This window comes from Salinimicrobium profundisediminis, assembly GCF_026241755.1.
GTDB classification, from domain to species: Bacteria; Bacteroidota; Bacteroidia; order Flavobacteriales; family Flavobacteriaceae; genus Salinimicrobium; species Salinimicrobium profundisediminis.
Window position 1 is genome coordinate 1 of the sequence record NZ_JAPJDA010000018.1, and the last position, 95,594, is coordinate 95,594.

The 95,594-nt window shown below is 41.9% G+C and carries 87 protein-coding genes, 1 tRNA gene and 1 pseudogene; 43 read left to right on the plus strand and 46 right to left on the minus strand.

The genetic code is table 11. The features are described from left to right. The 8 genes from OQ279_RS11630 to OQ279_RS11665 all read left to right on the plus strand — a co-directional run. Positions 1-1,638 (plus strand): GDP-mannose 4,6-dehydratase (locus tag OQ279_RS11630; protein ID WP_266070097.1); only part of this gene is annotated, 1,638 nt, incomplete at its 5' end. Continuing rightward, positions 1,635-2,645 (plus strand): MDR/zinc-dependent alcohol dehydrogenase-like family protein, encoded by a 1,011-nt coding sequence (locus OQ279_RS11635; protein ID WP_266070098.1) that lies wholly within the window; start codon positions 1,635-1,637, stop codon positions 2,643-2,645. The genes OQ279_RS11630 and OQ279_RS11635, both read left to right, overlap by 4 nt. A gap of 2 nt (positions 2,646-2,647) precedes the next feature. Then, entirely contained in the window at positions 2,648-3,661 is a 1,014-nt protein-coding gene (locus tag OQ279_RS11640) for a Gfo/Idh/MocA family protein (RefSeq protein WP_266070099.1), read from the plus strand. Between the two features lie 4 nt (positions 3,662-3,665). Beyond that, entirely contained in the window at positions 3,666-4,757 is a 1,092-nt protein-coding gene (locus tag OQ279_RS11645) for a glycosyltransferase family 4 protein (RefSeq protein ID WP_266070100.1), read from the plus strand. Beyond that, on the plus strand, positions 4,754-5,890 hold the full coding sequence (locus tag OQ279_RS11650; protein ID WP_266070101.1) for a CgeB family protein: 1,137 nt from the start codon (positions 4,754-4,756) through the stop codon (positions 5,888-5,890). The genes OQ279_RS11645 and OQ279_RS11650 overlap by 4 nt, the downstream gene beginning before the upstream one ends. After that, entirely contained in the window at positions 5,887-6,990 is a 1,104-nt protein-coding gene (locus tag OQ279_RS11655; protein WP_266070102.1) for a CgeB family protein, read from the plus strand. Before OQ279_RS11650 ends, OQ279_RS11655 begins: the two co-directional genes overlap by 4 nt. A 12-nt stretch (positions 6,991-7,002) precedes the next feature. After that, a complete protein-coding gene (locus OQ279_RS11660) occupies positions 7,003-8,079 on the plus strand; it encodes a CgeB family protein (protein WP_266070103.1) in 1,077 nt (358 codons plus the stop codon). A 2-nt stretch (positions 8,080-8,081) separates the two neighbouring features. Then, positions 8,082-8,876 (plus strand): TIGR04290 family methyltransferase, encoded by a 795-nt coding sequence (locus OQ279_RS11665; RefSeq protein WP_266070104.1) that lies wholly within the window; start codon positions 8,082-8,084, stop codon positions 8,874-8,876. 98 nt (positions 8,877-8,974) lie between these two features. Here OQ279_RS11665 and OQ279_RS11670 read toward each other — a convergent pair whose 3' ends face one another. After that, positions 8,975-11,146 (minus strand): S9 family peptidase, encoded by a 2,172-nt coding sequence (locus OQ279_RS11670; RefSeq protein WP_266070105.1) that lies wholly within the window; start codon positions 11,144-11,146, stop codon positions 8,975-8,977. 150 nt (positions 11,147-11,296) lie between these two features. Here OQ279_RS11670 and lplA point away from each other — a divergent pair, with 150 nt between their 5' ends. From lplA to OQ279_RS11700, 6 genes are all read left to right on the plus strand, one after another. Continuing rightward, positions 11,297-12,277: a lipoate--protein ligase gene (gene lplA / locus OQ279_RS11675; RefSeq protein WP_266070106.1), complete on the plus strand. Its 981-nt coding sequence runs from the start codon at positions 11,297-11,299 to the stop codon at positions 12,275-12,277. 24 nt (positions 12,278-12,301) lie between these two features. Continuing rightward, entirely contained in the window at positions 12,302-13,393 is a 1,092-nt protein-coding gene (locus OQ279_RS11680) for a CNNM domain-containing protein (RefSeq protein WP_266070107.1), read from the plus strand. Then, positions 13,386-13,862 (plus strand): methylated-DNA--[protein]-cysteine S-methyltransferase, encoded by a 477-nt coding sequence (locus OQ279_RS11685; RefSeq protein ID WP_266070108.1) that lies wholly within the window; start codon positions 13,386-13,388, stop codon positions 13,860-13,862. The genes OQ279_RS11680 and OQ279_RS11685 overlap by 8 nt, the downstream gene beginning before the upstream one ends. After that, complete coding sequence (locus tag OQ279_RS11690; RefSeq protein WP_266070109.1) at positions 13,859-15,043, plus strand: serine hydrolase domain-containing protein; 1,185 nt, start codon at positions 13,859-13,861, stop codon at positions 15,041-15,043. Before OQ279_RS11685 ends, OQ279_RS11690 begins: the two co-directional genes overlap by 4 nt. Next, the gene (locus OQ279_RS11695; protein ID WP_266070110.1) at positions 14,997-15,719 is read left to right on the plus strand and encodes a 3'-5' exonuclease; all 723 of its coding nucleotides are present in this window, start codon (positions 14,997-14,999) and stop codon (positions 15,717-15,719) included. The genes OQ279_RS11690 and OQ279_RS11695 overlap by 47 nt, the downstream gene beginning before the upstream one ends. A 113-nt stretch (positions 15,720-15,832) precedes the next feature. Beyond that, entirely contained in the window at positions 15,833-16,195 is a 363-nt protein-coding gene (locus OQ279_RS11700) for a DUF6616 family protein (RefSeq protein WP_266070111.1), read from the plus strand. A 110-nt stretch (positions 16,196-16,305) separates the two neighbouring features. On the opposite strand, the gene OQ279_RS11705 is transcribed toward OQ279_RS11700, so the two are convergent. The 7 genes from OQ279_RS11705 to trhO form a co-directional block, all read right to left on the minus strand. Continuing rightward, on the minus strand, positions 16,306-16,959 hold the full coding sequence (locus OQ279_RS11705) for a CoA transferase subunit B (protein WP_266070112.1): 654 nt from the start codon (positions 16,957-16,959) through the stop codon (positions 16,306-16,308). A 40-nt stretch (positions 16,960-16,999) separates the two neighbouring features. Continuing rightward, a complete protein-coding gene (locus OQ279_RS11710; protein WP_266070113.1) occupies positions 17,000-17,353 on the minus strand; it encodes a four helix bundle protein in 354 nt (117 codons plus the stop codon). Positions 17,354-17,423: 70 nt separating this feature from the next. Next, positions 17,424-18,122 carry a CoA transferase subunit A gene (locus OQ279_RS11715; protein ID WP_266070114.1) on the minus strand — a complete coding sequence of 233 codons (699 nt, stop codon included), beginning with the start codon at positions 18,120-18,122 and terminating at the stop codon, positions 17,424-17,426. A 96-nt stretch (positions 18,123-18,218) separates the two neighbouring features. Beyond that, entirely contained in the window at positions 18,219-20,564 is a 2,346-nt protein-coding gene (locus OQ279_RS11720) for a penicillin-binding protein 1A (RefSeq protein WP_266070115.1), read from the minus strand. Positions 20,565-20,567: 3 nt separating this feature from the next. Beyond that, positions 20,568-21,062 (minus strand): gliding motility lipoprotein GldH, encoded by a 495-nt coding sequence (locus OQ279_RS11725; RefSeq protein ID WP_266070116.1) that lies wholly within the window; start codon positions 21,060-21,062, stop codon positions 20,568-20,570. Next, the gene (locus tag OQ279_RS11730; protein WP_266070117.1) at positions 21,055-22,209 is read right to left on the minus strand and encodes a PSP1 domain-containing protein; all 1,155 of its coding nucleotides are present in this window, start codon (positions 22,207-22,209) and stop codon (positions 21,055-21,057) included. Before OQ279_RS11730 ends, OQ279_RS11725 begins: the two co-directional genes overlap by 8 nt. Before the next feature lie 119 nt (positions 22,210-22,328). Then, complete coding sequence (trhO, locus tag OQ279_RS11735; protein WP_266070118.1) at positions 22,329-23,360, minus strand: oxygen-dependent tRNA uridine(34) hydroxylase TrhO; 1,032 nt, start codon at positions 23,358-23,360, stop codon at positions 22,329-22,331. A gap of 362 nt (positions 23,361-23,722) precedes the next feature. On the opposite strand from trhO, the gene recA reads away from it, so the two are divergent. The 4 genes from recA to OQ279_RS11755 all read left to right on the plus strand — a co-directional run bounded on the left by recA (position 23,723) and on the right by OQ279_RS11755 (position 26,996). Then, complete coding sequence (gene recA / locus OQ279_RS11740) at positions 23,723-24,736, plus strand: recombinase RecA (protein ID WP_266070119.1); 1,014 nt, start codon at positions 23,723-23,725, stop codon at positions 24,734-24,736. A 106-nt stretch (positions 24,737-24,842) separates the two neighbouring features. Beyond that, positions 24,843-25,145 carry a hypothetical protein gene (locus OQ279_RS11745; protein ID WP_266070120.1) on the plus strand — a complete coding sequence of 101 codons (303 nt, stop codon included), beginning with the start codon at positions 24,843-24,845 and terminating at the stop codon, positions 25,143-25,145. Between the two features lie 10 nt (positions 25,146-25,155). Then, positions 25,156-25,698: an RNA polymerase sigma factor gene (locus OQ279_RS11750; RefSeq protein ID WP_266070121.1), complete on the plus strand. Its 543-nt coding sequence runs from the start codon at positions 25,156-25,158 to the stop codon at positions 25,696-25,698. After that, positions 25,698-26,996 (plus strand): putative outer membrane beta-barrel protein, encoded by a 1,299-nt coding sequence (locus OQ279_RS11755; protein ID WP_266070122.1) that lies wholly within the window; start codon positions 25,698-25,700, stop codon positions 26,994-26,996. The genes OQ279_RS11750 and OQ279_RS11755 overlap by 1 nt, the downstream gene beginning before the upstream one ends. Here OQ279_RS11755 and OQ279_RS11760 read toward each other — a convergent pair. Beyond that, a complete protein-coding gene (locus tag OQ279_RS11760) occupies positions 26,993-27,736 on the minus strand; it encodes a lysophospholipid acyltransferase family protein (protein WP_266070123.1) in 744 nt (247 codons plus the stop codon). The two genes, OQ279_RS11755 and OQ279_RS11760, sit on opposite strands and share 4 nt — an antisense overlap. A 75-nt stretch (positions 27,737-27,811) precedes the next feature. On the opposite strand from OQ279_RS11760, the gene trpS reads away from it, so the two are divergent. Beyond that, entirely contained in the window at positions 27,812-28,780 is a 969-nt protein-coding gene (gene trpS / locus OQ279_RS11765; RefSeq protein ID WP_266070124.1) for a tryptophan--tRNA ligase, read from the plus strand. Here the strand turns inward: trpS and dprA are convergent. Further along, positions 28,777-29,877, minus strand: a complete 1,101-nt coding sequence (gene dprA / locus OQ279_RS11770) for a DNA-processing protein DprA (RefSeq protein WP_266070125.1) — start codon at positions 29,875-29,877, stop codon at positions 28,777-28,779. The two genes, trpS and dprA, sit on opposite strands and share 4 nt — an antisense overlap. 95 nt (positions 29,878-29,972) lie before the next feature. On the opposite strand from dprA, the gene OQ279_RS11775 reads away from it, so the two are divergent. Then, positions 29,973-30,902 (plus strand): HU domain-containing protein, encoded by a 930-nt coding sequence (locus tag OQ279_RS11775; RefSeq protein WP_266070126.1) that lies wholly within the window; start codon positions 29,973-29,975, stop codon positions 30,900-30,902. Positions 30,903-31,398: 496 nt separating this feature from the next. Then, positions 31,399-31,914, plus strand: a complete 516-nt coding sequence (locus OQ279_RS11780) for an acyl-CoA thioesterase (RefSeq protein ID WP_266070127.1) — start codon at positions 31,399-31,401, stop codon at positions 31,912-31,914. Positions 31,915-32,069: 155 nt separating this feature from the next. On the opposite strand, the gene OQ279_RS11785 is transcribed toward OQ279_RS11780, so the two are convergent. From OQ279_RS11785 to OQ279_RS11885, 21 genes are all read right to left on the minus strand, one after another. Next, on the minus strand, positions 32,070-33,293 hold the full coding sequence (locus OQ279_RS11785) for a murein hydrolase activator EnvC family protein (RefSeq protein ID WP_266070128.1): 1,224 nt from the start codon (positions 33,291-33,293) through the stop codon (positions 32,070-32,072). Then, on the minus strand, positions 33,290-34,072 hold the full coding sequence (gene lolB1, locus OQ279_RS11790; RefSeq protein ID WP_266070129.1) for a lipoprotein insertase outer membrane protein LolB1: 783 nt from the start codon (positions 34,070-34,072) through the stop codon (positions 33,290-33,292). The genes OQ279_RS11785 and lolB1 overlap by 4 nt, the downstream gene beginning before the upstream one ends. 6 nt (positions 34,073-34,078) lie before the next feature. Then, complete coding sequence (locus OQ279_RS11795) at positions 34,079-35,437, minus strand: tetratricopeptide repeat protein (protein WP_266070130.1); 1,359 nt, start codon at positions 35,435-35,437, stop codon at positions 34,079-34,081. 23 nt (positions 35,438-35,460) lie between these two features. Next, positions 35,461-36,471 carry a sugar phosphate nucleotidyltransferase gene (locus OQ279_RS11800; protein WP_266070131.1) on the minus strand — a complete coding sequence of 337 codons (1,011 nt, stop codon included), beginning with the start codon at positions 36,469-36,471 and terminating at the stop codon, positions 35,461-35,463. Positions 36,472-36,646: 175 nt separating this feature from the next. Further along, a complete protein-coding gene (dut, locus tag OQ279_RS11805) occupies positions 36,647-37,078 on the minus strand; it encodes a dUTP diphosphatase (protein WP_266070132.1) in 432 nt (143 codons plus the stop codon). Positions 37,079-37,110: 32 nt separating this feature from the next. Next, the gene (locus OQ279_RS11810; protein ID WP_266070133.1) at positions 37,111-38,565 is read right to left on the minus strand and encodes an oligosaccharide flippase family protein; all 1,455 of its coding nucleotides are present in this window, start codon (positions 38,563-38,565) and stop codon (positions 37,111-37,113) included. Positions 38,566-38,600: 35 nt separating this feature from the next. Then, the gene (locus OQ279_RS11815) at positions 38,601-39,107 is read right to left on the minus strand and encodes a hypothetical protein (RefSeq protein ID WP_266070134.1); all 507 of its coding nucleotides are present in this window, start codon (positions 39,105-39,107) and stop codon (positions 38,601-38,603) included. 365 nt (positions 39,108-39,472) lie between these two features. Then, a complete protein-coding gene (atpG, locus tag OQ279_RS11820; protein WP_266070135.1) occupies positions 39,473-40,333 on the minus strand; it encodes an ATP synthase F1 subunit gamma in 861 nt (286 codons plus the stop codon). Positions 40,334-40,363: 30 nt separating this feature from the next. Beyond that, positions 40,364-40,702, minus strand: a complete 339-nt coding sequence (locus tag OQ279_RS11825; RefSeq protein ID WP_266070136.1) for a four helix bundle protein — start codon at positions 40,700-40,702, stop codon at positions 40,364-40,366. Between the two features lie 31 nt (positions 40,703-40,733). Beyond that, the gene (atpA, locus tag OQ279_RS11830; protein ID WP_266070137.1) at positions 40,734-42,314 is read right to left on the minus strand and encodes a F0F1 ATP synthase subunit alpha; all 1,581 of its coding nucleotides are present in this window, start codon (positions 42,312-42,314) and stop codon (positions 40,734-40,736) included. Positions 42,315-42,358: 44 nt separating this feature from the next. Then, on the minus strand, positions 42,359-42,913 hold the full coding sequence (gene atpH, locus OQ279_RS11835) for an ATP synthase F1 subunit delta (RefSeq protein WP_266070138.1): 555 nt from the start codon (positions 42,911-42,913) through the stop codon (positions 42,359-42,361). Positions 42,914-42,917: 4 nt separating this feature from the next. Then, entirely contained in the window at positions 42,918-43,418 is a 501-nt protein-coding gene (locus OQ279_RS11840; protein WP_266070139.1) for a F0F1 ATP synthase subunit B, read from the minus strand. Between the two features lie 89 nt (positions 43,419-43,507). Beyond that, entirely contained in the window at positions 43,508-43,705 is a 198-nt protein-coding gene (atpE, locus tag OQ279_RS11845) for an ATP synthase F0 subunit C (RefSeq protein WP_029036344.1), read from the minus strand. A 43-nt stretch (positions 43,706-43,748) separates the two neighbouring features. Beyond that, entirely contained in the window at positions 43,749-44,861 is a 1,113-nt protein-coding gene (gene atpB, locus OQ279_RS11850; RefSeq protein WP_266070142.1) for a F0F1 ATP synthase subunit A, read from the minus strand. Between the two features lie 106 nt (positions 44,862-44,967). Then, positions 44,968-45,372, minus strand: a complete 405-nt coding sequence (locus tag OQ279_RS11855) for a hypothetical protein (protein ID WP_266070143.1) — start codon at positions 45,370-45,372, stop codon at positions 44,968-44,970. Next, positions 45,369-45,599 carry an AtpZ/AtpI family protein gene (locus OQ279_RS11860; protein ID WP_266070145.1) on the minus strand — a complete coding sequence of 77 codons (231 nt, stop codon included), beginning with the start codon at positions 45,597-45,599 and terminating at the stop codon, positions 45,369-45,371. The genes OQ279_RS11855 and OQ279_RS11860 overlap by 4 nt, the downstream gene beginning before the upstream one ends. Then, complete coding sequence (locus OQ279_RS11865; RefSeq protein WP_266070146.1) at positions 45,559-45,972, minus strand: bactofilin family protein; 414 nt, start codon at positions 45,970-45,972, stop codon at positions 45,559-45,561. Before OQ279_RS11865 ends, OQ279_RS11860 begins: the two co-directional genes overlap by 41 nt. Continuing rightward, positions 45,972-48,503: a type IX secretion system periplasmic lipoprotein PorW/SprE gene (porW, locus tag OQ279_RS11870; protein ID WP_266070147.1), complete on the minus strand. Its 2,532-nt coding sequence runs from the start codon at positions 48,501-48,503 to the stop codon at positions 45,972-45,974. Before porW ends, OQ279_RS11865 begins: the two co-directional genes overlap by 1 nt. A gap of 161 nt (positions 48,504-48,664) precedes the next feature. Then, a complete protein-coding gene (locus OQ279_RS11875) occupies positions 48,665-49,543 on the minus strand; it encodes a CPBP family intramembrane glutamic endopeptidase (RefSeq protein ID WP_266070149.1) in 879 nt (292 codons plus the stop codon). A 43-nt stretch (positions 49,544-49,586) separates the two neighbouring features. After that, complete coding sequence (locus OQ279_RS11880) at positions 49,587-50,336, minus strand: ABC transporter ATP-binding protein (RefSeq protein WP_266070183.1); 750 nt, start codon at positions 50,334-50,336, stop codon at positions 49,587-49,589. A gap of 1 nt (position 50,337) precedes the next feature. Further along, entirely contained in the window at positions 50,338-51,822 is a 1,485-nt protein-coding gene (locus OQ279_RS11885; protein WP_266070150.1) for a DUF5687 family protein, read from the minus strand. 93 nt (positions 51,823-51,915) lie between these two features. Between OQ279_RS11885 and OQ279_RS11890 the strand changes: the two genes are divergently transcribed. Then, a complete protein-coding gene (locus OQ279_RS11890; protein ID WP_266070151.1) occupies positions 51,916-52,968 on the plus strand; it encodes a ferredoxin--NADP reductase in 1,053 nt (350 codons plus the stop codon). Positions 52,969-53,027: 59 nt separating this feature from the next. On the opposite strand, the gene OQ279_RS11895 is transcribed toward OQ279_RS11890, so the two are convergent. The 6 genes and pseudogenes from OQ279_RS11895 to OQ279_RS11915 form a co-directional block, all read right to left on the minus strand. Next, positions 53,028-53,810 (minus strand): L-fucose dehydrogenase, encoded by a 783-nt coding sequence (locus OQ279_RS11895; protein ID WP_266070152.1) that lies wholly within the window; start codon positions 53,808-53,810, stop codon positions 53,028-53,030. 2 nt (positions 53,811-53,812) lie between these two features. Then, positions 53,813-55,900, minus strand: a complete 2,088-nt coding sequence (locus OQ279_RS11900) for an alpha-L-fucosidase (protein WP_370866527.1) — start codon at positions 55,898-55,900, stop codon at positions 53,813-53,815. 59 nt (positions 55,901-55,959) lie between these two features. Continuing rightward, positions 55,960-58,341 (minus strand): glycoside hydrolase family 95 protein, encoded by a 2,382-nt coding sequence (locus OQ279_RS11905; RefSeq protein ID WP_266070154.1) that lies wholly within the window; start codon positions 58,339-58,341, stop codon positions 55,960-55,962. Positions 58,342-58,466: 125 nt separating this feature from the next. Next, the gene (locus OQ279_RS17955) at positions 58,467-58,685 is read right to left on the minus strand and encodes an amidohydrolase family protein (RefSeq protein ID WP_370866526.1); all 219 of its coding nucleotides are present in this window, start codon (positions 58,683-58,685) and stop codon (positions 58,467-58,469) included. 138 nt (positions 58,686-58,823) lie between these two features. Then, positions 58,824-60,614, minus strand: a complete 1,791-nt coding sequence (locus tag OQ279_RS11910) for an alpha-L-fucosidase (protein ID WP_266070155.1) — start codon at positions 60,612-60,614, stop codon at positions 58,824-58,826. Beyond that, positions 60,615-60,742, minus strand: a pseudogene (locus OQ279_RS11915) (SDR family oxidoreductase); the annotation flags it as partial. It abuts the gene before it with no gap. Positions 60,743-60,976: 234 nt separating this feature from the next. On the opposite strand from OQ279_RS11915, the gene OQ279_RS11920 reads away from it, so the two are divergent. Together OQ279_RS11920 and OQ279_RS11925 are read left to right on the plus strand one after the other, a co-directional pair. Continuing rightward, the gene (locus OQ279_RS11920; protein ID WP_266070156.1) at positions 60,977-61,846 is read left to right on the plus strand and encodes an AraC family transcriptional regulator; all 870 of its coding nucleotides are present in this window, start codon (positions 60,977-60,979) and stop codon (positions 61,844-61,846) included. A 90-nt stretch (positions 61,847-61,936) separates the two neighbouring features. Then, positions 61,937-62,071 carry a hypothetical protein gene (locus OQ279_RS11925; protein WP_266070157.1) on the plus strand — a complete coding sequence of 45 codons (135 nt, stop codon included), beginning with the start codon at positions 61,937-61,939 and terminating at the stop codon, positions 62,069-62,071. Here the strand turns inward: OQ279_RS11925 and OQ279_RS11930 are convergent. Continuing rightward, positions 62,068-63,948, minus strand: a complete 1,881-nt coding sequence (locus tag OQ279_RS11930; protein ID WP_266070158.1) for a cation:proton antiporter — start codon at positions 63,946-63,948, stop codon at positions 62,068-62,070. The two genes, OQ279_RS11925 and OQ279_RS11930, sit on opposite strands and share 4 nt — an antisense overlap. Positions 63,949-64,049: 101 nt before the next feature. Beyond that, positions 64,050-66,077, minus strand: coding sequence for a cation:proton antiporter (locus OQ279_RS11935; RefSeq protein ID WP_266070159.1), 2,028 nt, complete (start codon positions 66,075-66,077; stop codon positions 64,050-64,052). Between the two features lie 161 nt (positions 66,078-66,238). Here OQ279_RS11935 and OQ279_RS11940 point away from each other — a divergent pair, with 161 nt between their 5' ends. From OQ279_RS11940 to OQ279_RS11965, 6 genes are all read left to right on the plus strand, one after another. Beyond that, the gene (locus OQ279_RS11940) at positions 66,239-68,023 is read left to right on the plus strand and encodes a cation:proton antiporter (RefSeq protein WP_266070160.1); all 1,785 of its coding nucleotides are present in this window, start codon (positions 66,239-66,241) and stop codon (positions 68,021-68,023) included. Positions 68,024-68,058: 35 nt separating this feature from the next. Further along, positions 68,059-68,919 (plus strand): MBL fold metallo-hydrolase, encoded by an 861-nt coding sequence (locus OQ279_RS11945; RefSeq protein ID WP_266070161.1) that lies wholly within the window; start codon positions 68,059-68,061, stop codon positions 68,917-68,919. Between the two features lie 6 nt (positions 68,920-68,925). Next, complete coding sequence (locus OQ279_RS11950) at positions 68,926-70,605, plus strand: S8 family serine peptidase (RefSeq protein WP_266070162.1); 1,680 nt, start codon at positions 68,926-68,928, stop codon at positions 70,603-70,605. Between the two features lie 6 nt (positions 70,606-70,611). Further along, positions 70,612-72,444, plus strand: a complete 1,833-nt coding sequence (locus OQ279_RS11955) for a M1 family metallopeptidase (RefSeq protein ID WP_266070163.1) — start codon at positions 70,612-70,614, stop codon at positions 72,442-72,444. A 422-nt stretch (positions 72,445-72,866) separates the two neighbouring features. Continuing rightward, entirely contained in the window at positions 72,867-73,265 is a 399-nt protein-coding gene (rnpA, locus tag OQ279_RS11960) for a ribonuclease P protein component (protein WP_266070164.1), read from the plus strand. Further along, positions 73,246-74,880, plus strand: coding sequence for a S41 family peptidase (locus OQ279_RS11965; protein WP_266070165.1), 1,635 nt, complete (start codon positions 73,246-73,248; stop codon positions 74,878-74,880). Before rnpA ends, OQ279_RS11965 begins: the two co-directional genes overlap by 20 nt. On the opposite strand, the gene OQ279_RS11970 is transcribed toward OQ279_RS11965, so the two are convergent. From OQ279_RS11970 to OQ279_RS17915, 3 genes are all read right to left on the minus strand, one after another. Next, the gene (locus OQ279_RS11970) at positions 74,877-75,317 is read right to left on the minus strand and encodes a GNAT family N-acetyltransferase (protein WP_266070166.1); all 441 of its coding nucleotides are present in this window, start codon (positions 75,315-75,317) and stop codon (positions 74,877-74,879) included. The genes OQ279_RS11965 and OQ279_RS11970 overlap by 4 nt on opposite strands. Beyond that, entirely contained in the window at positions 75,317-75,748 is a 432-nt protein-coding gene (gene rpiB / locus OQ279_RS11975) for a ribose 5-phosphate isomerase B (protein WP_266070167.1), read from the minus strand. The genes OQ279_RS11970 and rpiB overlap by 1 nt, the downstream gene beginning before the upstream one ends. Before the next feature lie 393 nt (positions 75,749-76,141). Further along, positions 76,142-76,513, minus strand: coding sequence for a putative signal transducing protein (locus tag OQ279_RS17915; RefSeq protein WP_306419787.1), 372 nt, complete (start codon positions 76,511-76,513; stop codon positions 76,142-76,144). Positions 76,514-76,883: 370 nt separating this feature from the next. On the opposite strand from OQ279_RS17915, the gene rnr reads away from it, so the two are divergent. From rnr to OQ279_RS11995, 3 genes are read left to right on the plus strand one after another with little or no spacing between them, the layout of a single operon-like run. Next, positions 76,884-79,091 carry a ribonuclease R gene (gene rnr / locus OQ279_RS11985; RefSeq protein WP_266070168.1) on the plus strand — a complete coding sequence of 736 codons (2,208 nt, stop codon included), beginning with the start codon at positions 76,884-76,886 and terminating at the stop codon, positions 79,089-79,091. Further along, a complete protein-coding gene (locus OQ279_RS11990; protein WP_266070169.1) occupies positions 79,069-79,758 on the plus strand; it encodes a head GIN domain-containing protein in 690 nt (229 codons plus the stop codon). The genes rnr and OQ279_RS11990 overlap by 23 nt, the downstream gene beginning before the upstream one ends. 40 nt (positions 79,759-79,798) lie before the next feature. Continuing rightward, positions 79,799-80,512 carry a LysE family translocator gene (locus OQ279_RS11995; protein WP_266070170.1) on the plus strand — a complete coding sequence of 238 codons (714 nt, stop codon included), beginning with the start codon at positions 79,799-79,801 and terminating at the stop codon, positions 80,510-80,512. 776 nt (positions 80,513-81,288) lie between these two features. On the opposite strand, the gene OQ279_RS12000 is transcribed toward OQ279_RS11995, so the two are convergent. Then, positions 81,289-81,362: transfer RNA gene (locus OQ279_RS12000), tRNA-Cys, on the minus strand. A gap of 82 nt (positions 81,363-81,444) precedes the next feature. Next, positions 81,445-81,801: a dihydroneopterin aldolase gene (folB, locus tag OQ279_RS12005; RefSeq protein WP_266070171.1), complete on the minus strand. Its 357-nt coding sequence runs from the start codon at positions 81,799-81,801 to the stop codon at positions 81,445-81,447. 108 nt (positions 81,802-81,909) lie between these two features. Between folB and OQ279_RS12010 the strand changes: the two genes are divergently transcribed. The 4 genes from OQ279_RS12010 to OQ279_RS12025 all read left to right on the plus strand — a co-directional run bounded on the left by OQ279_RS12010 (position 81,910) and on the right by OQ279_RS12025 (position 84,796). After that, entirely contained in the window at positions 81,910-83,592 is a 1,683-nt protein-coding gene (locus OQ279_RS12010; protein WP_266070172.1) for a glutamine--tRNA ligase/YqeY domain fusion protein, read from the plus strand. Positions 83,593-83,719: 127 nt separating this feature from the next. Then, the gene (locus OQ279_RS12015; protein ID WP_266070173.1) at positions 83,720-84,133 is read left to right on the plus strand and encodes a YtxH domain-containing protein; all 414 of its coding nucleotides are present in this window, start codon (positions 83,720-83,722) and stop codon (positions 84,131-84,133) included. A 5-nt stretch (positions 84,134-84,138) separates the two neighbouring features. After that, positions 84,139-84,585 (plus strand): phage holin family protein, encoded by a 447-nt coding sequence (locus tag OQ279_RS12020; protein WP_266070174.1) that lies wholly within the window; start codon positions 84,139-84,141, stop codon positions 84,583-84,585. After that, a complete protein-coding gene (locus OQ279_RS12025) occupies positions 84,572-84,796 on the plus strand; it encodes a DUF6327 family protein (protein WP_266070175.1) in 225 nt (74 codons plus the stop codon). Before OQ279_RS12020 ends, OQ279_RS12025 begins: the two co-directional genes overlap by 14 nt. On the opposite strand, the gene OQ279_RS12030 is transcribed toward OQ279_RS12025, so the two are convergent. After that, positions 84,797-85,816: an SPFH domain-containing protein gene (locus tag OQ279_RS12030; RefSeq protein WP_266070176.1), complete on the minus strand. Its 1,020-nt coding sequence runs from the start codon at positions 85,814-85,816 to the stop codon at positions 84,797-84,799. Positions 85,817-85,890: 74 nt separating this feature from the next. Here OQ279_RS12030 and OQ279_RS12035 point away from each other — a divergent pair, with 74 nt between their 5' ends. After that, positions 85,891-86,571, plus strand: a complete 681-nt coding sequence (locus tag OQ279_RS12035) for an outer membrane beta-barrel protein (protein ID WP_266070177.1) — start codon at positions 85,891-85,893, stop codon at positions 86,569-86,571. A 77-nt stretch (positions 86,572-86,648) separates the two neighbouring features. Here the strand turns inward: OQ279_RS12035 and gltX are convergent, their stop codons facing one another. Next, on the minus strand, positions 86,649-88,172 hold the full coding sequence (gene gltX / locus OQ279_RS12040) for a glutamate--tRNA ligase (RefSeq protein WP_266070178.1): 1,524 nt from the start codon (positions 88,170-88,172) through the stop codon (positions 86,649-86,651). 126 nt (positions 88,173-88,298) lie between these two features. On the opposite strand from gltX, the gene OQ279_RS12045 reads away from it, so the two are divergent. From OQ279_RS12045 to OQ279_RS12065, 5 genes are all read left to right on the plus strand, one after another. Continuing rightward, positions 88,299-91,541, plus strand: a complete 3,243-nt coding sequence (locus OQ279_RS12045; RefSeq protein ID WP_266070179.1) for a coiled-coil domain-containing protein — start codon at positions 88,299-88,301, stop codon at positions 91,539-91,541. Continuing rightward, the gene (ybeY, locus tag OQ279_RS12050) at positions 91,534-91,953 is read left to right on the plus strand and encodes an rRNA maturation RNase YbeY (protein ID WP_266070184.1); all 420 of its coding nucleotides are present in this window, start codon (positions 91,534-91,536) and stop codon (positions 91,951-91,953) included. Before OQ279_RS12045 ends, ybeY begins: the two co-directional genes overlap by 8 nt. A gap of 10 nt (positions 91,954-91,963) precedes the next feature. Continuing rightward, positions 91,964-93,835: a tRNA uridine-5-carboxymethylaminomethyl(34) synthesis enzyme MnmG gene (gene mnmG, locus OQ279_RS12055; protein ID WP_266070180.1), complete on the plus strand. Its 1,872-nt coding sequence runs from the start codon at positions 91,964-91,966 to the stop codon at positions 93,833-93,835. 40 nt (positions 93,836-93,875) lie between these two features. Next, positions 93,876-94,733 (plus strand): class I SAM-dependent methyltransferase, encoded by an 858-nt coding sequence (locus tag OQ279_RS12060; protein ID WP_266070181.1) that lies wholly within the window; start codon positions 93,876-93,878, stop codon positions 94,731-94,733. 229 nt (positions 94,734-94,962) lie between these two features. After that, positions 94,963-95,499, plus strand: coding sequence for an OmpH/Skp family outer membrane protein (locus OQ279_RS12065; RefSeq protein ID WP_266070182.1), 537 nt, complete (start codon positions 94,963-94,965; stop codon positions 95,497-95,499). Positions 95,500-95,594 lie beyond the last annotated feature (95 nt).

A 95,594-nucleotide genomic window follows, 5' to 3' on the forward strand; every position in this document is an offset into this window, starting at 1 on the left:
GATTTTACCCTTGATTATTCCTGGAACAAATTCTCTACCATGATAGGCATGGCGGCACATTGGGCTCAAAAAAGGGGAAAAAAGACCCTGCTTGGAGGGATGAGTCCCATTGATCCTAACTGGATGCAGATGATGATTGAGCAGAAAGTGCTTGATCATATAGATGCAGTGGGAATTCATGGTTTCCCTCATGTTTTTGACCAACAGTGGAAAGGCTGGGATGTCAATATCAAGTGCATAAAAGAAGTGATGGAGAAATTTGGGTACAGTAAAGAGATCTGGATCTCTGAAGCCGGTTTCTCCACCTGGCAAAATGATGAAGTCAAGCAATACCAGGAATTTAAAAATGTTCTCAATGCCGATGCCGACAGGATCTACTGGTATTCTTTAAAAGATCTCGATCCCGTAAATTCCACCGTTGGTGGTTTCCACCTTGATGAGAGGGAATACCACTTCGGATTAAAAAAGACTGACGAAACCAAAAAGCTGCTGTACAAACTCCTCGAGAAAAATGGTCTTGAACAGGTAAAACATCAGGATTATATTCAGAAACAGTACAGGGTAAAAACCGATGAGAAATATACCCTGATAACCGGAGGTGCCGGTTTTATTGGCACTAATCTCGCTTCAAGATTCCTTTCTGAAGGGAAAAAGGTGATGATCTATGACAGCCTATTTAGAGATGGGGTTGAAGAGAACCTTCAATGGCTTCAGAAGGAATATGGAGATAAGCTCATTATTCAAATCTCAGACATCAATGAAACGCGAATACTTCAGGAATGCGTGAACCATGCTTCCGAAGTTTTCCATCTCTGCGCACAGGTTGCTGTGACATCATCGGTCACCAATCCTATTCACGATTTTAACGTAAACCTCAACGGCACCTTCCATCTTCTGGAAGCCATAAGAAAGAGTGAACATCAGCCGTCATTGATCTTTACTTCTACCAACAAGGTTTATGGAAATCTTCAGGATGTAAAAATGGTTGAAAATGAAACCAGGTTCTATCCTGCCGATTCAAAAATTAAAGAATATGGGATCAACGAAAAGATCCCGCTGGACTTCCATAGCCCTTATGGCTGCTCAAAAGGAGCTGCAGATCAGTATATTCTTGATTATTCGAGAACCTACGGTTTAAAAACGGCTGTATTCAGAATGAGTTGCATCTACGGCCCACACCAGTTTGGTACCGAAGACCAGGGCTGGGTAGCACATTTTTTAATTAGTGCACTTGAAGACAAGCCCATAACCATCTACGGAAACGGAAAACAGGTGCGGGACATTCTCTTTGTAGAAGACCTGATTGATGCCTTTATGCTGGCCCACAAGAACATTGATAAACTGGCGGGGCAGGTATTTAATATCGGCGGCGGACCTCAAAATACAGTTAGTCTCCTGGAGATCCTTAACACCATAAGGGAAAAAGCCGGAAAAGAAATGAACGTGAGTTTTGAAGACTGGCGTACGGGAGATCAATTCTACTATGTGTCCAACACCAGCAAATTCAAAGAAGCCACCGGCTGGCAGCCCAAGTATTCTGTAGATAAAGGGGTTGAACACCTCCTGAAATGGCTTTGTGAAAACCGAAATATTGAGTTACCAGCAAATTTAAATCCTACAAAAGAAATCGCCATATGAGTTCACCGCAGGCTGTACAGGAAAAAGCACCTGTAGAAGAAAACACTGCAACTGCAAAAGCCGCAGTTTTACAAGCCCCTCAAAAAGTTGATGTTGAACAAATAAAAGTAGCCGAACCCGGCCAGGGAGAAGTACGAATAAAGCTGGAAGGCAGCGGCGTATGCGCTTCAAACATTCCGGTGTGGGAAGGCCGCGACTGGTTCAATTATCCTGTAACTCCGGGAGAACCGGGCCACGAAGGCTGGGGGGTGATAGATGCCGTGGGAGAAGGAGTGACAAAATTTAAAAAGGGCGACAGGGTAACTGCCCTCACCTATAATGCCTATGCCACGCACGATATAGCAAAAGAAGAAAGCACAGTAAAACTCCCTGCTTCTTTAGAGGGGAAACCTTTCCCCGGTGAACCCCTTGGCTGCGCCATGAACATCTTTGAACGCAGCGATATCCAAAAAGGCCAAAAAGTTGCTGTTGTTGGGAGCGGATTTTTAGGACTGCTTCTCACTCAACTGGCAAAATCGGCCGGCGCCGAAGTAATTGCTGTATCCAGAAGGGAATTCTCCCTAAAGGCCGCCCAAAAAGCAGGGGCCGATCATTTGATAGAAATGGATGATCACTACAAGATCATTGAAAAAGTAAAGGAATTAACCGAAGAAAACTTTTGTGAGCGGGTGATAGAATGTACAGGAAAGGAATGGCCGCTTAACCTCTCCATAGAACTTACAGGCGAAAGAGGAAAACTTATTGTTGCCGGCTTTCATCAGGATGGGATGCGCAGCATAAACGTGCAAATGCTCAACTGGCGCGGCATAGATATGATAAGTGCCCACGAGAGGGATCCGCAGCAATACATAAAAGGGATCAAAAATGCCATAAAAGCCGTGGAAGACGGTAAAATGGATCCTTTCCCCCTGTTTACCCACAAATTCTCTCTTGAAGAAATGGAAAAAGCCTATGAACATTTAACCCAAAGGCCAGACGGATTTATAAAAGCTTTAATTGTCAACTAAGAATGATCGCAACTCAACCCACCAAAAAAGAATTATCATTAGGTTTCCTTGGCGTAGGCTGGATAGGCCGCAACCGGATGGAAGCTATTCTCAATAACACCGGCGCAAAAGCAGCTGCGATCACCGAACCAGATTCTGAAAATTGCGATGCTGCAAAAAAGAGTGCCAAAAATGCCATTTTAAAGACCTCTTCTGAAGCACTTTTTGCTGAAAAGGATCTCGATGGAATTGTTATTGCCACCCCAAGTGCTATGCATGCTCAACAAAGTATGGAAGCATTAAAAGCCGGAAAGGCTGTCTTTTGCCAAAAGCCGCTGGGCCGTACCGCCGAAGAAGTAGAACAGGTGGTCGCAGCCTCTCGCGAGGCAAATAAGCTGCTTTCTGTAGATCTTTCCTACCGTTACACCAAAGCTTTTAAAGCGGTTTACGATACCATCCAAAAAGGGGAAATAGGAGACATCTTTGCCGTAGACCTCACCTTTCACAATGCCTACGGGCCAGATAAGGAATGGTTCTACGACATTAAAAGATCGGGCGGAGGTTGCGTGATGGATCTTGGTATCCACCTGATAGATCTCGCCCTGTGGAGCCTTGATTTCCCTGAGATCAAAGACGTGCAGAGCCGCTTGTACCACAAAGGACAAAAACTCACTTCTTTTGAAGAACATGTAGAAGATTTTGCAAGTGTTGCAATGACTTCAGAAAAAGATCAGGCAATAAACCTCGAGTGTTCCTGGCATGTTTCTGCCGGAAAGGATGCGATCATAGAAGCCACTTTTTACGGTACAAAAGGAGGTGCTTCCTTCAAAAATATCAACGGCTCTTTCTATGATTTTAAAGCCGAAAAATATCACGGTACCCAAACCGAAACTCTTGTAACACCACCCGATGAGTGGAGTGGCCGCGCCGGAGTGGTATGGGTAGAAAACCTTCTTGAAAATGACACTTTTGACGAGAAAACTGCCACTCAATTTATAAAAACAGCCCAGGTAATAGACCGAATTTATGGAAGATAAGCAAATGAAGATTCTAATGACTACCGATACGGTAGGCGGCGTATGGGTGTATTCCCTGGAGCTATGCCGGGCCCTTGCGCAGTATGATGTGCAGGTACACCTGGTGGCCATGGGCGCCTGGCCATCACCGGCACAACAGGTGGAAGCCGGGGAGATCTCCAACGTCACTTTTTACAAGAGCGACTTTAAGCTCGAATGGATGGAAGATCCCTGGGAAGACGTAGAGCGGTCGCGAAAATGGATCAACTGTATTTATCAAACCATACAACCCGATATTGTTCACCTCAACAACTACGCACAGGTAGAAAAAGAATGGACTGCGCCGGTAGTAACGGTTTTCCACTCCTGTGTGCAAACCTGGTGGCAGGCAGTAAAGGGCATTAAAGCACCTCATGAATGGGATCATTACACGCAAACTGTAAAAGAATCGCTTGAAGATTCGAACATGGTAGTTGCTCCTACAAAAGCCATTCTTCAAAAGGCGAAGGAGATCCATCAGTTCAGTTCAAAATCTAAAGTTATAAGTAACGGAAGAGTTGTTCCTTCGGAAGTAAAAGCGCCAAAAGAAAAATTCATTTTATGCATGGGCAGGATGTGGGATGAAGCTAAAAATCTGCCTTTGCTTTCGAACATTGCCGAAAGATTGCCATGGCCGGTATATGTTGCCGGTGCAGCAATCCACCCTGATACAGGGAAAAAATGCAAGCTCGAAAATGTAAAATTCCTCGGAAAATTAACCCCCGAAGAAGTGCAGCACTGGATGCAGCGCGCCAGCATCTTTGTGAGCCCTACCCGCTATGAACCCTTTGGCCTTGCTATTCTTGAGGCTGCGGGCAATGGATGTGCACTGGTGTTGAGCAACCTCGATACGCTTCAGGAGTTATGGGATGGTAGTGCCTTGTTCTTTGACCCCGAAAACGAAGAAGAAGCCGAAAAAACCATTGTTCGGCTACTTGAAAGTCCTGAGTTTTTAGAGCAACTTTCAGCAAAAGCAAGAGAACGGGCAAAACAGTATTCCGCAGAAAAAATGGGGGCCGCCTATAACGACCTCTATCGCGAAATACTTGAAAAAGAATACAAATTAATAAGTCTATGAAAATAGTGATGTTTTACCATTCCCTCTATTCCGACTGGAATCACGGGAATGCGCATTTTTTACGCGGAATTGTCAAGGAACTACAAAAACGAGGGCACGACGTAGATGTCTATGAACCCGAAGGTGGCTGGAGCCTGCAAAACCTGCTGAAGGATCATGGGGCCGAGCAGCTTGATGAGTTCAGGCAGTATTATCCGTCGCTAAACCCGCAGTTCTACAATCCCGAGAAAAAACTGAACTATCAAAACATATTGAGCAACGCCGACCTTGTGATCGTTCACGAGTGGAATGAGCCCAGCCTTATTGCTGAAATAGGCCGAAAAAAGGAAAAATTCAATTTCAAATTGCTATTTCACGATACCCATCACCGGGCAGTTTCAGCTGAAGAGGAAATGAAGAAATTCGATTTTTCACACTTTGACGGGGCTCTCGTCTTTGGAGATGTGATTAAGAAGATCTACGAAGAAAAGAATTGGGTAGACAAAGTATGGACCTGGCATGAAGCAGCCGACGCCGATTTCTTTAGCCCCAACCGCGATGAAGAAAAAGAAGGCGACCTGGTGTGGATTGGCAACTGGGGCGACGGTGAACGTACCGAAGAACTCATGGAATTCCTTATAAAACCCATTAAAGAGTTAAAGCTGAAAGCAAAGGTCTACGGCGTTCGCTATCCTGAAAAAGCTCAAAAAGCCCTGGCCGATGCCGGGATTGAATATGGGGGTTACCTGCCAAACTACAAGGTGCCCGAGGTTTTTGCCAAATACAAGGTGACGGTACATGTGCCGCGACGGCCTTATGTTGAAATGTTGCCGGGAATACCTACAATCAGGCCGTTTGAAGCGTTATCCTGCGGAATTCCGCTTATTTGTTCTCCCTGGAATGATGCCGAAGATCTCTTCACACCCGGCGAAGATTATTTGATCGCAAAAGACGGAAATGATATGGGCTACAAACTTGCCGAGGTACTTAAGAGTCCGCACCTGGCGAAAAGCCTCTCCGACAATGGAAGAAAAACCATCCTCGAGAATCATACCTGCGCCCATAAAGTAAATACTTTAGAAGGTATTTTACAGGAAATTGGTATGCCCAAAGACAATATCTTTCCCATTCACCACAAAACCATGGAAGCATGAAAAGAGACCTGAAAATTGCCTTTTTTGGCTCCAGTATCGTATCGGCTTATTGGAACGGTGCCGCAACTTACTACCGGGGCATTGTTAAGGCGCTACATAAAATGGGGCACGAAGTGACATTTTACGAACCCGATATTTACGAACGCCAGAAGCACCGGGATATAGAAGATCCCGAATGGTGTAAAGTGGTGGTTTATCCTGAAGATAAAGTGAGCCTGCAGGCGTTGCTAAGGGAAGCTTCGGAAGCCGACGTCATCATAAAAGCCAGCGGCGTTGGCGCATTTGATGATTTTCTTGAAGATGCCGTAGTACAGCTGAAGAAAGATGACAACCTTATCATTTTTTGGGATGTTGACGCCCCTGCCACGTTAGACAGGATAGAATCTGACCCTTCAGATCCTTTCAATGCCCTTGTTCCCAGGTACGACTTTGTGCTCACCTATGGTGGCGGGCAGCCGGTAATAGACGCTTACGAGCGCAACGGCGCAAAAAGATGTATTCCTATCTACAACGCTCTGGATACCGACACCCATTTTCCTGTGGAACCACAAAAAGAATTTGATGGTACTTTGGCCTTTTTGGGCAACCGTCTTCCCGACCGTGAAAAGCGGGTAGAAGAATTCTTTATCAAACCGGCGCAAAATCTTTCCGAAGAAAAATTCCTGCTTGGCGGCAGCGGCTGGGGCGATAAATCCATGCCCAAAAACATAAAATATCTGGGGCATGTTTATACTAAAGATCACAACGCCTTTAACTGTACCCCAAAAGCAGTTTTAAACATAAGCCGTGACAGTATGGCCAAATACGGCTTCTCTCCTGCCACCCGTGTCTTTGAAGCTGCCGGTGCCGGTGCCTGTTTAATAACAGATTACTGGAAAGGGATTGAGACCTTCTTTGAACCTGGGAAAGAGATCCTGGTGGCCAACAGCGGGGAAGAGGTAGAAATGATCCTTGCGGGCCTTACTTCAGAAAAAGCCAAACAAATAGGCGATGCAGCATATAAAAAGGTACTCTCTGCCCACACCTACGAGCATAGGGCCGAACTGCTGGAATCGGTTATTTCTGAAAAATTAAAAGCCGAAACCAAACCCGTTGAATAAAAACACCAGCTAATGAAATTTGTTATTATAGGACTTTCGGTCACTTCATCATGGGGAAACGGGCACGCCACCACCTATCGTGCGCTTCTCAAAGAGCTAAAGGCGCTGGGGCATGACATACTGTTCCTCGAGAAAGATGTGCCCTGGTATTCGCCCCACCGCGATATGCCTGCACCCGATTTTTGTAAGGTAGGCCTCTATAAAACCAATGAAGAGCTAAAAACCGACTATAAAAAAGAAGTTGCCGAAGCCGATGTAGTCATAGTAGGTTCTTATGTGCAGCAAGGGGTAGAAGTGGGCAACTGGGCCATAGAAACTGCCAACGGCGTTACAGCTTTTTACGATATTGATACACCCGTAACTTTGGCCAAACTTGAAAGAAAAGACTACGAATATCTCGACCCCAATATCATCCCAAAATATGATCTTTATTTGTCATTTTCGGGAGGTCCAATTTTGAAGCACCTCGAAGATCACTATGGTTCTCCTATGGCTAGAGCTTTATATTGTTCGGTAGACCCCGATCTTTATTACCCCGAAGATCAACCAAAAGACTTTAAGCTGGGATACCTTGGAACTTACAGCGATGACCGGCAACCTACAGTAGAAGAATTGCTCAACAAACCTGCCGCTAACTTTTTTTCGGAAAAATTTGTGGTTGCAGGGCCGCAATATCCCGAAGATTATGCCTGGTCTAAGAATGTAGAGCGCATTGACCACCTCCCTCCTGCTGAACACCGTAAGTTCTACAACTCGCAGGAATTTACCCTGAATGTCACCCGGCAGGATATGATAAAAGCAGGTTATTCCCCCAGCGTGCGGCTGTTTGAAGCTGCAGCATGTGGTGTGCCGATAATTTCAGATTACTGGGATGGCATCCACAGCATTTTTGATCAGGGCACCGAGATCCTCATTGCCCGAAGCAGCGACGAAGTAGAGGAATATTTCAGAAATACTTTGGAATCACAGAGAAAGGAGATTGGCGAAAACGCCAGGCAAAAAGTACTGAAATCTCACACTGCACGGGCGAGAGCAAAAGAATTGATAAATTATGTGAAGGAGGTACACCAGCCTTCAGAAAAAGTTTAAATATGTCTACGCAAACTGAAGTAAAAGAACTCGAACCCTGGTTCCATAATATCCATTTACCCGATGGTACTCAAACGGCTCCCAATCATTTTCTGGGAGATTTTCCCGGTTTTAAATGGGAAAAGATCAAAGAGAGTATTCCGCAGGATCTTGAAGGCTGGAAAGTACTTGACATTGGCTGCAATGCCGGGTTTTACTCGCTGGAACTGGCAAAACGCGGGGCCGATGTGCTGGCCATAGATCTTGATGAACATTACCTGAAGCAGGCAAAATGGGCAGCAAAAAAATTTGGCCTTGACGATAAGATCAGGTTTAAACAAATGCAGGTGTATGACCTTGCCCATTCCGAAGAAAAGTTTGACCTCATCTGGTTTATGGGCGTTTTTTACCATTTGCGCTACCCTATGCTGGCCCTTGACATTTTATCTCAAAAAGTGAAAAAAAAGATGGTCTTCCAAACGCTTTCCCTGCCCGGGCAGGAAGAAATGGAAGTACCCGAAGATGTGGAATTTCACAAACGGGAGATCATGAAAGAAGATGCCTGGCCAAAAATGGCATTTATAGAGCATAAACTTGCAGGAGATCCTACCAACTGGTGGGCTCCAAACCACCAAGGCATTATTTCGATGCTGCAAAGCTGCGGACTCAAAGTAACCGCCATGCCCGAAGATGAAACCTACGTGGCTAAAAAAGATGCCTCGCTGCACTCCAGCCTTGACACCTGGAATTATTCTGAATATCTCTCGGCAGTGGGTAAAGACTGGAAAGAAGAGGTAGATAAAAAAACCAAGAAGTAGTAAAGCCGTAATATATTGCGGCTCCGAAGCAAAAAGAAACTATGAATTTTAAAAAAGAAGACCTGTGAGGTTTTAAAAACCTCACAGGTCTCTGTGTTTTAGCGTTTAGGTTCGATAACAAAATTTTCGGGCGGAGTTGCTCCCAGCAGGTGCTCCACAAAATAATCCCAGCGGCGACGCATCATGTAGTAAGAATCTTCTCCAAACCCATGGCGGGCATTGGGAAAAATAATAAGATCAAAATCCTTATTTGCATCTATAAGCGCGTCAACAACCAGGTAAGAATTATAAGGCGGCACATTGTCATCTAATCCGCCGTGGGCCAGCAGGAGCTTTCCCTGCAGGTTTTCGGCGTAGTTCTGGTTGGCCTGCGCATCGTAATTATCTTTGCTATCGGGACCTTTGGTCATCAACCCGATATACCTCTCTCCCCAATCATCTTCGTAATTGCGGTTATCGTGGTTACCAGACTCAGCAATCCCTACCGAATAAAATTCGGGATGGCGAAACATAGCTGCAGCGGCGGCAAAACCACCTCCCGAATGCCCCCAGATCCCAACTTTTTCAGCATCTATGTAAGGATATTTTTTGGCAAGTTGTCTTATTCCGGCTTTTTGATCTTCTAAGGTGTTTCCTGAAATATCTCCGTAGCAGGCATCGTGAAAAGCTTTGGAACGACCTGGATTACACGAACCGTCAATGAGTATCACCACAAACCCCAGTTCGGCCAGTGCCTGATGATCGCTGCGTGCAGCCGAGAAATTTCGACTTCCCACACTACCTCCCTGCGGCCCCGGGTAAACATAATTCACCACCGGATACTTTTTGTTTTCATCAAGATGAGTGGGCGTGAACATGAGGCCGTAAAGATCCCACTGCCCATCTGCCGACTTTACCGTAACGGGCTGTGGCGCTTTCCAACCTATTGCCTTTAATCGGGAAATATCTGACTCCTCTAAAATGGCAATTTTCTTTCCCTTTTTATTCCGAAGCACCGCAACAGGTGGCGTGGTTGGCGTGGAATAACTATCAACAAAATATTCGTGATCTGGAGAAAAATAAATGTTGTGGTTGGCATTTTCGGGGGTTAGGAGTTTAAGGTTTTTTCCGCTGAAATCTACACGGTACAAATGTGAAAAATATGGATCACGCCCTGCTTCCTTACCATTGGCCTCGAAGTAAAGCACACGGTTTTTCTCGTCTACATGAAGCAGCCGGGTCACTACAAAATCTCCTTTGGTAATTTGCTGCTTCAGTTTACCGGTGTTGAGGTCGTACAAATACAGGTGCCCCCAGTTATCCCTTTCAGAATACCAGATGATCTCGTTGCTCTTTGGCAAATATTTCCAGTTGATGCTGCCCTGCCCCGATTCATACTGAGTTTCTATAGTTTCAGTAAAAATTTCTTTTACCTCACCGGTAGCAGCATCGGCTAATTGCAGTTTGGCTTCTTTATGGTCGCGAGAAGTAGAAACAAATGCGAGTTTCGTGGCATCTTCATTCCAATAATTATCGTCAAAGGCACCGCTGCAGGAAATATCATCACATAATGTTCCGCGGCGAGGATCGGGCTCTGTTTGCAGTTCAATCACCTTGGGGTTATCTACCTCCACAATCACACGATGTATCTTGATCACCTCTTCATCTTCGGGCAGCGGGTATTTCCACTTTTGCAGGTTTGGAGCACCAACCTTTGTCTCCACCAGGTACATATCGCTAATGTGTCTTTGATCCTGCCTGTAGGTAGCAAGCTTTTTAGAATCGGGCGACCAGAGCACAATAGGCCTGTCACTCTTTCTCCACCCGGCATTATCTGTAGCGTAACCAAAGTTTTCTATCCCGTCTTTGGTGAGTTGTTTTTCTTCCCCGGTTTCGAGATTGCGCAGCCACAGGTTCCAGTCTTTGATGTAAACCACCTTCTTGGCATCTGGCGACAGGATCTCATCTCGTGAAACTTCGGGCGTTGTTGTCTTTTCCTCTTTCTTCGGAAGCAACTCGGCCAAAGAAGAAGCTGTATTTTTTTTTCCTGAAGAAGGATCTACCAGTACATATTGGGTTCCTTCCGAAGTATTTATCCTATACCAGAAACGGCCATCTTCAAGCCAGGTTGGCCTTACATTACTCCGGTAAACCAGATCATTTGTATTAAAACGAAGGAATTTTGTGGCCTGCGCGTAATCTTCGACCGTAATTTGTTTGACAGGCTGTTGGGCAAAAGTGCTTAAAAACGTCAGCAAAAACAGGCTGCTCAAAAATGGGATTTTCTTCATGATTTTACTTTAGAAAACTTCAGGGACAAGATACACAAAGTAGTTTTTGTAAAAAATACACACGTTTACCTGTCAAAAAATGCAGAATTAATTCTCTTTTGGGAAGTTTCCGTCTCAGCTTTCTTATTTTTGAAGAAATACTACCACAACATGCTTTGTATAAAACACCATTCTACAGACCCTTACTTCAATATAGCTACAGATGAGTATATTTTTAAACACATCAAAGAAGACTGTTTTATGCTGTGGCGCAATGACAATGCGATCATTGTGGGCAAACACCAGAACACCCAGGCAGAGATCAACCACGACTATGTAAAGGAAAGAGGGATAAAGGTGGTAAGGCGGCTCTCTGGTGGCGGTGCAGTGTATCACGACCTGGGCAACCTTAACTTCTCGTTTACCCGCACGGGCGAGAATTATGAAATGATAGATTTTGAACGTTACACGCGGCCAATCATTGCGGTGCTGAAGGAACTGGGAGTGAACGCAAAATTTGAAGGCCGTAATGACCTCACCATTGAAGGGAAGAAATTTTCGGGCAACGCCGAGCACGTTTTTAAGAACAAGGTGCTGCATCACGGCACGCTGCTCTTTTCTTCAGAAATGACAGATGTGAGCGGGGCGCTTAAGATCAACCCTTTAAAATACAAGGATAGAGGCGTAAAATCGGTTCCCAACCGCGTGACCAATATCAGCGATCACCTTCCCGAAAAAATTAGTCTTGATGAGTTTACCAATAAGATTATGGATTACATTATCCACAATTTTGAAGATGCGCGACTTTACGAATTCACCGATGAAGATTTGGCTGCAATCCAGAAGATAAGGGATGAAAAATACAGCACCTGGGAATGGAATTTTGGCTACTCGCCCGACTATAATTTTAAGCAGGGCGCCCGCACTCCCGGCGGCACTGTAGAGATGAATATGAACGTGACCAATGGGATCATTCAAAAGGTGAAGATTACCGGCGATTTTTTCCATATTCGCGATATAGGCCCCATAGAAGAAGCCCTTGAGAATACCCGGCACGAAGAAAAGATGATTCGGCAAAAATTATCTCAGTTTGACCTGGGAGAATATTTCAACAAGATTAGCGAAGATGACCTTGTGGCAATCATGTTTTAAAGATTACTAACCAAAAAAACCTGAATGGAATTACTTATTTTATATGCGGTCCTTGCCATTTTCTTTTCTTTCATGTGCTCTATCCTGGAGGCAGCTTTTTTGAGCTTTACACCCTCATTTCTCAAGATAAAACTGAGAGAGGGCAAAGGTTACGCCCGCACGCTCACCAAATTTAAACAAGACGTTGACAAGCCTTTAATCGCCATTCTCACCATTAACACCATCGCACACACCGTGGGTGCAATTCTTGTGGGGGTGCAGGCAGAGAAAGTATATGGCGACGGCGGTAACGCAGTGGGAATAGTTTCGGCTATAATGACCCTTGCGATTTTAATTGTTTCTGAAATAATCCCGAAAACCATTGGCGCCACCTACTGGAAAAATCTTGGGAATTTTACTGCGAAATCCCTTACGGCTTTTATTATCCCGTTAAAATACAGCGGTGTGCTGTGGCTCATGATGCTCACTACAAAACTCATTGGGAAATCGGCACACGTGTCTTCCATGAGCCGGGAAGAATTCATTGCAATTACCGATGTAGCCGAAGAAGAAGGGGTTTTTGAAGAGCAGGAAACCACCGTGATCAAGAACATGCTCCTGTTCAAAAAAGTGAAGGCCAAAGATGTGATGACCCCTTTCTCTGTTGCCGTGACCGAAGATGAAAACAGAAGTATAGAAGATTTTCACAGGGAGCATCGAAATTTGAAGTTTTCGCGTATTCCGTTGTATGACAAGAGGCAGAATAACATTACAGGATTTGTCTTAAAAGATGATATCCTTGAAGAAATGGTAGATCAAAAAGGGCCCGAGCCTCTTAGCACTTTAAAGAGGAACATCCCCATGACTTCTGAAGATACGCCAATTCCGCAGTTATTCAATCGTTTTATACAGGAGAGAACACATCTCGCCATGGTGGTAGATCACTATGGTAACACTATTGGTCTTGTTACTATGGAAGACATTATTGAAACCCTCATGGGGCTGGAGATTATGGACGAGAGCGACAACGTACAGGATATGCAGGTACTGGCCCGTGAAAACTGGGAAAAAAGAGCCCGTAAACTGGGACTTTTAAAGCAGGATCAGTCTAATATCAACGAAAAGAGCAATGAATAAAGCTTCGGTAAAAACGCCGCTCGGAAATGCAATTTTTGAAGGGGATGCCAATGGGATCTCAAAGCTTTATCTCACCGAAGAAATATCCGAAACAACTTCAGTTTCTACGCCATTTCTTCAGGAGGCGAAAGAGCAGCTTCAGCAGTATTTTTCGGGGGAGCTGCAGCAATTTGATCTTAAGCTTAATCCGCAGGGTACAGATTTTCAGAAGAGGGTGTGGCAGGCCCTGCAAAACATCCCGTATGGCAAGACTGCTTCTTACATGGAGCTGGCGAAGAAACTTGGCGACCCATTGGCGATAAGAGCCGTGGCAGCAGCAAATGGAAAGAACCCGCTGTGGATCCTGGTTCCCTGCCATAGAGTAATTGGCAGTGACGGATCCCTGACAGGATATGCCGGCGGACTGTGGCGAAAAAAGTGGTTGCTGGATCACGAACAGCCGTCTAAACAACAAAGCCTTGCGCTATGAGAGGTGTCAAAAAAGGCATTTTTGGAACCCTTCTTTTCCTGGCGCTTGTCGTTGGCCTTATCTACCTGTTCAATTTTGATTATATCTTCAAAGGCATTCAGTCTACTTATTTGCAGGGGCATCTTACCGCCCACATTGATGATCATAAATTCTTTGACAACCGCAAAATAGAAGCCGGAACGCCCCAACCGTGGCCACAGCACAAGAATTACAACCAATTTGATCTTTCAAAAGAACTTCAGGAGAAGAATAAAACCGCCGAAACCATTGCTTTTTTGATCATCAAAAATGACAGCATCCTGTACGAAAGCTATTCTAAAGAATACGGGCCGCTCTCGCACACCAACTCTTTTTCGGTCGCAAAAAGCCTCGTGGCAGCAATGCTTGGAAAAGCCATTTTTGAAGGTCATATCAAGAACCTCGATCAACCGGTAGCCGACTTTTTTCCGCAGTTTGATGAAAGGCTCAAGTTGCGCCATCTTGTGTCAATGTCTTCAGGTTTAAACTGGGATGAAGATTATTACAATCCTTTTTCCATGACCATTAGAGCCTATCTTGATGACAATATCAGGCAAATCGTCATGGATCTGGAAGTGGTAGAAGAACCCGGAAAGGACTTTAAATACCTGAGCGGCAACACGCTGCTGCTTGCTATGGTTTTGGAAAAAGCAACGGGAAAAAATGTTTCTGAATACCTGAGTGAAAGCTACTGGAAACCCATGGGCATGGAGACTTACGCACTTTGGCAGCTGGACAGCGAAGAAAGCGGCATGGAAAAAGCCTATTGCTGTATCGCTTCAAATGCTCGCGATTTTGCCCGCTTCGGAAAGCTTTACAATGACTTCGGAAAATGGAACGGAAAACCACTGCTGGATTCGGTTTATGTGGCAGAATCAATTCGGCCGCAGCTGAAGGATTATCCACATTACGGGCTGGGCATCTGGCTTGAGGAATTTAAAGGGCAGCAAGTGTTTTACTTCCGCGGAATACTGGGACAGTATGTGATCGTACTTCCGAAGAAAAATATCATCATAGTAAGATTGGGGCACGAAGGCGGAGAAGTTCCTGAAGATAAAGAACATCCCAATGATTTTTATTTTTATCTTGAGGAGGTGTTAAACACCCTTGAAGCTCATGATCAAGAAAATAGCGCTGCGCAACCTGCTGTTCCTGGACATTGAAACAGTTCCCGAAAATGCCACTTTTGCCGAACTTTCTGAAGAAAAACAGAAGTTATGGGAAGCAAAATCTCAATACCAGCGCAAAGAAGAATTTTCTCCCGAAGAGTTTTACGACCGGGCCGGAATCTGGGCCGAATTTGGAAAGATTGTTTGTATTTCGGTAGGGTATTTCGCTTTTCAGGGAGAGAAAAGAACTTTTAGGACAACAACCTTCTGCGGAGAGGAAAAAGAGCTACTAACAGCCTTTAAAGGCCTTATTGAAAGGCATTTTGGCCGACCCCAACACCTGCTCTGCGCCCATAACGGGAAAGAATTCGATTTCCCTTACATTGCCCGGAGAATGCTTATTCACAATATTGAACTGCCCAACAAACTTAACCTCTTTGGAAAAAAGCCGTGGGAAGTGCCACATTTAGACACCCTCGAATTGTGGAAATTTGGAGATCACAAACACTACACCTCGCTAAAACTTCTTTGTAATGTACTGGGAATACCTTCTCCCAAAGAAGATATTGACGGCAGCCAGGTATGCAAGGTGTTTTATGAAGAAGGTGACCTAAGCAGGATAGTTTCGTACTGCGAGAGAGATGTGGTGGCCATTGCGCAGGTAATACTTAGGCTAAGGCAGGAGCCGCTTCTTGAAAGTGACGAAATTATGCATGTGGAGATTCCTTAAGGAACTGTTATTTATCCTACTGCCTGTCAAAGTTTTAGTATATTTAAAATAGAGAGTCTCAAAAATGCCATTTTTGAGACTCCTTACGGAATGTTTAACCTAACGAACCTGTTATGTATTTATACGTAGAACAATGGAATGTAACCAAGGACTGGATGGATCTTTCTAAAGAAGACCGTCGGGCCTACATGAATAAAGTTAAAGATGCCATTGATAAAATGAGTGGTGCCGGGGTAGAGAACGTCGGTTGGGCCATGAATGATGAGCATACCCCTTACCGAAGTGACTATCGCTATTTTGCAATTTGGAAACTGCCAAACCTTGAAGCCGTGGAACAGTTTGAAGACGGAATTGAAGAAGCCCACTGGCATAAATATTTTAGCCAGGTTAACACCCGCGGAAAGCTGCTCCCTTTAAATGAAGCTATGGATTTTCTTGTGAATCTTGAAAAACATTCGACTTCTATTTTGGATTAAATTCAAGTGACCTGCAAGGTCTTTTTTAGACCTTGTAGGTCTGAATGAAGTATACTTTACCAGAAAAAACAGACCTGTAAGGTTTTGAAAACCCTGCAGGTCTTTTTCTTTTATAGTTTCATCTCCGGAATTTCTCCTTCGACTATTAAAGTCCCTTCGGTTGCCTTCTGAATTTCTTCTACACTCACTCCCGGTGCTCTTTCAAGCAGCTTAAATCCTTTCCCGGTCACCTCGATCACTGCAAGGTTAGTTACAATTTTGGTAACACAGCCTACTCCTGTGAGTGGCAGGGAACATTTTTTCAGCAGCTTTGATTCCCCTGCGCGATTGGTATGCATCATGGCCACAATGATATTTTCGGCACTGGCAACAAGATCCATGGCACCGCCCATTCCTTTCACCATTTTCCCCGGAATCTTCCAGTTGGCAATGTCGCCGTTCTCGGCCACTTCCATGGCTCCCAGGATAGTGAGATCTACATGCTGACCGCGTATCATCCCAAAGCTCATAGCCGAGTCAAAATAACTGGCGCCGGGTAAGGCAGTGATAGTTTGTTTACCGGCGTTGATAAGATCGGGGTCTTCTTCGCCTTCAAAAGGAAAAGGTCCCATGCCCAGAATTCCGTTTTCACTTTGAAACTCCACCTCTATATCATCACGCACAAAATTGGCTACCAAAGTAGGAATCCCAATTCCGAGATTGACGTAGTAGCCGTCTTTTACTTCCTGTGCTATTCTTTTTGCAATTCCGTTTTTATCTAACATTTGTATAATTTGAAGATTTGTGGATTTGAAGATTTGAAGATTACTTTTTCTTACTTGTAGAAATGATTTTGGTAATGATCCTAATGATAGATTTTAGTTCTTTAGGCAATTCTGGATTAGGATCTGGATAATGAGGCGAGGCCTTACATAATCTTAGCCAATAGTCTGTCTCATCCGATTCCTTGGCTGCAATTTTAAATTTATGAATAAAATCAGCATTACTCTCGGCATTCTGAGCCTCCCAAACGTTTGCACCAATAGAAGTTCCGCTCCTGAAGAGCTGTGAAGCCATTTCGTACTTATGGAGAGATCGCAATTTTTCTGAATAATCAATAGCTTCTAAAGCAAAATTGAAGGTTTTGTCAACAATCAAATTCTCTTTGTCATCTCTCATAAGTGCTAGTTTTAAAATTTCATTTTCAAATCATCTCATCTTCAAATTTTCAAATTTTCAAATCACAGTATTATTTTTTTCTTACAGTTCGCTGTTCAATTCGCTTCTCATAATCTTTTCCCTGGAAGATCCTTTGTACAAATATTCCGGGAATGTGGATTTGGTTGGGGTCGAGTTCTCCGGGTTCTACCAGCTCTTCAACTTCGACCACCGTCACTGCTGCGGCACCACACATCACAGGGTTGAAATTACGGGCTGTACCTTTAAAAATGAGGTTTCCGGCCCTGTCTCCCTTCCATGCTTTTACGAAAGCAAAATCGGCTTTATAAGCTTCTTCCATGACGTACATCTTGCCGTTAAATTCCCGTGTCTCCTTACCCATGGCAACTTCGGTACCGTAACCGGCAGGAGTGTAGATGGCAGGAAAGCCCTGCTGTGCTGCCTGGCATTTGGCTGCCAGCGTTCCCTGCGGCGTAAGCTCAACTTCAAGCTCACCACTTAACATTTGCCGCTCAAATTCGGCGTTCTCCCCCACGTAGGAAGAGATCATTTTATCGATCTGTTTCTTCTGAAGCAGCAGGCCAAGACCAAAATCGTCTACCCCGGCATTATTGGAAATACAGGTGAGCTTCTTCAGGTTGAGACGAACAAGTTCAGAAATGGCATTTTCGGGAATTCCACTTAATCCGAATCCTCCCAGCATAAAAGTCATTCCATCATGAACCCCCTCAAGTGCTTCAGTAACATTCTGTACAGTTTTATTGATCATTGTTGATGGTTTTATTCCGAAAAATACAAAAAAATAAGGGCCCTTCGTAATATGAAGGGCCCTCTACTAAATTTTTCGTAATAAATACGCTATATATTAAAAATCCAATTCATCGGGGAGTCGATCTTCTTCGTCACTTTCATCAACACCATAAGTGCTGCAATCGGTTCTAATGGTAACAACTTCGGGTTTCGGGAAAGGACCTTTTGCCACATTCAACTCTTTATCACTATAAACCTTCTTCATGTAAGTCCCCCATATTGGCAGTGCCATGGCGGCACCCTGCCCATACCTGATAGATGGAAAATGCACCGACCTGTCTTCAGCTCCCACCCATACACCGGTGGCGAGGTTTGGTACCATCCCAATAAACCAGCCGTCACTTTGATTTTGAGTGGTTCCGGTTTTTCCTGCAATAGGAATTTCTTCCCTGTTGAAGTTGTAGGGATATCCTGTGACCACACTTTTGTAATACGGATCGTTAACTGCCCAGTCACCTCTCAACCTTGTTCCCGAACCATATTGGGTAACGCCTTCAAGCAGGTTCACAGTAACATAAGCGGTTTCTTTGCTAATTACATCACGGGTTTCGGGCACATGCTGATAAAGAATGGTTCCGTTTTTATCTTCAATTCGTGTCACGATCACCGGCTTCACATAAACGCCTTCATTGACAAAGGTACTATAGGCCGAAACCATCTCGAACACACTAAGATCGGCTGTTCCCAGGGCAATGGAAGGAACTTCAGGAATATTTTCAGTATCAATCCCCAGTTTTTCAACCAAATCAATCACCGGCTTGGGTCCTGTACGGTCAATCAATCTTGCCGTTACCGTATTAATTGATTCTGCCAGGCCTTTTTTGAGGCTTACCATACCAATATAATCATCGGCTTTACCACCACTGTTTCTTGGGGTCCAGTCATTTTGATTGCCGTGTTTGCCTGCTTCAATAGTGTGAAGGCTCTTTGGCAGCGTATCACAGGGCGAAAGGTGCAGCTGGTCTATTGCGGTAGCATAAACAAAAGGCTTAAAGGTAGATCCTACCTGTCTCTTTCCCTGTTTTACGTGATCGTACTTGAAATGCTTAAAATTTGTTCCACCCACCCAGGCTTTAACTTCCCCGGTTTGAGGTGTCATAGACATCATCCCTGCCTGGAAGAAAGACTTGTAGTAAAAAATGGAATCGCGCGGGGTCATAGTGGTATCTATATTCCCCTTCCATGAAAATACTTCCATTTGAGTAGGAGTGTCAAAAGATTTGATGATCTCTTCTTTTGACAGGCCCTGGTCTCTTAATATTCTCCAGCGTTCACTACGCCGCATAGCATCAGAAATAACTTTTTCGATCTCTTCTTTAGAGATATCCCTAAAAGGTGCCGTTTTGTTGTTCCTGTTCTGCCTGTCGAATTCTTTTTGCAGATTTGCAATATGCATTTGCACTGCTTCTTCGGCATACTCCTGCATACGGCTGTCAATACTGGTGTAGATCTTCAATCCGTCGCGGTAGATATTATACTTACCGCCATCGGGTTTTGGGTTCTCTTCGATCCATTCTTTCATAAAACCCTGAAGGTATACTCTAAAATAAGTAGCTACTCCCTCATCATGACCCTGTGGTGAAAACTTAATCTTTAACGGGAGTTGTTGTAAAGAATCTTCTTCAGCTTCTGTGATATAATCATTTGCCTCCATTTGGCTAAGTACCACATTACGACGCTCTAAAGAGTTCTCTTTAAATTGCTCTTTTTGAGGGTTATACAATATGGGGTTTTTAAGCATTGCTACCAGCACTGCAGATTCTTCTACATTAAGGTCTTTAGGCTCTTTATCAAAGTAGATCTTAGCCGCCGATCGCACCCCAACTGCCTGGTAGAGGAAGTCGTATTTATTGAGATACATGGTGATGATCTCTTCTTTAGTGTACTGTCGTTCTAACCGCGTTGCAATGATCCATTCTTTAAACTTCTGAAGTACCCTTGCAGCCGGATTTCTGGAAGCATTTTCGGTAAACAAAAGTTTGGCTAATTGCTGGGTGATAGTACTGGCCCCTCCTCTTTTCCCAAGGAAAACAGCAGCACGCACCGTACCGCGGGCATCTATGCCCGAATGTTCATAAAACCGTTCATCTTCCGTTGCAATAAGGGCTTCTACCAGATGTTGAGGCAGGTCTTCATATTTTATGGGAGTACGGTTCTCGTTGTAGTATTTACCCAATGTTTCCCCGTCTGAAGAAAAGATCTCGGTAGCGAGGTTTGTCTCGGGGTTTTCAAGTTCTTCAAAAGTGGGCATAGATCCAAATACTCCCCAGCTTGCCAGCAGAAAAAGGAGTACTACCAAAGAAATTCCCAATGCGAAAATTGACCAAAACCAGGTTTTATAGCGGCCGTAATTTCTTCTTTTAGCCGCTTCCTGATTTGCTTTCCCAGATGTTTTTGCCATCTATTATTGTTGTTTATTGTCTTCTATTCTAAAACCAACCTCTGTTATTCCTTCTAGGCTTTTAATTCCTTCTATGCTGTCACGCCTGCGCATGGCCTGCTGTACAGTCACCAGGTATTCACCAGATTCGGTAAACCTGAAGTTCTCCTTATACCAAAGCTTGCTTTCCTTTACATCACCAAAGCCCGTGCCAAGCCATTCTCCAGACGGCGCAGCCATCTCATATTGAAGGGTATCGCTTATCACCTTTCCATTTGGGAAGTTTAACTCGGTAATTAAGTAGATATTGTTGAAATTGTATTTTGAATTATTCCTGAGGTTGATAAAAAGATTATAATCCTTAAGCGTATCGGGGGCTTCAAAGCGTATCTCTACGAGAGAATCTCTTTGCCATTCCCCGTTGGGTATGGATTCATACCTGTCAAAAACCCGTTTTTTATCACAGGATGTAAAAATTAAAAGTCCCAAAAAGAGCAAAAAAACTGATCTTTTAATCATCTTTCTTCGGTTTTCTCTTTTTGCGTTTGCTCTTGCGCTTTTTCTTCCCTGTTCCTTTAGAATCAAAACGTGTAAGGCTATCCTGCCCCACCACATTGTGATAGTCGGGTTTCTCTTCCTGCTGCAGTTCTACAGCATATTCTTCAAGACTACTAACAGATTCCTTTTTAGAATTTGCCGCAATGATCTTGTTTGCCTGTTCTACCGTAAGCGTATGCCAGTTGCTCCAGTCACCCTCATAAGCATACCACAGGAAACCTTTAAAAATATCAATTTTTTGACATACTGCAGTCCCTTTTTTGGTGTACAGTTTTATTTCAGACTTCGGAAAATCCTTTAATGCATCAAGATAAGTATCAAGCTCATAATTAAGACAGCACTTCAGTTTTCCACATTGTCCTGCCAGTTTCTGCGGATTAAGTGAAAGTTGTTGATATCTCGCTGCAGAAGTATTTACACTTCGGAAGTCGGTAAGCCAGGTAGAGCAGCACAATTCCCTTCCGCAGGAACCAATTCCGCCTAAACGTGAGGCTTCCTGCCTGAAGCCTATCTGCCTCATCTCAATCCTGGTGTTGAATTCGCGTGCAAATTCTTTAATAAGTTGTCTAAAATCAACCCTTTCTTCAGCAGTATAATAAAAGGTAGCTTTTGAAGCGTCACCCTGAAACTCGATATCGCTTATCTTCATTTGAAGGTTCAACCGAATGGCGATCTCACGGGCACGTACTTTCATTTTGTCTTCCCGCTCCCTGGCTTCCTGCCAAATATCAATATCCCGCTGTGTAGCCTTGCGATAAACCTTTAGCACCTCACTGCTGTCTTGCCGCACCTTTTTCTTCTTCATTTGCACGCGCACAAGCTCGCCCACGAGAGCGACCACCCCTACATCATGGCCGGGAGCAGCCTCGGTGGCTACAACATCGCCAATGCTAAGGCTCAAATTATCTGAATTTTTAAAAAAGTGTTTCCGTCCGTTCTTAAAACGCACTTCCACTATATTGAAAGGCTCCATTCCCTGGGGAAGGGCCATATTCGATAACCAGTCGAACACCGAGAGCTTATTACAGCTATCGGTCCCGCAGGTACCGTTGTTCTTACATCCTTTAGGCTGACCGTCTTTGCCGGTCGAGCAACTGTTACATCCCATAATCTATATATTGAAATCCTGGAGACAGGAAATTATCCCCTTTCCGGATTGAATCTTATTAAAAACTATTGAGGTAAATATACCATTATTTATGGAACGCACTCTTGAGAAACTAATTGTCAATTCTTGTACTTAAGTACTTCAGAACGGCCTTTTTTAAAGATCTTATTACTGTTACCCTTGCCTTTTCTCAATGCCTTCTGCTCTTCATAGGGCAATGCCGCAATGTCCTGGCAGTCTGTAGAACAGCAGCTACTCATTTTCTCTGCACATTCTTCACACTGAATAAACAGGAGGTGACAGGCTTCATTGGCACAGTTCACGTGTGTATCACAGGGTTTCCCGCATTGATGGCAGTTAGAAACCACGTCTTCACTAATACGCTCCCCTCTTCTATGGTCAAAAACAAAGTTCTTGCCCAGGAACTTATTCTCCAGTTTCAGGTTTTGTACCTGCCGGGCGTATTCTATAATTCCGCCTTCCAATTGGTACACCTTTTTAAAACCTTTGTGCTTGTAATAGGCACTGGCTTTTTCACAGCGAATACCACCTGTACAGTACATCACAAGGTTTTTATCTTCTTTGTGATCCTTGATATCTTTTTCAATGATATCAAGACTATCCCTAAAAGTATCCACATCGGGCGTCATAGCCCCTTTAAAATGACCAATTTCACTCTCGTAATGGTTACGCATGTCTACAAGAATGGTGTTGGGGTCATCGAGCAGCTCATTAAAAGCTTTGGCGTCTACGTGAACTCCTTTGTTTGTTACATCAAAAGTGGCGTCATTAAGACCGTCGGCAAGGATCTTGTCGCGAACTTTCACCTTCAGCTTCAGGAATGATTTAATATCGTGTTCTATGGCTATGTTAAGACGAACGTTCTCAAGGAAATAAATTCCGTCGAGAAATTCTTTGAAATTTCCGAAGTTCTTCGCGGGAACAGAGAGTTGGGCATTAATACCCTCATGGGCCACATAGATTCTTCCCAGGACTTCCATTTGATCCCAGGCGATAAAGAGATGGTTCCGGAAAAGCTCCGGATTTCCAATTTTGGCATATTGATAGAAAGAGAGCGTAAGCCGGTCTTCGCCAGCCTCCTCAAGTAGTGCTTCCCTTTCTTTAGCGCTTAATTTATTGTACAGTTGCATGCTATACTAACGATTTAAGGTTAAAGAATTTTGCGCAAAGATAAGGGTTTAAATGAAAAAATGCCCGGATGTGATATCGGGGCATTTTTTTCGAACGGCTAATTCGTTATTAATACTTTTAATTCTTCAACTAAAAATAAGAATAACGTTAGCCACCGTCCACCCGGCAGCTGCAGCTAAGACTAACTACCGCCAGGCTACCGGAAATATTTAAAATAATATTCCGTTTTAAAAATTTCATATGTTAATAGTTGGTTTATTTAATAGATGCACAAAAGCAGAAAAGGTTGCGTATTAAATTTAGCACATATAAAAACTTATAGTATTTTAGCAGCAATATCATATAAAAGAAGCCGAATTAAATGAGCAACGAGAAAGAAAGAGAAGCTAAATTAAAAGCCCTCAAACTCACCCTTGACAAGATGGATAAAACCTATGGTAAGGGTACAGTAATGAAGATGAGTGACCAGAGCGTCGTAGATGTAGATGTGATACGCAGTGGGTCTTTAGGGCTTGACCTTGCCCTTGGAGTTGGAGGATATCCCCGCGGAAGAGTTATAGAAATTTACGGGCCTGAGTCTTCAGGAAAAACAACCCTTACTTTACACGCCATAGCTGAGGCACAAAAGGCAGGAGGTATTGCTGCATTTATTGATGCTGAACATGCTTTTGATCGTTTTTATGCTGAAAAACTGGGAATCGATCTTGATAACCTGATCATTTCGCAGCCCGACAACGGGGAGCAGGCTCTTGAAATTACCGATAACCTGATTCGCTCGGGAGCTATAGACATTATTGTAATTGATTCTGTTGCTGCTTTAACACCTAAGAGCGAGATTGAAGGGGAAATGGGAGATTCAAAAATGGGATTACACGCCCGTCTTATGTCCCAGGCGCTAAGAAAGCTCACTGCTTCTATTAGCAAGACCCATTGTACCGTGATCTTCATCAACCAGCTAAGGGAGAAGATTGGGGTAATGTTTGGAAACCCAGAGACCACTACCGGTGGTAACGCGCTGAAGTTCTACGCCTCAATTCGTCTTGACATTCGCAGATCTACCCAAATCAAGGATAGCAACAGCGAAGTGCAGGGGAACAAAACCAGGGTTAAAGTTGTAAAGAACAAAGTAGCTCCGCCTTTTAAAACTGCCGAGTTTGACATCATGTATGGCGAAGGAGTTTCTAAAATTGGTGAGATTATTGACATAGGTGTAGATTACGAGATCATTAAAAAGAGTGGTTCGTGGTTTAGCTATGAAGACACTAAACTGGGCCAGGGCCGGGATGCAGTGAAAACCCTGCTAAAGGATAATCCAGATCTAATGGAAGAGCTGGAAACCAGAATAAAAGAAGCCATGACAGTGGCAAAAGCATAAAAAACTCTTAAAATCCCGAATTTTTTCGGGATTTTCTCTTTTTAGGCGCAACCATTTGGCAATTTGTGCATCTCTTAAACAGAGACCCCAACCAGCCAATGCCGTTATGAAGAATCATTCCCAGATCTATGACTGCGACACCTACTGTGAAAACGGCATACTAAAGAGGGAAATTTTAAAGGCTAATTCCTCCGGAAGACCGGGAACCTCTCACGATTCCCGATCTTCCTTTTTTACAAAACCATTCCCCCCTGTTTATTTTACAAGACTAAAAAATATTGAGACGGTAATGCACTTTGTTGCAGAACCGGCTGAAATTCCTATATTTAGGTCTCCTGAAGCTCCACAAAGAGCCCCGGAGAACTACCGGTGGGCAACTATGCCGGCGGAATTTTTCAACAGCACTTAATATTGAAATATTGGGCATTAAGCAACTCATACAAAAATGCAAAAAGCAGGACATAAAGGCGCAAGAGCAGCTTTATAAGATGTTTGCGCATAAATTGTTCCCGGTTTGCCTTAAGTACTCATCAACCTATCAACAGGCAGAAGACAACCTGCAGGACGCATTTTTGATGATCTTTAAGAGCATGCCCCAGTATAAAAATAAAGGTTCTTTTGAAGGATGGATGAAGAGGATCGTGATCAACACCGCCCTTCAAAAATATAGAAAACAAACAGTCTTTGAGATCATTAGAGATGATTTTCACAAAGATCCAGAAATTGAAGTAGAAGAGGATGAAGTTTCCGTTGATTACTTACTGGAGATCATACAACAGTTGCCAGACCGTTACCGGCAGGTCTTCAATCTCTATGTACTCGATGGTTTCTCCCATAAAGAAATTGCTGAAATGCTAAATATTTCTACCGGAACCTCAAAATCGAATCTTGCAAGGGCCAGAGTGATCCTGAAAGAGAAAATAGAAAGCAGTCTATATAAAACAGCCGCCCGATCTGTATAATGAAAGAAAAGAAGTACATAGACCGGCTCTATCAGGAGAAGTTTCGCGATTTTGAAGCGGCGCCCAGCGATGCCGTATGGAAAAATATTGAAGCTAAACTTCAGGAAAAGCAAAAACGCCGGCGCGTAATACCGCTTTGGTATCGCTATGCAGGTGTGGCCGCCATAATGGCCTTCTTTTTTATGATTGGAGACTGGATATTGCCTGTAAAAAATTCTACATCGGTAGCGGGTGAAGAGACAGAAGCACCTGCAATGAATAGGGCACTTTCACCAATAATTCCGGTGATACCTATTGCTTCGGAAGAAAGCACGGCTGCTATAGCGAGTCCTTCTGAAGTATTTACCCGCAATTCTAAACCTGTTGCTAACAAGAAAGCTTCAGAAGAAAATATGAGAACCGCTGAAGAAACAGCTTCAGAAATAAGTTCCAAAAATGCCATTTTTGACACCCCTCTGGCTGTTGCCTCTATACCACTTCAGCAGGAAAAAACAGCTTCCGAAGATTCGAAACCTGAAGATTTAAGGCCTTCAATCTTTGATGCCGTGAAAACTCCTGAAGAAACAGCAGTAGCCAACACCCGGGAAAAGAGCCACTTTGAAGTCTCTACCCATGCCAGCCCCATTTATTATGGCAAAATGGGGACCGCGAACCCTCTTGAGGTTGGTTATAACGATAGCAGGCAGGCAGAAATCACTTATTCTTATGGGGTGAGGCTGGCAATGGAGCTTAGCGACAGGGTAAAGGTAAGATCGGGCGTTAGCCGTGTAGATCTTGGTTACAGCGCTAATGGCACCGGATACCAGTCGGCCACCGGGATCTATTCTGTAAGAAATACTTCCCTGGTAAAAGTCAAAGATTCGGATATGAAGATGGTTTCCGGCAGTTTTACGAATAACCGAACCAGCAGCACCAACCGCACCCAGGCCGGGATATTCACCCAGGGTAATCTAAGCCAGAAAATAGGATATATTGAAGTTCCCATAGAAGTTGAGATCAACCTGTGGCAGAACAAGTTTGAAGTGAATCTTATTGGGGGTGGAAGTACGCTAATCCTGGAAGATAATGAAGTTACCCTTAGCACAGGCAACACTACGGCAACCGGAAAAGCCAATAACTTAAATGAAGTAAGCTTTAGTGCCAATATTGGTCTGGGGCTTGATTACAATCTTTCGGAAAGATTCAAGCTCAACCTGGAACCAATGCTGAAGTATCAGCTAAAAACTTTTGACCAGCCCAATGGAGATGTACAGCCTTATTTCATGGGCGTGTACACAGGTTTTAGCTATAAATTTTAAGAAAGTTTACCAGATTTTAATTCCTGCAGGATCACCTCCCTCGTCTGTTCCCGAACCTCCTTTTTATTTTGCTGCTCAAGACCTTTTGTGGGTATAAATTCTTTGATCTTTACGCGCATTTTACCCGGGCCACCCTTAGTGAAAATGTAAGGAAAACGTTTTTTATTGTCGTAAAATACAATAGGAACTATGGGAATCTGGTGGTCTATAGCCAGGCGGAAAGCCCCATCTTTAAAGTTGTCGAGAAGAACACTGGCATCATCGGGCACACCACCCTCAGGAAAGATACAAATACTTGTGCCGTTATTCAATCGGCGTTGTGCGCTGTCAAAAACCTCCTTTCGGCTTCTTTGATTCTGGCGGTCAACAAGAATACAGGTGCGTTTATAGAAGTATCCAAAAAGGGGGATTTTCACCAGCTCTTTTTTTCCGACGAAAACGAACGGATTCTTAACCGCCACCAGCATGAGCATAATATCGGTCATTGAAGTATGGTTGGCCACCAGCATATAACTTTCTCCTTTCACAAGTTTTCGTTCCCGCTTTATTTTGGGGAAGAAACCCATTCCGTATAAAATAAAGTAAGCCCACCAGCGCGCAATCATAAAGAACTGCGGATAAAATCTCGTCCTGGAGGTAAACAACAGTAAAAACGGAAAAAAAACAATGATGGGAATGGCCATAAGGATATAGAACCATATTCTCCACAAGACAACCAGGAAAGACCTAAGTATATGCATAACGGCCAAAAGTAATGAATTGAATTGAACGTCTTCCCTAAAAACGATACCTTTGTAGAAAAATAAAGAAAGCCGATGTCTAGAATTCTCACCGGAGTACAGAGTACCGGTACTCCTCACCTGGGGAACATCTTAGGAGCTATTATTCCCGCCGTGGAAATGGCCAACGACCCAAAGAATGATTCATTTTTATTTATAGCAAACCTGCATACTTTAACCCAAATTAAAGATCCAAAGGTGTTAAGGGAAAATACCCTCTCTACCGCAGCTACCTGGCTGGCTTTTGGTCTTGATGTTGATAAAACGGTTTTTTACAGGCAGAGCGATATCCCACAGGTAACAGAACTTACCTGGTACCTCAACTGCTTTTTCCCATACCAACGCCTTACCCTGGCCCACTCTTTTAAAGATAAAGCCGACAGACTGGAGGATGTTAATGCCGGTTTATTCGATTATCCTATTTTAATGGCTGCGGATATTCTTTTGTATGATGCTGAAATTGTTCCGGTAGGGAAAGATCAACTACAACACCTGGAAATGACCAGGGATGTGGCTTCGAGGTTTCATGCAAAAATGGGAGACACTTTTGTAATGCCCGATGCGCGCGTTTCTGAAGAAACCATGTACGTACCCGGTACCGATGGGGAAAAGATGAGCAAATCTAAAGGCAATATTATCAACCTGTTTTTACCCGATAAGCAGCTGCGGAAGCAAATCATGGCGATACAAACCGATAGTACTCCCCTTGAAGAACCCAAAGACACCGAATCTGACAATGTTTTCAACATCTACAAACTGGTAGCATCTAAAGAAGAAACTGCTGAGATGAAGAAGAAATATGAAGCAGGAGGTTTTGGATACGGGCATGCTAAACAGGCACTTTACGACCTGTTGATCACCCGGTTTGAAAAGGAACGTGCCCAGTACAATTTCTACATGCAGAACCCCGACAAAGTGGAAGAAGCTCTTGCTGTAGGTGCAGAAAAAGCCCGAAAGGTAGCCGATGATGTATTAATGCGGGTAAGAAAAAAATTGGGTTACTAAACCGCCTCAAAAAGTTTACCGGGCAAAGGCTTTACCACGCCTTTGAGTTCCATATTGAGCAAAAGTGTAGCTGCTCTAAAAGTTGGGATACTGCAGTTGAGCGCGATAAGATCAAGCTGTTCTTTTCCCCTGTCTTTTAAGTAGCCGTAGAGAGCCTGCTCATCTTCTTCCAGCTCTACAAAAAGCTGTTTTTGAACCGCTTTTACCGGGGTTTGAGGGTGCCAGTTAAGCATATAAATGAGATCGGCCGCACTGGTCATGACATGGGCCTGCTGAGATTTGATAAGCATATTACAGCCTTTGCTTTGAAGATCGGTAGGCCTGCCGGGAACTGCAAAAACTTCCCGGCTATAAGAATTTGCAATATCGGCAGTGACCAGAGATCCGCCTTTTTCGGCGCTTTCAATGACCACTGTAGCCTCGCTCATTCCGGCGATAATGCGGTTTCTCTTCAAGAAATTATTCCGGTCAAAGGTATCTGTACTCCAGAAATCGGTTAGAAAACCACCGTTGTTCTCTACCCCGGCCACATACTTTTGATGAACCGCAGGGTACATATGATTTAGCCCGTGGGCAAGACAGCCAACGGTTTGTAGATTGTGTTTAATGGCTGCCCGTTGTGCCGCAATGTCTATCCCGTAAGCAAATCCCGAAACGATCACCGGGTTAAGGGGTGCGAGCTCTTCTATGAACCTTTCACAAAAAGAGATTCCGTGGGTAGTTGCCTTACGCGTGCCAACTATACTAAGAATCTTCCTGTTGTCAAGTTGAATATTTCCTCTTTCAAAAAGTAGGATAGGCCCGTCAAGGCAGTGTTTTAATCTTTCGGGGTAATCGCTGTTCTCGTAGTAAAGTGTTTTAACTTTGTTGCGTAAAATAAATTCCAGCTCTTTTTCGGCAGCTTTGAGATTTTCAGATGAAAAAAGGTAGCTGAGCTTGGTATTTCCTATCCCGTCAATTTTGAGTAAAGCGGACTTTTTTTCCTTAAAAACAGCCTCGGCAGATCCAGTGTGGCGGATGAGTTTTTTAGCTGAAACATCCCCCAGATTTGGAACGTGCTGCAAAGCCAAAACATACTGTAAATCAGAATCTTTCATAGCCAAATTAAAGCCGGAAAAGTAGCAGAAAAATTTGTTAATAAAATATAGAAAGCCTGTTTTTTCAGAAAATAAAAATCTTTACATTTGTTTCAATGGCAATAGCAAATTACATCCACGATCTTCTATACCGATATGAATGTGTAATTCTTCCGGGGTTTGGTGCTTTTATTACGCAACAACATTCCGCAGGCATTCATCCTTCTAGTGGGGAATTTTTTCCTCCAAGAAAAACAGTTTCTTTTAATCGCCAGCTCATTAAGAATGATGGCCTGTTGGCTAATTATATTATGGAAGCTGAAAAGGTATCGTACAATAATGCCCTTGAACAGATAGAGCAATTTGTACAGGATTTAGAGCTGGTTCTTGAAAAAAACAAGACGGTGAATTTTCAGAATGTGGGTTCTTTTTCTTTAACTGAAGGAGAGAAACTACAATTTGAACCTGCTGCCCAGATGAACTTCATGAAAGAAGCATTTGGCCTTGATTCCTTTAAGAGGAATGCTGTGTCCCGCGAAGTTTACAAACAACAGGCACAGGAAATTGAAGAAAAAGTACCTGTTGCATTTACACCTGAAAGAAGGGCTAACCGCTGGTTAAAATATGCCGCTGTAGGTCTTGTTGCTATTGGACTTAGTGGAGCTGCCGGCCTTAATATTTACAGCGATCAGGTAAATGAGCACAATATTGCCGAACAACAAAAAGCCGCTTCTCAGCTGGAAAACAAAATTCAGCAGGCCACTTTTGTAATTGACAATCCGCTTCCTGCTGTTACTTTAAAAGTCTCGAAACAAACCGGAAACTATCATATAGTAACCGGAGCCTTTAGAGAAGCCGAAAATGCTGCCAAAGCTGTTGAGGAACTTAAAGCCCAGGGATTCAAAGCCCGCCAAATTGGTGAAAATAGATTTGGCCTGCACCAGGTGATCTCCAGTAGTCATGAAACCCGCAGGGAAGCTACTAATGAGCTTTACAGGGTGAAAAAGAACAATCCTGGCGCGTGGTTACTCGTTGAAGAGCTGTAAGTTCAGTTCGCAGTTCTCAGTTTTTAGTAGGCAGTTAATACTGGTTATGACTGATATCTACTATATCTTGAGTTATAAGCACCAAATTCCAGGCACCAACTTTAATTTCCAGTGATTATGTTTATCGCTGATCGTTCATTCCTGCGTGACCAGCTATCCCCTTTTTCCCTGTGAATCATAGATTCTCACCCATTTTTTTGCAACCCAAAACCCGCAGAACATAATAGATGTTCAATTAATCCAATATAAGATTTAGACCCAAAAAATACTGGTGATTGTACGGGTAGTTCAGCCGGACATTGAGGTGGATACCGAAAACTGAGCCACTAATCCTGACAATTCAGATAGTTCAGCTAAAACTAAGCGAAGGTACTTAAACTGAGCACCGAGCACTGAACACCAGACTGCCTGCTAATCACTGCCTACTGCCACTTTTTTAATACCTCCTTAACGGCATTTAGAATAAAGCATGTTAACTTTGCCGAAAATTTTAAAAATGCAAGCCAGAACTCCAGAAGATTCTAAAACCACTCTTACAGACCTCGTTTTACCAAGCGAAACCAACCCCTTAAACAACCTTTTTGGAGGGGAATTGCTTGCGCGGATGGATCGTGCAGCCAGCATCGCCGCAAGACGCCATAGCCGCAGAATTGTGGTTACTGCCTCTGTGAACCATGTAGCTTTTAATAAGGCCGTTCCTCTGGGAAGTGTGGTAACTGTAGAAGCAAAAGTTTCAAGAGCTTTTAAATCTTCAATGGAGATCTATATGGACGTTTGGGTGGAAGATCGCGAGAGCGGAGAACGCAGTAAAGCGAATGAAGCCATCTACACTTTTGTAGCTGTAGATGAGACCGGAACCCCGGTAGCCATTCCACCTTTAGAGCCTGAAACCGAACTGGAAAAGAAACGCTATGAGGCTGCCTTACGCCGCAAACAATTAAGCCTTGTGCTAGCCGGAAAAATGAAACCATCTGAAGCAACAGAACTTAAAGCATTATTCGTGAATTCTTAGAAGATGGCTCGGATGTAAAATCCGTGCTGAAAACAGGCAACTATTCTATATTCAGGCTTCAGCTCATAAAATATGTCGCTCCGGAGGAGCTCCATTCCATAGAAATAAACAGTCCTGACTCTAGATTCTAGATTATTGATTTCGGTGTCCGAAATCTACATCTGGTAGATCCACTCTTCGGGGTTAAGCTTTTGGTTGTTCTTGTACATTACAAAATATAGCGTAGTTCTGCCGTCGGTCTTGTTAATTGCGATACTTCCAATGTCCTGGCCAAGTGCCACCTGCTGACCCTTGCGTACATCAACAGAATCAAGGTGGTTGTAAATAGTGATATAATCTCCGTGCCTTACCATTACCATGAGGCTGGATCCTTTAACCGCAATAATTTCACTTACCGTGCCGCCAAAAACAGCCCTGGCCTTTGAGTTAGGATCTGTCGCTATTCTCACACCATTACTGTTCATGGTAGCAGTCTTTACTATAGGGTGAGGTTGTGTTCCAAAGCGGAGCACCACAGTACCTGTTCTTACCGGCCATGGAAGTTTCCCTTTGTTCTTTTCAAAATCGGCAGCAAGAGCTTTGGCCTCGGGCGTAAGTTTAAAGACACTTCTCGAAGTAGAACCTTCTGCCTTGTTGTTTGCTGCAATAGCTTCTTCGATAATTCTCTCTATCTCCCGGTCTATAGCATTTATTTCCTGCTGTTTCTTTTTGAGCTGAGAAGCAAACTGACCTTCTTTTTTACGAACTTCAGCAATTAGAGACTGCTGTTCTTTTCTACTTTCTTCCAGCAATGCACGGGTCTTTCGGTTTTCAACAATTAACCTGTCCTTTGTCTTCTTTTGTTCTGCCAGGCTTTGGTTGAGCTTTTGAAGTTCTTCGGTGCGCAGCTGGATCTCCTCTCCCTGCTGATGCCGGTAATTGGCATATTGCTTCATGTACTGAAGTCTTTTGTAGGCTTGCAGGAAGTTTTCCGAAGAAAGCAGAAACATAATTCTGCTTTGTTGCGACTTACTCTTATAAGATTTCCGGATCATTTTACTGTAATCCTGCTTAAGCTGCTCGAGTTCCTTACGAAGGGTGCCAATCCGGTTTTGGTTGGTATTGATCTCTCGTGTAAGTAAATTCGCCTGTTGATTCGTAACCCGAATCAACTTTTCGGTACTGCGAATTTGCTGATCGAGGTCTTCTACCTCGGTAAGTATAGATTTTTCTTTCTTTAGGTTTGAAGTCCGTAAAGAATTGATCCTTTTGATCTCCTGCTGCAAATCCAGCCTTCGTTGCTCCAGCTCTTCCCGCTTGTTTTCCTGAGAAAAGCCGTGAAGGCTTGACAATAAAAATCCTGCAAAAAAGACATGCCGTAATAGAACCTTTATCTTCATTCTATGCTAATTTCTTCGTAGCCCGAAGGTATTGAAAAAGGAAAAGAAACAGGAACATTGAACTCAATGTTTCTAAAGGTCATATCAATACGGGTATTTTGGGTGCCTTCTGTAGCTATGATCTTGATTTGCAACGGGAAAAGCTGCCGGCCAATCTTCTGATATTCCGGGTAAGTGACTGTTACGCTCCTGTTGCCCTGCTCCTGCCCCAGTTGTTGTGCCAGGGCCTTAAAGTTTCCGGCGTCAAGAAGGAACATTCGCTTCAGGAAATTTTCCTGTTCAGGTTGCAGCTGGTAGCCTCTTGAAGATTCCGTCAATTTATACCTTTCTTCCCTAAGGTCATAAATGGTTTGACCCAATAAAAGATTCTGAACCTTTTCATAATCCAGCGGAGTTCCCAGCAGGTCACTTAATAGGCTGAAATCACCATCAAAATATGTCTTTGTGATTTTCTCATAGAACTGCACCGAATTTGGGGTGATCAAGACCTTAGCCAGCGGAATGCCCAGCAACTGCCCGCTCATCCAGATGGTATCATTCTTTTTCATCCTGAAATTCACTGTAACGCTCTGGCTTCGCTCTTCTGTCTGGTAATCGAGACTAAGCCTGCCCTGTAAGGTATTGAAGTCAACTTCTCTGTTGTAGTGCTGGTCAACAACAGCAGCAACAGCAGCATCTTCGGGGGCTACAGTCCCCATTTTTGCTTTACGGGCGCCGCCGCAGGATGAGAATAGGATTAAGGAAATAAGAACTACGGGAATTAATTGTTTACAGGTCATTCAGTATTAATTTTCTAATTTTTCAGCTTTTTTTAGAGCTTCTGCAGCTTTTTCAGCTTTGTTAAGGCCTTTATATGTTATAGCGAGTTGACGGTGAAATTCCCATTCAGTTTCGGCATCATCAATGAGGTAATCCAGGCCTGTAAGAAGTATTTCTTCTGCTTTTTGATATTCCTTCAAGCCGTTAAGAGCATTTCCCTGCATGAGAAACAACCACGCCTGGGTGGGAAAAATTTCAAGACCTTTTTCAGTGAGTAATTTCACCTCTTCAAAATGCCCTTTTTCAGCCTCCAGTTTTATGACATTTCGATACAAATTAAAATCATCCATGTCATTTTCAAGCGCAGTTTTAAAATAATTTAATGCCAGCTCCTTCTTCCCTTTTTCAATGAAGAAAGTGCCAAGCTGTTTATAGACCTTCAGGTTATTTTCTTTTTCTGAAAAAGTCTCTACCAGTTGTATCAAATCTTCTTCCAAAGAAGGATTTTCGGTTACATAAATTAGAAAATCATTGAGCGCCTGGTACTTTGTGACTTCATCTATCTGGTCACTGTTAAGCAGAATTTCCATTGAGTTGACGGCCTTTTCAGCTTTATTATCGGCAATATAGAATTTGTAAAGGGCCAGGTGCACGAGCTGGGAACCGGGATTTATTTCCAACAGTTCCCTTGCAGTTGCAAAAGCTTCTTCTTCCTGCCCGTTTTCGCTGTAAACAAAGATAAGGTTGAGATAATCCTGTTCGTTTTTAGGGTTCTCTTCAATGTTTTCCTCTAAATCGCTTATCTGTGCCTCCACGTTGTTGGTACGGGCATAAACCTGCCGCCTCAAACTTTCCCGGTAGGTGCTGGAACCTTTTACCTGGTCGAGCGAATCGAGAAGCCCAAGGGCCGCATCGTATTTTTCAGTCTGAATGTACAGGTTCACCAGGTCTTCTGAAAAAGCAGTATTCAACCGGGCCAGATCTCTTACCACCGGCAGTGCCTTTTTGAATTCCCTGCCCTCGAAGTAAGTGGTGTAAAGCTCCTCGAGCATTCCCTCATTCCCGGGCACTGCTTTTCGACCTTTTTCCAGATACACTGCAGCCTGGGAATATTGGCCAAGGGCATTATAGTTTTTACCCAGCTCAAGATACACTACAGGTTCATCGGGCTTTAACGCCAGACTTTGCACCAGCTCATCTATCGCCTTTTCATGGTTTTCTATTGCCTTTTGCTTTAGCGCCTCAAAAAAATGCTCCTGAAAGGCATCTGTTACATTTCCCAGGTCATCCTGGGCCATTTCTACCACCGGTTTCTCCTGTGCATAGGAGATACTACCCAGCTGTAGCAGGGTCAAAAATGGTATTATGTAAAGCCTTTTTTTCATGCATTTTTTAATGCTGCAAAGCGCTACTCCAGCACAGAGTAATCACCGATACTAATTTCGGTAAATTCACCATTGAACCTGGCAAAATTACCTATCATAGCGTTATTGAGATCTGCATTTTCTACTTCAGCAAAGGTTTGGATCAAACTGTTTTTAATGGTCGAGTTGCTTATTTTAGTTCCGTTTCCAATAGAAACATTGGGTCCTATTTTGGCATTTTTGAGCACCACGTTCTCACCAATGAAGCAGGGTTCAATAATTTCTGAATTTTCTATTTCTACGTTTGAAGCTACCAGCTTTTCACCATCTTCCTGAAGGAATTTAAGCATTCTGGTGTTGGTCTCTACAGTCACCTGCTTGTTACCACAATCCATCCATTCATCAACCTTCCCCGGAACGAATCTCGCGCCTTTCTGCTTCATCGCCTCTATCCCGTCATTGATCTGGTACTCCCCGCCGCGAATAATGTTATTATCAAGCACTCCCTGCAGTTCATCCTTAAGAATCGCTACATCCTTGAAGTAATAAATTCCAATTACAGCAAGGTCTGACACATATTCTGAAGGTTTTTCAACAAGATCAGTAATCTCCCGCTTCTCGTTTAACTGCACTACGCCGTATGCTGAAGGATTTTCTACCTGTTTTACCCATATCACCGCATCGGCTTCTTTATCTAACGTAAAATCGGCTTTAAAAAGTGTATCGGCATAAGCAATCACTGCGGGGCCTTCTAAAGAATCTTTGGCACACATAATAGCATGACCGGTGCCAAGAGGTTTATCCTGATAATAAATGGTGCCCTTTGCGCCCAGGGTCTCTGCAATTTTCTTTAGGTCGGTTTCTACTTTTTCACCAAAATCTTCTCCAATGATAAAGGCAATTTCATCGATCTTTTCATCGAGAACTTTTGCGATATCTTCAACCAGCCTGTGAACAATGGGTTTCCCGGCAATGGGAATTAAAGGTTTTGGAACTGTTAAGGTATGTGGACGAAGCCGCGACCCGCGACCCGCCATGGGAACTATGATTTTCATTTTTTTAGTATTGAGTATTTAGTAGTGAGTAGTGAGATCTTAGGTTAAGATTCTTACTTACTAATGAATTTGTTCTTGATTTATTGTTTGTTGTTCCTTACACGGCTTTTAAGATCCTGATCACTGTTAATTATTTACTGATCAAAACTGCCTACTGAACATTGAGCACTACGTACTAGACCCCCGTGCTTCCGAAGCCGCCGCTGCCGCGTGAAGTTTCTTCGAGGGTGTCAACTTCTTTCCAGGTGATGTGTTCGTGACGGGAAATCACCATCTGTGCAATGCGCTCCCCATCGTTTATCGTGAATTCTTCATTAGAAAGGTTCACCAGGATCACCCCAATTTCTCCCCGATAATCGGCGTCAATTGTGCCGGGAGAATTTAGTACCGTAATGCCTTTTTTGGCAGCCAACCCGCTGCGTGGGCGCACCTGGGCTTCGTGGCCTACTGGAAGTTCAATGAAAAGCCCTGTTTTGACAATAGCCCGGGCTAGGGGTGCCAGGGTAACAGGTTCAGAAATATTGGCTCGCAGGTCCATCCCTGCAGATGATCCGGTTTCATAGGCCGGTAATTCGTGCTTTGATTTGTTAATTATCTTTACGTTCATGCTTTGTTAGTTTTCTTCGGAAGCAGTTCAAATTATGACTTCTTCAAAAGCTGTTTTAACTGATCCTTTTCAGCGTAATAAATAAGGGCAAAAAAGATAAGGATTAATATACTTCCGAAGTAATAATTATTTCTAAAAAGGTAGAAATAGATCCCCGAAAACGTGAGGGAAATGAGCAGGTAGCCGCCAATTCGCTTCAGGTCATAAGGAATGGGATAGTATTTTCTTCCGAAGTAAAAAGAGAGCAACATCATGCTGCCATAGGCCACCATAGTTGCAACGGCCGACCCAACATAGCTGTAATAAGGAATAAGCCAGAAGTTAAGGATCAACGTAACTGCGGCTCCAAAAAGGGAGATATAGCCGGCAAATTTTGTGCGGTCGCTCACCTTATACCAAACCGAAAGATTGTGGTAAATACCCAGGAAAAAGTTTGCGGCCAGGATCATTGGTACCACCACCATGGCGTCCCAGTATGAGGAATCTCTAATGAGCAGCAATTTTAAAAGGTCAGAAAATATAGTAACCAGCACCAGGATAAGGGCTCCAAAAATGACAAAATATTTGGTGATTGTGGCGTAGGTTTGAGGCGCATTCTTTTCTTTGGCATGACTGAAGAAGAAAGGTTCAATCCCCAACCTGAAAGCCGTGGCAAAAAGCGTCATAAACAGGGCAAGCCGGTAACAGGCAGCATAGGCACCAACTTCAGACTTTGCAATATCCTGAGGCAACAGCCAGCCGAGCAGGATCTTATCAAACACTTCATTAATGACAAAACCTATCCCCGCAATTAAAATTGGGGTGCCGTAGGTGAGCATTTTTTTCCAAAGACCGCTGTTAAAAGTATATGGCAGTTTAAAATAAAATGGCAACATGACCAGGAGCGTTAGCCCACTGGCAACAAGGTTGGCAATGAAAATATAGGCAATTTCGAAATTGGGAATGTACAGGGTCTCAAAAATGGAATTTTTGGATGCTAATTCTGGCAGATAGACAATGAAAAAGATATTGAGCCCGAGGTTAACAGCAACATTTCCAATCTTGATTGCAGCAAAAACACCTGGCCTTTCGGTAGCCCTAAGCCAGGCAAAAGGTATGGTCGCCAGAGCATCGAGTGCCAAAATCAGGATCACGTAGAGCACGTAATGAGAGGCAATGGCCGTAGCAAAGGAAATTTCTTCCATAAAGAGGAAACCCAGCAGTAGAAATATGCAGGTAGAACCTATTAATGAAAGTGCAGAGGTGGCTGTGACCTCTTTACGGAATTCTTCCTGATGAAAAAACCTGAAAAATGAGGTTTCCATCCCATAAGCGAGCAGCACGTTAAAGACTGCCATCCAGGAAAAGACGATAGCTACTTCTCCAAAACCTTGGGTAGGAAGGTAAGCAGAATACAGCGGCAACAACAGGAATGATAGCATCCTGGGTACCACTGTAGCAACACCATAAACGACGGTTTGTTTAAATAGCTTCTGAAAGAGCGCCAATAGTTTTTGCTTGAGAATTCCTCACAAATGTACTATTAATGCTGAATGTTTTTAGGGTTTTTTAGGCGCACTTGTTCGCTGTCTTTTTTCTGAATATTTTTTATCCTGAAGAATTTTTCCTTACCGTTCCTGCTATAGTGCACTACTGCCTCACCTTCGGCAAGTTCGAAAGGTATTTTCTCAATCATTTTTGGTACTTCGTTACCAAACTCCTTTTTTGGATCTTTATGCATAACAAAATCCTTTGTTGCACCGGGAGTTTCAAATCGCGCCACGTAAAGGTCGGGGTTGGAAGGCTCAATTTCAAGTACACCTTTTCTTCCGCGGAAGTAAACGGTATCCATCTTAATCTCTGAATTTGCCGCCACCGGAATGAACAGATTAAAACCTGAACCTGCGCCCCTCACGCCACCTGTCCAGGTAGTGTAAAAAGCTTCTCCCACAGCTTTGGGCGGCTCCTCCTGCAATTGCTTGCCATTGGCACAATTACTAAAGCTCATAAGGATTAAAAGGGCCGAAAAAGAGAAAAAAAATGGTTTCATCGCTTAAAGGAATTATAGGTTCAGGAGGTAGTACTCCAATTTTGATACCAATTATTTTTTAGACTTAAAATCGCTGCGAACAAAGAGTCGGGAGTCAAGACAGGTTCTTAAAGTTTAAATTAGGGCCTTTTTTTAATTTTCAATAAAACCCTTAAAAAAGAAAACTCCGTATCGGATGATACGGAGTTTCAAAAAGCTGAAATTTTCAGCAATAATTTTATTTATTCAAAGATTCAGGATTGGCTAATTTGACTCCGCTATCGCTACGTCCAATTGTCGCCGGCTGAATCTTTATTTATTTAAAGATTCAGGATTGGCTAATTTGACTTCGCTATCGCTACGTCCAATTGTCGCCAGCTGAATCTTTATTTATTCAAAGCTTCAGCTCCACCAACAATTTCAAGAATTTCGTTGGTGATAGAAGCCTGTCTTGCTTTGTTGTAAGATAACTTCAGGGAATCTCTAAGTTCCTGTGCATTATCTGTTGCCTTGTGCATTGCAGTCATACGAGCCCCGTGTTCTGAAGCAAAAGAGTCACGCAGGGCTTTATAGACCTGCATTTTAAGAGATTTTGGAATAAGCTCCATCACGATCTCCTCTTTTGAAGGTTCAAAAATGTAATCTAAGGTCACATTTTCATCTTTTTCAACAGGAACAATAGGCAAAAACTGCTCTACCTGCACTTCTTGAGTAGCGGCATTCTTAAACTGGTTGTACACCAAAACGATTCGGTCGAACCTGCCTTCTACAAAAAGGGTCATTAATTCTTTGGCAAGAGCTTCAGCATTCTCAAAACTAAGGTCGTCATAAATAGCGGTCTCGGTTTTGTAGATGTTGAAAGTTTTCTTCAGAATATCATTTGCCTTTTTTCCTACGCTGTAGAATTCTACGCTTTTATCGCTGTAATCGCGGTTTGCAACGTATTTTGATGCTTTTACGATATTGGAATTAAAAGCACCTGCCAATCCACGATTCGAGGAAATTGCTACCATAAGCACCTTGTTCACCTCACGTTGCTCGGCGTATTTGCTCGATTGGTCACTGTCTAGTGTCGCGCTGAGAGACTGAAGTAGTTCAGAAAGTTTTTCTGAATAAGGACGCATAGCGGTAATGGCATCCTGCGCCTTGCTCAACTTTGCAGCCGATACCATTTTCATGGCACTGGTGATCTGCATGGTTGAAGACACCGAAGTAATCCTGCTTCTTAATTCTTTTAAATTGGCCATTCTTTTTAGTTATGAGTTAAGAGTTGAGAGTTATGAGTTTTTTATTATTGAAACTATAATTCTTATCAACTCTTCACACTTAGCAATTAAAATTTTGCAATCAATATCCGAAGTTGCCTCTATTAGCTCTAACCAATATTTGGTTTCGTCGGCCTCTTTTAAAGCAATACCGAATTTGTTTTTAAAATCTTTTGTACTTACTCCCCTTTGTGCTTCTCTAACATTGGCTCCAATACTAGTTCCACTTTTTAAAAGCTGGGAAGCCAGCTCAAATTCATTTCGTTTTTTCAAGGACCGGGTAAAGAGAACGATATCACAAGCAAACTGGAAACTTTTAATCCGAACCGGGCTATTTTCCAATTTGCTCATAACTCAAAACTTTTAACTCTGCACTTGCATACTACTTTTTATATTTAGCTGAAATCTCCTTAGCTACGTTTGTAAGCGTGTCGGTGAGTTCATCTGTATACTTACCTGCTTTTAGTTGATCAAGTACATCTCTGTGCTTGGCATCAAGATATTCCAGGTAATCTTTTTCAAATTCTCTTACTTTCTCTACAGGAACGTTTCTCAACAGGTTCTTGGAACCGGCAAAGATAATCGCGATTTGGTTCTCTACAGGATAAGGGTTGTTCTCAGCCTGCTTAAGGATCTCCACGTTACGCTTACCTTTTTCGATCACATTCAATGTTGCAGGATCAAGGTCTGACCCGAACTTGGCAAATGCTTCCAATTCACGGAACTGTGCCTGGTCAAGTTTAAGTGTACCGGCAACTTTCTTCATCGACTTGATCTGCGCGGCACCACCCACACGTGATACAGAGATACCCACGTTAATTGCAGGACGCACCCCAGAGTTAAAAAGATCGGATGTTAAGAAGATCTGCCCATCGGTAATTGAGATCACGTTGGTTGGGATATACGCCGAAACGTCACCCGCCTGTGTCTCAATAAGAGGAAGTGCGGTAAGCGATCCTCCACCTTTTACTTTGTCTTTCAAAACATCAGGAAGATCGTTCATGTTCTTCGCGATACTATCATCAGCAATCACTTTTGCAGCACGCTCAAGCAATCTTGAGTGAAGGAAGAAAACGTCTCCAGGATATGCCTCACGCCCCGGTGGACGTCTTAGAAGCAAAGATACCTCACGGTAAGCAACAGCCTGCTTTGAAAGATCATCATAAACGATCAATGCAGGACGACCTGTATCTCTAAAATACTCACCAATCGCAGCACCTGCAAATGGAGCATAAACCTGCATAGGAGCAGGATCGGATGCGTTTGCAGCTACGATAGTGGTATAGGCAAGAGCTCCTTTATCTTCAAGGGTCTTGGCGATACCTGCCACAGTAGAGGCTTTTTGCCCTACAGCAACATATATACAATAAACAGGTTCCCCTGCATCGTAGAATTCTTTTTGATTTAGAATAGTATCGATAACCACTGTTGTCTTACCAGTTTGACGGTCACCAATTACAAGCTCCCGCTGTCCACGACCAATTGGTACCATGGCATCGATAGACTTAATTCCTGTTTGAAGCGGCTCGGTTACCGGCTGACGGTAAATTACCCCCGGTGCCTTACGCTCTAATGGCATTTGGAATGTCTCACCCTGTATTGGTCCTTTTCCATCGATAGGCTGCCCAAGCGTGTCTACAACCCGTCCAACAATTCCTTCTCCCACATTGATAGAAGCAATACGCTGAGTTCTCTTAACGGTTGCTCCTTCTTTTACCTGTTTGTATGGACCTAATAGTACTACCCCAACATTGTCTTCTTCAAGGTTAAGTACAATTCCTTCCAATCCGCCTTCAAATTCAACTAACTCCCCGTATTGTGCATTGGAAAGTCCATAGACGTTAGCGATACCATCCCCAATATTGAGAACTGTACCAACTTCGTCAAGGGAAGCCTTAGCCTCAAACCCGGAAAGCTGTTTCTTTAATATTGCTGATACTTCAGCCGGATTAATTTCTGCCATAATTATTTAGAATAAAATGCTACGCCCAGGCGCAGCGGTTTTAATTAAATTTTTGCTACGTATGTATTGTTCTGTAATTCTCTTTTGAGACCTGTAAGCTGCGACTTCACACTTCCGTTATATTGGATGTCACCCACTCTTAAGATAAACCCGCCAATGATGCTCTCATCAACAATGTTCTCAATCTTAGCCTCATTTCCTGTTAGTTCCTTTACTTTTTGCTGAATCTTTGCCTCAAGTGCAGGAGTAAGCGGAATAGCCGTTGTAACCTTCGCTACATGTACTCCGTTCATCTCGTCATAAAGACGCTCATAACTTGATGCAACCAAAGGAAGGATGTTCAAACGATTGTTCTCAATTAGGATCTCAAATAATCCTGAAGTAACGCCATTCACAGATTTAAAGATCTCTAAAAGGGCATTTTTCTTCATGGTATTTTTCACCACAGGGCTCTTCAAAAAAGCCTGGAGCTCTTCACTATCCTGTATAGTCTTACTAATAAGAACCATATCGGCGTTTACCTCTCCAGTAACATTTTTGTCTTGCGCCAGGCTCAAAAGGGCTTTGGCATATCTCGCTGCTGCTCTACTTCCCTGCATCTTCTTAGTTTAAGGTAACATCATCAAGCATGTCTTCTACCAGCTTTTCTTGTTTGCCTTTGGAAGAAAGCTCTTCTCTTACCATTTTCTCGGCAATTTGAACAGATAGGGTAGCCACCTGATTCTTGATATCGGCCAGCGCTGAATTCTTCTCATTCTGAATAGTCGCTTTTGCCTGCTGGATCATTTTCTCACCTTCTTTCTGGGCATCTTCTTTAGCTTCAGAAATCATTTTTTCTTTGATCTCTCTTGCCTCTTTGATCATAGCATCACGCTCCATACGGGCTTCCTGCAATAACTTCTCGTTATCGGCCTGAAGGTTTTGCATTTCCTTACGCGCATTTTCAGCCGAATCTAGGGCATCCTGTATTCCCTGCTCCCTTTCATTCAGAGCATCTAATATAGGTTTCCATGCAAATTTTGCTAATAAGGCAACCAGCACAACTAAGATAATGATCTGCCAGAAAAACAATCCAAAAGAAAAATCGTTGACTAACTTTTCCATATTCTATCTTATTTCTTCTATTGTTTAATTTTTAAATAATTCAAGCCTTGCAGCCAACCGCTGCAAAGCCTGAAGTTCTTTCTGATTGATTATACTGCAAAAAGAGCAGCAAAAGCAACACCTTCCAAAAGTGCAGCGATGATAATCATTGCAGTTTGGATTTTACCGGCAGCTTCTGGCTGACGTGCAATTCCTTCCATTGCAGCGCTACCAATCTTACCAAGACCAAAACCAGCTCCAATAATAATTAAACCAGCTCCAATCAAATCTAAATTTAAGGCTTCCATACTTACTTATTAAAAATTAAACTTACTCTTAAATGTGTTTATATTATACTACGGGAATATCTTCATTGTCGGCAGGGTGATGATCATCATGCTCTTCAACCGCCATCCCTATGTAAAGGGCGCTAAGCAGGGTGAAGATATATGCCTGTAAAAAAGCTACCAGTAATTCAATTATAGAAATGAAAATAGTGAACCCAAAGAAAGCAGGTCCTGCGATCCAATTCTGGAATACCACGATCAATCCAAGAAGGGTCATAATAATCACGTGCCCTGCAGTCATGTTCGCAAAAAGTCGGATCATTAGGGCAAATGGCTTTGTGAACATCCCCAGCACTTCGATTGGTGCAAGGATGATCTTCATAGGCCACGGCACTCCCGGCATCCAGAAAATGTGTTTCCAGTAATCCTTATTTCCGCTGAACTGAACAATGAAAAATGTGATCAACGCCAAAGCCATGGTCACCGCGATATTCCCGGTCACGTTCACACCAAGTGGCGTCATTCCCAAAAGGTTAAGGATCCAGATAAAAAAGAAAACTGTTAATAAAAATCCGGTATATTTTCTATAGTTCTTCCCGATGTTGGGTTTCGCTATCTCATCACGCACATACAATACAAGAGGCTCAAGCACTCTTCCTGACCCTTTTGGAATCTTACGGCTCTTATACTGTCGTGCCAAACCTCCAAATACAAGAAGCATTAGAATACTCACAACCAACATATAAAGTACATTCTTGGTTATAGAGAAATCAAGCGGACGTTCATTTGAAGGAAATCCATTCTCACCATAGGTGATAGTACCCTCGGCATCAGTTTTATAGATCTTAGAATGATAAAGACGGTAATGTTGACCATCAATTACAGCAAGGTCTTCTCCATGATGGAATTTTCCTGAAGAAAAAACCTTCAACCCATCATCCCAAAGGATCACAGGAAGCGAAAAACCATAATGTGCGCCGGTTTCCCCGTCAGAAAAGAAATTTACATAATGAGAATCTGCAAGGTGATGATCAATATAATCCTTAATTTCCTCTTCGGTATTGACCTTTGCATCGCCCCCTTCCTGAGGCTCTTTTGCAGTAAATGCCTGTGAACTAATACTCACAAACATTAAAAGACAGGCTAATAAAAACTTCGCAACGTTTTCCTTTTGCATTTTCGGGTGAATTACAGTCCTTTAATTTGGCTGCAAATGTACATAATTATATAAAAAAACACAGCCTATGTTTCGTAATTGTTTTTTTGCCCTGTACTCGCCCTAATTATCTGTCTTTCGAGAAGTTAGTTCGGTTGAGGATTTTCGCGATATAGATAATTTCCACCACCACAGAAAGCGCATAAGGAACAAAAAAATGTAAAAAGACAGATTTGTCCAGGTCAAATCCTGAAGTCTTGATGAGGAAATAAAAGATTCCCAGCTTCACCATACCACTAATAAGAAATATAAATCCGAGTTGCTCTTTGAGGTGTGAGCTGGCTAAAATAATGGTAGAGGTAAAAAGCAGTGTGATGCCCACACAAAACTTATAAGCGAAATTTACAAGCTCCAGAGTTTGCCGCGAGAAATAGGAAGTGACAACAAAATAATGGATCCCATAGCTCAATCCCGCAACAAGAAAAAGAAGGAGGACAAACCTGAAAAGATCTTTAAAAATAAGAGGATTCAATTGTTGTAACGTTTAAGCTGTTTTAAAACGACGTAAACTGAAGCTACCAGGCCAAAAAGTACAAAGCCTATAGTAAACCAGTTCTTTTCCATGGGGTATCTTTCATCCAGCTTTTTCCCTATCCATGCACACAAAAAAATTGTGGCACCCATTTGAAAGGCAATCCCGGTAAATACCGCCCAGTTTTTAAGCTGACTGTTCTTGTTCTTTTCTTTCTCCTCTTTCATTGTGAATCGCTTTCACGCCGCCACGCATGGTACAGGTGGCATTAAATGTTGCGCCCGGCTCTACGGCCAGCCTCGCAACTACGGCTTCCCCATCTATAACAGCAGTACTTCTTAAGCTTAAGGTGCCCGTAATTTTCAGTTTTCCGTTGAATTTACCTTCAATATCGGCATTTTCGCAACTCAACTCTCCTGTTACAAAACCATCTTTGCCAATAACTACTTTTCCGGGGGTTTTGACCGTTCCTTCCACATGCCCATCAATTCGAAAACAGCCTTTAGCTTCAATGTTTCCGGTAATTTTTGTGCCCTGGGAAATCTTGTTTTGTTCCTTGCTGTTTTCTTTTACCTGCTTTGCTTTTTCCTGCTTAAACATTAGGGTGAGGGGGAATTTAAAGTCTCTAAATAATTTTCTATGTTCTTATGGATCTGCACGATCCGGTAATTTGGGGTCGAAATATAGAAAGATTTTTCGTCAATAGCATACTTATCTTCCTCTTCAAGCCGTTGCGCAAATAAATTAGCTGCTGCTGCCGAAGAGAATCCATGTACTACTATAAAATCCTGATTGGAATTGTAAACGTCCCGTGAAACCTCTCCTGAATATCCAAATTCCTGAAGGGCATTTACAAGAGACTGCTGCAGGCTGTCAACATCCTTTTTTTCTTCCCTATTAACCGGAAATATTAACTTGAAGGAATTGCCGGAATTTTGAGGCACAAATTCAGCTGTCGCCATGGTAGGTAAAGCCCTGTCAATAATGTCCTGTGCTTTTTTACCCTCAACAGTTTGCGGATAATTAAGAGCCACATAGTTGAGACTTTCTTTGTAAGCCTCAAATCCATAAAGCCTGCCTTCGGCCATCGCTTTTAGAAGCTCCAGTTTTGGAACAATTTCGTCTCCTGCAAACTGTTCAATTAAACGGTTACTTTTTACAATGACAGAGTCATATTTTTGATATTCATACCCAGCATACAGTTCTTCATAAATTGCTGTGGGGTTATTTTCATCCTGTAAAAGGCTTTCAGGGTTTGAAAGTATTGCCGCATACCGTGAATCGGGATAAGCCATCAGAATTTCAGTCTTAAGAGATTGTGCTTTTCCGGGCATTCCCAAATCTGAGTAAATTTTGTAGAGATTGTATTTTGCAGGCAACACCAATCTTTCCTCGGGCTGATTTGCCAATACAAATTCCAGTCTATCGGCCGCCAACTCATTTTCACTGAATTTTTCCCTATAGATCAATCCGAGTTGATAACTGGCAAAATTGAGATCCTTTTTAAGACTGTCTAATACCGCCACATCCTGTGGAATCTTACTTATATAAGTCTGCGGATCAAATTTTGGATCATTATCAATAAGATCGTTCACACCTTCAGTCGCAAGGTCTTCTCCCCCTCCGCTTATTCTGCGGGTACGCCAGTTATCGGCAAGTTCCCTGTCACCCCACAACCTGAAAAACTCCTGTTTTCCGAAGGCAACCACAGTAGGATTATAGAAGTAAAAAGAAGATCCCGGATTTGGCACACCGGGCATCGAAGGGCGTTTAGTCTCAAAAAATTCCTGAGCAGCCTGTTGTTGTTCAGGTTGTTCTATCGCATCAACAGCCGCTTCTCGCAATTGTGTGGTGTACCGGGTAAAGTAATCGAGTTGTTGGTCTTTGGTTAGAGAGGCCAAATGTAAAATACTATCGGCGTTCTGAGCCATTTTCTCATAATAGATCACATCGTCAAGATTGTCTCTCTTTCTCTTTATGAGGCGGTATTCCCTGCTATTATCGGGCAGCATTGTGAGCGTACTGTCGTAGTAGGCGCCGGCAACCTCAAATTGGGCGGCATCAAAATTAATATTCCCCAGCGTTTGATAGTCTAAAGACTGCAGGTAGGTATTGCCTGAGGGAGTACGAAGGGAGCGATTGTAATAATCTATAGCCAATGCCACGGAATCCTGCTGATAATGAAATTCGGCCAGCTGGAAATAGATCTTATCAAGATACGGCCTGTTTTCGCGATTTCTTGCCATGGAATTGAGCTCCTCCAGTATCACAGCCTTATCCTGGGCTGTGGCATTGCTGTATTCAATTTGCCTGATCATGGCATTGATCAGGTAAATGCGCGGTATTTTCCTGTTCAGGTCCACTACTCTATCAAAAGCGTAAGAAGCCCTGTCGCTTTTGCCCAGCACATCATATAACTGGCCTGTAATATACCAGTAGCGACCTTCTTTATCTTTAAAATCAGTTATTTCGGCAGCACGTTCAAGATGAGCTACAGCACTGTCGGGAGCATTGATGTTGATATATGCCTGGGCCAGCATTGCCGAAGCTTCGGCACGGTTAGCTTCCTCAAGGTTTTCAGTGTCGAGTATCTTCTTAAGGTTCTTTATGGCAAGTTCATCAAACTCCAGCCGCATATGGGTCTTTTCTCTCCAAATGCGCGCTTCATTGATGGTATTGCTAAGAGGATATTTATGAAGAATGTAATTGAATGCTTCCAGCGCAGGCACAAAGCGCTGATCATAGTACCGGGCTTTTCCCAATAACAGATACGCCTCATCTATCTGCGGATTATTCTCAGATCCTTCAATCAACATGGAGTGCCGTTGAATTGCCTTCACCGCTTTTTCTTCAGCTACGAGAAAGTTAGGGTTTGAGGTTTCTCCGGGAGCCATAACCTCATCACGAATTTCCATTCGTTCTACCGGAAGAATCTGCCAGTAGTTGTCCCTATAGCTCTCATTAAGTGCCTCAATACCAAGATCAAGAGCGAGATTCCCGTTATAAAGCGTATTGTATTCGGCTGTTACGGCATGCCAGTTACGGTTCAGGAAAGTGTTCTTCTTTCTCGAGCAACCTGTTAAGGCAACCAACAGGAAAAAAATGGCAGTAACCTTTATAGATAATTTCAAATCAAGTGATCGTTCTTATTAGCAATAACTTATAACTGCTGTAATTATTATTGTGGCGGGTAAAAATAGCGAAAAAAAACCGGGATGTTATGCCATTAAATCAAAGATACAGACTTCTAAATCTTCGGCATTAAATAAATATCTTTAAAGACAGCGGGCATTTATTTCCTGTTCCTTAAAAGTAAACTTTGCAGGTAATAAATTCCCGAACGGCTTTGATAATAATTTACAATCCCTGCAAAAATAAGAAGCTGCGCAGCCACAGAAAACACAGAACCTTCAAACCCAAATTCGCCGCCATTGAACAAATTAGCTGAAGTGTAATTAATCTCAATTAAGGAGTATACATCCAGGCCACTTACATTGAACCCAAAATGCGTTTGGAAAAGGTTCCATCCAAAGTGCAACCCAATAGGGAACCACAAATTCCTGGTGTACAGGTAAGAAACTCCAAGGATCATCCCTGCAAAAAAAAGGTCAATGAAACTAAAAAGGCTCATATTTGGGTTGGCCCCATGCATCAAAGAAAAAATAACGGAAGAAATAATGATCGCTATATATTTATTGGTTGAAAGCATCAAATTCTTAAGCACATATCCTCTCACTAAAGTTTCTTCTACAACTGCAATGACGAGAAAGAACAATATTGATATCAACAATTCATAAATATCAAAATTCACTCCGGAATAACTTATTTCTCCTATTCCCATCAGTATAAGAAACCCCGAGAACATGGTAATAAATCCCACCAATGTTCCCGTCACAAAATCGGCTAGCCGGCCTTTTGTCTGAAAACCTAACTGCACGAATTTCTCCTTATCAATGTATTTCATAAAAATCCAGAGCACCAGGAAAGTGCCTAAAAGATCAAAAAAGGAGGAAATCAAGTGTTCTTTAGAACTAATACTCGACAGAGGATCATCAATAGAATTTCCGGCTACTGCCAAACCTATAAATTGAAAAACTCCTACTATCAACAGGTAAGGAAACAAGAACAGAAGAATTCTTGCCCAGCCTGCAATTTTAAATTCTCTACTCATGAAATACTGCTAAACCACCAGGAAAAATTATTGGTAGCGCACGTTAAACTTCAGATTTAAAAGAATTTTCCTGCTGCTCCTCATCTACCTGCACCGCTGCCCCGGCAAAATATTGCTCCAGCTCTTTGAGAGTTGCTTCCGAAGTTTTAATATCATTCACAACGTGCCCTTTGTCGAGAACAACAATGCGTTCGCACACCTCGGTCACATGAATAAGGTCATGGCTGGAGATCAAAACCGTCATCTCAGAACCTGCCGTTAATTTCTTGATAAGCGCCTTAAGGCGTATCTGTGTACTTGGATCGAGGTTTGCAAAAGGCTCATCGAGAATAACCACTTCAGGATCACCTATAAGAGCTGCAACTATTCCTACCTTCTTTTGATTTCCCTTTGACAGGTCTCGCAGGTATTTCTTTCTCCCCAGGATCTCTCCATTGAAGAATTCGTCAAAATTCTGCAGAAAAGCAGCAACGTCGGCCTTATTGCGATTGCGAAGTTCTCCTACAAAATAGAAATATTCTTCGGGGGTGAGGTAGCCAATAAGAAAGCTCTCATCAATAAAAGAAGAGGTAAAAGGTTTCCAGGCCTCGCTTTGGCTTACCGTAATTTCATTATTAAAAATGCTCCCGGTTGTTGGCTGAATAAGGTCAAGCAAAAGGCTGAAAAATGTGGTTTTTCCGGCTCCGTTATTTCCCACCAGGCCAAAGCTTTGTCCTTTTGGGATCTCCAGATGTTCAACATCAAGTACCTTTGTACCGCCGTAAACTTTTGTAAGATTTGTAGCTGTTATCATCTTATTCTCCTGTTTGTTTAAAGCCATTGATCATGGCGTATTTATTTTTTCTGTAAGCCTCGGTTATTTGTTCCATTATGGCTTTTTTAAATATTATGCCCAGCAATCCTAAAGCTGCCAAAACTATGGTGGCAACTTCAAAGGAAACAAATTTATTCAGCACCCAAAATATGAGTATGGGCATAATAAGTAAGGGCAGGCCTACCAGCCATTGTGCCGCTCCTGTTCCCTGGTAGTTCATAAAAGGGCTTTTTTCAAGGTCTATTCTTTTCCTGTTAAAAGATCCGGCAAATAAGAGTACCGGCACATTGATCCCAATATTGTAAATGGCGCATACAATATTGATTACCAGTATTTTATATCCAAAAAACACATAAGGAGTGGTTAAAATAGTCAAAATCACAATGCTGAAGATGATAAGTGCTGCCTTGGCATTGAGGTACTGCTTAAGCGGAATATTTTGCGCCATCATCATAGAATAATACGAAGAATCCCAGGCAGGAATGAACTGCCCGAAGTTGATCATAAAGATGCCGGTCATAAAGATGCCGACAAAAACGAACACCGAAGGCAAATCCTGATAGGTGTCCTGCGGATAAAAGATCATGCCGTAGCCCATGATGAGCAGCGAAATAAATATGAGGGTTTTGGGCCTCTTATTGCGCCAGATTAGCTTAAGGTCAAGCTGAAGGAAAGGTGCTATACCTCCAAAGCGGCGAAGCCATGCAAAATCCTGTGACTTTGCCTCGGTTACTTTAGCCTTGAGCGATTCATCAAGGTAGAACCTGCTTTTAAGAACCTTCTGGTTCCATTTAAAAAGAGCAAAGGCAAGCAGGAGTGGCAGGAGTGCCAAAAATGGCATTTCGAGCACATAGTTTAGTCCGCTCGCAAAAACTTCAGTGATACTAAAAATATCAAATCTCTCAAGGCCATAAAGTGCAAGAGCGATAATAAGATAAGGAAGCAGCGCCTTGAGGTCATCTGCAAACTTCTTTTTCAGAAGAAAATTGAGATAATTTATGCACAAGATAAGCCCAATTACAGCCACCGCCCAGGCCGTTATGGAAAGAACCGAATATTCAGTCTTATATCCTGTAAAGACCGCAAACGGAACAAACAACAATAGCGGCAAAAAGTTGAAAAAAGAAAACAGGGAGCGGAATAACACGTAATTTACCACCTTAGACTTGAGAATGGGTAAGGACAGTAATGGTTTTATGGTCATTACCGGAAGCGTTTGCAGCATAAAGCGCATTAGCAGTTCCAGTGCGAGATAGACCAGTAGAAACCTATTAACTATTTGCAGTGGCTCCTGTTCCGGGAAAGCTTCCTTGAGCAAAGGGTACAGGCCAATCCCCAGCGTGAGGAACACCAGTGAGAAATAAATCGCGATAAAGGCCATGAATATCTTGAGCCCCATACTCCTGCCAAAGCTGGCCGAGCGGTAAAAAGCCTTCCATTGAAGAGAAATAAACCTTTGATACATTGTATTACTTTACCTTACAAGTAATGAAATTTACGATTTTGTTACAGAAATAAATTCTCATACTTTGTATTTTTGTCGGCAAATACCCAAAAAATGAGCAAATTCTTTCCGTTAAAGATTAAAAATATAATCAGGGAAACAGCAGAGGCAGTGAGTCTCGAATTTGAAATACCACAGGAATTAAAAACCGAATTTTCCTTTAAAGCAGGACAATACGTTACACTTAAAACCACTATAGAAGGAAAAGAAGTTCGTAGAGCCTATTCCCTTTGTACTCCGCCTACAGATGATACCTTCAAGGTTACTGTAAAAGAAGTGAAAAGCGGAACTTTCTCGGTACTGGCCAATAACAAATTAAAAGCCGGAGATGTACTGGAAGTGCATCCTCCCGAAGGTAAATTTATCTTTGAACCGGTACAGGATGGCCACCCTCACACCTATGCAGCTTTTGCAGCCGGGAGCGGGATAACTCCTGTATTGTCTATTCTAAAAACAGTACTACAGCAAGAGAAACACAGCCGTTTTGTACTTGTGTACGGTAACCGCACTCCAGACGAAACCATCTTTTTTAAAGAACTACTGCAGCTACAGGCAGCGCACCCCGACAGGCTTTTTATCGAGTTTGTTTACAGCAGGTGTAACGAAGAAAACTGCCACTACGGAAGGATTGATGAAGGCACGGTGAATTACGTGCTGAAAAACAGGTTTAACGATACCAATTTTACCCGCTTCTATCTTTGTGGGCCTGAAGAAATGATCAATAAAGTTTCTGAAGTCCTCCTGAAGAACAACATCACAAAAGAGCAGGTTCTTTTTGAACTCTTTAATACTGAAGTTGAAGGAGAAATTAAGTCTAATCTTGAGGGGGAAACCCAGCTCACCATAAAAGTTGATGAAGAGGAGGTAACCCTGAGTATGCCCAAGAATAAGACTGTTTTACAAATGGCGCTAGACAATGATATCGATGTGCCCTACTCCTGCCAGGGCGGAATTTGCAGCAGCTGCGTTGCCCGAATTGTAGAAGGAACCGCCGAAATGGAAAAAAATTCCATTTTAGTAGATAGCGAGATCGAAGAAGGCCTTGTGCTAACCTGCCAGGCACATCCCACTTCAAGCACGTTGAAAGTGGATTATGATGATGTCTAGAGAGATTAAAGAGACACTATCCACCTACATTTGCGCCACTATATTGAGATCACAGCACATTAAGTTAAAGATCTGTCCAGGTGAACATACCCGCCATCCACGAATAAAAACTGTCCTGTGGTATGAGCAGATTTCTCAGACAAAATAAAGGCGGCCAGATCGGCAATCTCCTCAACGCTAGTCATACGTTTGCCTAAAGGGATTTTTGATGTAATACTTTTCAACTTACTCCCGGGATCATCAAAAGAACTCAGCCAGTTTTTATACAAAGGGGTGAAAGCTTCTGCCGGTAAAATAGCATTCACCCTTATTTTAAAGGGCAAAAGCTCGGCAGCCCACTCTCTTGTAAGCGCTAATTGTGCACCTTTAGCAGCGGCATAACCCGAGGTGTTACCCTGGCCTGTGAGAGCTACCTTTGAACTAATGTTAATAATGTTACCCTTAGATTCTTTTAGATGAGGCAGGCAATAATGTGCCATTTCATAATAGTGATTCAAATTATTGAATACTGATTTAGAAAAGCTCTCTGGATTACCATTTTCAAGACCTACACCATCATTTGCGCCAGCGTTATTCACCAGTGCATCTATTTTTCCATATTTCTCTTTTACAGCTAGTACCAGTTCTTTGCAAGTACCATCAATATTGAGATCTCCCTGCAAGAAGTATGCTTTTTGACCTATATTTATTAATTCAGACTCCAGCAACTTTCCAGATTTCGCATTTCTTCCTATAAATACAGGAATTGCTCCTTCCTGTGCCACACACCTGGAAATTGCTCCTCCAATTCCCTGCATCCCACCGGTTATCAATATAACTTTATTTGTAAGGCCTAAGTCCATATTTATTTCTGGTTTACTGTTATTACACTTAGCTCTCCAATAGAAATAGCACCACTATTATCTGTGCTTCTTACACCTTTAAGTTTAATGTACCTTGCTTCAACAGGCTCAAAACCTACCTTTTGCTCAATAGGGTTGTTACGAATGTTGCCAAATTCACCTGAAGCTGCTTGGTCCCAGTTTTGATTGTCTTTACTCACTTTAAAAATATAATCTGAAATAGTTCCAAATGACCATCTATCCTGCGAAGGGTGATAAGTAAAACCCTTCAGAAGGTAATCCCTGCCCAAATCAATCACCACTTCCTGTGGTAACTCCTCATTTTTTGTTGATGCCCACCAGGTACTCTTATCTTCATCAATAATTTTGAAAACTTCTTTGGTGTCACCAGAAGTCGCGCTTATAACTTTCCAGTTGGTCTTCGGAATATCAAAATTTACAGTTCTTAATTCACTGTACCTTCCGCTTAGAGGATCATAGGCCACTGCTTTTACAGTAACCGGCTCTTCTCCGTCAATACCTCCTTTGTACCTGTAAGAATCCTGGTTTGGTTCAGTCCCGTCTAGAGTATAATAGATATGCACGTTTTCATCGGGAACCTGCAGGGTAATCACTCCGTTTTTTGACCTGGAAACTTCAGGAGCTACCAACAATGCGGGAGCATTATACACTTCAATATTCGATATTAAAGGACTGGCTTTGGAATCCAGAATATTTAGTCTTAGAGCAGATGCTTTGATTAGGTCAAACCTCAAAATTCTTTTATAGCCTATGGTTGTTTGGCGATCTATTTCATGCCATTCCCCATTAACAAGGCCTTCTATAGTGAAAGATTTTACCCTCTGTCCAAGAGGAATATACTCCTGTACCAGGAATCTATTAAAAACAACATCTTTACCAAAATCTAACGTAAGAGAACTTTTAATTTCGTTTTTACCAGGAGACCAATAGGTTTCCTTATTACCGTCTACGGTGTTTTTTGCAGAAAATTTTGAATCATTATTTCTTAATTTACTTGCACTCACTTCTATATTCTGAGCCAGATTATTTTTAAAATCCTCATCCAGTTTTTCTCTCAGCTTCATTAACTGCTTTATATCATTCCCATGAATAAGCCCTCTCCTGTCTACCGGAATGTTTAACAGCAGGGAAGCATTTCTTCCAACAGACTCGTAATAGATATCGAGCAAATGCGGGAGAGATTTTACCAGGTGATCTTCCTGCGGGTGATAATACCAGCCCGGCCTTATTGAAACATCGGCCTCTCCGGGCACCCAGTGAGTTCCATCGGCATGCCCGTACTGCAATTCTTTATGTTTGCCCGATCCTGCATATACTTCGGCTTTACGAATTAGAGACCAATTTGTTTTACCCGCTACACCTTCTTCATTCCCTATCCATCTAATATCGGGACCATTATCTCCAAAAATTACAGCATCCGGCTGATGCTTTCTAATTATTGAATATACCTTATCCCACTGATAGTAACTTCTGTGATCTATTTTCCGATTCTCATTGGCACCTCCGTAATAACCCGTACCACCGTTAGCACCATCAAACCAAACTTCGAAAAGAGGACCATAATTGGTCATTAGTTCTTCCAATTGTCTATGAAAAACCTTCACATATTCTTCCCTGCCATATTCGGCATGGTTTCTATCCCAGGGGGAAAGATAAACACCAAACCCAAGATCAAATTCTTCACAAGCTTTTGCAAGTTCTTTTACGAGATCTCCCTCACCATTTTTCCATGGAGAATTTTTCACAGAATGTTCTGTCGTTTCTGAAGGCCAGAGACAAAACCCGTCATGATGTTTTGCAGTAATTATTATTCCCTTCATACCAGCCTCCTTTGCCACTTTTACCCACTGCCGCACATCTAATTCTGTGGGATTAAATTGTTCAGGTGATTCCCCTCCTTCTCCCCATTCGCGGTTTGTAAAGGTGTTCATATTGAAATGAATAAAAGCATAATATTCCATTTCCTGCCAGTTTAACTGACGTTGGGAAGGAAGGGGCCCCACAGGGTCGGCGATCTCCTGTGCCTGTAAAAGATTAAAAAACAAAAAGAAATAACCTATAAGACTCATGCGATGTAGTATATTCATGTTTAAATAAGTTTTACAACCTTCTTTTCTTTTGAAGAATGCTATTTTTTTATTTGAAGTTTAGCGTTAAGCCGCACTTTCTTTCCTGCAGGTAAGTCAACTTCAACCTCTCTTTCCGCATATACAATCTTCTGAAGACTGTTTTTATTCGCCTTTAGAATTAACTCCTTTAACTTCCCGTTTTCCCATATAATATCAACCTCAATATTTCCCCTTGCCTTTAATCCTGAAATACTCCCCTCTTTCCAGGCTTCGGGAAGCGCAGGAAGTATCCTCAAAAATCCTTCGTGTGACTGAAGCAGCATTTCGGCAATTCCTGCTGTAAACCCAAAATTCCCGTCTATTTGAAAAGGAGGGTGCAAATCGAATAGATTCTTTGCCAGGGATATCTGCATGAATTTATTTACATTACTTTTTGCTGATTCTCCATCTAGTAAGCGTGCATCAAAGTTAATCATCCACGCCCGACTCCAGCCGGTACCGGCACCACCATGTTTCAATCTAAAATCAATAGAATTTCTTGCTGCAGCAAAAGCTTTTCGAGTTGCGGGGGTAATATCATCGCCTGGGTGAAGTGCATATAGGTGAGAAAGATGTCTATGCCCCTTTTCTGTTTCTTCATAGGCTTCATTCCACTCTAGCAGTCGATTATCTGGCCCCACCACAATTCCGGGAAAAAGTGACTTATTTTTCTCCCGAACCTCTGCGATAAAATCATCTTCAATATTTAATATCTCTGCGGCTGCCAATACATTGTCAAATACCTCACCTATAATTTGATGGCCCATAGCACTACCAAATGAAACTGCCGCTCTTTTCCCTTCTTCATTTATATAAGAGTTTTCGGGTGAGGTTTCTGGAAATGAAACCCACTTCTTAGATTTTTTATCCCATACCAGCCAGTCCAGATAAAATTCTGCAAAAGACTTAATGGCAGGATATGCCCGCTCCTCCAAAAATTCCCTGTCGTGGGTAAAGTTATAATGTTCCCAGTAATGTTGAGCCAACCAGCCCCCGCCATGAATCCAGCTGCCCCAGTAAGGTTGTTCTGCCCGCATGTAAGCCGAAGCCCAAAGATCTGTCGCCTGATGCGCCACAGCCCCTCTCTCTATGCCATACTGTTCCCTGGCGGTAATTCGGCCTCTCTCAATAAGCCTATCGGTAAAATCGAATAATGGCTGATGAAACTCACTTAAATTAGTCACCTCAGCAGGCCAGTAATTCATTTGTAGATTAACATTAAGGTGGTAATCGGCATTCCACGGTGCCGCAAGATGGTCATTCCACAAACCCTGGAGGTTTGCAGGATTGGTACCGGGTCTTGAGGATGAAATAAGAAGATATCTTCCAAATTGAAAAAGATCTGATACCAGATCCAAATCTTCTTCCCCTTTGGCTAAGTTTTGCAGCCGACGATCTGTTGGTAATTTGCTGCTTTTATTCTTACCCAGTTGAAATTGAACCCTGTTGAAATACTTTTGATGATCCTGCACATGTCTTTCGTAAAGTTTCTCATATCCTACTCCCGATAAACGATCTAAAACTTCCCTGTTTCTATTTTGAAAATCTTTAGTATAAAATGAAGTATTTGCCACAAGTTTAATTGTGGCTTTTTTCACCCCCTGTAATATAAGGGTTCCATCTTTTGGTATCACTGTGCCCCCTTCATGATCTGTTTTCAATACAGTTTCAAATTGGACCCCATAATCTAAGGGTGCTGGTTGGGAATGTACCCTCCCACCGTATTGTGTCACCACTCCATTCATTGCAATCTCAGATGAATGAGGATTGCTTATTTGCACTGTGGAATGCCCCTCATCTTCCGGGCGATCTAACCGCAAAGTCAAATTCATCCCCTTTTCTGAATTGGTACCTAATTCAATTACAAGTAAATCATCTGGTGCGCTGGTAAATACCTTTTGATAATATGCTGAGCCCTCTGAAGTGTAACTGATCACCACCTCAGCCGTATTTAGATTTAAAAGACGCTTATAATTTTCTACAGACCCACGCTCGTGAAAATTGATGTACAGATCCCCTAAAGTTTGGTGAGATCGAACTATACCCTTATATGAAAACCGTTCTACAATCTCTTTATCTGCCTTTTCAATCTGGCCCTCTTCAATGAGCTCTCGAATATATTTGAGATCTTCAGGATTGCCTTTAGCATTCCCCCAGTCAGGCCCTCCCGGCCACATAGAATCTTCATTTAACTGAATCCTTTCATTTTTTGGATCTCCAAAGACCATGGCTCCTATTCTACCATTTCCTACAGGTAATGCCTCCAACCACTCGCTTGCGGGGGCATCATACCACAGTATATGCTCGGGAATTGAATCTGTTACGTTCTGAGCGTTTGCTTCTTTTATAGATAACCAGAAGCTTAGAATTGCCAAAACAGAAAAAATAAACTTTTTCGTCATAAATGATAGAATTTTTCTGCATTTATACCCATCAGCTTTTCAAGAAAAATATCTCCCCGCTCCCTGCAATAGTCCTTAATAATTCCCACAGTATCACTATAGCTTCCTGCAGCGAGACATACCGGCTAATCGGATCCATACATCAGTCTGTTCTCACCAAAAGCTTTGCTTACTACTTCAAAAAAAGAGCTGAAATCGTTCTTTGTACACTTAAAATTCCCTGTCTCGGTTAAAAATCCTGAGATTTTACAATAGACATTCTTATGACTACTTAATACTCTGATATTCTCTACCCATTCATTCGAGAGACCTTTAGCTATTTGAGGTTTACCCATATGATCCAATACAAAAAGCTGGCGCAGGAAATTCCTTTACAAGCTGGATAACTTCCGGCAATTGATGTTACAGTACAAGTAGATCGAAAGTACTCCAGGTTTTTCTTTTCCTGCTTCACCAAATCTTATTAGTTTATTTAAAATATTTTAGTAATTATCTATTTTGAATGTCCATGCATCATGGGAGGGTAATTCATTATATTTAATTCCACTGGTGTTAATAAACATTTTACTGTTTTTGTAGCTCCAGTCAAGTTCTCTTTCAAGACCGAGCATTTTCACTGTAGCTCCTGGTTTTGGCTTTGGAATATTTAGTTGTAAAGAATCCTCGGGCCATTCAAAACTAATTGCATACAGGGAGTTGTTCTTTTTAGTGTAAGCAATGTGTGTTTTTAATGAAGTGTATTGTCCCTGTAACCCTGGCTGAATCTTTTCCTGATCTAAGTAGAAAGCATCACCAGGAATAATTTCTTTCTCACCTCCTTTACTGCTCCAGGATAGTGTAACCTTTGCATTCTGCTTCTTTTCTCTGTAATTCAATACCAGTTTATAAGGTTTCCCGGCCTTTAAATCAACTACTGCATTTTCTGAGTAGCTGGTATTTGCATTCATTACTTCAGCCTCTTTATCTGGAGCTGTGTAATTGTTATTTATAATTGTTCTTTCATCAAGCTCCAGAATTGCTTCATCATCTGCATCTAATTCAATGTTATATTTGCCATTTTTGGGAGCAACAAGATAGCCTTCCCACCTCACGGAAAAATCATCTTCTCTAATTCCTTTTAATGGAGAGTTACGTACCCAATTAAAATTGATCACCTCATCTACCCTGGAAATTTGCACCTCTTTCTCTTCTTCAGTAATATCAAATGCTTCTGCTCCATAAATTGCCTCGCCGTTTATTTCGAGCCAGTTTCCTAGTTGTACAAGTCGCTCCTGCTGTATTAATGGAATTTGACCATCGGCTCCAGGACCAACATTCAAGATCATTCCTCCTCCATTAGCTACAGCCTGAACAAATTTCTCAACAAGTTCCTTAGAGGTTCCATATGCCTCCAGGTCTTCATTTCGGTTGAGTCCAAAAGAACGTCCTATACCCCTAACTTCAGCCCATGGCCTGGAGGTTTCTTTGATTCCTGCACTGTACTCAGGGGTAAGAAAACCCACATCGAGTCCGCTTCCCCACCGGTTGTTTACAATTGCCTCATCTCCAACAAGATTATAATACCAGTTAATAAGCTCTGCAGAGTACCATTGTTTGGCTGAATTATACCATTCTCCATCCGCAAAAATTAACGAAGGTTTATACGTGCTTACAAGCTCCTTGAATTGAGGTATCATGTAAGTTTCCACATAAGTGTTTATGCTGTCGTGAGGATCACTGTACCACCTATGCAGTGGGTGATTCCATTCTGGTAAAGAATAATATAACCCCATTTTAAGTCCCGAATCTCTAACTGCTTCTGTAACTTCTCCAACTATGTCTCTTTTGGGACCTGTATCTACACTATTCCAGTTACGGTTATACTTACTTGGCCAAAGGGCGTACCCATCATGATGTTTAGAGACTAAAACAACATATTTAGCTCCCGCTCTTTTAAATAAATCTGCCCATTCTTCAGGATCAAATAGCTCGGCCTTAAATTCATTGGTAAGATCATTATAGGTAAAGTCGCTTCCATAGGTCTTTTTTAAAAAATTAGTACGTAAGCTGTCGTTCATTTGTAAACCACGCAGGTACCATTCAGAATAACTTTCCTTTCCTCCATAAGCCGGAACCGAATATAATCCCCAGTGAATAAAAATGCCTAGTTTGGCATCCTGAAACCAGTTGGGGAAACTTCTCTCTTCAATTGCCCTTTTTGCCTCTTCATGTGTTGTTTGAGCTATAACTGAGCTAAAAAATAATAAGCTTAAAAAAGTAAATATTCTTTTCATTTATCCATTAAATTTAATAAATCCTCCATTTATAGGGAAATTTGTACCGGTGATAAGAGAAGCTTCATCAGAACATAATTAAACTGTTAAGCCGGCTACCCATCGGGATTTCCCATTCTTCCCAGAGGTTAAGTTTTAGAAAGTTTATATTTTGAAAAGCAACAGCTACATTGTCATTAGGAGATATAATTACAGCTTTTTCCAAAAAAGATTATAATAAGTTAAAAATATCATTTCAAAGATAAGCTCCATAAAAACGAAATATGTGAACAATATTTACAATGTGTTGAACAATATTTGCACATCCTTCTTTTTTTAATTTCATTTATATAAAAAATTGGCGAGAGCCGTGATTTTAATCAATGAAACTTCAATTTTTATATAAATATCTTACCCGAAATATTAAATTTTCTGTTCATGAGGCCAGGGAATTCCTCAAACTATGGCATTACCACCCTGAGCTGGAACTGGTGTATATTGTTGAAGGAGAAGGCACATTGTATGCTGGCGATTTTATAGGGGATTACAAAAAAGATGATATTTTTATTCTGGGACAAAATGTACCTCATATGTTCTATAGTAAATATTCAAATGAAAATACTAAAATTTCAAAAGCTTATGTTTTTCATATTAATGAATCCTTTTTAAGCAGAAATAGTAAAGACTTGCCTGAATTTTCTTTTTTAAAACAAATTGTTACAATAAGCAAAAGGGGTGTTCTATTCCGACAGCCGGAAAATATTCACATTCGGCAAATATTGGACAACATTGACAGTGAATCTCATTCCGAGAATGCTCTTAATGTTCTTAACATTTTACTGAAATTATCCAGGTATAAAACCTATACGAGCCTCGGAAGTTTAACCTGGTTGAATTATTATAAAATTTCAGAAAAAAGAGTGAATGATGCAGTTGAATATATCATGCTGCATTTTAAAGAAGATATTACCCTAGGCAAGGTAGCAGAAAGATCTGGTATGAATAAATCTGCTTTTTGTAGATATTTTAAAAAGAGTACCGGCAAACCGTTTATTACCTTCTTGAATGAGTTTCGAATAAATTACTCCTGTAAATTATTACTTGAGACATCTCCCGTAAAAACAATTTCTGAAGTTTCGTACCTGTCAGGATTTAACAGCCTTTCTTATTTTAATAGAACCTTTAAAAAAATCAACAAGGTCTCCCCTAGCCAGTATCAAGCTATGAAGAGCAACGCCTTATATCAGGAATAAATAAGAGAAAAAGCATATAAATAATGAATTCTCAAGAATAAATGGAAGTTACTTCTTCAGAAATCTTCTTATCATTTCTCTCACCCTCCCATGAGCAGATCCAAAGACCTAAATCATCTTACGGGCTACATCAATATTCTTCATTATAAGTCCTCTCCTTTCAATCAGTTTCTCTTCACCCTCGAATTAACCGATGAGCTTCTGGAGGAGATCAACAGAGGTTAGTTTTCGCTTTCAAATTTCTCTACTGTCTCTTCGTAGTTCTCTTCCTGTTCTTCTTCTTCCTTCTTGATCTTTTTACCTAAATAAACCAATTGGTATCCGCTGTTAATTTCCACTTCTGAACTGTGGGATGGGATAATCCTTAATTCGCCGGTATCGGTCTTTACAAAAAGCGGAATAATGTCGGGATCGGTTTTAGAAATTTCCAGTAAACCTTCATAATGCGCCCTGCTGTTGAGTACTACCTCATGAATGGTGGGATAGCTTCTGGCCACTTCAGTTAATTTAATATAATCATCGGTGTGAGAAAATAATCCTTCGGAAGGATTTGTCTCCGGATCATTCATTTCATCCGAAGAAATAAGCCTGAAAGAGCCCTTTTCCCCATACTGGTTGGTAAACTTGTTTATCGCAGTTTTATTGATATCACTGTTCCCGGTCATAGCCATGAGGTAACCAACATCATTGAGCTCAACATTGTTGAAAAGATCGTCTTCATAAACACTACCTGCAATAGCATCAAGGCCCAGATCCTTCGCCTTCATTACGTTATCACCATTGTTATCCATCAGCACCACATGCCTATTATTGTCTTGCAGGTATTTACCAATAAGCCTTGAAACAGAAGATGCGCCAATAATGAGAATTCCCTCTGCGTCTTTTACAAAAACACCTACCAGTTTAGCAAAGATGCGCGCCGTGGTGGCATTGAGCAGTACAGAGAGTAATACTACCATAAAGACCAGCGGAGTGATATATTCGGCTCCCGGAACTCCTTCCCTGGCCAGTTTAAGCCCAAAAAGGGAAGCAATACCGGCCGCAACAATACCACGGGGGCCAACCCAGCTGATAAAGGCAATCTCATTGGCTTTAAGATTAGAACCCAGGGAACTAAGAATAACCCCAATAGGCCGTACAATGAACACGACTGCCCCAAACAACATAGCCGCTTTCCAGTTGTAAATAAGTAACAGGTCAGAGATTTCGATATTTGCTGCAAGGAGAATGAATAGGATCGAAATGAGCAGTACGCTCAGAGACTCTTTAAAATAAAGCAGTTCCTTGATGTTTGGCAGGTTTTTGTTACCCATAACCATTCCCATAACCACTACTGCTAAAAGTCCGCTTTCATGGGCAAATGTATCGGCAAGTACAAATACCCCAAGTACCGTGGCCAGGGTGAAAACATTAAGCAGGTAGTGAGGTATTACGTTCCGCTTTATAAGCAGGGCCAGGATATGAGCAAAGGTGAAACCAAAGGTGAAACCAAATAGAATGATCTTCCCGAATTCTGTAAGCGCTGTAATAGTAAAATCCTGCCCACCTTCAACGCGAATAAATTCATACATCAAAACGGCAATCAGTGCGCCAATAGGATCTATCAAAATTCCTTCCCATTTCAGGATGGAGGAAACATGAGTTTTAAGAGGAATATTCCGAAGAATAGGTGCAATAACCGTAGGTCCTGTAACTATAATAAGCGACGAAAACAGGAAAGATATTTGCCACGAGAACCCGTATATAAAATGTGCTGCAAGCCCGGCGCCAAAAAAGGTAACTACAACCCCCACACTTATCAGCTTCACGATAACGGGACCAATATTTCCCACCTCGCCACGCCTTAAGGTAAGTCCTCCTTCAAAAAGAATGACCGCAATAGCCAGAGAAACGAAATAAAATAAGCTCTCTCCGGGAAATACGCCTTCTTCCCCATTCCAAATAGGCTCGAGCCACTTTGTTCCGTCATGGGAAATTAGTGTGGAAAAAGGGCCTACAAAAAGGCCTATAAGTATAAGCGGAAGAATTGCCGGTGTCTTTGTTTTCCAGGCAACCCACTGCGCCAGTATTCCCAGGATAACTAAGCCTGCTAGTTCTAACATGTGTTATTTACTTTTGTATAGAAATTAGCCATAAAGTTAACTTTTTATGCGTTAACTGCAGAATCTCTGTGATTCAGTACGTTTTGTTTCTTCGGAAGAAGCTAAGGAAAAATAATAATACGGCTCTTGTCAAAGAAATATTTTTCCAGTTTGGCAGGAATACCGCTTAGTACATTCTGAAAGGATTTTGACCCTTTTCTGGCCGAAACCAGCACCACAATATCCTCTTCCTGCATGTCCCTGCCCAAAATGAGAAAATCGTTCCACTCCTTGAAGATCTTATAGGTCACAGGAGAATCGCTCTTCATTTTTTTAAACTGCTCTGAAATTGCCATTTTTGACACCTCGTTGCAATAGATCACCACCGGGACACTAAGCTCTTTAGAGAGCACTTCTATCTTGCTTACCCATAAAGAGAAACCTTCTTCCTCTTCGGCAAGTGCCGGTACAACTAAAAACAACCGCTTATGGGTGGCAAGTGGCCTGCTAAAGTGAGTAATAAAGGAAGTTTTATTGTTGGCAGCAATAATGCGCTCCATCTTTTTGCCAATAAGTTTATCGATAAGCCCTTTTTCTGAAGGCCATCCAAAAATGACAAGATCGGCAATGATTTCCCTTGCCTTTCTGGCAATTCCATGCGCAACATTGTGATCTATGGTAGCATGTATGGTAACTTCAGCTTCGGCGGCAGATGCCTGTGAAACAAAATCTTCAAGTTTATTGGTAGCACGGGCAATATTAATTTCTGCTTCGGCATTATTGGGCACTACCGAAAGTATAGAAATGGGATTGGGAGACGCCTTATCCTTGATCAGGATTGCGAACTCAAGCAACTTGTCAAAATTCAGAATATTGGCAATAGGCAGTAAGATGGTTTCATTTTTAAAAGCTTCGGCGTTTTTTACCTCTTTTGAGAGATCTTTATCAGATTCAGCTTTCAGTTTACCTGCCGCCCTTTGTGTGGCAAGAGTGGCAACTATAGAGGTGGCCAGGATGAGGATAATTGTACCGTTTAAAATATTTTCATCTATGATCCCTGCGTTGAAACCCACAATGATCACGGCAAGGGTCGCCGCAGCATGCCCGCTGCTCAACCCAAAAATGACCTTTCTCTGAGCCGCCGAATATTTGAAGGTGATTTGAGTGAGGAAGGAGGCAAGCCACTTTCCTAAAACAGCTACTACCGTTAGGGTCCCTGCCACCAATAGCGCCATAGGCCCACTAAAGATTACACTAATATCTACCAGCATCCCTACACTTATCAGGAAAAAAGGGATGAACAGGGAATTCCCGATGAATTCTACCCTGTTCATAAGTGCCGAAGAATGGGGGATTAGCCTGTTTAGGGCCAAACCTGCAAGAAAGGCTCCTATAATGGGTTCCACTCCCGCCAGTTCGGCTAGAAACGCCGATATAAACACGACAGTAAGCACAAATATGTAGTGGGAATGCTTTTCATTTTCCATGCTTGTAAAGAACCATTTGGCTATTCGGGGTACAAGAAAGAACATAATGACCGAAAAAATTGCGAGGGAGATCCCCAGCCGTTGCCAAAATGCAGCATTGAGGGTGCCTTCATGGTTTCCCATAATTATTGCAAGTACAATAAGTACCGCAGTATCTGTAAGTATAGTTCCACCTACAGTGATCGCCACAGCTTCGTTCTTTGATACCTTCAGTTTACTCACTATGGGATATGTGAGCAGGGTGTGGGTAGCAAACATACTGGCCGTTAAAAAACTGGCGTTGAAATCGTAATTCAGAAGAAAATAACAAACAGGGAAGCCTATTCCCAGGGGAATGCTAAACGTGAAAAATCCGAAGAGAAAACTTTTATTCCGGTTTGCTTTAAACTGGTTCATGTCGAGTTCAAGACCCGCAATAAACATGATGTAAAGCAAGCCTATGGTAGAAAATAGATCTATAGCAGCACTTTGTTCCAGGATTCCTACACCATAGGGGCCAATAACAATCCCTGAAACAATAAGGATGATGATCCCGGGAATATTCAGGCGCCGTAATACAATGGGAGAAATGAGGATTATAAGCAGGATAAGCGAAAAAACCAGCACCGGATTGGATAGCGGCAATTCAAATTCATGTTTCAGCAACTCGAGGAATTCTTTCATATATTTCCAGTAAAGGATTTAAATGTAGTAGATATTGTCACTCTTAAAATAAAATTCCTGCAAAAAATGCTATTTTTAAGTGATTTTTGACAGAATCGATCAGCTTCATTGTTTTGAAGTTTCCTTTTTATTGAGTTAAACCCACACTAAAATATCGGCTTATGGAAGAATTCAATATTTTCAATCTACTTATAATCCTCGCCGGAGCATGGGTGGGTGGTGCCGCTGCAAAAAAACTGGGCTATCCTGCCATTTTAGGAGAACTGGTGATAGGTATTATTTTAGGTCCGGCAGTTTTAGGAATGCTCGAAACCTCCGAAATGATAAGCATTCTGGCCGAAGTTGGGATTATCCTGCTCATGGTATACATTGGTATGGAGATCAACTTTAGGGATCTCGGGAAAGCTTCCTGGCCGGGGCTCCTGGCAGCTATTGGAGGCTTTGTTGTGCCCTTTGGCCTGGGCTATTACACCATCATCCTCTTTGACGGAACTCAAATGGCTGCCCTTTTCGTAGCCATTGCTGTAGGTGTGACCTCGCTGGCTACAAAAAGTCGTATCCTGGTAGACCTGAAGCTACTCAACACCCGTATTGCATATGTTTTGATGGCTGGAGCCTTGATCTCAGATACGCTCGCCCTCATCATTTTTGCAGGACTAATGAGTTTTGTAGATGTAGGGAATATTGATACTCTTGGCCTCACATGGGTAGCAGGTAAGGCTATTTTGTTCTTCATATTTACTGCTGTGGGAGGAATCTATCTTCTGCCTCTTTTGGGAAAAACCCTTAGCCGTGCTAAGATTAAAGACCGTACCCTGCATTTTACCCTTATTTTAATCATCGTATTTGGTTTTGCCGAACTTGCCGAACTTGCAGGACTTCACAGCATTCTTGGAGCGTTTATGGCCGGGCTTTTCATAAGGGACGGAGTTTTTAACAGGCAGATTTCCAAAGAGATCAATGACATCTTTCACGATGTATCTATCGGGTTTTTAGCACCTATATTTTTTGTTTCCGCAGGATTTAACGTTACGCTAGACATTTTTCAAACCGATCTTTGGATGCTTATCGCAGTAACTTTAGTAGCCATGATTGGGAAAATTGGAGGAACTGCTTTGTTCTACCTGCCCAGTGGCTACGGCTGGCGCGAAGGTCTTACTGTAGGAACGGGAATGAACGGTAGGGGCGCAGTAGAAATTATTATTGCAGGTATTGGACTTGAAATGGGTATCATTTCTGCTGAAATCTTCTCCATCCTCGTCTTTATGGCTATTTTCACCACCCTTACAGTTCCGGTCTTCCTTACCTGGACCACAAAATGGCTCAAAAATCGGGGGGAACTTATCCATCAGGAATCCAGGAAAGGCTTTCTTATCCTGGGCGCAAATCCGTTGGGAATACATCTGGCTAAGCACCTCGCAAAAGAAAACGACGTTACTCTTGTAGATTCTAACCGCGACATGGTAGAGCTGGCAAAAAATGAAGGTTTAAATGCCATTTTTGGAAACATTCTGAAAGAAGAGACTATGGAACAGGCACATGCCATAGACAAAGGCACTTTTATTGCGCTCACCGCCAACAGTGAGATCAATCTGCTGGCAGCACAACTGGCCAACGATTCCTTCTATATTCCGAAGAAAATTGTGCTCATGGATCCCAAAGAATCTGGTGCGGGCGTAGATCTTCTTGACAGGATAGACGCTTCGTCAATGTTTGCCGCAAAGACAAAACTTGATCCGTGGACATATAAATTGAGTAGCAACAGTGCAGCAGAGCATGAAATTCTTATAGAAGAGGAAATGTCTACCCGGCAATGGATTAAAGAACAAAAAAAGCAGCAAAAAGATTTTCTGCCTATTTTAATTATTAATCCCGAAGGCCAGAAGCGACCTTTCCACTTCCACGACACCATAAGTCCCGGTGAAAAAATAATATATTTACAGTGAATTTATTCAGGAACCCTAAAATCACCTAAAAATTCATGAAAATATATCCTATTGAAGCCGGTAATTTTAAGCTGGATGGAGGTGCCATGTTTGGTGTGGTACCAAAATCTATCTGGAATAAAACCAATCCGGCAGATTCAAATAACATGATCGATATTGCCGCCACCTGTCTGCTCATTGAAGATGGTGACCGGCTTACACTTATCGATACCGGGATGGGAGATAAGCAAAATGAGAAATTCTTTGGCTACTACTATCTCTGGGGAGATGACAGCATTGATAAATCCCTGAAGAAACACGGGTTTACAAGAGATGATGTCACCGATGTTTTTATGACGCACCTGCACTTTGATCATTGCGGCGGAAGCATACAATGGAATAAAGACCGTAGCGGTTATGAACCGGCATTCAAAAATGCCACTTTCTGGTCCAATAAAGAACACTGGCAGTGGGCAACCCAGCCTAACGCCCGGGAGAAAGCTTCTTTTCTGAAGGAGAACATACTTCCCATGGAAGAAAGTGGCCAGTTGAAATTCATTGAAAGACAGGGAGGAGCATATCAGGAAAATTCTGAACTCGATTTTGGAATTCTTTTTGTAGATGGTCATACCGATAAGCAGATGATCCCCCACATCAAGTACCAGGGAAAAACGCTGGTATTTACGGCCGATCTTTTGCCAACCGCGGGTCACATTCCATTGCCTTTTGTTATGGGATATGATACCAGGCCTTTACTTACGCTTCCTGAAAAGAAGACATTCCTGGAAACGGCTGCCAAAGAAGATTTTTATCTTTTTCTGGAACACGATGCCCATAACAAGGTGATAAAAGTAAAGCAAACCGAAAAAGGAGTACGATTAGACGAAGTATATACATTTAACGAAATATTTAATTAGAAAATTATGAAGATCCCAATTTACAGGCCTTTTTTGGCAGCCGGAATGGCCGCTATTCTGGCAGCATGTGGCAGCTCGGCTCCCGCAATTGTTTCTACGCCTATTGAAAATATTGATGAAACGCCGCTAAAGGTTTCTGAACTTACAGACGTTGAACTAAAAGGCTGGGGTGGAGCCGATCTTGTTTCAGATACCATTCCGGGTATGAGCGTGCAAAAAGCTTACAGCGAGATCATCAAGAACAACAAAGGCAAAAAAGTCATTGTAGCCGTTATTGACAGTGGTGTTGATATAGAACACGAAGATCTTGACGGGGTGATTTGGACCAATGAAGACGAAAAACCCAACAACAATCGCGATGACGATAACAACGGTTATGTTGACGACATTCACGGGTGGAACTTTCTTGGTGATGCAGTAGAAGAAAATCTTGAATATACCAGGATCTACAAAAAGCTGAAATCTAAGTACAGCAGCATACCTGCAGGTGCTGTAAAGCCCGAAAATCAGGAAGAATTTGAGCTTTATCAGCGTGCAAAAGCCGAGTATGACAAAGAATACAACGAGACGCTTGGCATGAAGAACCAGTACGAAGGTATTGTGCAACAGCTAAAGGTATCTCATGAGGCGGTATCTGCTAAAATCGGCAAAGAAGATTACACTTTGGAAGAGTTGAGAAATATGGAAGCAACTTCCGAAGAAATGCAGCAGTACAAAGGCTTCTTGAGCCAGGTAATGAGCAATGTTAAAGGTACTATCCCAGATGCAATTTCACAACTGCAGGAGGCTATAGACTACTTTGACGGCAGGCTTTCTTCTCACTTCAATCTAGACCTTGATGCCCGTGCCGCGGTAGGTGACGATGTTGATGATATCACAGATACCGACTACGGAAATGCAAATGTAATGGGCCCAACACCAGATAAAGAAGACCTTAAACACGGTACCCACGTGGCAGGTATTATTGCTGCTGAAAGAGACAATAAAATTGGTCTTAACGGGGTTGCCAACAATGTAGAGATCATGGTACTTAGAGCCGTGCCTGATGGAGATGAGTATGACAAAGATATTGCTCTTGCCATTCGCTATGCTGTAGATAATGGTGCCAGCATCATCAACACCAGCTTCGGAAAATATTTCTCTACCCACCCACAATGGGTAAGAGATGCTATAAAGTACGCCGATGATAACGATGTACTTATTGTGAACGCCGCCGGAAATGAAGGATTAAACCTTGACGAAAATGCGGTTTATCCAAATGATCAGGATCCTGAAAATCCAAGTGAGATTTCAGATAACTTCCTTACTGTAGGAGCTCTTAATTATGAATATGGATCTGGCCTTATTGCAGGTTTCTCTAACTATGGTAAGACCAATGTTGATGTATTTGCACCAGGAACAAAGATCTGGTCTACTACGCCAAATAACGAGTATGAGTACCTACAGGGAACTTCTATGGCAGCACCTGCAGTAGCCGGCGTTGCAGCTGTGATACGTTCTTTTTATCCAAAATTGACCGATGATCAGGTTAAAAGAGTGATCATGGAAAGTGGCCTTACCAGCAATGCCACTGTAATTATTGGCGGAGACCCGTCAAATACAATGAAATTTAATCAATTATCAACTTCAGGAAAAATGGTTAACCTTTATAACGCCCTAATCCTGGCAGATAAATTATCAAAATAAGCACGAATGAAGAAAGGAATATTGACACTGGCATTTTTATCATGCCTGGCAGTAACTGCCCAGAATAGTACCTCTTACTGGCAACAGGAAGCCAACTACAAGATGGATGTTGACATGAATGTTGACAACTTCCAGTACACCGGGGAGCAGGATCTCGAATATACCAACAACTCTCCCGATACGCTAAAAAGGGTATTTTATCACCTGTTTTATAACGCTTTTCAACCCGGAAGTGAAATGGATATCCGTTCGCGAACCATCGCAGATCCAGATCCTCGTGTAGGAGCAAGAATTGCGAATTTAACTCCTGCACAACAGGGTTACCTGCGTGTAAATACCCTTACCATGAATGGGAAATCTCTTCAGTTTGAAGAGGTGGGAACGGTTTTGGAAGTAGAACTTGCCGAACCAATATTACCCGGAGAAACCGTGATTTTTTCACTAAAATTTGCAGGACAGGTTCCCGAACAAATCCGTCGTGCAGGAAGAAACAGCAGCGAAGGTGTGGCTCTTTCTATGGTGCAGTGGTTCCCAAAAATGGCCGAATACGACTTTGAAGGATGGCATGCCGATCCTTACATTGGCCGTGAATGGCATGGGGTATGGGGAGACTATGATGTAAAGATCAATATTGATAAAGACTACATTCTTGGTGCTTCAGGAATCCTTCAAAATGCCAATGAAATTGGGTATGGCTATCAGGACGAAGGTGTAAAAGTAAAGAGAAAAAAAGCTGATAAACTTACCTGGCATTTCGTTGCTGAAGATGTGCTCGATTTTGCCTGGGCTGCCGATCCTGAATATATTCATGACAAAAGAACGGCTGCCGATGGTACCGTGCTGCACTTCCTTTATAAAAACAAGCCCGAAATTAAGGAGAACTGGAAGAACCTGCAGTCAAAAACCGAGGAACTCCTTTTGTACTTTAATGAGCACATAGGGCCTTACCCGTGGCCACAGTATTCTGTGATCCAGGGAGGAGATGGCGGAATGGAATATGCCATGCTCACCCTTATTACCGGCGAAAGGAATTTTGGAAGCCTTGTAGGCGTGACCGCTCACGAACTTGCCCACGCCTGGTTCCAGCACCTGCTGGCTACCAACGAGAGCAAGCACGAATGGATGGATGAAGGCTTCACAAGCTACATTTCTGATCTTGCCATGAACGAAGTAATGGACCAGAATCAGGAAAATCCTTTTGAAGGCTCTTACAGAAGCTATACCCGTTTGGCAACTTCGGGCGCAGAGCAGCCACAAACCACCCATGCCGACAGATATACGTACAATGCAGCTTATGGTGCAACGGCCTATTCAAAAGGCTCAGTTTTTCTTTCGCAGTTAGGTTATGTTATTGGTAAAGAAAACCTTCAGAAGACCTTAAAAAGGTATTACGATGAGTGGAAATTCAAACATCCAACACCCAATGATTTTATTAGGGTTGCCGAGAAGGTTTCGGGTGCAGAGCTAGATTGGTATTTAACCGATTGGACGCGCACTACAAACGTTATTGACTACGCCATTCAGGCGGTAGAAGAGGAAGGCGATCAAACCAGGGTTGTGCTCATTAGAAATGGTGAAATGCCTATGCCTGTTGAGCTGCAAGTGAACTATAACGACGGTACTTCCGAAGAGATCTATATTCCGTTGCAAATGATGCGCTGGGAAAAACCAGGATTTGATGAAAATCAGACACAAGAAGACTGGGCGTGGGCTTATCCTACCTATTCTTTTATGCTGAATAAGCCAAAATCTGAAGTTTCTTCTATTGAGATTGACAGCAGCCAGATGATGGCCGATGTGAATAGGAAAAATAATGTTTACCCGAAACCACAACAATAAGAGGTTCCAAAAATGCCATTTTTGACAGGTATTTTTACCACTGAAGAGAATGACATTCAGAATTAAATACACCTGAAATATATTCGGGTTAAAGAAAAAGAGGCTTTAAACGGCCTCTTTTTTTATTTCATAGGTTTAGACCCTGAGATTCTTTGTTAAATACTTTTTTATATAAAGGTTATTGTCCGGGGAAAGAGTAAAGATAGCTTCATTGCAAGAACCAGGAACTAGGAGCCAGGACTTTACCCAACCAACTAATAAATAACAATATTCTGTTTCAATAAAGTTCCTAAATATTCAGAAACTAAAAACCATCCTTTTATACCTTTAAATAAACTGAATTATTGGTGAATTCTTGGCTTTAGCTCCTGTTTGATATATTTAATCGGACAACATTGATTTATAAATGATAATTTTACCTCATGGATGAAAGCTTCGGAAAGAAGGAAAAATTAAAGAGCAAAGTTCTTATTGATAAACTTTTTGCTGAAGGCCAAACGGTCAAAAAATATCCCTTGCTTTTGGTGTACACCCGGCTTCAAAACCCTTCAGAAAAGGTAAATAAGGTAGGGGTTTCAGTTTCTAAGAGAAACTTTAAACGCGCGGTTGACAGAATCAAAATTAAGCGGCTCATGCGGGAGGTTTTTAGAAAAAATAAGTATCTTGTTACCAGTAATTTAGCCCATAATTATGCGGTAATGTTGATCTATACCGGGCGTGAAGTATGGAGTTATGCCGATTTATCGCGCAACGGCGAAGAACTTCTGAAAAGATTTGTGGCGCAGGAAAAAATGAAGGAACATGAAAAAGACCCTCTCTAAAATAGCATTTTTTGCAGCCCTTCCGGTGCTGCTATTTACTACAGTAAGTTATAAGTCAGATTTCTTTGAGATCGCCAAACAGTTGGAGATTTTCACCACGTTGTTCAAAGAACTCAACATGAACTATGTGGATGAGACCAATCCTGCAGAATTGATGGATACCGCCATAAACGCGATGCTTGAAGATCTTGATCCTTATACCCATTACTGGAATGAACAGGAAGTGCAGGCGGCCAGGATAGACAATGCGGGAGAATACACCGGCATAGGTGCCACAGTAGGCATAAAGGCCGATAAAATTGTCATTTTAGAGCCTTATAAAGATTACCCTGCCGATAAAGCCGGTTTAAAAGCCGGAGATGAAATTATAAAGATTGGGAATATTTCTGTTGAAAATTTTAGCGAAGATGCGGGAGAATTGCTCAAAGGTGCACCAAATTCTAAGGTAGAACTCACTTTTATTCGCCAGGGAGAAACCAAAACTACCACCCTTACCCGTGGTGCTGTTGAGATCAAAGCCGTACCCTTTTATGAGCTACTGGAAGATAAGACCGGGTACATTGTGCTTTCTCAGTTTAACCGCAACGCTTCGGCCGAAACGGTGAACGCTTTAAAAGAACTAAAAGAGCAGGGGGCAGAAAAGATCATTCTTGACCTGCGTGGAAATCCCGGCGGATTACTTTCTGAAGCTATTAACGTGACCAACATTTTTGTGCCACAGGGAGAGTTGATCACCAGTACAAAATCGGCAGTTGAAAAGTATAATCAGACGTTTTCAACAACCAAAAAAGCTATAGATCCGGAAATTCCCCTGGCGGTATTGATTAACGGCCGCAGTGCCTCTGCCAGCGAGATCGTTGCAGGTGCATTGCAGGATTTAGACCGCGCGGTGGTCATTGGAGCCCGCAGCTTTGGTAAAGGCCTTGTACAGCGGCCCAAAGACCTCACTTACGGCACTCAACTAAAGGTTACTATCTCAAGATATTACACGCCCAGCGGCCGTTGCATACAGGCACTCGATTATCGTCACCGCGATGAAGAAGGGAATGCAGTGCGTTATTCGGAAAAAGATTACAACGAATTCAAAACCCGGAATGGAAGAAAAGTCTATGACGGCGGCGGTATATCACCCGATATTAAACTGGAAACTTCGGAATTTAGTGATGTTACAAATGCATTACTGTTCGAAAATGCCATTTTTGATTACGCAACAAACTACTATTACACTCATAATTTGAATTCTCCTGAAGACTTCAGCTTTACAGAAAAAGATTTTTCAGATTTTAAAGCGTATCTAAATACCGTGGGATTTGAATACCAGACGGCTACAGAAGAAGAACTGCAGGATGTTATTGATGCTGCCAAAAAAGAAGGTTATCAACAAGATCTTTCAGCAGCGTTGAAAAGTATAGAAGAGGCAATTTCAACTTCAAAGGAACAGGCTCTAAACAACAAAAAAGCTGAGATCATGAGCCTTATTTCAGAAGAGATCATCAAGCGGTATTTCTACAAAGAAGGGCTTTATGAATACTATGTAAAGAAAAATCCTGAAATCCTGAAGGCAAAGGAAATTCTTCAGGATAAAGCTCAATATCAGAACATTCTAAAAGGTTAATTCTTTATCATGCCTATGTGAGGGATGCCATCTTCAAGATATCCTTCCCCTGTTTGTTGAAACCCGTGACTTTCGTAGAATTTGGTCAGGTAAGTTTGAGCAGATAATTTAATTTTTTTGGTGCTGTATTGCGCTTCAATAGCTTTTATAGAAGCTGTGAGGATTTGGTGAGCATAGTTTTTTCCACGATGAGTTTCTTTGACCAGCACACGGCCTATTGCAGCCTCTTTAAAGTAAATACCTGGAGCAAAGAGTCGGGTGTAGGCTACGAGATCTTTTCCGTCAAAGCCCAGCACATGCAGGGCTTTTTGATCTTTTCCATCAATATCCTGGTAAACACAATTTTGTTCCACCACAAAAACTTCAGACCTAAGTTGCAGGATTTGATACAACTCATGCGTAGTCAGGTCTTCAAAAGTGGCAATTTTTAACTCCATTATTTACAGGCAATCTTTTCTACACGACGGCTGTGACGGCCACCTTCAAATTCGGTATCAAGAAACACCTGCACCATCTCAACAGCCTGTTCTTTTGAAGTATATCGCGCAGGGATACTAAGTATATTTGCGTTGTTGTGTTCTCTTGCCAGGGCAGCGATCTCTTTGATCCAGCAAAGCGCCGAACGAACCGACTGATGCTTGTTTGCAGTCATATTGGCCCCATTACCGCTCCCACAGATGATGATCCCAAAATCAACTGTTTTATTCTCCACATCCTGGGCTACTGGATGAACAAAATCGGGATAATCTACACTTTCTTCAGAATCGGTACCGTGATTGATCACTTCAATATTTCTTGATTTCAGGTAATCAACAACAGCGGTTTTATATGTAGTACCGGCGTGGTCATTTCCAATAGATATTTTCATAAGAGGCAGGTTTGATGAGCCACAAAGGTAAAAATTTGAGTTATCAACTTCTATTTTAGCGTTTGTTAATTAAATGTTACAAGATCTTTAAAACTAAGCCTTTATAAAAGTTCATAATTTGTTTATAAATGGAGACGAAAAAATCAAAACGAAATTTGGATTGTTCAGCTAAAAATCGAATATGAAAGAATTACCGAGACATGGAAATTTTAAACTCACTTTTTCCCGGGAAGTTTTCAGCAGTCAAAATTCACTTCTGAACATTAGATTAAGGGAAAGTTATTAAATGATTAAATTCACATTTCATTATGAACAGTTGTTAAGAAAAAGTAAAATTTCAGTAGTAATCAGGGGCTTACCTGTAGCTGCTGCTGTTCATAACTTGTTACCTCACTACTGCTGACCACAAATCCAAAAAACTTCAGAAAAAGTTATTGTACATATCAACAGACTATAATACTCCATCATTTTAATTTTTTTAAAAAAGAAGAAAATATAAATACTATTATAACTGTTGACAACTAAACGATCTTTAAAGGAGCAGGATCCTGAATTGAACCTGTCTATGATCTCCCGGGCGCGATCTACGTCTAGTGGGTGGATTTTGAGGTGAATTCCGCCCAGGGCGGTAGAGTATAAAGGGAAGACGTCAAGCATAGTCTCGTTTTGAAAGAAATGTTCAATACCTTCCTGCTGGAGTAGCAACTTGAGAATTGCGTATTCATGGCGATAGGTAAAGATCGCAAGAGTGATGAAATTGGTCATAGCAAAGTCATTGCTATTAAGATATTACTTTCTAGTGGAAAGTGGAAGAAATTTTTCCAGGAAAAGAACCTGGAACCGGCGTATTTAATGTGCGGTTTATGGAGGCGACAAAAGTGAGAACACCAATCACAAAAATCAGGATAAAAACTACAGTTATTTTGGTTGATTTATTCATTGAGTGATATGCTGAACATAAATATTCGACACCAACAAAATTAATATAATTTTAAGATATCTGAGTTTTAAATGTTAATTTTTTCTTATCAATAGATTATCTTATTGTGAATGATTCCTTCTTGTGAATTGAAATTACTATAAATTCAAGGGAGATATAAATTATAAGGCTTAATTTTATAGCTTAAATTTTGAAATGAGTAAAAAGAAATACAAAAATAATAAAAGTACCAGCCTCGAAAGTGCAACCCAAAGAATTCTGGGGATAATGCGAAAGGAATCGGGGAAGGATTTTAACTATAAACAAATAGCAGCAAAACTGGGTGTAGATGATGCTTCCAGCAGGAATAAGATCATTCGATCTTTATCTCAATTGGCTGCAAAGAAAAAAATTGAAGAGGTAGACAGAGGCCGTTATCGCATTAACAGCGATGTTGACCGCTACCGTGGCATACTTGACATGACTGCTAAAGGCAGTGGTTATGTGGTGGTAGAGGAGCTGAATGAAGATGTTTTTATCCCTTCCAATAATATCAATAAAGCTTTTGACGGTGACGAAGTTGAGATCTATGTCTACAAACGTCGCCGCAACAAAAAATCTGAAGGAGAGATCACCGCGATCCTTAACCGGAAGAAAACAAGATTTGTAGGAGTTTTACAGCTGCAGGAGAACTTCGGATTTGTGGCCATTCAGGATGGTAAAATGTACACTGATATTTTTGTTCAGAAGAACAAAATTGGTGAAGCAAAGAACGGGGATAAGGTAGTGGTTGAAATGGATGAATGGCCCGAAAAAGCCGATTCTCCTTTTGGTCATGTAGTGCAGGTTCTTGGAAAACCGGGAGAGCATCATACCGAAATTCATTCGATACTTGCACAATACGGGCTTCCGCATGAATTTCCGCAAGAAGTGGAAGATTTTGCCCAGGGGATAGATACCAGCATTCAGGAAGACGAGATAAAGAAAAGAAGGGATATGCGTGAAGTTCTTACTTTCACTATTGACCCTAAAGATGCAAAAGATTTTGATGATGCTTTAAGCTTTCAGCAATTAGAGAATGGCAACTACGAGATAGGAATCCATATTGCCGATGTCTCTCACTACGTGCAGCCGGGAACCATACTCGATGAAGAAGCTTTTAACCGGGCAACTTCGGTGTATCTGGTTGACAGGGTAGTACCCATGTTACCTGAAATCTTATCCAACAACGCCTGTTCGCTGCGACCAAATGAGGAAAAATATACATTTTCGGCTGTTTTTGAATTGACCGATAAAGGCGTGGTCAAAGACCAGTGGTTTGGCAGAACGGTAACTTATTCAGATGCGCGATTTGCCTATGAAGAGGCGCAGTACATCATTGAAACTACCGGGGGTGATATTCCTGCGGAAATTTCCATTACCGGTGAAAGTTATAGGACCGATGATGCTATAGTTTCGGCCGTTCTTAAAATGAACCAGATCGCCGAAGTGATGCGCAAAAAGAGATTGGGAGATGGAGCAATTTCTTTCGATAAAGTAGAGGTGAAATTTGAACTCGATGACAAAAATGAACCTGTTGGCGTGTTCTTTAAAACTTCTAAAGAAGCCAATAAACTCATTGAGGAATTCATGTTGCTGGCCAATAAAAAAGTGGCTGAATTTATTGGAAAACAGAAACCTAAAAAGACCTTTGTCTATCGTTGTCATGATGAACCCGATGATGATAAACTTGCTGCCCTGCAATCGCTGGTGAGCAAATTTGGCCACAAGCTCAACCTTAAAGATCAAAAACAAATATCGCAGTCCCTCAATAATCTGCTGCAAGATGTACAGGGAACCAAAGAGCAAAACCTTGTAGACACCCTTACTATTAGGACCATGAGTAAGGCCTATTACAGTACCGAAAATATTGGGCACTACGGGCTTGCCTTTAGTCATTATTCCCATTTTACTTCGCCAATTAGGAGGTATCCAGATGTTATGGCCCACAGGTTGCTCCAACACTATCTTGACGATGGTAAGTCGGCACCCGAAGAAGAATACGAATCTAAATGCCAACACAGCAGTAACATGGAAGGTCTGGCAACCAGTGCAGAGCGCGATTCCATCAAGTATATGCAAATAAAATTCATGCAAGATCACAATGACGAGGAGTTCCTGGGCGTTATTTCAGGAGTTACCGAGTGGGGGATCTACGTTGAAATCATGTCTAATAAATGTGAGGGCATGGTGAGACTGCGTGATATCAGGGAAGATCATTTTGATTTTGATCAGGAGCAATACGCTATTATTGGCCGAAATACAAAGAAGGTTTACCAGCTGGGTGACGAAGTATATGTTACAGTTAAAAATGCCGATCTTGTAAAAAGGCATTTAGACTTTAATTTAATTGGAACCAAAGATGAAGTTGAAAAGCAAGACTAAAACAGGAATATTACTGCCATTTTTCATGATTTTCTTTAGCATGTCTCTCCTTGCGCAGGATGTAAAGGAGAAGCTGGGGAATTTTGCTGAAGTAAAAACATTCAATGCCGTAGAAGTAGAGATCATTCCTGCTGCCAAAAATGAAATTGTCATTACCGGTCACAGCAAGAATGATGTGAAGTTTGAGATCGTTGAAGACAGGTTGGAAATCCGCCTTTCTTTAGACAATATCTGGTCTAAGAACAATACCAAAATTACGCTTTACACCAAAGATTTAAGCACTGTAGATGCCAATGAAGGTTCCCTGGTAAGGGTTTCGGGAGAAATAAAAGGGCGGGAGCTCACCTTCCGAAGCCAGGAAGCAGCCGATATTCAGGCTGCACAGGTAAACGCTCAAAAAGTCAATGTAAAATCTATTTCCGGAGGAATAGTTACCCTTGATGGCAAGGCAAAAGAACAGGTTGTGGAGGTCAATACCGGGGGGCATTACTACGGAAGGGATCTGCGTACCCAAAACACCGAAGTTAAAGCCGGTACTGCCGGTAGAGCCGAAGTTCATGCATCAGATTATGTGAAGGCTACAGCCAAACTTGGCGGCACTGTAGAGATATTTGGAAACCCTGCTGAAGTAGACAAAAAAACCAGCCTGGGCGGAAAAATTTTATAAGTGAAGTAAAGTTCTATCTTTGTGAAACTAAAAGATTTGAATGTTTCAGGATATATTGGCTGCAATACCTTTAGGCTTTTTTCTTGCTTTTTTACTGGGACCGGTATTTTTCGTACTCCTGGAAACTGCAGCTATTAAAGGCTTTAGAGCGGCAATTTCCTTCGATTTGGGAGTGATTTGTGCCGATATTATCTTTCTGTTAATCGCTTATTTAAGTACCACAAAACTATTGAACCGGATTAAAGATGATCCGGCTCTTTTTATTTTTGGGGGTGGCATTCTAGTCACTTATGGCATAATTCAGTTTGTTCAAAACCGCAGGGTGCTTGAGCACGAAGAAGTCCCCGAAATACAAAAACTCAATAAAAGGGATTACCTGGGACTTGCTGCAAAAGGCTTTCTGCTTAACTTTATTAATATTGGCGTCCTGGGGTTTTGGTTGGGGCTTATCATCATTTTTGGGCCGCAAATGGAAATGGAAACCGACCGAATGGTCGTTTTTTTCAGCTCCATTTTAGGAACCTATTTCATTATTGACATTTTCAAGATCCTTGCTGCCAAAAAGCTCAACCGCAAGCTCACGCCCAATCGTATCTACAACGTTAAGAAGGTGATCAGCATTATTCTGGTGATTTTCGGGGTATTTTTAATCGCCCAGGGCCTTGTTCCAGATGAATTAACCCAACTTCAGGATCAAATTGACAGCATCACCCCGGAATCTGGCGCATACATTCAGTACTTCGAGCAGGAGTAGCAATTCCATATCAAAATTTTATTTAAGAGATTAGAAGCCTTCCTAAAATGCCATTTTTGAGAGGTAATATTTCTGAAACTTCAGGCGTTGACAATCAAATTAGAAGTGAATTATAAATATTTCTTCGGAAGTAGATTTATATACATTTTGAATTCCTTCCGAAGTAAAATATGCTATTAACTTTCAGAGGTAGCCGATTTATCTAGTTCTTCCAGCTGAAGATTTTTGGTACTTCCGAAGAAAACTTCAGAAATAGAGAAAATCAGAGGTTTCTTTTTATAGAAAGAGTTTTGTAAGGTGTCAAAAATGGCATTTTTGAAGATGAACTTTTCTCTGGAAAATCACCTGTTCAAAAGATCATTTTTGAGTGGTAATATTTCCGAAACTTCAGGCGTTGGCAATCAAATTTGAAGTGAATTATAAATATTTCTTCGGAAGTAGATTATAAATGCATTTTGAATTCCTTCCGAAGTAAATTATGCCATTTACTTTCAGAAATAGCCTATTTAAATAGTTCTTTCAGCTGAAGATTTTTAATACTTCCGCAGAAAACTTCAGAAATAGAGAAAATTAGAGGTTCCTTTTTATCGCCGGAGTTTGGTAAGGTGTCAAAAATGGCATTTTTGAAGATGAACTTTTCTCTGGAAAATCACCAGTTCAAAAGGTCATTTTTGAGAGGTAATGCCGGGCAAATTGCCACTTTTAGCCTTTAAAGAAGCAGACTAAAGGCAATTTTAATTTTGAGCATAAAAAAAGCCCCTTGAAAGGAGCTTTTTTGGAGGCATCGAGCGGATTCGAACCGCTGTACAAGCTTTTGCAGAGCTCTGCCTAGCCACTCGGCCACGATGCCGTTTTATTTACGGAAGGCAAATGTAATAAAAATTCTTTTTTCAGGCCTATGCTTTTGGCAGGCTTTGAAAATTATTGGCAAATTATCGGCTTTTACTTCTTCTTACCGTTACCATAGCCACATTTCCGCCTATTGGAGGGTTGATTTTTGAAACATCTATCCTCACTTTTTGAACAATGAGCAGCTCGTTGAGCACGCGGTTGATGATCCTTTCGGCTACTGTTTCCAGTAACTTTGAACGAATGGCCATCTCTTCCTTCACGATCTTGTTAAGGTGAACGTAATCTATGGTGTCTTTAAGGGCATCGGTTTTAGCCGAAAGAGAGAGGTCTCCGTTAACTTTAAGATCTACCCTGTAATCACTGCCTATCTGGCCTTCTTCTTCGAGACAGCCGTGATAGGCGAAAACTTTAATATTTCTGAGTTTTATACTTCCCAAAACTGTATTTTTTGCGAAGATAGCAACAATTAAGAAGACAGCGGTACAGCAGCGGAATTGATGTTTATTTTCTGTAATTTTGTTCCCCTTAAAGTTGAACTGTAAACTATGGCTGAAGAAAAAAGATCGCTCAATTTCATTGAGCAAATCATAGAAGAAGATCTAAACAACGATTATAAAAAGGAAGATCTGCAATTCAGGTTTCCGCCCGAACCCAATGGTTATCTTCATATTGGCCACGCTTCGTCTATTTGCCTCAATTTTGGGCTGGGAGAGAAGTACAATGCGCCGGTAAACCTTAGGTTTGATGATACAAACCCCATTAAAGAAGAGCAGGAGTATGTAGACGCCATTAAGCGTGATGTGGAGTGGCTTGGTTTTAAATGGGCAAAAGAATGTTATGCATCCGATTATTTTCAACAGCTTTATGACTGGGCGGTAAGTATGATAAAATCTGGCGATGCCTATGTAGACAGTCAACCTTCTGAAGCTATTGCTGAACAAAAAGGAACCCCTACCCAACCCGGAAAGAACAGCCCCTACCGCGATCGTTCGGTAGAGGAGAACCTGGAGCTTTTTCAGAAGATGAAAGACGGGGAGACCAAAGAGGGCGAGCATGTGCTTAGGGCAAAGATTGATATGGCAGCCAAAAATATGCTGATGCGCGACCCTGTGATGTACCGTACGTTGCACCGCAAACACCACCGCACCGGCAATGACTGGATGATCTACCCAATGTACGACTGGGCTCACGGGCAAAGCGATTTTATAGAATCGGTTTCTCATTCTTTTTGTACACTTGAGTTTTTACCGCACCGTGAACTTTATAACTGGTTCCTTGAAAAGGTGAGTTCTTCAGAAGATTTTAAACCTAAGCAGCGCGAATTTGCCCGTCGTAACCTGAGTCATACCATTGTGAGCAAGCGAAAACTGCTGCACCTGGTAGAGAAAGGCATCGTGAAATCATGGGATGACCCAAGAATGCCCACTATTTCAGGTCTTAGAAGAAGAGGTTATACTCCCGGGTCTATCCGCAAGTTTGCAGAGACCATAGGGATTGCAAAAAGGGAGAATATCATTGATGTTTCCCTGCTTGAATTCTGTATAAGGGAAGATCTCAACAAGACTGCCCCTCGTGTTATGGCTGTGCTTGATCCTGTAAAACTGGTTATCACCAACTATCCTGAAGGGGAGGAAGAGTGGCTGGAAGCCGAAAATAATCCTGAAGATGAGACTGCAGGTTCAAGACAAGTTCCATTTTCAAGAGAATTATATATAGAACAGGAAGATTTCAAGGAAGAAGCTAACCGAAAGTTCTTCAGGCTTACGCTTGGAAAAGAAGTGAGGCTTAAGAATGCATATATCATCAAAGGGGAAAGCGTTGTAAAGAATGATGCCGGAGAAATTGTGGAAATTCACTGTACTTACGACCCTCAAAGCCGAAGCGGAAGCGGTACCGAAGAATCTATGCGCAAAGTAAAGGGAACGCTGCACTGGGTATCGGCCAAACATGCGGTTAAAGCTGAAGTGAGGCTTTATGACAGGTTATTTAACGTGGAATCTCCAGATGCCGATAAAGACAAAGATTTCCTTGATTTTCTCAATCCAGAATCTCTTGAAACCATTACTGCTTATCTTGAACCCAGCCTAAGTGATGTGGAACCAGGAGACAGGTTTCAGTTCCAAAGGTTAGGATATTTTAACGTAGATAAAGAGAGTACCAAAGAGGCACCTGTGTTCAACCGTACGGTAACCTTGAGGGATTCATGGGGTGGCAAAAATGGCAATTAGAAGAGGTATCTCTCCAATTAAGAATATTTTAGCATTGGATTTTGGATATTAACCGGTTATTAACAGCGCTACAGCTCACATTAAAGTATATTTGGTTGTAGTATTAATCTTAATAATCAACAATATCATGGCAAAATCAGGAAGTACATTTTTAGCATTGCTAACCGGGGCAGCAATTGGAGCCGGCCTTGGAATGTTATATGCGCCTGAAAGTGGAGAGGAAACCAGGAGAAAGCTTGGGGAGAATGCAAGAAAAACGCAGGATGATTTAAACAAGCGATATCGTGAGACCTCTTCAAATCTCAGTCAAAAAGCCAAAAAAGCAAAATCAGATTTTGAGCAGAGACTGGATGAAACCCTGTCTTCAGCCAGCTATAAAGCAGATGAGATCCTTAGCAGCCTTGAATCAAAGCTTGATGAACTGAAAAGGCAAAATGCCAAATTTCAGAAAGATCGCAAAGGTGGAGGAGATGATAAAGCTAACATTGAAGAAAGCGTAGCTTCCAAAGGAGATAAGAATACAGGTAATGCTGCAGTCTAGGCTTTATGGCATTTGGAAGAATATCTAACAACCTTCAACAATTAAAAGAGAATGTCAGGGCTCTTGCACATAGCAGTGCAGAGTACTACAAACTTGACCTCTTTAATAAAAGTATGCAGGGAGCTATTGCCGCCATTAAAGGCGCTGCAATAGCTCTTTTTGCGCTCTTTTTTGTCTTATTTTTTTCTATTGCCGTTGCTGTTGCACTTAGTAACTGGATAGATTCTCCCAGCAGTGGGTTCTTCATTGTGGCAGGTATTTACCTTTTACTGATACTTTTCTTTGTTTTCTTCGGAAGTAAAGTGCTTATGAAGGCCATCTTACCGGGAGCTTCAAAAAAGTTCTTCCAGGAGCCTGAAAAGAAGCCTAAGCATAAAGAACATCATGAGTTTACTCCTCAGAAAGACTTCGAAACCGACGAAATCATAATTAAGGACAATGAGAGAGTATAAAAATTTCAAAGAAATAGACCGGGATCTTAAACTTTTGAAGCTCCAAAAGGAGATTGATAAGGAGAAAGTCCTTTTGAGCTATAATCAAACAAAAGAAAGTCTCTCCCCCAAACGTATTTTAAAAGACGCTGCCGATAGTGTGCTAAAGAACCGCTATGTGCTCAAAGGCGCTACCTCGGTGCTGGGCTTTATAGGAGATAAGTTCAAATAACTACTCCTGAGGAGAATCCTCTTCATCCTGATCTTCAACAGGTGGTTGTGGAGGAAGTTCCCTTTTCTTACGCTCTTCTTTCTCTTTTCGTTTCTTCTCTTTTAGCGCATTTTCTTTTTTCATGGCTTCTCCAATTTGATTGGAAGCAGTGAAGGAGGCAATCATGTTATTAAGCATATCGCTTCCGGCTTGTGGGGAATTTGGCAGGAGGATAAGGTTACTCTGGGTTTCTTCCCCTAAAGACTGGAGTGTGTCGTAATGCTGGGTAACCACTATAAGAGCAGATGCTTCCTGGGAGTTGATACCCACGTTATTTAATACATCAACACTTTCTTCAAGACCGCGGGCAATTTCACGTCGCTGGTCGGCAATTCCCTGTCCCTGTAGGCGTTTACTTTCGGCTTCGGCACGGGCCTTGGCAACAATTTTGATCCTTTCGGCTTCAGCTTCATATTCCGCAGCAACTTTTTCCCTTTCCGAAGCATTGATGCGGTTCATAGCGGCTTTTACCTGTATATCGGGATCAATATCTGTTACTAATGTTTTAATGATGTCATAACCATATTCTTCCATAGCCTCGTTAAGCTCCCGTTTTACAGCAATAGCGATATCGTCCTTGCGCTCAAATACGTCATCTAGCTTCATTTTTGGCACTTCTGCACGCACCACATCAAACACATAAGAGGTGATTTGTTCATGTGAATTTTCAAGTTTGTAAAAGGCATCATAAATGCGGGAAATCATGACCTGGAACTGTACAGATATTTTAAGTTTTACAAAAACATCATCTTTGGTTTTGGTCTCTACAAGAACATCAAGTTGCTGCACTTTTAGATTGATTCGGCCAGCAATCTGGTCAATTACCGGAACTTTAAAATGGAGTCCGCTGCTGCTTACCCGCTGAAATTTTCCGAAGCGTTCAATGGCAGCAGCAGTCTGTTGTTTAACGGTAAATATTCCCGAAAAAAGAATGATTAATGCGAAGACAATAAAGACTGCAGATAAGATGGTGGATATCATGGCTGTAAGATTATTTTAACGAAAGATATAAAAATATTCTCCTACATTAGCCGTTCATTTCTCAAATCATACCTATGGATCTTAAAAAAGTTATTCTTTTAATGGGAATCTTATGTTTTACCCTAAGTAGCCAGGCACAGCGAAAGCTTTGGGATGGCGAGTACAACAGGTTGGGCCTGCAGGGCGGTGTAAATCATTTTAATATTACGACCAATGAGCTGGGGGTGACTTCAAAGACCAGTTGGACAGCAGGTTTTACAACCCGCGCTTCCTTTTATAACAACTGGCAATTCGTTTATGGAATAAATTTTTATGATTTTAGAGTAGATATTGATGGGCGGGAAAAAATTGAAGCAACCTCTCAAGCATCTCCTATAGAATACAATATGATTGGGGTGCAGGGGAATTTCTTTGCAAGTTACAAGTTGATTGATCACTATTTAAGTATTGAAGCCGGGCCGGTAGTGCAGGTAAATGGCAAAATGGAGGCCAGGCAGGACAAGGAACTATATTATGTAGGTGATTATGATATCACTGCCACCGACATTGAAGATGTATCTACTTTCAATTTTAACCTGGCAGTAGGATTAAGTGGGGGATGGGAATCTCTTAAGTTGTGGGCGCAATATCAATACGGTATCAACAACTTCCTGAAAGGTCTTAACGATGAGAACCTGCAGGAGACAGATGCTTCGGTTCCTTCTTTTAAAGGAAGTATGAGCATAATTGCAGGAGGCATCACTTTCTATCTCTAGATAAAAAATATAACTCATTAAAAAAGCCATTTTTGAGAGGTCTCAAAAATGGCTTTTTTGTTAGATAATTTTGAAAGCTAGAACTGTTGCCTTCCTTTTTGTAAGCGGGCAACTGTTTCTTCTTTTCCAATGGCAGCTGCGATATCAAAAACATCTGGTCCCTGCATGGCGCCTACCAGAGAGATCCTGAAGGGCTGCATGACCTTTCCAAAACCAATTCCTTCGGAAGTGATCCAGGATTTTACCCGGTCCTGCACATTTTCAGCAGAAAAATCTTCAGTATTTTCCAATATTTCTATGACCTGCTGAAGGATTTGTGGCGTATCTTCTTTCCAGGCCTTTTTTACCGCCTTCTCGTCATAGTTCTCAGGAGCAGTGAAGAAGTAGCTGCCCTGGTTCCAAAAATCGCTTAAAAAGGTGGTTCTTTCCTTTAAAAGTGATACAATGTGCTGTGCATATTTGGGAGTTGTGGAGATATCTTTTGTTTTCAGAAGATCTACAAGATCGGCTGCAATTTGTTCATTTCCGGTTTCCTGCATATAGTGATGTTGAAACCACCTGGTTTTTTCGGGATCAAACTTAGAGCCACCTTTAGAAACATGCTCCAGGCTAAAGGCGTGGGTCAATTCTTCGAGGCTGTAGATCTCTTTTTCTGTTCCGCCACCGGCATTCCAGCCTAAAAGGGCCAGCATATTGACAACAGCTTCCGGATAATACCCTTCTTCGCGGTATCCGCTCGAGATATCACCCGATTTTGGATCTTTCCATTCCAGCGGAAATACCGGAAATCCTAATTTGTCTCCGTCTCGCTTGCTCAATTTCCCTTTACCCTGTGGCTTTAAAATAAGGGGCAGGTGTGCAAATTTAGGAGCCGCCCAGCCAAATGCGCGGTAGAGTAGCTCATGCAGGGCAAGAGAAGGCAGCCATTCTTCTCCCCTTATTACGTGCGTGATCTTCATTAAATGATCATCAACAATATTGGCGAGGTGATAGGTTGGCATCCCGTCGCTCTTAAAAAGTACTTTATCGTCAAGGATCTTGGTTTCAATAGTCATTTCTCCCCGAATCTCATCTTTTAGCTGCAAGGTTTCATTCTCGGGAGATTTAAAGCGAATCACGTAAGGTTCTCCGGCTTCAATTTTTTGTTTTACTTCAGCTTCAGGCAGGGCGAGAGAATTCTTCAGTTTTCCCCTGTTATGCCAGTTGTAGATAAAAGTCTTTCCCTGGGCTTCGTGATCTTCCCTGTGTTTATCGAGTTCTTCCGCAGTATCAAAAGCGTAATATGCATTTCCCGAAGCTAAAAGCTTTTCAGCATACTCGCGGTAGAGGTGTTTTCGGTCACTTTGGCGGTAGGGCCCGGCATCTTTTTCCTTTCCGGGGCCTTCATCAAAGGGGATGTTGCACCAGTTAAGGGATTCTATAATATAATCTTCGGCGCCTTCAACATACCTGGCCTGGTCTGTATCTTCAATACGAAGAATGAAATCTCCGCCGTGTTTTTTAGCAAACAGGTAGTTGAAAAGTGCAGTTCTTACTCCTCCTATGTGTAGCGGCCCCGTGGGGCTTGGTGCAAAACGCACTCTTACTTTTTCTGTAGACATAAAGCTGGTTTTATTGCACAAAGATAAAGGATTCTTTAGGTTCTCGAAATGGCACTGTAAATGTGAGAGTTTGTTTTAATTATTGAATTAATTGTAATTTTAGAAGATTCAAAAAAGGGGAGGAGCATGGACAATTTTGAGATCTTAAGACAAAAGCTGGAGGCCTTTATAAGGAAGTTCTATCTCAACGAACTTTTAAAGGGTTTCATCTTTTTTGTTGCCATTGGCCTGCTCTATTTTTTGGCCACCCTTTTTATAGAACACCTGTTTTGGTTAAATCCAACAGGCCGCAGTGTGTTGTTCTGGAGTTTTATTGGTGTAGAACTCTTTCTCTTCGGAAGGTTTATCGTTTATGCATTACTAAAGCTCTTCAGAATTTCTCGCGGAATTGGTTATACTGAAGCTTCGCGCATTATCGGGAAGTATTTTCCTGAAGTGAATGACAAGCTGCTCAACCTTCTTCAGCTTAGTAAAAATGACCAGAAGAGTGATCTCCTACTGGCATCTATAGATCAAAAGGCGCGGCAGTTAAAGCCGGTTCCTTTCTCTATGGCGATAAATTTTAAGAAGAACCTGCCGTATTTAAAATACGCTGCAATTCCGTTTATCATTATTCTTTTGGTTGTGCTTTCGGGGAGAACTGAAGTTTTCTCGGGGAGTTACGAAAGGGTGGTACATTACAAAACTGCCTACCAGCCACCGGCTCCATTTTCTTTTCAGCTTCACAATGAACAATTACAAATTCGGGAGAATGAGCCACTCACCATCAGGGTGAGTACAAGTGGCAGGATGGTGCCGCAAGATGTTTCTGTGAACTATGATGGGCAAAACTATTTTATGAAACGTGTTTCTCCCGGCACTTTTGAATACACTTTTGAGCCGGCGCAGGAATCCTTCAGTTTCAATTTGTCGGCAAATGAAGTGAGGTCGGCCAACTATAGAGTCGGAGTTGTAGAGGTGCCAAAAATGCGGAATTTGAAGATGATTCTTAAATATCCTCCACATACCGGGCTGGGGGAGGAGGTTGTTGAAGGAACCGGAAATGCAACCGTTCCCGAAGGTACTTTGGTGAATTGGGAGGTGGAGACTTCGGCCACCAAGGTGGTAGAAATGGCATTACAGGATAGTATTTACCAGTTTCAAAAGAACGGACAGGTTTTTATGTTGCAAAAGCAAATTCGCAATTCTGTTGACTACAATATAAGTACTTCGAACGAGCAGGTTCAGAATTTTGAGAAACTTGCTTACGGGATTGAAAGTGTAAAGGATGAATATCCCCAACTTCAGCTGGAACATCAAATTGATTCTTTAAATCCCGATCTGCAATATTTCTTCGGAAAGTTCTCTGATGATTATGGTATTTCCGAAGTGAATATGGTTATTCAGGAAACTGAGGTGCCAAAAATGGCAAAAAAGCTGCCCCTTCCTCATAGAAATGGAAATGTAGGGGAATTTGTAAGCATATTTCCTGATACCCTGGATCTTGAAGAAGGTAAATCTTACCAATTTTACTTCGAAGTGGTTGATAATGACGTACTTAATGGTTATAAAAGCTCAAAAAGCCGACTTTTTAGCTATCGTAAGAAAACTGACAGTGAAGAAAAGCAGGAAAGACTTCAGGAACAACGAGAGGCTATAGAGGGAATAGATGGTTCGCTTGAGAAGATGAAGCTTTCAGAAAAAGAATTGAATGAGTTGTCGCGGCTTGAAAAAGAAAAGCAGGAGCTAAATTACAATGACCGGCAAAAGCTTGAGAATTTCCTGGAAAGGCAAAAACAGCAGAACCGCCTGATGGAAAATTTTACCGAAAAACTTAAAAGAAATCTTCAGGAAGAAGTTGCTCCGCAAAATGAGAATCTTAAAGAAGAACTTGAGGAACGGCTTTCAAACAGGAAAGAGGAGCTTGAAAAGAATGAGGAATTGCTGGAGGAACTGGAGAAGTATTCAGAAAAGATCCAGAAGGAAGGTTTACAGGAGAAACTGGAGGAGCTGTCAAAAAATTCCCGGAACCAGGAACGCAGTCTTGAACAGTTACTTGAACTAACGAAGAAGTATTATGTTCAGGAAAAGTCGGCACGTATCGCCGAAAAGTTAGATGAACTGGCTACAGAGCAGGAGGAGTTGTCGCAAAAGGAGAACGGGAATAATAAAGCTGCACAAGATTCGCTTTCAAAAGAAACACAAGAACTGTTCGAGGAAATGTCGCAGTTACAAAAGGAAAACCAGGATTTGAAAAAGCCGCTGGAATTACCCGAAAATAAGGAGGAGCAGGAGGATGTAAAAGAGACCCAGAAAAAGGCGAAAGAGGCACTTGAAAAACAGGATAGGGGAGCGGCGAAAAAGGAACAGAAAAAGGCTGCAGAGCAACTGCGACAAATGAGCCAAAAGATGCAGCAACAAATGCAGCAGGGACAGATGCAGCAAATGCAGGAAGATGTTGCCATGCTAAGGCAAATCCTGGATAATCTTGTCACTTTTTCTTTTGGCCAGGAAGACCTTATGGAAGATTTCAAAAAAGCGGGCATGGACAATGCTTCTTTTCCCGGGAGAATACGGCGGCAGGATCTACTCAGGGAAAATTTTAAGCATGTTGATGATAGTTTATATGCTTTGGCTTTGCGCAATGAAATGATTAGCGAACCCATTACCAAAAAGCTTATTGATGTAGATTACAGTCTTGATCAAACCCTGGACAGGCTTGCCCAAAATGATCTAAGAAGAGGATTGAGCAGTCAGCAGTACGTGGTAACCGGAGCTAACGATCTGGCCTATTTATTAAGCGATATTTTGGGGAATATGGAAGATATGCTACAGTCTTCCCCTTCAAATGGAGAAGGGCAGGGGGAGCAGCTTCAGGATATTATTCAGAAGCAGAAACAACTCAATGGTGAAATGAATGAGCAGCTTGAGAAGGGGAAAGAGAAGAATACCGGGAAGCAAGGGGAAGGTAGTGAAGAAGAAAGTGGAGAATTGTTCAGGATCTTTAAGGAGCAGCAAATGCTTAGAAAGGCACTGGAAGAACAGTTGAGAAAAGAAGGAAATAAGGGAGCCGAAAACTCAGTAAAGAAAGATATGGAGCAAATTGAGAAGAAGCTTCTGGAAAAAGGTTTTAGTGAAGATATTTTACAAAGAATGCAGCAATTGGAACATAAATTGCTGGAATTGGAACGTGCAAAACTTCAGCAGAATAAGAAACCCGAAAGGGAATCTACCACTGGTAAGGATGAGCTTATTAATGAGACTAAGGCGCTAAGGGAACGGGCCAAAGAATATTTTAATGCGACTGAAATTTTAAACCGACAAAGCTTACCTTTGCGCCCCGTTTATAAACTGAAAGTAAAAGAATATTTTGAACGACGAGATAATTAATTTTTATTCTGAAAATTCCTTCGAACTGAAGGAGGCTTCAAACCACGAGAATTGGATTAAAAGAGTGATTGCATCTGAAGGGAAAAAGACTGGAGAGATCAGTTTTATTTTTTGTGATGATGATTACCTGCTTGACATAAACCAGCAGTATCTCGATCACGATACTTTCACCGACATTATTAGTTTTGATACTTCGGTTGGCAACATTCTCAATGGAGATATTTTTATAAGCACTCAAAGGGTAGAGGAGAATGCAACAGAATATAATGTTACTTTCAGCGAGGAGCTTCAACGAGTAATTATTCACGGTATACTGCACCTGTGCGGATACAAGGATAAATCTCAAGATGAAGCGCAGTTAATGCGACAAAAAGAAGAGGAAAAAATGCAAATGTTCCACGTGGAACAATAGAGAAAAATTTATGTTTCAGGAAAAATATGATGTAATAGTTGTAGGAGCCGGTCATGCCGGAAGTGAGGCCGCTGCGGCCGCAGCCAATATGGGTTGCAGCACACTTTTGGTGACCATGAACCTGCAAAACATCGCACAAATGAGTTGTAATCCTGCAATGGGTGGGATTGCAAAAGGTCAAATTGTTCGGGAAATTGATGCACTTGGTGGCTATAGCGGGCTGGTGAGTGATACCAGTGCCATTCAGTTTAAGATGCTCAATAAATCTAAAGGACCTGCTATGTGGAGTCCGCGGGTGCAAAGCGACCGGATGATGTTTGCTGAACATTGGCGACTTAGGTTGGAGGCAACAGCCAATCTCGATTTCTATCAGGAAATGGTTTCTGGTCTTATCATTGAAGGTGATAAAGTAGTGGGTGTAAAAACCTCTTTAGGAATAGAGATAAAAGCGAAGAGTGTTATCCTTACCAACGGTACTTTTTTAAATGGTCTTATTCATATTGGTGAAAAACAATTTGGAGGAGGAAGAGCAGGGGAAAGAGCTGCTACCGGAATTACCGAAGAATTGGTTCAGCTGGGTTTTGAGGCCGGAAGAATGAAAACCGGAACCCCGCCACGTGTTGATGGAAGATCTTTAGATTATTCAAAAATGACTGAGCAGCCGGGCGATGATGTGCCGGCTAAATTCTCTTATCTTGACGAAACAAAACCTCTTACAAAACAGAGATCCTGTTACATGTCTTACACCTCTCCCGAGGTGCATAATCTTTTAAAGGAAGGCTTTGATCGTTCCCCAATGTTTAACGGTCGAATTAAAAGTATTGGTCCACGATACTGTCCTTCAATCGAAGATAAGATCAATCGTTTTGCTGATAAAGACAGGCATCAGCTTTTTATAGAACCTGAAGGTTGGAATACAGTTGAAATGTATATCAACGGATTTTCTACTTCGCTGCCCGAAGATGTGCAGTTTAAAGCTTTGCGTTCGGTCGCCGGATTTGAAAACGTGAAATTCTTTAGACCGGGTTATGCTATCGAATACGATTATTTCCCGCCCACCCAGTTAAAACATACCCTGGAAACCAAACTGGTTAACGGACTTTATTTCGCCGGACAAATTAACGGAACTACAGGTTATGAAGAAGCCGGATCTCAGGGCTTGATGGCAGGAATAAATGCGGCTTTAAAAGTGCAGGAAAAAGAAGAGTTTATCCTGCAGCGCAGCGAAGCTTATATCGGAGTTCTTATTGATGATCTTATCACAAAAGGAACAGAAGAGCCTTATAGAATGTTTACTTCAAGAGCCGAATATCGTACGCTGTTGAGACAGGATAATGCCGATTTCAGGCTTACTAAAAAGTCGTTTGATATTGGTCTTGCTTCTGAAAAAAGACTGCGGAAGATGGAGGAGAAGAAATCCAAATCTTATGCTTTTGTTGAATTTTTGAAGGAGACCAGTGTTGCTCCTGAAGAAGCCAATGTGGTGCTTGAAGAAAATAATTCGGCTCCCATGAAGCAAAGTGATAAGATCTTTAAAGTATTCTCCAGGCCAAATATTGACATGCAGAATATCCGAACTTTTAGTGGAGTAGATGAGTACATTCAGGAAAATGACCTGAACGAGGAAGTACTTGAACAAACCGAAATTCAGGTGAAATATTCCGGGTATATTGAGAAGGAGAAGAACAATGCAGATAAGCTTCACAGGCTAGAAGGAATCAAAATTCCTAATGATTTTGATTATTCCAGGATCAAATCTATGTCTTATGAAGCACGTGAAAAACTGAAGAAGGTGAAACCAACATCGGTGTCACAGGCTTCAAGAATTAGTGGGGTGAGCCCGAATGATATTTCTGTTTTACTGGTTTACATGGGTCGATAAAATTAATCGTTCCACGTGGAACATCTTCTAAATTCATTCAATGTTACCACTCAAATTTTCTGAACAACCTGTACTTGTATGTAAAGATCATACTGTAAGCGGAGAATTTTTTGAGTTGAGGAAGGCAAAAGACCTGGATCTTTTAGCCACCTTTCCTCAGCCAAATCTGGAGCGTTTACCCGACTATTATAAAAGTGAATCTTACATCTCGCATACCGATTCAAAAAGGGGATTTTTTGATAAGATTTACCAGCAGGTAAAAAACCTTATGCTTTCCAGGAAATTGAACTGGATAGCCCAGGAGAAAACGGGCAAGGTAAAAATTCTTGATGTTGGTGCGGGAACGGGAAATTTTCTTTTGGCTGCAAAAAAACGGGGATGGAAAGTTTTTGGAGCAGAACCTAATTCTGGAGCAAGGGCTCTGGCTTCAAAAAAAGGAGTGGAGCTGGAAGAAGAAACCCGCGAATTTTCTTCAGGTAGTTTTGATGTAATTACCATGTGGCATGTCCTGGAACATGTACCTAATCTTGAAGAGCAGATTGAGGAGTTATACCGGTTATTAAAACCCGACGGACTTCTTGTAATCGCAGTACCGAATTTTAAAAGTGATGATGCGCAAAAATATAAAGAGCACTGGGCGGCTTATGATGTGCCAAGGCATCTTTACCATTTCTCACCTTCAGCAATAGAGAAGATATTTAATTCATCAGGTTTTTTACTTACCTCTCAAAAAGGGCTTTTTTTCGATTCGTTTTATGTAAGTCTACTTTCAGAAAAATATGCTTCAGGTACTTCAAATGTACTCAAGGCGGTTTGGAAGGGAGCAATTTCAAATTTTAAGGCTAAATCTTCTGGAAACTATTCTTCGGTGGCTTACTTCTTCAGAAAAAACAACTAAAACGCATTTTAAAGTGATTTAAGCGACTTTTTCAGCATAGGAGGTGTCGTAGATTGTATTTTTAAAGATGAAGCTTATTTTCACCTCTTTAAAAAGCCATTTTCGATAGCTTTTTTAAATTTCAACTTCAGTTATTATTAAATTTACTTATCGCATCAGAATTTTGGCTTTTTCAGTAAGGAATGGAAATGCTTTCTTACTTTTGCTGCGAAACTAAACAAACTTAAAAATGAAAAAATTATTTTTGGTCCTTTCAATGGGGGCAATATTTACCAGTTGCAATAATCAGAAAACTGCTTATGTTGATACTACTGTTCTAATTCAGGAGTATTCAGAAATGAAAGAGGTGGAAGCCGATTTTAGCCAGAGGTCTGAAAGTTTAAAAAGAGAACTTGATTCGGCTGCACAAGGATTTCAGCAGGAAGTTATGGCGTTTAGAGATAACGCGGCAACCATGTCTGAAGCCGAAAGACAGGCTGCGCAGGATGAGTTGATGAGAAAGCAGCAAATGCTTCAGCAGCAACAGCAAATGAGAAGCGGGCAGCTAAGACAGGAAGGAGATCAGGTTATTGATTCCCTTATTACCAAAGTGAAAGATTTTGTAAAGGTTTATGGTGAAGAAAATGATTACACCTACATCTTTGGATCAAACGAATCGGCTAATATCATGTATGCCGAGGAAGGGCTTGATATCACTCAGGAGATCCTTAAAGAACTTAACGAAAACAGTGGAGTAACAGAGCAAGATGCTGTAGTTACCGAATAAATTTTTTGTAGTAATATTTAAAGAGGCTGTCTGAAAAGGCAGCCTCTTTTTTGTATAAAAAGTTATAGCTGCTTATTTTTAGGCTATGAGCAGAA

Coding starts and splice junctions, on each gene's coding strand:
- OQ279_RS11635 (WP_266070098.1), top strand. CDS start 1,635: ATGAGTTCACCGCAGGCTGTACAGGAAAAAGCACCTGTAGAAGAAAAC.
- OQ279_RS11640 (WP_266070099.1), top strand. CDS start 2,648: ATGATCGCAACTCAACCCACCAAAAAAGAATTATCATTAGGTTTCCTT.
- OQ279_RS11645 (WP_266070100.1), top strand. CDS start 3,666: ATGAAGATTCTAATGACTACCGATACGGTAGGCGGCGTATGGGTGTAT.
- OQ279_RS11650 (WP_266070101.1), top strand. CDS start 4,754: ATGAAAATAGTGATGTTTTACCATTCCCTCTATTCCGACTGGAATCAC.
- OQ279_RS11655 (WP_266070102.1), top strand. CDS start 5,887: ATGAAAAGAGACCTGAAAATTGCCTTTTTTGGCTCCAGTATCGTATCG.
- OQ279_RS11660 (WP_266070103.1), top strand. CDS start 7,003: ATGAAATTTGTTATTATAGGACTTTCGGTCACTTCATCATGGGGAAAC.
- OQ279_RS11665 (WP_266070104.1), top strand. CDS start 8,082: ATGTCTACGCAAACTGAAGTAAAAGAACTCGAACCCTGGTTCCATAAT.
- OQ279_RS11670 (WP_266070105.1), bottom strand. CDS start 11,146: ATGAAGAAAATCCCATTTTTGAGCAGCCTGTTTTTGCTGACGTTTTTA.
- lplA (WP_266070106.1), top strand. CDS start 11,297: ATGCTTTGTATAAAACACCATTCTACAGACCCTTACTTCAATATAGCT.
- OQ279_RS11680 (WP_266070107.1), top strand. CDS start 12,302: ATGGAATTACTTATTTTATATGCGGTCCTTGCCATTTTCTTTTCTTTC.
- OQ279_RS11685 (WP_266070108.1), top strand. CDS start 13,386: ATGAATAAAGCTTCGGTAAAAACGCCGCTCGGAAATGCAATTTTTGAA.
- OQ279_RS11690 (WP_266070109.1), top strand. CDS start 13,859: ATGAGAGGTGTCAAAAAAGGCATTTTTGGAACCCTTCTTTTCCTGGCG.
- OQ279_RS11695 (WP_266070110.1), top strand. CDS start 14,997: ATGATCAAGAAAATAGCGCTGCGCAACCTGCTGTTCCTGGACATTGAA.
- OQ279_RS11700 (WP_266070111.1), top strand. CDS start 15,833: ATGTATTTATACGTAGAACAATGGAATGTAACCAAGGACTGGATGGAT.
- OQ279_RS11705 (WP_266070112.1), bottom strand. CDS start 16,959: ATGTTAGATAAAAACGGAATTGCAAAAAGAATAGCACAGGAAGTAAAA.
- OQ279_RS11710 (WP_266070113.1), bottom strand. CDS start 17,353: ATGAGAGATGACAAAGAGAATTTGATTGTTGACAAAACCTTCAATTTT.
- OQ279_RS11715 (WP_266070114.1), bottom strand. CDS start 18,122: ATGATCAATAAAACTGTACAGAATGTTACTGAAGCACTTGAGGGGGTT.
- OQ279_RS11720 (WP_266070115.1), bottom strand. CDS start 20,564: ATGGCAAAAACATCTGGGAAAGCAAATCAGGAAGCGGCTAAAAGAAGA.
- OQ279_RS11725 (WP_266070116.1), bottom strand. CDS start 21,062: ATGATTAAAAGATCAGTTTTTTTGCTCTTTTTGGGACTTTTAATTTTT.
- OQ279_RS11730 (WP_266070117.1), bottom strand. CDS start 22,209: ATGGGATGTAACAGTTGCTCGACCGGCAAAGACGGTCAGCCTAAAGGA.
- trhO (WP_266070118.1), bottom strand. CDS start 23,360: ATGCAACTGTACAATAAATTAAGCGCTAAAGAAAGGGAAGCACTACTT.
- recA (WP_266070119.1), top strand. CDS start 23,723: ATGAGCAACGAGAAAGAAAGAGAAGCTAAATTAAAAGCCCTCAAACTC.
- OQ279_RS11745 (WP_266070120.1), top strand. CDS start 24,843: ATGAAGAATCATTCCCAGATCTATGACTGCGACACCTACTGTGAAAAC.
- OQ279_RS11755 (WP_266070122.1), top strand. CDS start 25,698: ATGAAAGAAAAGAAGTACATAGACCGGCTCTATCAGGAGAAGTTTCGC.
- OQ279_RS11760 (WP_266070123.1), bottom strand. CDS start 27,736: ATGCATATACTTAGGTCTTTCCTGGTTGTCTTGTGGAGAATATGGTTC.
- trpS (WP_266070124.1), top strand. CDS start 27,812: ATGTCTAGAATTCTCACCGGAGTACAGAGTACCGGTACTCCTCACCTG.
- dprA (WP_266070125.1), bottom strand. CDS start 29,877: ATGAAAGATTCTGATTTACAGTATGTTTTGGCTTTGCAGCACGTTCCA.
- OQ279_RS11775 (WP_266070126.1), top strand. CDS start 29,973: ATGGCAATAGCAAATTACATCCACGATCTTCTATACCGATATGAATGT.
- OQ279_RS11780 (WP_266070127.1), top strand. CDS start 31,399: ATGCAAGCCAGAACTCCAGAAGATTCTAAAACCACTCTTACAGACCTC.
- OQ279_RS11785 (WP_266070128.1), bottom strand. CDS start 33,293: ATGAAGATAAAGGTTCTATTACGGCATGTCTTTTTTGCAGGATTTTTA.
- lolB1 (WP_266070129.1), bottom strand. CDS start 34,072: ATGACCTGTAAACAATTAATTCCCGTAGTTCTTATTTCCTTAATCCTA.
- OQ279_RS11795 (WP_266070130.1), bottom strand. CDS start 35,437: ATGAAAAAAAGGCTTTACATAATACCATTTTTGACCCTGCTACAGCTG.
- OQ279_RS11800 (WP_266070131.1), bottom strand. CDS start 36,471: ATGAAAATCATAGTTCCCATGGCGGGTCGCGGGTCGCGGCTTCGTCCA.
- dut (WP_266070132.1), bottom strand. CDS start 37,078: ATGAACGTAAAGATAATTAACAAATCAAAGCACGAATTACCGGCCTAT.
- OQ279_RS11815 (WP_266070134.1), bottom strand. CDS start 39,107: ATGAAACCATTTTTTTTCTCTTTTTCGGCCCTTTTAATCCTTATGAGC.
- atpG (WP_266070135.1), bottom strand. CDS start 40,333: ATGGCCAATTTAAAAGAATTAAGAAGCAGGATTACTTCGGTGTCTTCA.
- OQ279_RS11825 (WP_266070136.1), bottom strand. CDS start 40,702: ATGAGCAAATTGGAAAATAGCCCGGTTCGGATTAAAAGTTTCCAGTTT.
- atpA (WP_266070137.1), bottom strand. CDS start 42,314: ATGGCAGAAATTAATCCGGCTGAAGTATCAGCAATATTAAAGAAACAG.
- atpH (WP_266070138.1), bottom strand. CDS start 42,913: ATGCAGGGAAGTAGAGCAGCAGCGAGATATGCCAAAGCCCTTTTGAGC.
- OQ279_RS11840 (WP_266070139.1), bottom strand. CDS start 43,418: ATGGAAAAGTTAGTCAACGATTTTTCTTTTGGATTGTTTTTCTGGCAG.
- atpE (WP_029036344.1), bottom strand. CDS start 43,705: ATGGAAGCCTTAAATTTAGATTTGATTGGAGCTGGTTTAATTATTATT.
- atpB (WP_266070142.1), bottom strand. CDS start 44,861: ATGCAAAAGGAAAACGTTGCGAAGTTTTTATTAGCCTGTCTTTTAATG.
- OQ279_RS11860 (WP_266070145.1), bottom strand. CDS start 45,599: ATGAAAGAGGAGAAAGAAAAGAACAAGAACAGTCAGCTTAAAAACTGG.
- OQ279_RS11865 (WP_266070146.1), bottom strand. CDS start 45,972: ATGTTTAAGCAGGAAAAAGCAAAGCAGGTAAAAGAAAACAGCAAGGAA.
- OQ279_RS11875 (WP_266070149.1), bottom strand. CDS start 49,543: ATGAGTAGAGAATTTAAAATTGCAGGCTGGGCAAGAATTCTTCTGTTC.
- OQ279_RS11880 (WP_266070183.1), bottom strand. CDS start 50,336: ATGATAACAGCTACAAATCTTACAAAAGTTTACGGCGGTACAAAGGTA.
- OQ279_RS11885 (WP_266070150.1), bottom strand. CDS start 51,822: ATGTATCAAAGGTTTATTTCTCTTCAATGGAAGGCTTTTTACCGCTCG.
- OQ279_RS11890 (WP_266070151.1), top strand. CDS start 51,916: ATGAGCAAATTCTTTCCGTTAAAGATTAAAAATATAATCAGGGAAACA.
- OQ279_RS11895 (WP_266070152.1), bottom strand. CDS start 53,810: ATGGACTTAGGCCTTACAAATAAAGTTATATTGATAACCGGTGGGATG.
- OQ279_RS11900 (WP_370866527.1), bottom strand. CDS start 55,900: ATGAGTCTTATAGGTTATTTCTTTTTGTTTTTTAATCTTTTACAGGCA.
- OQ279_RS11905 (WP_266070154.1), bottom strand. CDS start 58,341: ATGACGAAAAAGTTTATTTTTTCTGTTTTGGCAATTCTAAGCTTCTGG.
- OQ279_RS11910 (WP_266070155.1), bottom strand. CDS start 60,614: ATGAAAAGAATATTTACTTTTTTAAGCTTATTATTTTTTAGCTCAGTT.
- OQ279_RS11920 (WP_266070156.1), top strand. CDS start 60,977: ATGAAACTTCAATTTTTATATAAATATCTTACCCGAAATATTAAATTT.
- OQ279_RS11925 (WP_266070157.1), top strand. CDS start 61,937: ATGAGCAGATCCAAAGACCTAAATCATCTTACGGGCTACATCAATATT.
- OQ279_RS11930 (WP_266070158.1), bottom strand. CDS start 63,948: ATGTTAGAACTAGCAGGCTTAGTTATCCTGGGAATACTGGCGCAGTGG.
- OQ279_RS11935 (WP_266070159.1), bottom strand. CDS start 66,077: ATGAAAGAATTCCTCGAGTTGCTGAAACATGAATTTGAATTGCCGCTA.
- OQ279_RS11940 (WP_266070160.1), top strand. CDS start 66,239: ATGGAAGAATTCAATATTTTCAATCTACTTATAATCCTCGCCGGAGCA.
- OQ279_RS11945 (WP_266070161.1), top strand. CDS start 68,059: ATGAAAATATATCCTATTGAAGCCGGTAATTTTAAGCTGGATGGAGGT.
- OQ279_RS11950 (WP_266070162.1), top strand. CDS start 68,926: ATGAAGATCCCAATTTACAGGCCTTTTTTGGCAGCCGGAATGGCCGCT.
- OQ279_RS11955 (WP_266070163.1), top strand. CDS start 70,612: ATGAAGAAAGGAATATTGACACTGGCATTTTTATCATGCCTGGCAGTA.
- rnpA (WP_266070164.1), top strand. CDS start 72,867: ATGGATGAAAGCTTCGGAAAGAAGGAAAAATTAAAGAGCAAAGTTCTT.
- OQ279_RS11965 (WP_266070165.1), top strand. CDS start 73,246: ATGAAAAAGACCCTCTCTAAAATAGCATTTTTTGCAGCCCTTCCGGTG.
- OQ279_RS11970 (WP_266070166.1), bottom strand. CDS start 75,317: ATGGAGTTAAAAATTGCCACTTTTGAAGACCTGACTACGCATGAGTTG.
- rpiB (WP_266070167.1), bottom strand. CDS start 75,748: ATGAAAATATCTATTGGAAATGACCACGCCGGTACTACATATAAAACC.
- OQ279_RS17915 (WP_306419787.1), bottom strand. CDS start 76,513: ATGACCAATTTCATCACTCTTGCGATCTTTACCTATCGCCATGAATAC.
- rnr (WP_266070168.1), top strand. CDS start 76,884: ATGAGTAAAAAGAAATACAAAAATAATAAAAGTACCAGCCTCGAAAGT.
- OQ279_RS11990 (WP_266070169.1), top strand. CDS start 79,069: ATGAAGTTGAAAAGCAAGACTAAAACAGGAATATTACTGCCATTTTTC.
- OQ279_RS11995 (WP_266070170.1), top strand. CDS start 79,799: ATGTTTCAGGATATATTGGCTGCAATACCTTTAGGCTTTTTTCTTGCT.
- OQ279_RS12010 (WP_266070172.1), top strand. CDS start 81,910: ATGGCTGAAGAAAAAAGATCGCTCAATTTCATTGAGCAAATCATAGAA.
- OQ279_RS12015 (WP_266070173.1), top strand. CDS start 83,720: ATGGCAAAATCAGGAAGTACATTTTTAGCATTGCTAACCGGGGCAGCA.
- OQ279_RS12020 (WP_266070174.1), top strand. CDS start 84,139: ATGGCATTTGGAAGAATATCTAACAACCTTCAACAATTAAAAGAGAAT.
- OQ279_RS12025 (WP_266070175.1), top strand. CDS start 84,572: ATGAGAGAGTATAAAAATTTCAAAGAAATAGACCGGGATCTTAAACTT.
- OQ279_RS12030 (WP_266070176.1), bottom strand. CDS start 85,816: ATGATATCCACCATCTTATCTGCAGTCTTTATTGTCTTCGCATTAATC.
- OQ279_RS12035 (WP_266070177.1), top strand. CDS start 85,891: ATGGATCTTAAAAAAGTTATTCTTTTAATGGGAATCTTATGTTTTACC.
- gltX (WP_266070178.1), bottom strand. CDS start 88,172: ATGTCTACAGAAAAAGTAAGAGTGCGTTTTGCACCAAGCCCCACGGGG.
- OQ279_RS12045 (WP_266070179.1), top strand. CDS start 88,299: ATGGACAATTTTGAGATCTTAAGACAAAAGCTGGAGGCCTTTATAAGG.
- mnmG (WP_266070180.1), top strand. CDS start 91,964: ATGTTTCAGGAAAAATATGATGTAATAGTTGTAGGAGCCGGTCATGCC.
- OQ279_RS12060 (WP_266070181.1), top strand. CDS start 93,876: ATGTTACCACTCAAATTTTCTGAACAACCTGTACTTGTATGTAAAGAT.
- OQ279_RS12065 (WP_266070182.1), top strand. CDS start 94,963: ATGAAAAAATTATTTTTGGTCCTTTCAATGGGGGCAATATTTACCAGT.